Consider the following 115,343-nt stretch of genomic DNA (forward strand, 5'->3'; position numbering starts at 1 on the left):
CCAGGCCATCGGCAACGGCAGGGCGGCCACTCCTCGGAAACCACCCAACGACAAGAAACCATCAGCCACACCCCACCGTCCCCGGGCATCCAGGGCATCACCCCAGACGATCAACAACCTTATGGAGGAACCATGACCCCACGCGACCTATACGAGCACATGCGCCGCCGCTGGCTGTCCAGCGACACGGCGTTCGACCCGGACATGCTCACCGAGGACGTCGTCATCGAGACCCCGTTCGCCCTGCCGGGCCGCCCGACCCGGACGGCCGGGCGCGACGCGGTCCTCGCCTACGTCCGGGCCGGCCACGCCTCGCTGCCGTTCCGCTTCGACGACTGCCGGACGCTCGCCGTCCACGAGACCGCCGACCCCCGGACGATCGTGGTGGAGTACGAACTGCACGCGACGATGACGGCGACGGGCGAGAAGGACAGCGCGCCGTTCATCGCCGTCCTTACGGCCCGCGACGGGCGGATCGCGCGCTGGCGCGAGTACCAGAACCCGATCGCGGTCGGACACGCCACAGGGGCGCTGCCCGGGTAGGCGGCGCCCCTGTGGGTGCGGAGGTCACTACTGGTTGAGCGAGCAGGGAGCGAAACGCTCCAGCCCTTCCGGCTTCACGGCGTTACGGCCGATCGCGGTCTCGATGCGGTTGAGCGTGGCGGTGCGCTTGTCCTCCAGCGGCCCGAGGATCGCGTTCTGGATGAAGTTCGGGCCGCCCTGGCCGATGGTCGACGCGAGGCGGTTGTTGGCCTCGGAGATCTGCGTGTTGAGCAGCTCGAGGTTGCGGGCGACCTCGTCACGCGCCTGCACCGGGATGGACGGCAGACCACTGACCTGCGGGCAGTTCACGGTCGGCGCCGCGCCGTTACCCGCATTGCCGTTGCCGGCGTTGCCACCGCCGGCGTTGCCACCCGGCGCGGCCGTCGGCTCGGGCGCGGCCGCGCCGCCCCCGTTCTGGTTGAGGGAGCAGGTGGCCAGGGCGTCGACGGCGAGGTTCGGCTTGGCGGCGTTGCGGCCGATCGCCGTGGCCATCCGGTTGATCGTGGCGACCCGCTTGTCCTTCAGCGGCCCGAGGATCGCGTTCTGGATGAAGTTCTTGCCACCCTCGCCCTGGCTGGTGACCAGGCGCCGGTTCGCCTCGGCGATCTGCGTGTTCAGCAGCGCGAGGTTCCGCTCGATCTCGGCCTGGGCCTGCGCGGGGACCGTACCCAGCGCGCCGGCGACGGCCGGGCAGGAGACGGTCGGGGCCGCGCCACCGCCGGCCTGCGAGCCCGCGGGGGCCGCCTGCACCTTGGTGGGCTCGGGAGCCGCCACCCCGCCGCCGTTCTGGTTCAGGCCGCAGGTGGCCAGCGCGTTCACGTCGAGGTTCGGCTTGGCGGCGCTGCGGCCGATCGCCGTGGCCATCCGGTTGATCGTCGCGACCCGCTTGTCCTTCAGCGGCCCGAGGATCGCGTTCTGGATGAAGTTCTTGCCACCCTCGCCCTTGCTCGTCACGAGGCGCTTGTTCGCCTCGGCGATCTGCGTGTTGAGCAGCGCGAGGTTCCGCTCGATCTCGGCCTGGGCCCGGGCGGGCACGGCGCCCAGTTCTCCCGCGACGGCGGGACAGTTGACCGTGGGCGCGGAATTCTCATCCGCCGAGGCCACGCCGAGGCCGACGCCCGTCAGTGCCACGGCGACCGCGGCGACGCCGGCGATCTGCCAGCGACGGGCGGAACTACGGGAGAGATGCATGTTCGCCTGGACCTTCCTTGTCGTAGGACCTCGGCGAGCAATACGGGAACGCTCCCAGGAAGGATCAATCCGCGGTGCGGGTCTTTCCGTGAAGTTTGCGGAAGGCCACGGCCACCAGCGCCCGCAGGACATCGGCGTCCACGTCGGCCAGGCGGCGCACGTACAGGCAGGACCGGCCGGTGCGGTGCGGGCCGAGGCGGGCCAGCAGGTCCTCGTCGAAGCCCGCGATCGCGTAGATCGTCAGCGCGGTCTTGCGCGGCGACAGGGCCACCGGCGGCCAGTCGCCCTCCTGGCCCGAGGCGTACCGGTAGTGGTAGGTCCCGAAGCCGATGATGGAGTCACCCCACATCGCCGGCGCGAGGCCGGTCGCCTCGGCCATGAGGGCACACGCGGTCTGCGCGTCGGCCCGGCGCCGCGGATCCGGTACGGCGGCCAGGAAGTCGCCGACGCTCGCGCCGGTCGGCACAGTTCTCGCCACGGCCACCGCTCACCCCGCCATCTCGAGCTGGACGCCGTCGGCGAGCCGGTACGGGTTGGTCGCCACCAGCGCGCCGATCGAGCGGCGCAGCCGGGACACCTCCGCCCGTACGGTCACGACGTGCTCGTCGTCGCCGTACAGCGCACGGCTGAGCCGGCTCGCAGTGAGGCCCGCCGGTCCGGCCGCGTGCAGCAGCGACAGGATCTCGGCGTGGCGGCGCGTCAGCGGCGACCGCCAGGGCGGGCCCTCGCCGCACACCGACAGCACCGGCGTGCCTCCGGCCTCCAGGGTCGCGCGGATCGCGCGGGAGCGGCCGGCCGGGCGCACCAGCCAGCCCTCGGCGAGGCGTTCCGGCACGCACAACCCCATTCCGGGTACGGCCACCGCGGCCCCCGCGCGCGGCACGGCGATCCGGTCACGGGCCGCGACGCCGGCGTTGTGCGCCACCCAGCCGTGGTCGTCGACGACGAGCAGCGGTCCCGTGGCCGTACCGACGATGTGCTCGGCGGAGCGGCGTACCCGCTCGAGCCGGGCCGTGTGGTGGCGCCACAGCTGCGACTCGGCCAGCCGTACGCCGGTCTCGACCAGCGCGGCGATCGCCGGGTGCAGGGTGAGCGCCGGCCCGCTGACGTCGACGATGCCGAGCAGCTCCCCGGTACGCGGGTCGTGGATCGGATGCGCCGCGCAGTACCAGGCGTGCTGGGCCTGTTCGAAGTGCTCGGCCGAGAACAGCTGCACGGGCGCCGCCTCGACCAGCGCCGTCCCGATGGCGTTCGTACCCACGATGGACTCGGTCCAGGTCGCGCCCTCGCGGAAGCCGAGCCCCTCGGCTCGCCGCAGCGCCGGCGGGGCACCGTCGCGCCACAGGATCACGCCGTCGGCGTCGGTGACCACCATGAGCGCGACGTCGCGGATGACGTGCCCGAGCTCGTCGATGACGGTGTGCAGCGGCGATTCGCGGCGGCGGCGTTCCACCTCGTCGGGGCCGAGCGCCGCGCGGGCGTTGGCGCCGCCGGGGTCGAGGCCGGCCCGCAGCACCCGGGTCCAGGAGCGGGCCACCACCGCGCGCGGGCGCAGCCGGGTCCGCCCGCCGCTCAGCACCGCACTGTGGACGCGCCGCAGGTCGCGGGCGTGCCGTGTGAGGTCGGTGCCCGGCCGGATGGCGTTGAAGTCGCCCATGACCAGGCGACTGTAACCCGCGAAATGTGATCGCCGCCACAGTCCAGTCGGCGGAGCACCGCCGTGCAACTCGGTGCAACGCTTGTGCACGTACCGTGCCGGGCCGTGTGCTGAGAGGCATGACGCAGACACGACAGTGGGTGGAGGCGTGGCTCGGGGAGTTCGAGTCGGCGCTGCGCGACCGGGACGTCGAGCGGGCCGCCGGCCTCTTCGACGTCGACAGCTTCTGGCGCGACCTGGTCGCGTTCTCCTGGAACATCACCACCGTCGAGGGCCGCGACGGCGTGACCGACCTGCTCAAGGCGCGGCTGGACGACGTGGACCCGGCCGGCTTCGCGCTCACCGAGGAGCCCGCCGAGGCCGACGGCGTGACCGAGGCGTGGATCAGCTTCGAGACGGGCGTCGGCCGCGGCATCGGGCATCTGCGCCTGCGCGGCGACCGCGCCTGGACCCTGCTGACCACGCTGCGCGAGCTGAAGGGCTTCGAGGAGCGCCGGCCGCAGGGCGTCGAGCACCAGCTCAGCAAGGGACGCCGGACGTGGAAGGAGCTCCGGGAGGCCGAGCAACGGGAGCTGGGGTACGAGCGGCAGCCGTACGTCGTGGTCATCGGCGGCGGCCAGGCCGGGATCGCCCTCGGCGCGCGGCTGCGGCAGCTGGGCGTACCCGCGCTGGTGCTGGACCGCCACGAACGCCCGGGCGACCAGTGGCGCAAGCGGTACAAGAGCCTCTGCCTGCACGACCCCGTCTGGTACGACCACCTCCCCTACCTGCCGTTCCCGACGAACTGGCCGGTCTTCGCGCCGAAGGACAAGATCGGCGACTGGCTGGAGATGTACACCCGGGTGATGGAGGTGCCGTACTGGGCGAGCACCGAGGTCCGCTCGGCGCGGTTCGACGCCGCCGAGCACCGGTGGAGCGTGACCGTCGAGCACGACGGGGAGCCGGTGGAGCTGCGGCCCACCCACCTCGTCTTCGCCACCGGCATGTCCGGCAAGCCCAACTACCCCAGCCTGCCCGGACAGGACGTCTTCCGCGGCGAGCAGCACCACTCGTCGCAGCACCCGGGCCCGGAGGCGTACGAGGGCAAGCGGGTCGTCGTGGTGGGCTCCAACAACTCCGCCTTCGACATCTGCGGTGCGCTGTGGGAGCACGACGCCGACGTGACGATGGTGCAACGCTCGTCGACGCACATCGTCAAGTCCGCGTCGCTGATGGAGATCGGCCTCGGCAGCCTGTACTCGGAACGGGCGGTCGCGAACGGGATCACCACGGACCGCGCCGACATGATCTTCGCGTCGCTGCCGTACCGGATCATGCACGAGTTCCAGATCCCGCTCTACCAGCGGATGGCCGAGCGCGACGCCGACTTCTACGCCCGCCTGGAGAAGGCCGGCTTCGCCCACGACTGGGGCGACGACGGCTCGGGGCTGTTCATGAAGTACCTGCGGCGCGGTTCCGGCTACTACATCGACGTGGGCGCCGCCGACCTGGTCGCCGACGGCCGGATCAAGCTGGCGCACGGCCAGGTCGACCACCTCACCGAGGACGCGGTGGTGCTGGCGGACGGCACCACGCTCCCCGCCGACCTGGTCGTCTACGCCACCGGCTACGGCTCGATGAACGGCTGGGTGGCGGACATCGTCGACCGGGAGACCGCCGACCGGGTCGGCAAGGTGTGGGGCCTCGGCTCGGACACCACCAAGGACCCCGGCCCGTGGGAGGGCGAGCAGCGCAACATGTGGAAGCCCACCCGGCAGGAGAACCTGTGGTTCCACGGCGGCAACCTGCACCAGTCGCGGCACTACTCGCTCTACCTGGCGCTGCAGCTCAAGGCCCGCTACGAGGGCCTGCCGACCCCGGTCTACCACCTCCAGGAGGTGCACCACACAGGCTGACCATCCGACCGCCCCACCCGCCACCCACGACCAGACTGAAGCCGGCTCTCGGGGGGCATCCGGGCCGGGTGGTTGCCGACACCCGGCCCGTCCGCGGCCTCAGTCGCGGGGCGGGTCCGCCAGCGGCCAGCCGCCGGCCGCCAGGTGGGCGGAGACCCGGACCACGTCCTCCGGCGACGCCTCCTGCAGCACCGAGGAGCGGATCATCGCCTCGATGTCGGCCGTGGTGATGGGGTCCGCGCCGGCGAGCGCGGACCGGTCCGCGAGGTCGAAGGCGATCTTGCGGACCTCCTCCTCGGTGAGCTTGCGGCGCAGCAACCCGAGCAGCGCCACGTAGTCCTGGCGCGGCACGCCGGACGGGTAGCCGGCGCGCAGCCACTCGACCGCCCGGCTCAGGAAGCTCGAACGCAGTTCCGACATGACGGCCTCACTTGTCCACGATCGACGGGTACACGTGCTCGAAGCTGAGCGCCTTGCCGAAGCCGCTCGCCACGATGAAGGTGAGGCCCAGCAGCACGCCGGCCAGCACGACCGCGAACAGCATCCAGCCCAGCACGGTTCCGGCGGGGCGCGGGCGGGACCCGTGCACCTCGGCGTCGCCGCCCGCGCCGTACGCCAGCGAACGGATGCCGAGGGCGAACAGCAGCGGCAGCCCCGCGCCCAGCAGCAGGCCCGCGGCCAGGACCTTCCACGCGCCCTCGAGCGCGAAACCCAGGTTGTGCATCGCCGTCCCCCTCAGCTCGCCGCGCCGGCGGGTACGCGCCCGGCCGGCCGGGCGTCCTCCCACTCGTCGTTGACGTTGTCGTGGTTCACCGGCGCCCGCCGCGAGCGCACGTACATGCCGGCCGCGGCCGCCACCAGGATCACGAAGACCGCGAGTGCGCCGGGCAGCCCGTCGCCGAGCAGGTGGGCGATCCACCACATCACCGCGCCCACGACCGCCGCGGCGGGCAGCGTGATGAGCCACGCCGCCACCATGCGCCCGGCCACCCGCCACCGCACCTGCGCACCGGGCCTGCCGACCCCGGCGCCGAGGATCGAGCCGGTCGCCACGTGCGTCGTGGACAGCGCGAAGCCCAGATGGCTCGAGGCGAGGATCACGGCGGCCGATGCGGACTCGGCCGCCAGCCCCTGCGGCGGCGCGATCTCGACCAGGCCCTTGCCGAGCGTACGGATGATCCGCCAGCCGCCCAGGTACGTCCCCAGCGCGATCGCCAGCGCACAGGCCGCCTTCACCCAGAACGGGACGCTCCCGGTGTCGGTCCAGTCCCCCGCCGCGATCAGCGCGAGCGTGATGACGCCCATGGTCTTCTGCGCGTCGTTGGTGCCGTGCGCGAGTGACACCAGCGAGGCGCTGCCGATCTGGCCCCACCGGAACCCGTTGTCGGTGAACCGCCGCGCGACGCCCACGGTGACCCGGTAGATCAGCCACGTCCCGGCGGCGGCCACCACCCCGGCGATCACCGGCGACATGATCGCGGGCAGGACCACCTTGCCGACGACGCCGTCCAGCTTGCTGCCGTCGCCGTTCCAGTTCACCCCGGCCCAGCCGAGCCCGGCGACGGTGGCGCCGATCAGCCCGCCGAACAGCGCGTGCGAGGAGCTGGAGGGCAGCCCGAGCAGCCAGGTCAGCAGGTTCCAGACGATCCCGCCGACCAGCCCGGCCAGCACGATCAGCAGCAGCGCACCGCCACCGCCGGCGAGCAGCTCCGGCTTCGGCGTACCGCTGGAATCCTGGATCCGGACCACCGCGTTGGTGACGGTGAGCGCGACCTCGACGGACAGGAAAGCACCGGCGAGGTTGAGCACACCGGACAGCAGCACGGCCACCTTCGGCCGCAGCGCGCGCGTCGCGATGGAGGTGGCCATCGCGTTCGCCGTGTCATGGAATCCGTTCGTGAAGTCGAACCCGAGCGCGGTCACGACCACGAGCGCGAGGATCACGGAAGTCTCTGTCACGCCCCGATCGTTTCCCGGTCCTCCGCCGGGTTGAAGATCTGCGGGACGTCGTTCTGAGATTTCCGCTTCCCGCGACCGGCGCGTGGCGCAGACGTCACCCGAGCGTCACGCCCGCTCGGGTTTATCGATCTCCCGGATGGCCGCGACGAGGATGTCCAGGCCTTCGCGGGCCTCCTCCTCGGTGAGCGTCAGCGGCGGGCCCATGCGGATCACGTTGCCGTACAGGCCGCCCTTGCCGACCAGCAGGCCGCGCTTGCGGCACTCGTCGAAGACGCGCAGGGTGGCCGCGGGGTCCGGTTCGGTGGTGCCCGGGCGGGTGAGCTCGAAGGCGATCATCAGGCCGCGGCCGCGGACCTCGGCGACGATCGGGCTGTCCGCCGCGGCGGCGCGCAGGCCGTCGAGCAGGATCGTGCCGACTCGCCGGGCGTTGGCCTGCAGGTCGTGGCTCAGCACGTAGTCGAGGACGGCGTTGCCCGCGGCCGTGGCGACCGGGTTGCCGCCGAACGTGGAGAAGCTCGTCCCCGGGACCGCGTTCAGCAGGTCGGCGCGCCCCACCACCCCGGCGAGGGCGAAGCCGTTGCCGATGCCCTTGGCGAACGTGATGAGGTCGGGCACCACGTCGTGCGCCTGGTAGCCCCAGAAGTGGTCGCCGGTACGCCCCCAGCCGGTCTGCACCTCGTCGGAGATGAGCAGGATGCCGTGGTTGTCGAGCTCCTTCTTGAGCGCGCCGAGCAGCCCGTCCGGCCCGTGCACGAAGCCGCCGACGCCCTGGATCGGCTCGGCGATCAGCGCGGCCACGTCGCCGGCCGTGGTGGTGGCGAGCACCTCGCGCAGGTCCTCGACGGCCGCGTCGACGTGCTCGGCGTCGGAGAGCCCGGCCATCCGCCCGCGGAGCCGGTCGCCGGAGGGCAGCCAGCTGACCGTCAGCGGGCTCAGGCCGCTCGCCGACCAGCTGCGGTGCCCGGTGACCGCCATCGCGCCGAAGGTACGGCCGTGGTAGCTGTTGCGGATCGCCAGGATCTGGTGGGAGCGGCGGTGGTTGGTGGCGCACAGCAGGGCCGCCTCGTTGGCCTCGGTGCCGGAGTTGGTGAAGAACACCCGGGCGTCCGGGATGCCGGAGAGCCGGGCGATCTTCTCGGCGAGCTCGACCTGCTGCCGGATGAGGTACAGCGTGGAGCTGTGCACGATGCCGGTGGCGAGCTGGCGCTCGACCGCCTCGCGGACCTCGGGGATGTCGTGGCCCAGCATGGTCGTCAGCACGCCGCCGAAGAAGTCGAGGTAGGTCCGCCCGGAGCCGTCGGTCACCCGGCGCCCGGAGCCGGAGACCAGCTCGATCGCGTCGTCGCCGTAGTAGGTGGTGACCCAGGAGGGCAGCACCGCGCGGTGGCGGGCCAGCAGGTCGTCGGTCATGGCAGCAGCCTCCTCGTACGAGGCCATGAGTCTCCTACGCGGCCGGCTGCGGCTGTCAAGCGCGGCGGGCCGTCACGTCGAGACGAGGCGGGCGGCGAGGGCGACCGCGGTCAGGTCGCCCTCGCGCAGCCGGGCCGCCGCGTCCGGCTCGCCCAGATCGGTGAGGCGGTTCGCGGCCGTGTCGATCAGGCGGTCGTTGCCGCTGAGGAGTTTGCGTGCGACGTTGGCCTGGATCGGGCTGAGTTCCGCGTACGCGCACTTGTCGAGGGCGGCGACCGTCTCCTCGTCGAGGGTGCCGGCCAGCGCCCGTTCCGTCACGACGCGGAGCAGCCAGGACGGCCACCAGCTGTAACGGCCGATCAGGTGCCCGGAGCGGACCGCCTCGCGGGGCGACTGGCCGCCGTCGAGCAGCCGTACGGCCATGGGGATGTCGAAGCGTTCGAGACGCAGCGCCGTGAGGAAGAGCCGTTGCAGCTTGGCCCGGCCCACGAGCCGTTCCGCCGCTGTCGCCGCCTCGGCGTAGTCGCCCCGCAGGGCCATGAGCACGATGGCGGCCTCGTCGGTGGCGATGGCACTGCCGGTGGAGCGGTCCGCGATGCGTTCGAGGGTGCGGGCGAGGCGGTCGATGGCGTCGGCGGCCGTCTCGGCGCGCTCCTCACTGCCGGGCCGCTCCAGGTGGCGGATGACGGCGTCCGCCGCGTTCTTGACCTCGCGGCGCAGCAGCGGGGCGGCGATGTGCGGGCCCACCAGGTCCGCGAGCCCTTCGCACAGGTACGCCCGGTCGTAACTGTCTGACGCTTCCAGGAACTGCGCCCACCACGACGCCAGGTGCACCTCCATGACCTCAGCGTGGCGGACCGGCGGCACGGATGGGACCGAAACGCCCAAGAACGGCCGGGCCCCCGTCCAGGGAGCCCGGCCGCCTCGTACGGAGCCTCAGGAGCCGGACGGGGTGAGCACCACCGTGTCCGAGCCGCTCTGCGGCGGGGTGCCGGTGTCGGTGTACTCCGCCACGAACACCGCGGTGAGGTTGTCCGCCCCGGCGTGGCCGCCGTCGACGAACGTGGTGATGGAGCCGCTGCAGCCGGACGCCGTGGACAGCGGGTGCCCGTGCTGGTCGTGGCCCAGGATGTAGGTGACCGTCACCCGGGAGCAGTCGACCGGCTGGTCGTCGACGACGTTCACCTGGAAGTTCACCGTGTCGCCGAACTCGAACGGCTGATCCTCGGTCGGCGTCACGAAGCTGACCTGCGGCGCGAGGGTGCCGACCGGCAGGATCACCTCCGCGGACGCCCAGCGGCCGGTGGGGTCGGTGACCTTGAGCGTCGGCCGGTAGTTGCCGTTCTCGGTGAACGTGTAGACCGCGTTGGGCTGCCGGGAGTCGACCACGCCGTCGGCGTTGAAGTCCCAGGCGTAGCGCAGCGAGTCACCGTCCGGGTCGGTGGTGCCGGTGCTGGTGAAGGTCACCGTCAGCGGCGCCTCCCCGCGTGCCGGGGTCGCCTGGATGCGCGGGATCGGGGTGCGGTTGCCGCGGACGTAGTCGATGCGGGCGAGCTGCGCCTCCGGGTTCTCGGAGAAGTAGCCGTCGCCGTACTCGAGCACGTAGAGCGAGCCGTCCGGACCGAACTCCATGTCCATCGGGTTGTCGAACACGATCGACGGCAGCACGGACTCGATCGCGGTGACCTGGTTGTCCGCGCCGAGCGTGAAGCCCTTGACGTAGTCGCGGGTCCACTCGTAGAACAGCGGCTTGCTGTCGTAGTACTCGGGCCACTTGGTCGCCGACGGGTTCGCGGCGTCGTAGTGGTACGCCGGCCCGCCCATCGGGCCGATGCCGCCGGTGCCCAGCTCGGGGAACTCGGCGCTGGGACCGTACGTGTAGATGACCTCGGCCTTCTCCACCGGGGGCAGCTCGCGCTTGCCGGTGTTGTGCGGTGATTCGTTCACCGGTGCCGCGCAGTTGAACGGCTCCCCCGAGGTCTGCGTGGCGAAGTCGTAGTCCACGTACGGCATGTCCGGGGCCACGCAGTACGGCCACCCGTAGTTGGCGGGCTTGTCGATGGCCATCCAGCGCCCGTGCCCGGCCGGCCCCCGCTGCGGGTTCGGCTGGTTGGCGTCCGGCGAGTAGTCACCCACGTACACGACGCCGCTCTGCTTGTCGACGGCGAAGCGGAACGGGTTGCGCACGCCCATCGCGTAGATCTCCGGCCGGGTGTACGCCGTACCCGGCTTGAAGAGGTTGCCCTTCGGGATGCGGTAGCTGCCGTTGCCGGTGACTTTGATCCGCAGGATCTTGCCGCGCAGGTCGTTGGTGTTGGCCGCGCTGCGCTGGGCGTCGAAGGCCGGGTTGCGGTTGGCGCGTTCGTCGATCGGCGCGTAGCCGTCCGAGGCGAACGGGTTGGTGTCGTCGCCGGTGGACAGGTACAGGTTGCCCGCCGCGTCGAAGTCGATCTTGCCGCCGACGTGGCAGCAGATGCCGCGGTCGGTGGGCACCTCGAGGATGCGCTGCTCGGTGCTGAGCGCGAGGGTGTTGCCGTTGAGCTTGAACCGGGACAGCCGCATCACGCCCTTGAACGGCGCGAAGTCGGCGGCGGTGCCCTCCTCGGGAGCGTCGCCCTCGTTCACCGCCGGGGTGGACGGGTCGTCGCTGGGCGTGTTCAGCACCGGCGAGTAGTAGATGTACACCCACTTGTTCGCGGCGAAGTTCGGGTCGATCGCGACGCCCTGCACGCCCTCCTCGTCGTGCTGGTACACCGGGATCGTGGCGGCGAGGATGTTGCGGCCGCTCTTCGGGTCGTTGATGCGTACCTGACCCTTGCGCGCCGTGTGCAGCACGCGCTTGTCCGGCAGGACCGCGAGCGCGATGGGCTCGCCCGGGAAGTCGTCGAGGGTCACCTTCTGGAAGTCGGAGTCCGGCGGCGGCGCGGCCGCGGGTGCGGCCGAGACCGCACCCGAGGGCGCCATCAGCGCCGTGGCCACCATCGCGAAGACGGGTACGGCGGTGAGCACACGTTTCATCAGTTCAGTTCTCCCCTCAGAACCGAAGATTGTCGAGATAGTCGAAGCCGACCTCGGCAGTGATCAGCGCGTCCGCCGGGCTGCGCGGCGGGCTGCCGGCGTCGTCACGCTCCACGATGTACTCCACGAGGCCGGCCTCGCGGGAGTGCTCGAAGATCCGCGCGAAGTCGATCAGGCCGTCGCCCGGGTCGGCGAAGCTGCCCGAGGTGGCCAGGTCCTTGACGTGCACCTGGCGGATGCGGCCGCGGTTCTCGTGGATCAGGTCGACCGGGTCGTGCGCGCCCCGGAACGCCCAGAACAGGTCCACCTCGAGGTGCACCAGGCCGGGGTCGGTCTCGCGGGTCAGGATGTCGTACCCGGTGCGGGTGCCGCCGTCCTGGCGCAGGAACTCGTTGTGGTGGTTGTGGTACCCGAAGCTCAGGCCGTGCTTGCGGGCCAGCGCGCCGGCCTTGTTGAGGTCGCGGGCGAAGGCCTTGTAGACCGAGCTGTCGCGGATCGGCTTGCCGTCCGCGCCGGTGCCGAAGTACGGGTGCACGATGTACTTGTTGCCGACGATCGCGGCGTCCTCGAGCGCCGCCTCCCACGTCGCCGCGTTGAACGGCTGCGGGATGCCGACGTGGCCGGAGGTGGCGCGCAGCCCGGCCCGGTCCAGGGCGGCCCGGAATTCCGTGGCCGTACGCCCCACGAACCCGGCGTGCTCGACGCGGGTGTAGCCGATCTCGCGCAGCTCGGCGAGGCTGGCGTCGAGGTCGATGGCGAGCTGGTCGCGCAGCGTGTACAGCTGCACGCTGATCTTGTCGCGGGGGACCCGGGACGGGCGGCCGCCCCGGCCGGTGGCCCCGGCGGGTGCGGCGCCGACCGCCGAGGTGCCGATCGCGGCCGCGCCGGCGGCGGCGGCGCCGAGGACGTGGCGGCGGCTGACGGTGAACTCGTTCTGCATCGCTTGCACTGCCTCCCGATCGATGGTGCGTCGATGGTCGTTGGGCATGCGGGAGTGACCGGCCGGGAGGCGGCCGCGGGGGCCGGCTCCACTCCGGATCACTTTTGCTGCATCGAGCGGTATCGCTTGCTGATGTTAACCACAGGTTTCGCTGCCGTGGCGAAAAGAATCTTCGAAATATTCAAAAGTTCCGCTGCGGTGGGCGGCAAGGCACCGTGAAAGCAATCGAAATGGACAGTACGCGGAGAGCCCGGCGGCGGCAGCCCCTTTACCGGGCGGCCGGGACGCCTCTCGTCAGCCCGCGGCGACGGCGCTGCGCTGGGCGGCGAGGAGCTTCGTCATCTCCGCCGCCGGCATCGGCCGCGCGAGCAGATAACCCTGCCCCAGCGTGTACCCGAGCTCCCGGAGCCGGGCGGCCTGCGCCTCGTTCTCGATGCCCTCGGCCACCGCGTCCAGGCCGAGCGCGCCGGCCATCTGGATCACCGCGCGGGCCACCGCCTGGCGGGCGTCGCGCGCCGCCGGGTTCGCGTCGTCCACCTCGATGCCGTCCACGAAGGACTTGTCGAGCTTGACGATCGCCACCGGGAACGCCCGGAGCAGGCTCAGCGACGACTCACCCGTACCGAAGTCGTCCAGGGCGAGCTTGACGCCCAGCCGGTCCAGTTCGTGCAGGGTCCGGGAGATCTGCCCGCCGCGCAGCGCCGCCGACTCGGTCAGCTCGAGCACCAGACGGTCCGGGGTGAGCCCGTGGTCGCCGAGGGCGGCCATGACGTCCGCGACGAAACCGGGGTCGTGCAGCTGCCGGGCGGACACGTTCACGCCCGGCTTCTGCAGCGCGTCCGGGCCGAACTCGGCCAGCCACGCCGCGGTCTGGCGGCACGTCTCGCGCAGCACGAACCGGCCCAGCTCCACGATCAGGCCGGTACGCTCCGCCGCCGGGATGAACTCGACCGGCGGCACCAGGCCCCGCTCGGGATGCTGCCAGCGCACCAGCGCCTCCACGCCGATGATCACGCCGGTCTCCAGCGCCATCACGGGCTGGTAGACGACGTGGAACTCGCCCGCATCCAGCGCGCGGCGCAGCTCCCCGCCGAGACGCATGTGCGCGAGGACGGGCTCCGCCATGCCGGGCAGATATCGCACGTACGCCGCCTTGCCGCGCTGCTTGGCCGCGTACATGGCCACGTCCGCCTCGCGCAACACACTGTCCAGAGTGGCCTCCGGCGCAGCCGTCGCGATGCCGATGCTCGCCTGCACCATCAGCCGGTGCGCGCTGATCGGCTGGGTCAGCGCGTCCAGGATGCGCTGCGCCACCGTCTCCCCCACCGTCGTGCCGCCGGCGAGCAGCACCGCGAACTCGTCGCCGCCGATGCGCACGGGCATCCCGTCGTCGCCGGTCACCTCGCGCAGCAGCCCGGCCAGCGAGACGAGCAGCTCGTCGCCGACGTCGTGGCCCAGCGAGTCGTTGACCGCCTTGAAGTCGTCGAGGTCCACGAGCAGCACGGTGGCGCCCGACCCGGAGGCGAGCGCGCTCTGCAGCCGGTCACGGAACCACGCCCGGTTGGCCAGGCCCGTGAGGCCGTCATGGCTGACCTCGTGCCGCAGCCGCTCCTCCTTGGTCCGCAACGCACCCAGCAACCGGCTGTTGTCACGGAACGCGAGGAACTGGCGGATGATCACCAGCACGCTGACCGCCACGGCCGCCAGGATCACCACCCGGCCGGGCCACCGCAGGTGCCCCGTCGCCACGGCCACGAGCGGCAGATCCACGGCGGCCACCGCCAGGTAAGGCAGCAGCGACGAGTTCGACCGCGGGGACCGGCGGACACCCGCGAACGCGTTGCTCTGCACCCGGACGGCCAGCACGAGCATGAGCGGGGCCAGCGGGAGCACCACGGCCTGTGACGGCGGGCCGCCGGCGTTACCGTACGTGGCGGCGAGGACGGCGACCCCCGCGGCGGTCAGGCTCATCGCGGCGACCAGGCGCAGTGCCGTACGGTCCACCGGCCCCTCACCCAGGTACGCCACCTTGGTGATCCCGGCGATCGACAGCACGAACGCCAGCCCGATCAGCACGAGGGTCTGCGGCGCCCACCGCTCGTCGGCCGTCAGCATCGGCGCCATGCCGAAATGCCACAGCAGCGTGGCGCAGCCCAGGAACGCGATGGTCCGGTCCAGGTACATGCGGCGGCGCTGCCCGGTGCCCGAGGTGCCCACCGGCACCCGCGCGACCGCCCACATCGCCAGCGCGAACCCCAGCCCGACCGCGGCGGCGGCGGAGATCGGCATGCTCGGCGTGTAGCCGCCGACGGAGAACCGGAACGCGTTGACGGCCATGAGGACGTACCCGACGGTCATGGACGCCGCGCCGACGAGCAGGCGCCCCCAGAACTGCCGGGCCAGCCGGTTGCCGCGGACCGCGCGCCACAGGTCGTACAGCGCGGCGACGGCGACCACCCCGCCGAGCGGCACGGCCACGTACGCGATGGCGACCGGCCCGGCCCCGGTGGTCACCCAGACCAGGAACCACACCGAACTGGCGACGACGAGGCCCAGGGTGATCCACACCCAGCGCAGGGGCACGCGCCCGTCCTCGGCCATACCGCAAGCATCGGCGGACCCGCCTTCCGGGTTAGGAAAACCCCCGCCACCGCCCCAGCCGGCAAGATCCCCCGCGTCCACGAGCCCACCGTGCCCGACGCGGCCCGCCAAGACCATCCGCGAAACGGACTAACGGGCAGCCTTCAGTCCGGTCGTGGGTGGTGGCGGGGTGGTTGGACGGGGACCCGAGATCGCGCGTACGTCCAGCCGTACCCGGAAAGGCTCATCCACGGACAAGGTCTCCCCGTCCGTCGCGACGGCCGCCTCGACATAGTGCGCACCGTCGAGCCGGTACAGCCGCAGAGTCGGGCCGCCCTCCGACGAGGGTTCGACCAACAGGTAGAAGCCGATGCGTGCGGCCGCGTACAGATGCATCTTCACGAGGCGGTCCGCCGCGGCGTTGCCCGGCGAGACGATCTCCCCGACGAGCACGACCTCGCCGCACTCGACGATGACGCCGTCCTCGTCGGTGTCGGCCACCACGAGATCGGGGATGACGATCCGGCCGGCGCCGAGCCGGACGTTACCGCCCCGAAGACCAGGTGACCGGCGGCGGTGGCAGGACCGTCGAGTGCGTTGGCGATCCGGCGCGAGAGGTGTTGATGCCGTTTGCCCGGCGCCGGGCTCACCAGCAGGCGGCCGTCCAGGAGCTCGACGCGGTCGGGCATCTCCCCGAGGGCGAGATAGTCGTCCTCGGTCCAGGGGTCGGCAGGTCGCGTCAGCGCGGGCTCCCTTCGTGGAAGCCCGACCCTACCCACCGCGCCCGGGTCGGCCGAAAGGCAGAGGGTGGGCCGGGAGAGGCCCGTCCCCGGCCGGATGTGCCCGCCGTGCCCCCTCGGCGATGCTGACCGCACTGTGCCGGCTTGAGCTTTCAGGGGGACTTCGATGACATCCGGGCCGTACTCTTCCGACACCGCGCCGCTGGCTCACTCGGATGTGCTCGTCCTCGACTATCTGGCCGCGTTGTGGGCGGCCACCGAGGATCTCGAGCCGGATCTGCGGGACGAGCTCATGACGACCGTGGCCGACTACATCGCGATGCGCCGGGCCGCGGGGGCCGACCCGCAGGGTGATCCGTCGCCGGTGCTGCGCCGGCTGGGGTCGCCGGAGTCGCTCGCCGCCGCCGCGCGGCGCGGGCGGATGCCCGCCCATCTGCGACGCCCGGTCACCCAGGTCGCGGTGCCGGCTCCGGTCCCTTCCTCGGGTACGGAGTACGCGGGTGTCGCACTGCTCGCGGCGGGCACCGTGGTGCTGCCGGTGATCAGCCCGCTCGCCGGCCTGCTGCTCGTCTCGGGGTCGCCGCGCTGGAGCCCGGGGCAGAAGACGGCGGCGTGGGTGCTGGCGGCCGGGCCGGTGATGCTGGGGTTCGCGCTGGTGCTGGCCGCGATCGCGTTCGGCGGCGGCCCGGAGGTCCTGGTGGTGGCGTACCTGATGATGGTCGCCGGCGCGTTCGTCGCGGGGTTGTCGCTGCTGCCGGGCCTCAGCTCGCGACGCACCTACCCGCCCACCTACTGACCGCCACCGCAGTTCGCACCACCGCGGCCCGTCCACCACGGCCCGCCCACCGCGGCCGGCCCACCGCAGCCCGGCTCGCTGAGGGCCGGGCTGCCGCGCACCGCGGGCCGGCTCACCAGAGGCCCGCTCACTGAGGGCCGAGCCGCCGGCACCCGCGGGGCCGGCTCACCAAAAGCCGGCTTACTGCGGGGCGGTGTCGCGAGGGCCGGGCTGTCCCGCGGCCGTACCGTTCAGCGGGTCCGACAGCAGGGCGCCGAAAGCCAACTCCGCCGCGCCGATGAGGGCTGCGTCCGGGCCGAGCGCTCCGGCTCGCAGGTGCAGGTGTTCGCGGGAGGCCGGCAGCGCCATGGTGTCGAGGCGGCGGCGGACGGTCCGGGCGCCCGCCGCGTACACCTCGCGGAGGGTGCCGCCGAAGACGACGATGTCCGGGTTGAAGACGTTGACCAGGTTGGCGACGCCGAAGCCGAGCCAGTCGGCGACGGCGCGGAGGGCCTCGCGGGCCACCGCGTCGCCCAGGGCCGCCGCGCGCAGGACCGCGATCGGGCTGGTGCCCGCGGGTGCGCCGGCGCGCCGGAGCAGGGCCTGCGTCCCCACCTCGGTCTCCCAGCAGCCGCGCGAGCCGCAGCCGCAGCGCCGCCCCTCGGGGTTGACGACCATGTGGCCGACCTTGCCGCTCGCGCCGCCGTGGCCGGTCACCAGGCGGCCGCCGGTGACGATGCCCGCGCTGACGCCGGTGTCGCCGTGCAGGTAGACGAGGTCGTTGATGCCGGCCGCCACGCCGCGGGTGTGCTCGGCGAGGGCGGCGATGTCGGCCATGTCGCCGGCGACGAAGCCGGAGCCGAGTTCGGCGCCGAGGGCCGCGGCGAGGGTGTCGTCCGCGCCGCCCACGTGCAGCGTGCCGTCGTCGTCGCGGGTCGTGTCGGCGACCGCGACCGCCCCGCCGGCGCACAGCGTGCCGGCGGCGCCCGCGCCCCCGGCTTCGCGGGCACGAGGGTTGTCCCCGCCGCCCGCACCTCCGGCGTCGCTTCCCGCGTCCATCCGGCGGACCAGGGCGGCCAGCTCGGTGACCGCGTCCGCCGGGGACATGCCGAGGGGACGTGGCGCCTCGCGCAGGTCGAGGATGCGCCCGCCGAGCCCGATGCGGGCGGCGCGCAGCCGGGCCGGCTCGATGCTCAATGCATTGGCGTAGACCCGTTCGGAGCGGGGGCTCACCACGAGCGAGGGGCGGCCCGCCCGGCGGCCGCTGGTCGGCACGTCCTCGGTCACCAGGCCGGCGGCGGACAGGTCGGCCGCGAGGGCCCGGATCGTGCTGCGGTTCAGGCCGAGCCGGCTAGTCAGCTCGGCCCGGGAGGTGGGGCCGTGCACGTGGACGTAGCGCAGGACGGCGCCGAGGTTCTGCCGGCGGATCTCCTCCTGGCCGGCCGCGGGCGCCGGGGGCGCCGGGGGTTGCTCGGGGCCCGGTTTGGGCCCGGATGTGCGCGGCCCGCGCCGCAGCGGAGTGACCACAGGCGGGGCCTCCTCTCCGGGCACACGACGACGGGCGGCGGACGGGCGGGGCCAGGCGGCCCGAGCGGGGGCCCGGTGGCCCCGGACGGGCGGGGCCGGGCGTCCCGAGTGGACGCGGAGTTCCCCGGGACGGGCGGGGCCGGGCGTGGCGAGTGGGCACGCGGTGGCCGGGACGGCAAAGGGTCCCCGGAGACGGACTCCGGGGACCCCAAGGGCCGTCAGTGGTACCGGCGGGGAATTACTTGGTGAGCGGCGCGAGCTTCGGGTCGCTGGCGTACGCCTCGGCCGCGTTGTCCTTGGTCACGGCGACCGGCGGCAGCAGGTACGTCGGGACGACCTTGGTGTTGTTGTTGTAGGACTTGGTGTCGTTGATCTGCGGCTCGGTGCCGGCCTGGAGGGACTTGACCATGTTGATGGTCTCCTTCACCAGGTTGCGGGTGTCCTTGTTGATCGTCATGTACTGCTCGCCCTTCATGATGGACTTGATGGACTCGACCTCGGAGTCCTGTCCGGTCACGACGGGGACGGGCTTGTTGCGGCTCTTGATCGACTGGATGATCGCGCGGGCCAGCGTGTCGTTCGGCGAGAGGACGCCGTCGATGGTCTTGCTGCCGTAGGTCGAGGTGAGCAGCTGGTCCATGCGGGCCTGCGCACCCTCGGCCTTCCAGCCCTGGATGGCGATCGTCTTGAAGTCCTTCTGACCCGAGCCGACCACGACGTTGCCCTTGTCGATCTCCGGCTTGAGCACGTCCATGGCGCCGTTGAAGAACACGGTGGCGTTGTTGTCGTCCGGCGAGCCGGCGAACAGCTCGACGGTGTACGGGCCGCTGGCCTTCTTCTTCTTCATGCCGTCCAGCAGGGCCTGGCCCTGGAGCTGGCCGACCTTGAAGTTGTCGAACGCGACGTAGTAGTCGAGGTCCGGCGTGTTCAGGATCAGGCGGTCGTACGCGATGACCTTGGCACCGGCGTTGTGCGCGGCGGAGACCTGGGTCGCCAGCTGCGCCGCGTCGGTCGCGCCGATGACGATGACCTTCGCGCCCTTGGTGACCATGGCGGTGATCTGGGCCTGCTGGTCGGCGACCGTGGTCGACGCGCCGGCGTACTGCACGTCGCTCTGGAAGCCGGCCTCCTTCAGGCCGTTGGTGAACAGGTCACCGGCGAGGACCCAGTTCTCCGAGGTCTTCGCGGGCAGCGCGACACCGATGAGGGAGTTCGCCGCGAAGCCCTTGGCGGCCTCGCCGCCCGAGCCGCTCTTGTCGTCGCCGTCGCGGCCGGAGCCGCACGCCGTCAAGGCCAGCATCGCGATGGCACCGACGGCCACCGACTTGCCGAAGAAATTGCGCATGGGGGGGTTGTAGCCCTTCTTTGAGGTGTTACAGGGTGAGAGGGGGTTGGTGGACCGTCAGCCGGCCACCGTCGTCTTGGCGGGCTCGGAGCCCGCTGCCGACGATGAAGCCGGTTCGGCGGATGCCTCCCGGCGGAAGGGGCGAGTGATGCTCCCGATGATCGAGAAGCGGCCCTGGCTCTTGTTGTAGACGTCCAGGGCGACGGCGAGCAGCAGCACCAGGCCCTTGATGATCTGGACCCGGTCGGTGCCGACGCCGAGCAGCTGCAGGCCGTTGTTGAGCACGGCCATGACCAGACCACCGACGATCGAGCCGGAGATGGTGCCGATGCCGCCGGAGACCGCCGCGCCGCCGATGAAGACGGCCGCGATCGCGTCGAGCTCCCAGCTGAGGCCGTCCTGCGGGCCGGAGGCCGCCGAGCGGGCCACGAAGATCATGCCGGCGAGCGCCGCGAGGACCGACATGTTCATCATGACGAAGAAGTTGACCCGGCGGAGCTTGACGCCGGAGAGCTCCGCGGCGCGGGAGTTGCCGCCGACCGCGTAGATGTGCCGGCCGCCCGCGGTGTTGCGGGTGTAGAAGCCGTACGCGATCACGAGCACCACGAGGATCAGGCCGGAGATCGGGAAGCTGGTGCCGACCCGGCCGCCCGCGAACCGCAGCGTCACGAAGACGAGCACGCCGACCATGATCGCCATCCGGATGACCGAGACCCACATGGGCGCGGGCTCGGCGTTCATCTCCTTGCGGGTACGGCGCGACTGCAGCTCGCGCCAGACCACGGCGACGCAGGCGGCGAGGCCGAGCAGCAGCGTCAGGTTGTTGTACCCGGTGTCCGGGCCGACCTCGGGGAGGAAGCCGCCACCGATCTTCTGGAAGCCCGGCGGGACCGGGATGGTGTCGGCGTTGCCCACGAACTGGTTGGCGCCGCGGAACAGCAGCATGCCGGCCAGCGTGACGATGAACGCCGGGACGCCGATGTACGCGACCCAGAATCCCTGCCAGGCGCCGATGGCCGCGCCGAGCGCGAGGCCGAACAGGATCGCCACCGGCCAGGGCAGCGACCAGTCGGCCATGCTCTTGGCGACCAGGATGCCGACGAACGCGGCGACCGAGCCGACCGACAGGTCGATGTGGCCGGCCACGATCACCATCAGCATGCCGATGGCCAGGATGAGGATGTACGAGTTCTGCTGGAACAGGGCGATCAGGTTGTCCGACCGCAGGGTCAGGCCGTCGCCGAAGCCCACACCGATCTTGTCCGCGGTGAGGAACTGGAACAGCAGGACGATCGCCAGCAGCGTGAAGATCATCCCGAACTGGCGGGCGTTGGAGGTCGTGCCCCCGAACAGGTTCTTCTGAAGGTCCTTGAATCGGCTCATCGGGTCTGCATTTTCTTCGTCGAGGTCATCTGCTTCATGAGGGTCTCCGGGTTCGCGTCCTTGCGAGCGATGTCGCCCGTGATCTGGCCTTCGAACACGGTGTAGATGCGGTCGCAGAGCCCGATCAGCTCGGGCAGCTCCGAGGAGATGACGATGACGCCCTTACCCTGGTCGGCGAGCCGCTGGATGATGCCATAGATCTCGTACTTCGCACCCACGTCGATGCCCCGGGTGGGCTCGTCGAGGATCAGCAGGTCGGGGTCCGTGAACATCCACTTCGCCAGGACGACCTTCTGCTGGTTGCCGCCGGAGAGCTTGGAGACGCCCTCGTCCACCGTCGGCGCCTTGGTGCGCAGCTCCCGGCGGTAGGCCTCGGCGGCCTGGTACTCGGCGACCTCGTCGAGCACGCCACGCTTGGTGATTTTGGACAGCTTGGCGGCGACCGTCGACGTCTTGATGTCGTCGAGCAGGTTGAGGCCGATCGCCTTGCGGTCCTCGCTCACGTACGCCAGGCCGTGGTGGATCGCGTCGGCCACGGACTTGAGCTGGAGCTCCTTGCCGTCCTTGAAGATCTGCCCGCCGAGGTACACGCCGTACGAGCGGCCGAAGATGCTCATGGCCAGCTCGGTGCGGCCGGCGCCCATGAGGCCGGCGAAGCCGACGATCTCGCCGCGGCGCACGTGGAAGCTCTCGCCCTTGCAGACCAGCCGCTCGGCGGAGATCGGGTGGCGCACCGTCCAGTCGCGTACCTCGAAGAAGGTCTCGCCGATCTTCGGGGTGTGGTCCGGGAAGCGGCTGCTGAGCTCCCGGCCGACCATGCCGCGCACGATGCGGTCCTCGTCCACGCCACCCGCGCCGACGTCGAGCGTCTCGACGGTCTTGCCGTCGCGCAGGATGGTGATGGAGTCGGCGATAGCCTCGATCTCGTTGAGCTTGTGCGAGATCATGATCGAGGTGATGCCGCGCTCCTTGAAGCCGCGCAGCAGGTCGAGCAGGTGCTGCGAGTCCGCCTCGTTGAGCGCCGCCGTCGGCTCGTCGAGGATGAGCAGCTTGACGTCCTTGGCGAAGGCCTTGGCGATCTCGACGAGCTGCTGCTTGCCGACGCCGATGTCCTTGATCAGGGTGTCGGGGTCCTCTTTGAGGCCGACCTGGTTCAGCAGCTCGACGGCCTTGCGCTGGGCCGCCTTCCAGTCGATCGCGCCGCGCTTGCGCGGCTCGTTGCCGAGGAAGATGTTCTCGGTGATCGACATGTGCGGGATGAGCGCGAGCTCCTGGTGGATGATCACGATCCCCGCGTGCTCGCTCTGCCGGATGTCCGAGTACCGTGCGGGCTGTCCCTGGTAGATGATGTCGCCGGTGTACGTGCCGTAGGGGTACACGCCGCTGAGGACCTTCATCAGCGTCGACTTGCCGGCGCCGTTCTCACCGCAGATGGCGTGGATCTCGCCGGCCCGGACCACCAGGTTGACGTCGGAGAGCGCCTTGACGCCGGGGAACTCCTTGGTGATGGAACGCATCTCCAGGAGGATGGGGGCGTTTGTCATCGCGCGCACCACCTCACGAGCGTCATGGATGCCTCCGGGAGGGGTCAGGGGTATTTCACTGGTTTGTTGCCGACGGCAACCTATTCCCCTCCGAAGATGATTCGCAAGTTTCGAGATCACCCGCCAGGTAACAATCCGGCAATGAAGAACCGGGGCGCCCTGAGGGCGCCCCGGCTTGCTCGGTTCAGCTGTTGTTCTTGACCGGTTCAGACGCTGACCGGCACCCGCTCCCCCGGCTGATCGAGCTGCTTGCGCAACTTTTCACCCTCGATGTCGACGTTCGGCAGCAGCCGGTTCAGCCATCCGGGCAGCCACCAGGACGCGCGCCCGAGCAGCGAGATGACGGCCGGCACGATGGTCATCCGGACCACGAACGCATCGATCGCGACGCCGATCGCCAGCGCGAAGCCCATCGACTTGATCACCGGGTCGTCGAGCAGGATGAAGCCCGCGAAGACCGAGATCATGATCAGCGCGGCCGCGGTGACCACCCGGGCGCCGTGGCCCATGCCGAGGATCGTCGCGTCCTGCACGTCCGCGCCGTGCACGTAGTCCTCGCGCATGCGGGAGACGAGGAAGACCTCGTAGTCCATGGCCAGGCCGAACAGGATGCCGATGAGCAGGATCGGCAGGAAGCTCACCAGCGGGCCGGGCGTGGACAGGCCGACCAGGCCGGCGAGATGGCCCTGCTGGAACACCAGCACGGTGACGCCGAAGGTGGCGCCCACGGTCAGCAGGAAGCCCAGCGCGGCCTTGACCGGTACCAGGATCGAGCGGAACACCACCATGAGCAGCAGCACCGACAGGCCGACGACCAGCAGCAGGTACACCGGCATGGCGTCGGACAGCTTCTCGGAGACGTCGATGCCGACCGCGGTCTGCCCGGTGAGCGCGACGTCGGCGCCGTTGAGCCCGCGCGTCTTCTCGCGGACGGTGTTCACCAGCGTCTCGGTGGCCGCGTCGGTCGGGCCGGTCTTCGGGATGATCCCGAGCAGCGCGGTCCGCTTGTCCCGGCTGAAGTTCGGCGGGGCGACCGCGAGCAGGTCGGGCGTGCCCTGCAGAACCTGGCCCACCTGCTGGGCCGCGGTGCCGGTCTGTTCCGGGGAGTCGCTGCTGACCACCAGGGCGAGCCGGCCGTTGAAGCCGGGACCGAAGCCCTCGGTGATGAGGTCCGCGGCGGCGCGGGCGGGGGTGCCCTCCGCGCTCGCGCTCGCGTCGGGCAGCGCCAGGCGCATGTCGGTGGCCGGGATCGCGAGCGCGCCCAGGCCGAGGATGCCGGCCAGGATCACGGGTACGCGCAGCCGCGTCACCAGGCGCGCCCAGCGGAAGCCGAACCCCTCCTTGACCAGCGCGTGCGGCGTACGGCCGTTGCGCAGCCGCCGCGGCAGCACCTTGTCGCCGGCGAAGCCGAGCAGCGCGGGCAGCAGCGTGACGGCGACCAGCACCGCGACGGCCACCGTGCCGGCCGCGGCCAGACCCATGACGGTCAGGAACGGGATCCGGACGACGGCCAGGCCGGCCAGGGCGATGATCACGGTGACGCCCGCGAACAGGACCGCGGAGCCGGCCGTACCGACGGCACGGGCCGCGGCGTCCTCCGGCGCGGCGCCCTCGACGAGGTGCTGGCGGTGGCGAGAGGTGATGAACAGCGAGTAGTCGATGCCGACCGCGAGGCCGAGCATGAGCGCGAGCACCGGCGCGGTGCTGGTCAGCGACACGACGCTGCTGAGGGCGAACAGGCCGGCCATGCCCGCGCCCACGCCGATCAGCGCGTTGAGCATGGTCATGCCCGCGGCCACCAGCGAGCCGAAGGTGACCATGAGGACCACGAGCGCGATCGCCACACCGATCGCCTCGGTGCCGCCCACCTCGGGTTCGGCGTTCATCACCTCACCGCCGTGCTCCACGCGCAGACCGGCGGCCTTCGCGGCGGCGCCGCTGTCCTCGTACGCGCCGCGCTGGGCGGCGGTGACCGCGTCCGCGCGCTCGGCGAACTGCACCTGGACCAGGCCGAAGCGGCCGTCCTGGGACAGCGCCTTCGTGGTGAACGGATCCACCGCGCCGACCACGCCGGGCAGCGTCGCGGCCTCCTTGGCCAGGCCCTCGACGGCGGTCTTGAGCTGCGGCTCGGCCAGCGTACGGCCCTGCGGCGCGGCCACCACGATGGTCCCGGTGGCGCCGCTGGCCTCGGGGAACTCCTGCCGCAGGGCGTCGATGGCCCGCTGCGACTCGGTGCCGGGCATGGTGAAGTCGCTGGAGGTGGCGCCCTTGAAGGCCAGCGCCGAACCGCCGAGCGCGGCCAGCAGCACCAGCCACAGCAGCACCACCAGTTTGCGGCGGCGGAACGAGGCCCGGCCGAGCCGGTAGAGCAGGGTTGCCATGTCTAGTCCTTGTCGTCGGGGAGTCTTCAGTCCGTTTGTGGGTGGCGGCGGGGTGGTTGGACCGGGGTGATCAGGGCGCGGCGGGCGACGCCTGCGAGGGCCGGCCGCAGCTCGGCCGTGTCCCGCTGCGCGTCGACGACCACGGCCGCGATCCCGGCCAGCACGACCTCGGCGGCCAGGCAGGCGGCAGGGTCGGCGGAGCGGCCGGCGAAGGCGGCGCAGAGCGAGTCGATGACCGGGCGGAGGTCGGCGAAGGCGGGTTCCTCGAGGAACTGCGGGATGCCGTCGTAGATGAGCGCGACCTCGCGCCGGTTGCCCAGCACGAGGTCGACGAACCCCTCGATCGCGGCGGCCTGCGCGGCGGCCGGGGCGAGGGTCTCCAGGCGCGCGACGAGCTCGGTGAGCTCCTGTGCGGCCGGGGCGGTGAGCGCGGCGAGGATCGCGTCCTTGCTGGCGAAGTGGTACAGCAGCGTGGCCTTGGAACAGCCGACCTCGGCCGCGATGGCCTGCAGGGACGTACCCTTGTAGCCGGTATGGGCGAACTGCCCGGCGGCGACGCGGAGGATCTCGTCGCGGGTGTTGACACGAGCCATGCCATCCAGCATGCCTGACCGATCGGTCAGAGACTGGCCGATCGGTCAGGAAGTGGCCCAGGTTACAGAACGCCCGCCGGCTCGACCGGCGCGCGTTGCGCGGGGATGACCACCGGCGGGGCCGGCACCGGCCGCGGCAGGATCAGGATCACGGCGGTGAGCAGCGCGATCGCGACGATCGCGTCCAGCCAGTAGTGGTTGCCGGTCGCCACGACGACGAAGAGCGTGGTCAGCGGGTGCGCCAGCCACAGCCAGCGCCATCGGCCGCGGGTCGCCGCGATGAGCGTGATCGCCACGGCGAGCGCCCAGCCGACATGCAGCGAGGGCATGGCCGCGTACTGGTTGGCCATCGAGTCGGTGGACGGCGGGCCGTAGACCGACGGGCCGAAGCGCTGGCCCGTGTCGATCAGGCCGGCGACGGTCATCCGCGGCGGCGCGAGCGGCACGAGCAGGTGCACGACCAGCGCCACCGTGGTCAGGCACGCCAGCGTCCGGCGCATCCAGCGGTACAGCTCGGGCCGGCGGAGGTACATCCAGACCAGCGCGACCGCGGTGGCCGGGAAATGCACGTACGCGTAATAGCAGTTGGCCACCCGCACAAGCAGGCGGTGATCGATGACCAGGCCCTGCACCAGCGTCTCGGCGGGCAGCCGGAAGGCCCGCTCCAGATCCCAGATGCGCCCCGCGTTGCCCATCGCCTCGGCGACATGCCCCGTGGCGAGCATGCGCCCGCCCTGATACGCCAGGAACAACGCCGCCACCAGCAGGATCTCGCGCATGGCCGCGCGGACTCTGACCCGCCGGGCGTCCCCGGACTGCTCCACCACCGTCACGGCGGTCCCCCGTTTCCCGCGCCGGATCGCCACGGCACTGAGGGAGATCTTGGACCCCCCGTCAGCCGGCCGTCACCATCCGGACGCTCTGATGTGACCAGACGCTCACCCGGGGAACACCCCCCACGCAAGGGTCAGTCGCGCAGTTTACGCAGTAGGCGCATCAGCTCCGTGCGCTCCGGCGGCGTCAGCGCGCCGAAGAACCGCTCGGCCTCGGCGTGCCGGGCTGCGCGGATGCGGTCGCCGGCGGCCTTGCCGGCCGGGGTGAGGGTGACCAGCGTGGCCCGCCGGTCACCCGGGTCGGGCCCGCGCGCGACGAGGCCGCGCTGCTCCAGGTCGTCGACGACCTCGGTGGCCGACCGCGCCGCGATGTGCAGGTGGTCGGCGAGCGCGCCGGGGCGCAACGGGCCGTGGCGCATCAGGACCGCCAGCGCCCGCCCGTGCGACGGGGCGATGTGCAGCGGGTCCAGCGTCTCGCGGCTGAGGTGGCGCAGGCGGCGGGCGACGGCCCAGAAGAGCTCCGAGAGGGTGCTGTCCTCCACGGGAATACCGTACCAGCGATTGTGGTTGTTCCCTCATGTTGAGGTAACCTCAGTATCTCTCGTACGGAAGAAGGTCCGCTCTTGGCTTCCCCCCGACGCACCGCAACCCCCACCGCCGCCGAGAAGGCGCAGGCGAAGACCGTATCGCTGCGCCGCATCGGCCGGCTGTTCACCGCACACCGATGGCAGCTCGCCGTCGTCGTCGCGATCATCGTGGCCTCGTCCGTGATCTCGATGGCCTCGCCGTTCCTGCTGCGCGAGGTCATCGACGTCGCACTCCCCCACCAGAACCTTCCGCTGCTCGGCTGGCTCGTGGCCGGCATGGTCGCCGTCGCCGCCGTCACCGCCGCGCTGGGCGTCGTCCAGACCTGGATCTCCACCACGGTGGGGCAGCGGGTCATGCACCGCCTGCGCGTCGACGTCTTCACCCACCTGCACCGGCAGTCCGTCGCCTTCTTCACGCGCACCCGCACCGGCGAGGTCCAGTCGCGCATCACCAACGACATCGGCGGCATGCAGTCGGTCGTCACGTCCACCGCGACCTCGATCGCCTCCAACCTCACCACCGTCGTGGCCACCGCCGTCGCCATGGCCGCGCTGTCCTGGCAGCTGTCGCTGGTGTCGCTCATCGTGCTGCCCCCGGCGATCCATCTGACCCGGCGCGTGGCCGGCATGCGCCGGGCCATCACCGCGCAGCGCCAGCACGAGCTCGCCGACCTCAACGTGACCGTCGAGGAGGGCCTGTCCATCAGCGGCGTCCAGCTGAGCAAGACCATGGGTACGGGCCCCGCCCTCGTCCGCCGCTTCACCGAGTCGTCCGAGCGCCTGATCGACCTCGAGCTGCGCTCCGAGCTCGCCGGGCGCTGGCGGATGGCCTCGATGACGATCCTCTTCGCCGCCATCCCGGCGGTCATCTACCTCAGCGCCGGCCTGCCGTTCGCCGCCGGGACGCTCAGCATCGGCACCCTTGTCGCGTTCACGTCGCTGCAGGCCGGGCTGTTCCGCCCGCTGATGGGGCTGCTCGGCGTCGGCGTCTCGCTGACCAGCTCGCTGGCCCTGTTCGCGCGCATCTTCGAATACCTGGACCTGCCGGTCGAGGTCGACGACCCCGCGCACCCGGTCACCGTCGACCCGGCCCGGGTCGCCGGGCACCTGCGCCTCGAGGACGTCACGCTCACGTACCCGGGCAGCGAGACCGCCGCGGTCGCCGGGGTCAGCCTCGACGTGCCCGCCGGCACCTCCCTCGCGCTGGTCGGCGAGACCGGATCCGGCAAGAGCACCATCGCCGCGCTCATCGCCCGGCTCCACGACCCCGACGCCGGCCGCGTCACCATCGACGGCGTCGACGTGCGCGACCTGCGCCTCACCGACCTCGCCGCGATCGTCGGCGTGGTCAGCCAGGAGACGTACCTGCTGCACACCACCGTGCGGGAGAACCTGCGCTACGCCCGACCGGACGCCACCGACGAGCAGATCGAGCAGGCCGCCCGCGCCGCGCAGATCCACGAGCTGATCAGCGCGCTGCCGGACGGCTACGACACCGTCGTCGGCTCGCGCGGGCACCGCTTCTCCGGCGGCGAGAAGCAGCGCCTCGCCATCGCCCGTACGCTGCTGCGCGACCCGCGGATCCTGGTGCTGGACGAGGCGACGAGCGCGCTGGACACCGAGACCGAGCGGGCCGTGCAACGCGCCTTCGACGAGCTGGCCAAGGGCCGGACGACCGTCACCATCGCGCACCGGCTGTCAACGGTCCGCGGCGCCGACCAGATCGCGGTGGTGGACCACGGGCGCATCCTCGAGGCGGGGACGCACGACGCGCTGATCGGCGGCGGCGGGCGCTACGCGGCGCTGGCGGCGTGACGCGACCACGATCCCGGCCGTGACGACGGCGACCCCGGCGACCGCGTCCAGCACCCAGTGGTTGCCGGTGCCGACGACCACGGCCGCGGTGATCCCGGCGTACAGGAAACCGATGATGCGGGGCAGCATCCCGCGCAGCGCCCAGGCCACCCAGAACGCCCAGCCGACGTGCAGCGAGGGCATGGCCGCCAGCTCGTTGGTGAACGAGCCGAGCCCGGCCGGCGCGGACGCGTGGCTCGACCACCAGCCCAGGTCCGCGGTGCTCGCCAGCACGTCGACGTAGCCGCCGCCCATCAGCCGCGGCGGGGCGGTCGGCAGCAGCACGTAGCCGACGAGGCCGAGCGCCGAGCCGATGACCAGCGCGTTGCGGGCGGCCGGGTAGCGATCTCGGTGCCGGCGGTAGAGCCACACCAGCACCAGCGGGGTGACGACGTAGTGCAGCGCGGCGTACCAGAACGACATGCCGGCCGCGGCCCACGGCGTCGCACTGACGGCGTGGTTGACGCCCGCCTCGACGTCGAGCCCGAGCAGCCGCTCCAGCCCCAGCACCCCGCCGGCGTGGCGGCGCGCGGCCACCAGGTCGGTGTCGGCCAGCATCCGCGCCCCGCTGTAGGCCCCGAACAGGGCCAGCAGCAGGACGATCTCGCGTACGCCCCGTCGCGTCACAGGTTTCCTCCCCTTGAACACGGGGTGAAGCCTGACGCACCGGGCGGCCCGCGCGGATCTGGCTACGGGCCGAATCGATCTCTGCCTTTCGGCCGGTTCCGCACCGCGGCCCGGCCAACCGGCTAGCCGTGCTTCGAGCCGGCGGTTGCTTCCTCCTTGCGGCGTTCGAACGGGTCGCCGTACGCGCGGACGGCGGCGCGGGCGTACGCCTGCTGGAACGTCGCGACCCGCTCCGAGCGGCCCCGGCCCAGGAAGCTGACCGCCCAGTGCAGCACCGCGGTGACCCGGTTCTTGAAGCCGACCAGGTACAGCAGGTGCACCGCGAGCCAGATCAGCCAGCCCAGGAACCCGGACAGGTGCAGCTTGCCGATGCTCGCGACCGCGCTGAACCGCGAGATCGTGGCCATGCTGCCCTTGTCGAAGTAGCTGAACTTCTGGCCGGTCTGCTTGCCGGCGAGGCGGCGCTTGATCTGGCCGGCGGCGTGCCGGCCGCTCTGGATGGCCACCTGGGCGACGCCGGGCAGGTCGTCGAGCGCCATCATGTCGCCGATCGCGAAGATCTCCGGGTGCCCCGGCACCGTGCAGTCGGGCTCGACCTTGATCCGCCCGGCCCGGTCGGTCGGCGCGCCGGTGACCTCGGCCAGCCGCCGGGACAGCGCGGGCGCGGCCACGCCCGCCGCCCACATCTTGGTCATCGACTCGATGCGCTGGTGCCCGCGTTTGGTGTCCACCTCGATGCCGGTGGCGTCCACGCCGACGACCATCGTCTCCAGCTCGACCTCGACGCCGAGCAGGTGCAGCTGCCGCAGCGCCCGGGTGGACAGGCGGTCGCCGAACGTCTTGAGGACGGCGTCCACCGCGTCGACCAGGATGATCCGGGCCTTGCGCGGGTCGATGTGCCTGTACTGCCCCGGGAGCGTGCGGTGGGCCAGCTCGGCGATCTGCCCGGCCATCTCCACCCCGGTCGGGCCGGCGCCGACCACCACGAACGTCATCCAGCGCTCGATCTCGGCCGGGTCGGTCTGGAGGTCGGCCAGCTCGAACGCGCCGAAGATGCGCGCGCGCAGCTCCAGGGCGTCGTCGATGCTCTTCATGCCGGGCGCGTGGTCGGCGAACTCGTCCTTGCCGAAATACGACTGCGAGGCGCCGGCGCTCACGATGAGCGTGTCGTACCCGACCTCGTACTCGATGCCGGGCGCCTCGACGGAGAGCACCTTGGCGTCCACGTCGACGTCGGTGACCCAGCCGAGCCGGACGTCGACGTTGCGCTGGCGCTTGAGGATCTCCCGGATCGGCGGGGCGATCTCGCCCTCGGACAGGATGCCGGTGGCCACCTGGTAGAGCAGCGGCTGGAACAGGTGGTACGCCGTACCGTTGATCAGCGTGATGTCGACGTCGGCCCGGCGCAGGGCCTTGGTGGCGAACAGCCCGCCGAATCCGGCGCCGACGATCACCACCCGGTGCCGCCGCTCAGTGCTTTCGGACATCGATGTCTCCGGGGGTCGAGGGCTTCCTGCCTACCGTATGTCGTTCCCCCGCCCGGTGCCGTGTACTCCCGCTCACTCAGTGGCGGTCATCGCATACGCGTCGGTGGTGAGCACCCCCGTCCCGGGCAGCGTGAGGCCGAACGTGACCGAGCGGGTCCCGGCCGGCACGACCGGCGTCGTGAACTGCGCGGTGGAGTAGCCGGCCGTGGCGGGCAAAGGCGGGCTCTGCGTCCAGTACGCCCACACGCCGTCGTCACTCTGCCGGTAGACCGTGAAGAACACCGGCGCGGTCGACTTGTACGCGACGCTGAGGGCGTACGTGGTGCCCGTGCGCACGGTCGGGGCACAGTTGACGCTGTCCCACGCCGGTACGAGCTTCGCGTCGCCGTCCGTCCAGCTGGTGATCTCCAGCTGCTGGGCGTACGAGCCGTCCGCGGCGTCGGTGACCCGGGTCCACTGCGGTGTGTTGGTCCCGTAGCCGGCGCCCGTCCAGCACTGGGGGAAACCGTCGGCGCCGGGCGTCTCCAGCGAGGCGTTGCGCAGCGCGTTGACGCCGGGCGGCGCCGGCTCGGGCAGTGCCGGCGTGTCCACGAACCCGTAGTCGTCGGTGGTCAGCGTGCCGACGCCGTCGATGGTCAGCCCGAAGCTGACCCCGGCCACGTCGGCGGGCACGGGTGGCGCGACCCACGAGGCGCGGGTCCAGCCGGCGGCCGGTGCCAGGCGCGGGCTCTGCGTCCAGTACGACCACCGCCCGACGGGGCTGCGCCGGTACAGCGTGAAGAACACCTGGACGTCGGACTTGTACCAGGCACTGACCTCGTACGCGTGTCCCGCGGCGGCCTGCAGCGAGCAGCTGCCGAGGTCGAAGGCGGGCACCATCTTGGCGTCGCCGTCCGTGTGGTCGCTCATCGTGATCCGCGCGCCGTACGTGCCGCTGTGCGCGTCGGCGACCCGGCCGTGGGTCTCGGTGTTGCTGCCGTAGCCGGCGCCCTGCCAGCAGCCGGGGTCGGTTCCGGCGACCGGGTCCTCGAACGACGGGTTGCGCACGGTGTTGACGCCCGGGGCGCCCGGGTCCGTCGCCGGGGCCGCCGCGACGACGGGGTTCACGGTGCCGCCGAGCGCCTGCCGCACGGTCCGCACGGTGGTGCCCACCGCCGTACGCGGCTGCAGCCAGGCGAGGAATTCGTCGAGCAGGGCCGCCGGGATGGACTCCAGGGCGCAGCCGTCGCAGACGTGGTGCAGGTTGAACGGCAGCCAGCCGCCGTCGTCCTCCGCGTTGAGGACCACCGCCTGCAGGTCGGCGAGCGTCCAGTTGGACTCGACGTCGTCGGGCGTACGGGTGGCGAACCGGTCGGCGGGTGGGACGGTCTCGGTCGACGGGCAGTCCCCGCAGCTGCGCGGCGACCACAGGTCACCGACCGCGCGGGCGGTGTCGTATCCACAATGGGCGGCGACGCCCTCGACCGTCGCATCGTATTCCGCGAATGGATACGCGAGCGACGTCACCGTGAATCCCCAGGATGACAAGGTGTCGCGGTCCTGACAGATCTGACGGTCCACCTCCTGCGCATTGAGCGTCGTCAGATCCGGATGCGAGACGGTATGTCCGCCTATCTCGTGGCCGTTCGCCGACAACGTGTCGAGATCAGCGCGGGACAGATATCCCGGTTGACCGACGAGCGCCGAATTGATGTAGAAGGTGCCCACCATGCCGTATTTCTCCAGCAGCGCCTGGCCGGCCAGCTGATCGGTCACCCCGTCATCGAACGTGAATGTGACCGTCAACGGTTTTTGCGGCGAGGCCTGCGCCGCGGCCGGAATCGCCACCACGCCGGCCACCACCATGCCGGCCGCCACCGCCGCGGACGCGAAGATCCGCAGGCCGCGACCTTGTGTCCGGAGGCCCACCGGACCACGCCCCACCTTCACTGCCATCCCCTCCCGCACCGTCGGTCCCCCATGAATGAAAGGCCTGTCCGGGCCGTATTGCAAACACCTGATGAACGGCCGGCGGGCCTTCTGCGGCACTGCGAATACGGGCACATGGGAAGCCCTCGCTGATTTCGGCGATATTTCATGAACGCCGCCGCGGGCGGCTCCCCGAGCATTCACAATGCGGTGGCCTGCGCTTTTCGAGATCGCCGGAAACGTCCGAGCTTTTCTCGCTCAACCGGACGGCCGATGCCGTCGTCCTTACGGGCAGTACCTGCAACCGCACGGGCCGTCGATTACTCGGCGCCGGAGCGCTTTCATTGATGACGGCAACCAGGCGATTGCGAAGGGGCGGCTGGACAATGGGGGCACACCGGAACGGGTCCGAAAGGGACGGTGCGGCCGGCGGCGGTGCGCCGCCGGGCACGCCGGGGTCCGGCAGCATACGGGTCGCGGTCGTCGGCGTCGGGTACTGGGGCTCGAAGCAGCTCCGGGTCATGCGTTCGACGCCCGCGGTGAGCCGGGCCATCGCCGTCGACGCGCGGCTGCCGCTGCTGTCGGGCATGGCGCACCTGCTCGCCGACGGCCGCGGGTACACCTCGCTGCGGGCGGCGCTGCCGCACGTCGACGCCGTGGTCGTCGCCACGCCGCCCGCCACCCACGTCGAGGTCGCGCTCGCGGCGATCCGCGCCGGCAAGCACGTGCTCGTCGAGAAGCCGCTGGCGACCAGCCCGGGCGGCGCCCGCCAGCTCATCGCCGCCGCGCGGGAGGCCGGGGTGACGCTCATGGTGGGGCACACGTTCGAGTACAACGGCGCGGTCGTCATGCTGCGGGAACTGGTGCAGACCCAGGAGCTCGGTGAGCTGTACTACCTGGACAGCGCACGCCTGAACCTCGGTCTCTACCAGAGCGACGTCAACGTGGTCTCCGACCTGGCGCCGCACGACATCTCCATCGCCAACTACGTGCTCGGCGCGACGCCCACGTCCGTACGGGCCTGGGGGTCGCACCACGTCGATCCGGTCTTCGAGGACGTCGCGCACCTGGAGCTGGACTACGCCGACGCGGGCGTGAGCGCGCACATCCACGTGAGCTGGCTGGACCCGCGCAAGGTCCGCCAGGTCACCGCGGTCGGCTCCAAGAAGATGGCCGTGTACGACGACACGAACGCCGCCGAGCGCATCCGCGTCCACGACAAGGCCGTCCTGCCGAACACCGACCGCCGCTCGCCGTCGCGGTTCAGTTACCACCACGGATCGATCACCTCGCCGGTGGTGCCGTTCGAGGAGCCGCTGGCTGTGCAGGCCCGCCACTTCGTCCACTGCATCGCCACCGGCACGCGCCCGCGCACCGACGGCGCCAACGGTCTCGCCGTCGTCGAGGTCATCGAGGCGGCCCAGCTGTCGCTCGCGCAGGAGCGCCGGGTGCTGCTCGAGGAGGTGGCGGAGCCGGGCTCGCGGGCTCCGGCGCTCGTGCCCGTACCCCGCCCGGCCCGCGCCGGCGTACGCCACTGACCGGGTGGAGGGAGCGACGCATGCGAACCGACGTCCCGTTCACGGACCTGCCGGCCATGACCCGCGAGATCTGGCCCGGCATCGCGCCGGAGTTCACCGAGGCGCTGCTGACCGGCCAGTACATCGGCGGCGCGCCGGTGGCCGAGTTCGAACGCCGGTGGGCCCGCTACTGCGGCGTCCGCCACGCGGTCGGCGTCGCCAACGGCACCGACGCGCTCGAGCTGACCCTGCTGGCGCTCGGGATCGGCGCCGGCGACGAGGTCGTCGTGCCGGCCAACACCTTCATCGCCACGGCCGCCGCCGTCGTACGCGCCGGCGCGACCCCGGTCTTCACCGACGTGGACCCGGACACGCTCCTGCTGACGCCCGAGCTGCTGGCCGCCGCGATCACGGCCAGGACCCGCGCGGTCATGGTCGTCCACCTGTACGGCAACGTCGCCGATCTCGAGGGCATCGGGTGCGTGGCCAGGGCCGCCGGCATCCACGTCGTCGAGGACGCGGCGCAGGCGCACGGCGCCGAGCGCAACGGCCGCCGGGCCGGCTCGGCGGGGATCGCCGGCTGCTTCAGCTTCTACCCCGGCAAGAACCTGGGCGCGTTCGGTGACGGCGGCGCCGTCGTGACGGACGACCCGGAGCTGGCGGAACGCGTACGCGCCCTGGCCAACCACGGCCGCAGCAACGGTTCCGCGCACTACGAGCACGAGTTCGTCGGCACCAACAGCCGGCTCGACACGCTGCAGGCGATCGCCCTCACCGCGAAGCTCGCCCGCCTCGACGAGTGGACGGACGCGCGGATCGCACTCGCCGACGGCTACCGCAAACGGCTCGCGGGCACGCCGGTCCGGCTGACCGGCGTCGAGGACGGGGTACGGCACGCGTACCACCTGATGGTCGCGCGGGTCGACAGGCGCGACGAGGTCCGCGACCTGCTGCACCGGCGCGGCATCCGGACCGGTGTGCACTATCCGGTGCCCTGCCACCGTCAGCCGCCGCTGCGCCGGTACGCAAGCGCGCCCCTGCCGGTCTGCGAGGAGGCGGCCCGTACGCAATTCTCGCTGCCGCTGTACCCGCACCTGACCGAGGAACAACTCGACCTCGTCTGCGAGGCCCTGGACGAGGCGGTGAGCGGCCGTGCTCCGCGCGAGTGACGACCACGGCTGGGTCGTGGACCCCGGCGTGCACATCGGCTACCCGGCCGCCCGCCGCACCGGCCGCTCCCTGCAGCTCGGCGGTGACGCGCGGCTGCGCAGCGGCACCGTCGTGTACGACGGCTCCCGGATCGGCGCGCACTTCGAGACCGGCCACGGCGTGGTCGTCCGCGAGGACTGCGTGATCGGCGAGCACGTCAGCGTCTGGAGCAACAGCGTCGTCGACTACGGCTGCCGGATCGGCAACCAGGTGAAGATCCACGCGAACTGCTACGTCGCCCAGTTCACGTGGCTGGAGGACGACGCGTTCCTGGCGCCGGGCGTGACCATCGCCAACGACCTCTATCCCGGCGACGAGAAGTCGGCGCGGCTGATGACCGGGCCGCACATCGGTATGGGCGCGCAGATCGGTGTCAACGTGACCATCCTGCCCTTCGTGCACATCGGGGCCGGGGCGATGATCGGGTCCGGCTCGGTGGTGACGCGCAACATCCCGGCGGGGATGGTCGCGTACGGCAATCCGGCCGTCCCGCACCGGCGCGTCGCCGACCTGCCCGGCATCGAGGACCGGGTGACGTCCATCGTGGACGCGCCCGCCGCCCGGTCGGAGCACCGGTCGTGAGCGCGCTCGTCAAACGCGTCCTCGACGTGGTGCTGGCGGCCACCGGGCTGCTCCTGCTGACGCCGCTGCTGGCCGTCGTCTGGGTGGCGGTACGGCTCACGTCGCCCGGGCCGGCGGTGTTCCGGCAGGAACGGCTGGGCCGCGACGAGAAGCCGTTCACCATGTACAAGTTCCGCTCGATGACCGCCGGTGCCGCGGACGGGGCGCACCGGGCGTACGTGCGGGCCATGCTGACCGGCGCCGAGCCGCGTCAGGGCGATTCGGGGCTGTACAAGCTGGAACGGGACCCGCGGGTGACCCGGGTCGGCGGATGGCTGCGCCGGACCAGCCTGGACGAGCTGCCGCAGCTGGTGAACGTGCTGCGCGGGGACATGTCGCTGGTGGGCCCCCGTCCGGTGCTCGCGTGGGAGGCCGAGCTGTTCACCGCGCAGCAGCGCACCCGGTTCGCCGCCCGGCCGGGCCTGACCGGCCTCTGGCAGGTGAGCGGCCGAGCGCGGCTCACCATGCCGCAGGCCCTCGCCCTCGACGTGGAATACGTCCGCCGCCAGAGCCTGTGGCTCGACCTGACGATCCTGGCCCGGACCCTGCCCGCCCTGCGCCGCGGCACCGCCTGATGAGCACGGCCGTCGACGCCCCGGACGCCCGGCTCGCCGCGCCGGTCGAGGCGGTCGGCGACTCGATGACCGTCGCGGCGTGGACGGTGGTCAGCCGGGTCACCGGGGTGGTACGCGGCGTCGTGGTCGCCGCCGTGCTCGGCGTGACCGTCTTCGCGAACACGTACCAGTTCACCAACTCCCTGCCCAACCTCGTGTTCTACGGCCTGCTCGGCGGCTCGATGCTGTCGTCGCTGCTCATCCCGGCGCTCGTCGCGCACGTGGACAGCGGGGACCGCCGGGCCGCCGAGCGGGTCGCGGGCGGCTTCCTCGGCATGATCGCCGCCGGGGCGGCGGTCGCCGTGCCGCTGGCCGCGCTCGCCGCTCCCGGCGCGTTGCACCTCGCCCATGTCGGCGGTCAGGGCACGACGGCCGTGCTGCTCGTGCTGATGCTGCTGCCGCAGATCCCGCTGTACGGCCTGGTCGCCACGGCCGGCGCGGCGATGAACGCACACGGCCGGTTCGCGCTCGCCGCGGCCGCGCCCGCGTTGGAGAACGTCGGCACGGTCGTCGTCCTGGCGGTGGTGGCCCTGCGCTACCCGGGTATCGGCAACCTCGCGCAGGCCCCGCCCGGCGCGCTGCTCCTGCTGGGTCTCGGCACGACCGGGGCGGTCGCCGCGCACGCCGCCGCCCAGTGGTACGGCGCCCGCCGCGCCGGCGTGCGCCTGCGTCCCCGGGCGGGCTGGCGGGATCCCGAGGTACGCCGGGTGCTGTCCCGGGCCGCGCCGTCGCTGCTGCAGGCCGCGCTGGCCGCCGTCCAGTTGCTCGTGCTGCTCGTGCTCGCCAACCGGGTGCCGGGCGGAGTGGTCGCGTTCCAGCTGGCGATGAACTTCTACTTCCTGCCGATCGCGCTCGGAGCGACCCCGGTGGCGCTCGCGCTCGCCCCGCGGCTGGCGCGGATGACCGGCCCGGGCGGCCTCCCGATGTTCCGGGACACCTTCCTGCGCGGGCTCGCGTTCGCGCTGTTCATCGCCGCGCCCGCGGCCGCCGGGTACTTCGCGATCGCGGGCCCGATCTCACGGGCGATGGCGTACGGCGGCTTCGGCACCGACACCGGCGCCGGGCTCATCGCGGCGGCCGTGGCGGCGCTGTCCGCGGGGGTGGCCGGAGAGGCGGCGTTCCTCGTGGCGACGTACGCCTGCTACGCCCGCGGGGACACCCGCACGCCGCTGCGGGCCATGCTGCTGCAGCTCGCGGTGTGCCTGGCGATCGCCGCGGCGGCCCCGTTCGCCGAGGGCGCGGCGGTGCTGACCGTGCTGGGCGCCGCGATGTCCGCGGGCGCGGTGACCGGCGCGGCCTTCCTGGTGCACCGCCTGCTCGGCGCGTTGCCGCCGGGCGAGGAGCGGCTGTTCCCGCCGCTGCTGCGGATCGCCGGGTTCGCCGTCGTCATGGCGGCGCCCGCGCACGCCGTGGGAATCTTCGTCACCGCGCACGCCGGCGGCCTGCTCGGCGTCTTCTCGGCGGGCGTGATCGGTGGTGCTGTCTACCTGGGATTCCAGGTCTGGTCGGGCGCCCCGGAGCTCACGTGGGTCACCGGTTCATTGCGCGGCAGGCTCCCGCGGCTGGTGCGGCGCGGGCGGGTGGGACGCGCGGCGGTCCAGGTGCTTCTGCTGGCGGCGTGCGCCGCGCTCGGGGCCCTGCTCGGACGGGAGCCGCTGCTGGCGGTCGCGGTGCTCGCCCTCGTAGGCCTCGGTACGTGGATCGTGCTGCGGCCGGCCGTGGCGGCGTACCTGATCATCGCCTTGACCCCGCTCACCGCCGGCATCGACCGCGGGACGCTCCTGCCGGTCCTGCGGCCCAACGAGGCGCTCGCCCTGTGCTGCGGCGCCGCGCTGCTCCTGCGGTACCTGCTGACCGTGCGCTCCGGTGCGGTCCGCCTGCTGCGCATCGACCGCCTCGACGTCGCGCTGCTGGGCCTGGCGGTGTGCAGCTCGGTGGTGCCGCTGCTGATGATGCTGGCCCGCCGCCGGGAGATCACCGCCGACGACCTGCAGCACGCGATCGTGCTGTGGAAGTACCTCGGCGTGTACCTCATCGTGCGGTTCAGCGTCCGGGACGCGCGGCAGGCGTACCGGTGCCTGGCGCTGTCCATGGCGGCCGCGGTGGTGGTCTGCGTGGTCGGCATCCTGCAGTCGCTGAACCTGTTCGGGGTGCCGCGGCTGCTCGGCACGCTGTGGGCGCCGTTCGGCGTCGAGCGGACCCTCGCCATCGGCCGCGGCAGCTCCACCCTGGCCCTCGCCGCGGCCGTGGCCGACCTGGCCGTGCTCAACCTGGCTCTTGCGGTGGGGCTGCTGCTGCACGGCTCCCGCCACCGGATGCTGCTGGCCGGCGTCGCGACGGTGTGCACGCTCGGCGCGCTCGGTGCCGGCGAATTCTCCACGATCCTCGGCCTGGTGGTGGCGCTGGTGACGCTTGTCGTCGTGTCACGGGCCACCCGGCTGGCCGCGTACGCGCTGCCGCTGCTGGGCGTCGCGGCGGCGGCGATGTGGCCGGTCATCGAAACCCGGCTCGCCGGCTTCCAGAGCGCCTCCGGGCTGCCCGAGAGCTGGATCGTGCGCTACCACAACCTGAGCACGTACTTCCTGCCGGACCTCGGTGCGCACGGCAACTGGCTGCTGGGCGTCCGGCCGGCGGCGCGGGTGCCGGCGGCGCACGAGGAGTTCGGCTGGGTGTGGATCGAGAGCGGCTACGTGTGGCTGCTCTGGGGCGGCGGGATCCCGCTGCTCGCGGCGTACGCGTGGTTCGTGGTGGTGACCGTGCGGCGCGGCGCCGCGGCGGCCCGCGCGGGCACCGGGCCGGCCGCGACCGTGGGCCTGGCCGTGGCGGCGGTCGTGTCAGCCGGCGTCGTCCTGATGATCTTCGATCCGCATCTGACCTACCGGGGCGCGGCCGACGCCCTGTTCGGCCTGCTGGCGCTGCTGCGGGTCCTGGAACAACCTGAGGAGCGGGTGGATTCATGAGCCGACCGATCCGGGTCCTGCTGATGGTGGAGAACGTGGCGCTCGCGCGCGACCACCGGCTGCGCAAGCACGCCGCCGCTCTGGTCGCCGCCGGGCTGTCCGTCACCGTCGTCTGCCGCCGCGACCCCGGCAACCGCGGCGTACCCGGCGTGCGGGTGTTCGACTACCCGCCGCCGCGCGACGGCACGAGCAAGCTCGGGTTCGCCCGGGAGTACCTGTACTCGCTGCTGATGGCCGCCGCGCTGACCGTACGGGCCATGCTCGCCGGGGGCGTGGACGTCGTGCAGATCTCCAGTACGCCGGACCTCGCGTTCGTGCTGGCGGTGCCGCTGCGGCTGCTCGGCCGTACGGTCGTGTTCGACTTCAAGGACCTGTCCCCCGAGATGTACGCGGCCCGCTACGGCACCCGCGAGGGCCTGATGTACGCGCTCCTGCAACGCTTCGAGCACGCGAGCCTACGGACGGCCGATCACGTCGTCGCGGTCAACGCGTCCGTCCGCGAGGTGGCGATGCGCCGGGGTGGCGTACCGGCGACCGGCATCACGGTGGTGGGCAACGGCCCGCCGCTGGCCGCTCTGACCGCGCGGACGCCCGACCCGGCGTTGCGCCGCGGCCACGAGCACCTGTGCGTGCTGGCCGGGATGATGGGCCCGCAGGACAGCATCCACCTCGCCGTGGAGGCGGTCGCCCGGGTCGTGCACGAACGGGGGCGGACGGACACCGCGTTCACCTTCATCGGCGCCGGCGACGCGGTGCCCGACCTGCGGCGGCTGGCCACGCGGCTGGGGCTCAACCCCTGGGTGACGTTCCCGGGCTGGGTGGAGCAGGAGCGACTCTTCGATCACCTCGCCACCGCCGACCTCGGCCTCGAGCCGAACCTCGAGGACTTCGTCACGCCGGTGAAGGCGCTGGAGTACATGGCGTTCGGCCTGCCGTTCGTGGCCTTCGACGTGGCCGAGACCCGGCTGGTCGCCGAGGGCGCGGCCGAGCTGGCCCCGCCCGGCGACGTGGCGGCGTTCGCCGCGCTGATCGACGGCCTGCTGGCCGATCCGGCCCGGCGCGCGGCGCTCGGCGCGACCGGCCGGCGGGTCGTGTCGGAGTCGCTGGCCTGGGAGCACCAGGCGCGGCGCTACCTGACGGTCTTCGAGGTCCCGCGCGCCGGCCGGCGTGCGCAGGTGCGGGCATGAGCGGGGGCGGTTCGGCGCGGCTGATCCGCGTGCACGGGTGGTGGATCCTGCTGGTGACCGTGCTGGTCACGGCCGCGGCCTACGCGGTGGGCACGACCGCGCCGCGTGAGTTCCGGGCTGCGGCGATCGTCGTGGTGGAGCCCCGGGTACGGGCGAACACCACGCCGGTCCCGCCGGACATGGGTACGGAGAAGCAGCTCGCCCAGTCCGGGCTGGTCGTCGACCCGGCGGCCCGGCGGCTCGGGGTGGACCCGGGGCACCTGGCCGGCGGGCTGTCGGTCAGCGTCGCGCCGGACGCCGACGTGCTCACGTTCGCGTACACCGACGGGGACGCGCTGACCGCCCAGCGGCGGGCGCAGGCGCTGGCGGAGGCGTACGTCGACTACCGCAACGCCGACGACGGGCCGGGCGGCGGCCCCGCGCCCACCCAGCGCGCCACGCTGGTGACCGACGCCGCGCTGCCCGGCGCGCCGGTGCGGCGGCCGGTCACCGTCGATCTCGGGCTCGGCCTGCTGCTCGGGCTGCTCCTGGGCGCCGGGACCGCCCTCGTCCGCGACCGGCTCAGCGACCGGCTGCGCGGCCGCGACGACTTCGCCCGGCTGCTCGGCGGTCCGGTCCTGGCCGGGGTCCCCCGGGAGCGGCGCCGGCGCGGCGAGGACCCGGGGCGGCCGGTGCTGCTGCGGGCGCCGCACTCACCGGCCGCCGAGGCGTACCGGTATCTGCGGTCCCGCCTGCAGCCGCTGCTGGGTGACAACACCACCGTGCTCGTCACCAGCGCGGACGGGCGGGAGGGCCGGACGACGGCCGCGGCGAACCTGGCGACCGCCCTCGCCCAGTCGGGCCGGGGCGTCATCCTGGTCGACGCCGACCTGTGCCGCCCCCGGGTCGCCGCCGCGTTCGGGCTCGGCGACCATCCCGGGCTGTGCGACGTGCTGGCCCGGGACGTGCCGGTCGGGGAGGCGCTGCGGCACGGCCCGGTGCCGCGGCTGCGGCTGCTCACCGCGGGGCAGCGGGCGCCGGGCGCGGCCGACCTGCTCGGCAGTGCGCGGCTGCCGCAGGTCCTGCGGACGCTGCGCGGCTGGTGCGATGTCGTGGTGCTGGACTGCTCCCCCGTGCTCGCCGTCTCGGACGCCATCGTGCTCGCGCAGCTGTGCGACCACGTCGTGCTCGTCGGGGACCTGCGCCGCTCCACGCGGGGGTCCGTGGCCCGCGCGGTGGCCGAGCTGTCCCGGGGCCGGCTGCTGGGCATCCTGCTCAACGCGCCGCGCGGCCGCGGTGCGCCGGCCCCGCGCGGGGACGACCCGGCGCCGGTGCCGCCGGGCCTGCCCGCCGTGGGCTCCGCCCCGGTCGCGCCGACCTCACCCGCCTCGGCGGCCCCGGTCCCGGCAGCGCCGGTATCGGCGACGCCGGTCTCGCCGGCGCGCGCGTCGACGCTTTACGGTTCGGCGGTCTCCGACAACGGCCGTCAGCCGCCGCCCTGAGACGCGGCGAGCCGGCGTCGCAGCCCCACACCCCACGCCGTCGGCTCGCCGCCCCAATCGCGCACCAGCGCCCAGCAGTCCGGCCACGGGTTCCAGCTCCAGGCGGCGTACCCGGCGCCGTGCGCGTCGAGCCAGTCCAGGGTCGAGTCGGCGAACCCGCCGTCGCGGACCGCCGAGCGGGGGCAGGACGCGTCGACGCCCGCGGAGCCCACCGCGAGGGTCGGGCCGACCTCCCCGGCGACCAGCGGCACCTGCCGGGCGATCGGCGCCAGCACGCGGTCATAACACGCGACGGCGGCGCAGGAGGTGTTGAACGAGTACGCGTGGAACGACGCCCCGACCTGCCCCAACGGGTCGTCCGGGCGGTACGCGAGCCACCCGGTCAGGCTCTCCGCCCAGTGGATCCCGCCGGCCAGCACGGGCTGCCGCGAGCCCGTGGCGCGGACGGCGGCGATCAGCTCGGTCATGCCGGCGGCCACGTACGGCTGCCCGGTGTTGACCGACGTCAGCGTGCAGCCGCCGTCCCGCCAGCACCGCCAGGCGCGGTCGCCGTCCGGGTCGCCGTACGGGAACGGCTCGTTGAAGAGGTCGAACACGACGGCCGCGGCCGGGAACGTGGCGGCGACCGACCGCCAGAACCCGGGGCTGTGGTCGCGGTCGGGCATCGGCTCCTGCTCGCGGGGCACGCCGTCGCCGGGGGCGCTGCGGTGCAGGTCGAGCACCGCCACGAGGCCGGCGTCGTTGAGCCGCTCGACGAACGTCCGCACCGCCGACCGGTACGCCTCGCCCGCGTACTCCGCCGGCACCGAGGGGAGCCCCAGCCAGCACTGCTCGTTGAGGGGCACCCGTACGGCCCGGGCACCCCAGTGCCGCATCGCCGCCACGACCCGCGCCGAGGGCGGCCCGCCGTCCGGGGTGTCGAAGAAGCCGTCGCCCTCGACGCACGCGTACTCGGCGCCGGAGTGGTTGAACCCGCGCAGCGGCACCTCGCGGCCGTCCGCGCCGACGAACCGGTTGCCGTCGACCCGCAGCGGGGTGGCCCGCCCGCCCCGGCCGGGGTCCGCGTCGCCGGAGCCGCACCCGGCGAGCCCGGTCAGCAGGAGGACCGCCAGGGCGGCCACCAGTCGCACCCCTGCAGTCTCGCGTACGCCGGAGCGGGCGCGGGACAACCAGACAGGTGCTTGACACCGCCTTCAGGGTGGCTTGAGGTTCGCCGCCGATCACCTCATCACCGGCGCCGCTGGGGCTGCCGACGAACGGAAGATGAGGGACGATGGGCGTACGACTGCTGGCCGGCACCGGAGCCGCCGCTGTGGCCGCGTCGATGGCGCTGACCGGGGCACCGGCGTTCGCGTCGGACGTGACCGTCGCGCTGCCGGCGCCGCAGGGGCTCACCGTGACGCGCGCCGCCGAGGACGCCACCCGGATCGTGGCGGCCTGGCAGCCGGTCGACGGGGCGCGCTTCTACCGCCTCGACCTGCTGCAGGGCAGCACGGAGACGGTCACCTTCGTCCCGGGCGACACCACGAGCTACACGATCCCCACGACCGGTGCCTGCGTGTCGTACAAGGTGCGGGTGGCCTCGGAGAACGCCGACGGCCCCGGCGAGTACGGCGACTTCGCCACCGCCGGGACGCTCGCACCGACCGGCATCATGGGCGCGGTCCAGGGCCGCGAGGGCGTCGACGGGAGCACCGGCACGATCAGCTGGAACCCGCCCACGTGGGCCGGCGAGGCGCCGCTGACCGGCTATCGCATGCAGCTGATCCGCTACTCCGACGGCGTGGTGCTCTCCGACGAGGTCACGACCGCCACCAGCCACCGCTTCCCCGGCCTCGACCCGGCCCGCACGTACCTCGTGCAGGTCACCCCGCAGAACCTGTACGGCAGCTGCTCCACCGCGGTCGGCAAGTCGCTGATCGACAAGTACAAGCCGGCGGAGCCGACCGGCGCGACCGCCACCCGGCGCGCGGGCTCGACGCTGGTCGACGTGACCTGGAACGCGCCCACCGGCGGGGCGACGCCCGACTACTACCTGGTCAACTACGGCATCGACAAGCCGAACACCGGCTCGGTGAAGGTCAAGGCGCCGGCCACCGCGGGCGTGATCAACCTGGCCCGTGGCAAGAACTGGATGGTCGAGGTGCGGGCGTACAACGCCAACGGCAGCGGCGTCGCCGCGCTGACCGTCACCGACCCGACCGCGCCCGTGATCCCCGCCCCCGTGGTGACCACGCCGGCGCCGGAGAAGATCGCGCCGAGCATCACGGCCGCGCTGACCCGCGCCGCCGACCGCGACGGCTGGCACAACGGCCCGGTCTCCGTGATCTTCACCTGCGTGGACGCCCAGTCCGGCGTCGCGACCTGCACCTCGCCGGTCACGCTGACCGCCGACGGCGCCGACCAGGTCGTCACCGGCACGGTCACCGACAAGGCCGGCAACGCCGCCACCACGACCTTCCGGGTCAGCCTCGACCGGACCGCCCCGGGCTACTCCGCCGCCGTGGACGGCACGGCGAACGCGGCGGGCTGGTACCGCACCGCCCCGTCGGTCAGCTTCACCTGCTCCGACGCGACCTCGGGCGTCGCCGAGTGCCCCGCCCCGGCGAGCGTCCCGGCGGACGGCGCGGACCAGGGCGTCACCGGCACCGTGACCGACCGGGCCGGCAACATCACGGCCGCCGCGGTCACCGGCCTCAAGGTCGACACGACCGCTCCCGTGGTGCGGGTGACCGGCCTGGGCGACGGCACGTTCCCGCTGGGCGCCCTGCCCGCCGCGGGGTGCGACACGACCGACGCCGTCTCCGGTGTGGCGAAGCAGGCCGGCCTGACCGTCACCCGCGACGCCAAAGGCCGCTACACGGCGACCTGCGCCGGCGGCGCCGACGTGGCGGGCAACGCCGCCGGGACCGTGACGGCCGGGTGGACGGTCACGGCGAACGTGCCCGACCTGATCGCGCTGACCCGCCGCTACCTCACGGCGAACAACGCGACCGTGGGCCTCGGCCAGGACCTGACGAACAAGCTGGAGCACGGCCAGTACGACCTGTACGTCAGCAAGGTGCTCAAGGAGCCGAAGGGCAACAAGGCCGGCCTCACCGCCGCGCAGGCCGACGAGCTCGTCTACTGGGCCCGCCTGCTGGGCTGACCCACCTGCCGCATCTGAGGGCGCTGTCCGGGATCCGACCCGCACAGCGCCCTTCGCGCGCCTATCCTGCGGCATGCGGACCGCTCAGATCTTCTGGGGCATCGTGGTGCTCCACGTGGCCGTCGTGTGGGCGCTGTTCTTCACCGTCGCGCCCGAGCCGCGGCACCCGCTCATCGGCATCGGGCAGTTCCTCGGCCTGCACGCGGCGCTGCTGATGATTCTCCAGCTCACGCTCATCGCCCGGCTGCCGTGGCTGGACCGGCGGGTCGGCATGGACCGGCTCACCACGTGGCACCGGTGGACCGGGTTCACGCTGTTCTGGGTGGTGCTGCTGCACCCGGCGTTCGTGGTGCTCGGCTACGCGGTCTTCTACCGCAGCTCCGTGTGGCAGCAGCTCACCAACCTGGCCGGCGCGCTCGGATCGCTGGCCGGCATGGTGGCGCTGGCCCTGGTGGTCGTCGCCGCGGGCTTGTCGTTCCGGTGGGCGCGGCGCCGGCTGTCGTACGAGGCCTGGCACGCGGTGCACCTGGTGCTGTACGCGGCCGTCACGCTGGTCCTGGTCCACCAGCTGTTCGAGGTGTCCGCGTTCACCGCCGCCCCCGTGGCCGCGGCGTACTGGTGGGCGCTGTGGATCTTCGCGATCACCGCGCTGATCGCCGGGCGGATCGTGCTGCCGGTGTGGCGCAACGCCCGGCACCGGCTGCACGTGGCGGCGGTCGTGCCGGAGTCGCCGGACGTCGTGTCGGTGTACGTGCGCGGCCGCCACCTGGACCGGCTGCCCGCCCGCGCCGGTCAGTTCTTCATCTGGCGGTTCCCCGGGTACGCCGGCTGGTGGCGGGCCAACCCGTTCTCCCTGTCGGCCGCGCCGGACGGGCGGTCGTTGCGGCTGACCGCGAAGGCCGTGGGGGACGCGAGCTCCGCCCTGCGCCACGTTCCGGTCGGCTCGCGGGTGTTCGCGGAGGGCCCGTACGGCGCCTTCACCGCGATGCACCGCACCCGGGAGGGAACGCTGCTCGTGGCGGGCGGCGTGGGCGTCACCCCGATCCGCGCCCTGCTCGAGGAGCTGCCCGGGGACATTGTGGTGCTGTACCGGGCGCGGACCCCCGGAGACGCCGTACTGCTCGAGGAGATGCAGGCGCTGGCCCGGATGCGTGGCGCCCGCGTCCACCTGCTCGCCGGGCGCACGGCCGCGGGCGACCCGCCGTTCGGCCCGGACAACCTGCGCCGGCTGGTGCCCGACGTGACCGACCGCGACGTGTACGTGTGCGGCCCGCCGGCGATGACCGACGCGGTGCTGCGCACCCTGCGCGAGCTGAGGGTGCCGCGCCGCCAGGTGCACGCGGAACGGTTCCGGCTGGCGGCCTGATCGGGCGTCAGCGCGGCGGGATCCGGTCGTTGGCCACGGCGTCGCGCAGGTCGTCGGCGAACGCCTTCGGGTCGCGGGTGCGCACGTACGTCGACACGGCGTCGTAGAAGCCCTCCTGGAACGCCGGGCTCATCGCCTCGCCGTGCGCCACGGACAGCAGGACCGGCGAGGCCCAGAGGCTGCGCGAGGCCTCCCGCTGGTACGGCGGCAGCGACGACACGTCCGCGTCGCGCACCACCGGCACGGAACCCTTCGCCTTGCTGAATGCCACCTGGGTCGCCGGCTGGTCGATGCCGGCCAGGAAGGCGAGGGCGTTCTTGGCGTTCTTCGCCCTGGTGGCCGCCACGAAGACGTCCACCACGGCGAGGAAGCTGCCGCCGGTGCCCGGGAACGCCGCCGTGCCGAAGTCCTTGCCCTCCTGCGCCCCGGCCGCGACGAGCTCGCCGTACGAGGAGTCGTTCATGGACTCGTACGCGCACTCCCCGGCCGCCAGCTTCTTCGTCGCCGCGTCCCAGGTCAGCCCGCTGGCCTGCGGATCGGCGTACGTGAGCAGCTCGCCGAACGACCGCAGCGCCGAGCGGACCGCGGTGCCGCGCCAGTCGAGCCGGTCGGCGGTCATGTCCGCCCAGCCGTCAGCGCCGATGGAGCTGAGCAGCACGTTCTCGAACAGCTCGACCGTGGTGAACGGGTCCTTGCCGCCGAGGCACAGCGGGGCCACCCCGGCCGCCTTGACCTTCTTGAGGTCCTCCAGGAACGCGGGCAGCGTGTAGCCGCCGGCCGGGGGCGTGACGCCGGCCCTGTTCAGCAGCGCGAGGTTGAACCAGAGGACGTTGCTGCGGTGCGCGCCGGTGGGGACGCCGTACGGCTTCCCGGAGCGCTGGAGCGACCGCAGGATCACCGGGTGCAGGGCGCTGCGTAGCCGGTCGTCGAAGACGGAGCTGACGTCGCGGACGGAGCCACGGTCGGCGTACCCCTGGACCGACTTGCCGGCGAAGGTCTGCCACACGTCGGGCGGGTCGCCGGCCCGCAGCCGTTTCGCCAGCTCGACGATGGCCTCGGAGCCGGCGCCGCCGGCGATGGCGCCGTTGACCGGCTCGACGCCGGGATTGGCCTGCCTGAAGGCGTCCAGCAGGGTGGTGAGGGCCGCCGCCTCGGAGCCGGAGGTCCACCACGACACGATCTCGAGCTGCTTGGTGTCCTTCGTCGCGCTCGTGGGCTTGTCCGCGCCGCAGCCGGTGACGGTCGCCGCGAGCAGCACGGTGAGGGCGGCGGCGAGGGCCCGGCGGGGGTTCATGCCGCGCTCCCGGCGGTCGCGGCGGTGCGCTCCCGGTCGGGGCCCCGCAGGTCGTAGAGGGCGTAGAGGCCGACGAGCCCGAAGCAGACCGCGGGCACGATGAACGAGATGGCCGGGCTGGTCTCGTCGACCAGCCAGCCCTGCACGAGCGGCATGATCGCGCCGCCCACGATCGCCATGACGAGGCCGGCGGCGCCGAACTTGGTCGCCGGCCCGAGTCCCTTGAGGGCGACGCCGTAGATGGTCGGGAACATCAGCGACAGGCAGAACGACAGCGAGACCACGGCGATGACGCCGGCCAGGTTGGGGCTGACCATGGCGAACACGCACAGGACGACCGCGAGGAAGGCGAGCACCGCGAGCACCTTGGTGGCCCGTACCCGGCCGATCAGCCAGGTCATGAGGAAGCGCGAGCCGAGGAAGATCAGCAGGCTGATCTGCAGGTAGAAGCCGCCGCGTTCCAGGCTGCCGCCGAGCGCCTGCTGGACGTACTGGATCACGTACGTCCATGCGCAGACCTGCGCCGCGACGTTGAAGAACTGGGCCATCACGCCGTACCGGTAGTGCTTGCTGCGCCACAGCACGCCGAACAGGTCCCGGGTGCCGCCCTCGTGCGGTTCGGCGTCGGGGAACTCCTCGACGATCGGGGGCGCCTTCTGGCTGGCGATCGCGATGGCGATGAGGATCAGGACGAAGGCCAGGCCGAGGTACGGGCCCATGACGGCGCCGAGCTCACCGGCCCGGATCGTGTGCAGCTGCTCCGGGGTGAGCGAGCCGATGTCGACGGGGTCGGACAGCTTCGGCAGGATCAGCGTGGAGGCGAGCAGCACCCCGATGTTGGTGCCCACGGGGTTGAACGCCTGCGCGAGGTTGAGCCGCCGGGTGGCCGTCGACTCGGGGCCGAGCGACAGCACGTACGGGTTGGCCGAGGTCTCCAGGATCGAGCAGCCCGCGGCCATCGCGAACAGCGCCACCAGGAACGCCTCGTACGTCATGATCTTGCTGGCCGGGTAGAACGCGAACGCCCCGATCGCGGCCAGCCCGAGCCCGGTGAGGATGCCGGTCTTGTAGCCGAAGCGCTGGTTGATGAAGGCGGCGGGCAGCGCCAGCAGGAAGTACGCGCCGAAGTACGCGAGCTGCACGAGCGACGCCTGGAACGTGCTCATGTCGAAGATGCGCTTGAAGCCCGCGACCATCGGCGTGGTGAGATCCTGCGCCACGCCCCAGGCGGTGAAGCAGCCGATCAGCGCGATGAACAGCACGAGCATGCCGGGCCCGATCAGGGGGCGGCGCTGTGCTTCGGACTCGTCCGCCACGGGCGGCGTGGTGATGGCCATCGGGTCCCGCCCTCAGGAGATCGACATCGACCTTCTTCCATGAGTGACGTTACCGCCGCCCGCGGCAGGTGAAACCCGGCCGCGGGCGGCGTGAACACAGATGGCGAACCTTCAGGACTGCACGAACACCGCCACCGACCGGGCCGGGACGGTGAACGTGCCCGTGGCCGGGGCGAACGACGCGGTCCTCAGCGCCGGGTCGGCCGAGGCGCGCTGCACGGGGTGCAGGCTCACGGCCGCACCGCGCAGCGCGGGCAGCGTCTGGGTGGCCGTGGCCGGGGTGGCGTTGAAGACCACCGTCACCGACCTCCAGTGCCGGTCGAGGCCGCGACCGTCGAGGGTCATCGTGATGACACCCGGCGTCTCGGCCGTGCCGGACAGCGGGAACGCCAGCCGCTTCTGCACCTCGGCGGCGCTGGGCAGGCCGAACACCTGCGAGGACGCGCGGATCCGCAGCAGCTCGCGGTAGCGCGCGTCGGCGAGATCGATCGCCGCGCAGCCCGGCCTGAGCGCAGGGTCGGCCAGCAGCGGCTTCGCGTACGGCCACTTCGCCTCGTTGTCCGCGGCCGGGGGCAGGCCGCGGCCGAAGCCGTTGCCCTGCGTGCAGTCCCAGTTGATCCGGTTGAACCAGTCCCCCGAGTTGTACGAGTTGCGGTCCAGCGACTTCGACCGCAGCCGTTCGCTGCCCGCGGTCACGAACCCGGGGCCCTGCCCGAGCGCGGTGGCCCCCAGCGCCAGAGACTGCATGCGCGCCCGGTCGGTCGCCGAGGTGGCCTGCGGCAGTTTGTACGCGAGCGCGTCGTACAGGATCTCGTTGTCGTGCGCGTCCACGTACGTGATGGCCTCGACGGGTTTCGCGTTGTAGCCGGCCGGCGAGCCGTTGTAGTCGATCTGCCGCCCGGTCGTGGCCGTGCCGTCGGAGGCGGTGAAGCGGTAGCCGGCGAGGTTGCCGGTGAGGCCGACCTTGATCAGGTCCTGGTCGTGCAGCAGCCGCGCCTTCTGCTCGGCCGCGGTCCCGTTGACGGCGTCGCCGTTGGGGTCGGTGTACAGCCCCGACGCGAAGCCCTGCACGCGCGGGTTGTCGTCGAACGGGCCGCCGCCGCGGACCGCGTCGCGCAGCCGGTCGTTGAAGGTGCCGATGCCCGTACCGGCCATGTTCTGCTGGGTGGCCTGCACGAAGCGGGCGTCGTCCGCCACCTCGCCGAAGTTCCAGCCCTCGCCGTACACGTAGATGTTCCTGCCGTCGACGCCGTCGCGCGCGACGGTGAGCCGGTCGAGCGCCTTGCGCACGGCCAGGATGTTGGCCTTCGGGTGGTGGCCCATGAGGTCGAAGCGGAACCCGTCGACCTTGTACGCCCTCGCCCACGTGACGACGGAGTCGACGACGAGCTTGCCCATCATCGCGTTCTCCGGCGCGGTGTTGGCGCAGCAGGTGGAGTTCGCGACCGTGCCGTCCTCGAGCAGCCGCTGGTAGTAGCCGGGCACGATCTGGTCGAGCACCGAGCGCGGATCGGTCCCGGAGGCCGGCGTGTGGTTGTAGACGACGTCCATGACCACGCGCAGGCCGGCGCCGTTGAGCCCGGCGACCATCCGGCGGAATTCCTTCGTCCGCGCGGCGCCCTCGGGGTTCACGGCGTAGCCACCCTCGGGCGTCGTGTAGTGCAGCGGGTCGTAGCCCCAGTTGTAACCGTCCTGGTCCGCGACGGCCGCGATGCACTGCTGCTGCTGGTCGGAGTCGGGCGGGAACGAGGCCAGGTCGCAGGGCGGCTGCTTCTGGTCGGCGCGCCGCTCCGGAGTGGACGCGAAATCGAACACCGGCAGCAGGTGCACGTGTGTGGTGCCCGCCTTCGCCAGCTCGCGCAGGTGCTTCATGCCGGGCGTGTCCGGGCGGGTGAACGCCGCGTACGTGCCCTCGGCGGAGAAGTCCCGCACGGACAGCTCGCTGATCTGGATCTTGCCGGGCGCCGGTTTGCGCAGCCCCCGCCACCCGGCCGGGGCGAGTGCGGGGTCGGCCAGGTCGGCGATCTGGCTGTGCGTGGAGTCGGCCGCGAGCGCCACCGAGTACGGGTCGGTCACGCTCGCCGTGACGACCTTCTGCGTCGCGGGCTGCCACGCGGTGACCCGGTACCGGTAGTACTTGCCCGTCCAGTCGCGGGTGCCGGCCACCGACCACACGCCCGTCCGCGAGTCGCGGGTCATGGGCAGCACGCGGGCCGGGGCCGCCGGGGTGTCCGAAAGCTCCAGCTGCACGTTCTGCGCGGTCGGCGCCCAGACGGCCAGGCGGGGGCGGCCGCTGTCGAACGTCGCGCCGAGCCTCGCCGAGGTGGCCGTCGCATAGAGGTCGTCCAGCGCACCGGCGAGCTGCACGCCCGTGGCGGACAGAAGCTTGCCCTGCGCCTCGCGCTCGGTGACGGCCACCTGGCCCTTGAGCAGCTCGCGGACGTCGGCGCCGCGGGGCAGCTTGAACGCGTGGTACTGCCACAGGTGAGGGTACTTCTGCCGCTGGGCCTCGGTGAGCCCGTTGCGCTGCGCGCTCAACCGCAGGCTGTGCTGCGGGTCGGCCGGGTCGAGGCCGCCGCCGGGCGCCCACACCAGGTCGTACACCCGGCCGTCGGTCTCGCCGGTCTTCCAGGCGATCGTCGTGCGGTCGAGCCACACGGCCGCGGACTTGGTGATGTCCACGCCGCCTCCGCCGCCGGCTTTCCGGACCACGGGCAGGAGCCGATCGGGTACGCCGGCCAGCAGCCACACCTCCCGCCCGGCCGTGGCGAAGTCGAGCCGCTGGTCGTCCGGGAGATCCTTGGCGTCGCCCTTGTGGATGATGTAGTTCAGCCCGGCGGCTCCGGCTGCGAGGGGCACCCGGAACGTCACGCCGAACGCGTCGGTCGCGGCCGGCTTCAGCGGCGACGACCAGTCGGTCGGGTTCGCGGCGCCGTCCCACACGTGCAGGCCCCAGCCGTCGTAGTCGCCGTCGGCGCGGCGGTAGTGGATGACGGCCGTGTCCTGATCCTGCGGCGCGGCCTGGTGCTCGGTGACGATCGTGGGATCACCCTGCTTCAGCCAGATCTCCGGGGTCGCCGACGGGTCGAGGAAGCGGTCGGCGCTCACGTCCTTGACGCCGTTCTTGTCGACCACGATGAAGCCCACGCTCTTGGCACCGGGCTTCACCTTCACCCAGGCGAAGCGGCCGTACGCGTCCTCGCCGGCGAACGGCTGCCCCTGCGGCCACGTGGTCGCCGCGGACGGGTCGATGTCGCCGAAGGCGTACAGCCCCCAGTCGCCGTAGTCGCCGGCCGGGCGCTGGTAGTGCACGATCGCGTACCCGGGCCCGGACGTGGTGACCGGGGTGCCGACCTTGATCGTGCGGGTCGTCGTGGCCGTGCGGCCCCGGCTGTCGCGCACGGTCGCGCGGTAGGTGACCGGGGTGGCGCCGGCGAGTCCGGTCAGGTCGTGCGACACCCCGTAGGGCGCGGCGTCGTCGGTGCCGAGCCGGGTCCAGCGGCCGCCGACGTTCGCCTCGAAGGTCACCGTGGCCAGCGGGTCGCCGGTGGTGGTCGCGGTCAGGTCGGTGCGCGTGGGCACGTACGCCCCGGCCTCCGGCGAGGCGATCTGGACGGTCGGGGCGGCGGCGGGCTTGGCGACGGTCGTGCCCGCGCGGTAGACCGCGGCGGACAGGGCAGGAACGGTGACGGTCAGCTTGCCGTCCGCCCCGGTCGCCTGCGCGCCCGCTCCCCCGTAGATGCCCTGGAACGAGGCGTTGGGCGTCCAGGTGTCCACGGTGACGGTCTGCGCGGTGGTGGCGTTGTTGACGGCCACGACGTACTCGCGCCGCTCGCCGCGGTTGATCCGCGACGCGGCGAAGATGCCCGGACCGTCGGCCGCGTAACGGGTGACCTGCTCGCCGTCGCGCAGCGCGGGGTGCGCCTTGCGCAGGGCGCCCAGCGTGGCGATGGTCCGGTAGATCGGGTGGCCGGTCTCGTAGTTGGCCTGCGCGTGCGTACGGTCCGTGCCCAGCAGGTCGTCGTCGAGGTAGTCCGCGGTCCTGCTGGCGAACATGTCCTGCCGAGCGTCCTTGTCCCCGCCCGGGCCGGTGAAGCCCTGCTCGTCGCCGGAGTAGATCACCGGCTGGCCGCGGGTGAGGAACATCAGCTCGTGGGCCAGCTCGTCGCGGCGCAGGTGGGTGGCCGGGTCGGTGCCGCCGGCGGCCACGAACGAGCCGATGCGGCCCATGTCGTGGTTGCCGAGGAACGTCGGCAGCCGGCCCGCGTCGGTGTCGTCCGTGGTGTAGAGGCTGTCCTTGGCGTACAGGTCGGCCAGGGCCTTCGCGGAGCCGCCATCGGCGGTGAAGGACTTCGCCGCCGCCTGGAAGGAGAAGTCGAGCGTGGCGGGCAGGCCGCCGCGGCGCACGTACGTCGACTCGACCTCCTGGTCGGCGCTGTAGACCTCGCCGAACATGAAGAACCCGGGCTTGCCGGCGCGTTTCGCCGCGGCCTCGATGCCGGCCGAGAACTGCGGCCAGAAGTCCAGATCGGAGTGCTTGACGGTGTCGAGGCGGTACCCGTCGATGCCGGTGCCCGAGATCCAGTCGGCGTAGATCTTCGTCATGCCGCGGACCACCTCGGGCCGCTCGGTCCACAGGTCGTCGAGGCCGAAGAAGTCGCCGTACTCGCTGTTCTCGCCGACGAACGTGGAGTCCCCCCGGTTGTGGTACATCGTCGGGTCGTTGAGCCAGGCGGGCACCTTGACGTTCTTGTCCGCCGCGCTCACCACCGGCGTGTACGGGAACGACGCGGTGTTCACGCGCGGAAAGGCCCGGGTGCCGTCGGCGTAGTTGCGGTCCTCGAAGGCACGTCCCTGCGCGTCGCGGTACGGCTTTGTCGCCTTGTCGACGTACGCGTAGGTGTTCTCCTGGTATTTGATGACGTCGGCGGTGTGGTTGACGATGATGTCCAGGTAGATCTTCATGCCCCGGGCGTGCGCGAGCCGGACCAGGCGCTTGAGGTCGGCGTTCGTGCCGAAGTGGGGATCGACCTGGGTGAAGTCGGTGATCCAGTACCCGTGGTAACCGGCCGAGATGTCCGAGCCGCTGCCCTGCACGGGCCGGTTCTTGAAGACCGGGGCGAGCCAGATCGCCGTGGTGCCGAGGCCCTGGATGTAGTCGAGGCGGTCGATGACGCCCTGGAGGTCCCCGCCGTGGTAGAAGCCCTTGTCAGCCGGGTCGTAGCCGGTGGACATCCGGTCGCCCGGGAGCTTGCCGCGGTCGTTGCGGGGGTCGCCGTTGGCGAAACGGTCCGGCAGGACGAAGTAGAACTGGTCGTTGCGGGTGGCCGTGCCCGGCCGGTCGAAGTCCCAGCCGGGTGCGGCCGGCGCGGCCTGGGCCGGCGTGGGGACCCACCCGCCGAGAACGAGAAGGACGGCGAGCAGCAGCCTGCTCACCCGGGAGATCTCCACATCGAGGCCTTCCTATCGGCGCGGACGACGCACGCTAACCCGCTCGCAACATCGTTGCAAGACCTTGCAAGATCTGCTGTGCGTTTCCAGCGCATTGGGCCGTCTTGTCTTCCGCCGCTTCTTGCCGGGGAGGGATCATGGGTGGCATGAGCGAATACGACGTCATCGTGGTGGGAGCCGGCCCCGTCGGCGAGAACGTGGCCGACCGGGCCGTCCGCGGCGGCCTGACCGCGGCCCTCGTCGAACGGGAGCTCGTCGGGGGCGAGTGCTCGTACTGGGCGTGCATGCCGTCCAAGGCGCTGCTGCGGCCCGGGCAGGCGCTGCGGGCCGCGCGGGCCGTGGCCGGCTCCGCGGAGGCCGTCACGGGCGACCTCGACGTGGCGGCGGTGCTCAAGCGCCGCAACTCCTTCACCCACGACTGGAACGACAGCAGCCAGGCCGACTGGGTGGCGAGCGCCGGCATCGAGCTGGTCCGCGGCCACGGCCGGCTCAGCGGCGTCAAGCAGGTCACCGTGACGGCCGCCGACGGCACCGAGACCGTGCTCACCGCCCGGCACGCCGTCGTGCTGTCCACCGGCTCCGACGCGCTGGTGCCCGACGTCGAGGGGCTGCGCGCCGCCCGCCCCTGGACCAGCCGGGAGGCCACCGAGGCCCAGCACGTCCCGGAGAGCCTCGCGATCATCGGCGGCGGGGTCGTCGCCACCGAGATGGCCACCGCGTACGCGTCCTTCGGGTGCGCGGTCACCCTCATCGCGCGCAGCGGGCTCCTCGGCGGGATGGAACCCTTCGCCGGCGAGGCCGTCGCCAAGGGACTGCGCGACCTGGGTGCGACGGTACGGCTCAACACCGGCATCACCCGGGTGTCCCGATCGGACAGCGGCGTCACCGTGGAGACGAGCGACGGCGAGCCCGTCACCGCGGCCGAGGTGCTCGTGGCGACCGGGCGCACGCCCCGCACCGGCGACCTCGGCCTCGACACGGTCGGCCTCACCCCGGGTGACTGGCTGCACACCGACGACACCATGCTGGTCACCGGCTACGACTGGTTGTACGCCACCGGCGACGTCAACCACCGCGCGCTGCTCACCCACCAGGGCAAGTACCAGGCCCGGGCGGCCGGCGACGTCATCGCCGCCCGTGCGGCCGGCGCCCCGGTCGCCGACCAGCCGTGGGGCCGGCACGTCGCCACCGCCGACCACCGGGCCGTGCCGCAGGTCGTCTTCACCGACCCGGAGGTCGCCGCTGTCGGGCTCACCGAGCACGCCGCCCGCGCCGCGGAATACGACATCCGCGTCATCGACTACGAGATCGGCAACGTAGCGGGCGCCAGTGTGCACGCCGACGGGTACGCCGGCACGGCCCGGATGGTCGTCGACGAGCAGCGCAAGATCCTGCTCGGCGTCACGTTCGTCGGCCCGGATGTCAGCGAGCTGCTGCAGTCGGCGACGATCGCGGTGGTGGGCGAGGTGCCCCTCGAGCGGCTGTGGCACGCCGTGCCGGCGTACCCGACGATCAGCGAGATCTGGCTGCGGCTGCTCGAGACGTACGGCCGCTGACCCCCTTCATCGGCCCTGCTCGGCCTCGATCTGCTGGTTCCACTCGCGCTTGGTCGACTGCCAGCCGTCCTCGTTGAGACCGCGGCGCCAGTAGCCGGAGATCGAGAGCCGGGCCGGGGGGATCTGCTTCTCCACCCGCAGCAGCCGGCGCAGCTCCTTGACGAACGTGGCCTCGCCGTGGACGAACGCGTGCACGTCACCGGACGGCCAGTTCAGGGCGTGGACGGCGGCGACCAGGGCCTCGCCGACCGGGCGGTCACGCCGGTGCAGCCAGGTGATCTCCGCGTCGGCGGCGGTCTCCAGCTTCTGCTCCTCGCCCGCGTCGGCGACCTCGAGGAACGCGTACGCCCGGGCGCCGGCCGGCAGGGCCTCCAGCGCCGCGGCGATCGCCGGCACGGCGCTCTCGTCGCCGGCGAACAGGTGCCAGCCGGCGGCGGGGTCCGGGGCGTACCCGCCGCCCGGGCCCGTGAACCGCACCGGGTCGCCGACCCGCGCCCGGCTCGCCCACGGCCCGGCGACGCCCTCGTCACCGTGCACGACGAAGTCCAGCCACAGCTCGGGAACCTCCGGCCGCCACCGCCGCACCGTGTACGTCCGGACCAGCGGCCAGGTCTCGCGCGGCATGGTCTCGCGGATCGCGCCCAGGTCGAACGGCTCGGGATAGTCGACGCCGGGCTGCGGGAACAGCACCTTGACGTAATGGTCGGTGAACTCGCCGGCCTGCAGGTCCGCCAGGCCGGGTCCACCGACGACGATCCGGACCATGTGCGGGGTGAGCTGCTCGACGCGCGTGACAGCGCCGGTCCTGGCAGGGCGTACGGGCCTGTTCGGCATGGTCCCAACCTATCGTGGGCACCATGGTGCGCGATGTGTGGGACGTGGGAGACGCCTATGAGGCGTACGTGGGCCGCTGGAGCCGCCGGGTCGCCCGCGAGTTCGTGGCGTGGCTGGCCGTGCCGCCGGGCGGGCTGTGGCTCGACGCCGGCTGCGGCACCGGGGCCCTGTCCGCCGCCGCCCGCGAGGCAGGGGCGGCGCGGGTGCTGGGGGTCGACCCGTCGCTCGGCTTCCTGCGGCAGAACAGCGGCGACCGGACGGCCGGCGACGCCCGCGCCCTGCCGCTGCGTGGCGCTCGCTTCGACGCCGTGGTCAGCGGCCTGGCGCTCAACTTCGTCCCCGGCCCGGCCCGCGCGGCGGCCGAGTTCGCGCGGGTCGCGGCACCGGGCGGCACGGTCGCGGCGTACGTCTGGGACTACGCGGAGGGCATGACGATGATGCGCCTCTTCTGGGACGCCGCGGCCGAGGCCGACCCGGGCGGCGGTATGGACGAGGGCGCCCGGTTCCCGCTGTGCCGGCCGGACCCGCTCGCCGCCCTGTGGCGGGACGCGGGGCTGGGCGAGGTCGCGGTCCGGGCCGTCGAGATCCCGACTGTCTTCAGCGACTGGGAGGATTATTGGCAGCCGTTCCTCGGCGGCCAGGGCGCGGCCCCCGCCTATCTGGCGGGGCTGGACGAGGAGAAGCAGATGGCCGTGCGGGAGGCCCTGCGGCGGCGGGTGCCCGTGGAGGAGGACGGCAGTATCCGGCTCACCGCCCGGGCGTGGGCGGTCCGCGGCGTCCGGCCCTGACGATCCGGAACCGGGTGGGTCAGACGCGCAGGAACGTCAGGACCGCCAGCACCCGCCGGTGGTCGTCATCGCTCTGCGGCAGGTCCAGCTTGTACAGGATGTTCCGGATGTGCTTGGCGACGGACGCGTCGGTGACCACCAGCCGCGCGGCGATCGCGGCGTTGGAGCGGCCCTCCGCCACCAGCGCCAGCACCTCGCGTTCCCGGGCCGTCAGCGCCTCCAGGGGGCTGCGGCGCCGGCGCAGCATCTGCCGGACGACCTCCGGATCGACGACCGTGCCGCCCGCCACGACCCGGTTCATCGCGTCGACGAACTCCTCCACCTGCCCGATGCGGTCCTTGAGCAGATAGCCCAGGCTCGTACCGTCGCCCGCGTCGATCAGGTCGGTCGCATACCTGGTCTCGACGTACTGGCTGAGCACGAGGATCGGGAGCCCGGGGTGGCGCCGGCGCAGCTCCACGGCGGCGCGGAGGCCCTCGTCCTTGAACCCCGGCGGCATGCGGACATCGGTCACCACCACGTCGGGCCCGTGCGCCTCGACCGCCTCCCGCAGCCCCTCGGCGTCGGGCACCGCGGCGACGACCCGGTGCCCGAACCGGGCCAGCAGGCCGATGAGCCCCTCCCGGAGCAGGACGCTGTCCTCGGCGAGGACTACGCGGAGGCCGGAAGCGGCTGACAAGGGATCTCCACGGTCAGTCGGGTGGGGCCACCCGGCGGGCTGGACACCGACAGCGTGCCATCCACCACGGACACGCGGTCGGCGAGGCCGACCAGACCCGTTCCGGCGTCCGGGTCCGCGCTCGATCCGCCGGCGCCGCCCCGGCCGTTGTCCGTGACGGTGACGACCAGCCATCCGTCCGAGTAGTCGCCGGATATCTCGCCGTGATCCGCCGCCGAGTGCTTGGCCATGTTGGACAGCGCCTCGGACACCACGAAGTAGACGGTCGACTCGATCGACGGGGCGAACCGGTGCGGCAGCGTGAGCGCCACGTCGACCGGGATGACGGAGCGGTCGGCCAGGTCGGTCACCGCCGCCTCCAGCCCGAAGTCCACGAGCAGCGGCGGATGGATGCCCCGGATCAGCTCCCGCAGCTCCACCAGCACCCGGCCCGCCTCGTCGTGGGCCCGCGCCAACTGCTCCGCCACCGGCCCGGGTGGTGCGTCGAGCCGGGCCACCCCGAGCATCATCGTCAGGGCGACGAGCCGTTGCTGCGCGCCGTCGTGCAGGTCCCGCTCGATCCGGCCCCGTTCCGCCTCGAACGCGTCGACCAGCCGTACCCGGGAGTCGGTCAGCTCGGTGATGCGGGCCCCCAGCGGGCTGCCGGCCCGGGTGAGCAGCACCCGGGCCAGCGAACACCGGGCGGCAGCGACCAGGCCGAGGCCGTACGCGGACGCCGCCACGGCCACCAGCCCCGCGACACCGACGGCGAAGGCGACGGGCCACGACGTCACCGCGTACGCCTTCAGCACGTTGACCTGTTCCCCGTCACCGACCGTGGCGAACAGCACCGGCGTGGCCAGCAGCGCGAGCGGCACCGTCACGCCGAGGGTCACCGCCAGCAGGTCGATCGGCCAGAGCACCAGCATGAGCAGGGCGGCGTGGCCCAGCTCGCGCCAGGTGTCCGTCTCCGCGAACCGGGTCCGCAGCCACGGTGTGAAGCCCGGGTCGTGCGGCGTGCGGTGGGCGTGCGGCACCGGCCACCGGTCGACGATCCGGAGCAACCGGCGCTCGACGGCGCCCACCGGCAGGCCGATCAGCGCCAGGGCGGCCAGCATCGGGATGCCGACGACCACGACGGCCAGCACTCCGCCGAGCGTGAGCAGCAGGAGCGCGACGACGAGCGTCAGCAGCCCGGCCAGGCCCGTTCCCAGCAGGTACGCCACCGCGCGCAGCGGCCAGCTGGAGAGGAGATAGCGGGGCTGGGCGAGAGCCTGCCGAAGGTATTGCGCGTCGACCACCCGCACCACCGTAGACACCGGCGGACCGTGGTCCCACCCTGCGAAGGCGACTCTTCGCGGTAGCGCCAGTGCTACCTCGAAGACTCACACCCGGGAGGCTGTGCCCGGCCGGGCCGTCCGCCACGGTTGTCCCATGCTGACCGTGGCCCTTCACACGTTGCGGACCCGCTGGGTGACGCTCATCGGCACGTTCGTCGCGCTGGCGCTCGGCGTGGCCCTGATCGCCACCATGGGGCTCGGTCTCGCGTCGACGCTGGACGCCCCCGCGCAGCGCCCCGAGCGGTTCGCCGGCGCTCCCGTCGTGGTGCGGGATTCGGACGAGTTGCGGGTGCCTTCACCGATCGGCGTCCGCACCCAGCCCTTGGCCCGGCCGCGCGGCCTCGAGCCCGCGCTGGCCGCGACGCTCGCCGCGAGTGCGCCGACGGTCGCCGACCGGTCGTTTCCGGTCCGCGTGGCCGGCCGTGACCTGGTCGGGCATCCGTGGCCGATCGCCGCTTTCGGCGGGTACCGGCTCGTCGCCGGTCGTGAACCCCGCCGGCCCGCGGAGGTGGTGGTGGCCGGGGACGCGTCCCAGATCGGGACCGCCGTGCCGGTGCGCACCCCGGCCGGGCCGAGCATGCGTACGGTCACCGGCGTGGTGGCACCCGTGCCCTTCGAACAGGCGGTGTTCTTCACCGGCGCCGAGGCCGAGAAGCTCTCACCACGCCTGGACAACCTCGTCGTGCTGGCGTCCCCCGAGGTGGTACGCCGGACCGCCGGCCCGGACGTTCAGGTGCTCACCGGCGCCGACCGGCACCTGGCGGACCCGGCGCCGCACCGCGACCGTGAGGCGCTGATCGCGATGAACGCGCTGCTCGGCACCGCGGGCGGCGTCACCATGTTCGTCTCCGTCTTCGTGGTGGCGTCGACGTTCGCCTTCGCCGTCGCCCAGCGGCGTCGCGAGATCGGCCTGCTCCGCACCGCGGGCGCCACTCCCGGCCAGGTCCGCCTGATGATCGTCGTCGAGGCGGCGGTGGTCGGCGTCCTCGCTTCCGCCGCCGGCTGCGTGGCCGGGTCGTACGGCGCCCCGTGGCTGGCGGCTCTGCTGGTGCGGGAGAAGCTGGCGCCCGCCTGGTTCGCGATCGGGGCATACCGGTGGCCGTACCACGTGGCGTTCTGGACCGGGCTGGCGGTGGCGCTCACGGGCGTCACGGTGGCGATGGTGCGGGCCGGGCGCGTACGCCCCGTCGAGGCGCTGCGCGAGGCCTCCGTGGATGCCCGGGCGATGACCGCCGGACGCTGGGCTGCCGGCGCCGGACTGCTCGTCACCGGGCTCGGCCTGCTCTGCTGGCGGGTGATCGCCGATCCCGGCGACGCGTTGCACCGCAAGACCTACACGACTCAGCCGATGCTGCTGATCACGGCGGCGGCCCTGCTCGCACCGGTCGTCGTACGGCCCGTGACCCGGCTGCTCACCTGGCTGCCCGCGCAGCTGCCGGGCGCCACCGGGATGCTCGTGCGGGAGAACGCTGCCGCGGGAGTCCGGCGTACGGCGGCGGTCGCTGCGCCCGTCCTCGTCACCGTGGCCCTGGCCGGCTCGCTGCTGGGGACGACCGCGACGATCGCCCGGGCGAAGACGACCGAGCTGCGCCAGCAGACCCGCGCCCACCTGATCGTGCGGGCCGCGGGTGGCATCGACGACCGTACGGTGGCCCGCGTACGCCAGGTGCCCGGCGCGACCGTGATGGCGAGCGCCACCACCGCCGTCTACACCCTGGAGGACGGCACGGCCCTGGTCCGCTCGGCCGCGTACGCCGTCGACCCGCGGGAGCTGACCGCCGTTCGCCGGCTCCCCGTGCGAGCCGGCAACGTCGCCGACCTCGACGACACCGGCATCATCGTGACCGACGAGTGGCGGCGGCACACCGTGGGCGAACGGGTCGGCGTCTGGCTCGGTGACGGCACACCCGCGTCGCTGCGGATCGTGGCGGTCGTCGCCGCCGGTACGGGTGGCACCGGCGTCTACGTCACCCGGCACAACGCGCCCGGGACCGTACCCGACCGCCTGGACGTGGCGTGGGCGGCGGGCACCGATCCGGGGGCCGCCGAGGCAGCGGTGCGGACCGCCGTGGAACCCGCGGGCGCGCTCGTGCAGAGCAGGGAGCGGTGGATCCGTTCGGAGCAGCCCGGCACCAGCCGGCAGACCCGCATCGGCTACCTCCTCGTCCTCGGCATCGCGCTCGTCTACACCGGTATCGCGCTGGCCGGCACGATGGTCATGGCCACCACCGGCCGGGCCCGCGAGCTCGCCACGCTGCGGCTCAGCGGTGCCACCAAGCGGCAGGTCCTGCTGCTCGTCGCCGCCGAAGCAACGGCCGTGGTCGTCGTCGGGACCGCGCTGGGCCTGCTGGTGACGGCGGTCGTCATGCTCGGCATCCAGGGTGCCCTGATCGCGCTGTCGGTGTGGTCACCCGTCGTTCTGCCGTGGGGCGTGCTGGCGGCCACCGCGGGAACATGTGCGCTGATCGCCGTGGTCGGGGCCGTGCTGCCCGCCGCCGGTCTCGTGCGCGGGACCCCGGGCGTCACACCGGCGGCATGGCGAGTGCGACGGTGAGCATCTGCAGCCACTTCGGATCCCGGAGGCGGTCGCCGTACAGCTCGCGCAGGCGGGACATCCGGTAGCGGACCGTCTGGGGGTGGACGAACAGCTCCGCCGCCACGTCCTCGCGCCGGCCCTGGTGCAGCAGCCAGCTGCGCAGGGTCTCGACGAGCTTCTCCGCGGTCGCCTCGCGCTCGCCGTCGAGCGGGGCCAGCGCCCGGGTGCGCAGGTCCGCGAGCGCCTGCGGGTCCGCCGTCACGACCAGCGCCAGCAGGTGGTCCTCGGTGTCGGTCACCGCGCCGCGGCGGGGGCGGCGGACCAGGCCGGTGACGCGTACGGCCCGCAGGAACGACTCCCGGGCCCGCAGCCACGGCCGGGGCGGGCCGATCACCGCGCCGCTGCCGCCCAGCAGGCGCATCACGTGGGCGCGGCCCGGGCCCTGCGCGTCCGGGACCAGCAGCACCGAGGTGTCCGCCATCTCCGGGCCGGCCTCGGCGACCTGCAGGGTGCGCGGGTCGAGCAGGTCGGCCAGCGTGCGGGCCGCGCGCTCGGGCGCCAGCACCGCGGTGAGGGTCTGCGGCGGTGCCCAGTCGGCCCGTTCCGCCGCGGCGATCACGGCGTGCACCGGCTCGCCGGCGATCAGGGCCTGCGCGAGCAGCTCGAGGTGGCGGCGGCGGGCGCGGCCCGAGGAGGCCAGCTCGTCGGCGTGACCGGCCACGCTGGCCGCCGACAGCTCGTCGATGTACGCGAACACCAGCTCGGCGAAGTGGGCGATGGTGGACGCGGGATGGCCGTTCGCGACGCTGATCGCCGCGAGCTCGCGCCACGAGACGCGCGCCCCCACCCGGTACGCCGCGAGCAGCGCGTCCAGGCTGCGCCCCGAGCGGGCCTCACCGCGGCCCAGGGCGTACGCGGCCTCGAGGGCCGGGGTCAGCGGCGCGCCGGGGTCGGGGCCGGCCGCCCGGGAGACCAGCTCGAGGAACGCGCCGAGGGCCGCCCGGACCGCCTTTTCGATCTTCGCGCCGAGCTCACCGGTGAAGGCCTGCGCGTACGCCGGGACCTCGGCGGTGATCGCGGCGATGGTCTGCACGGCGACCTCGGGCAGGCCCTCGCGCAGGGGTGCGACGATCTCCCCGGACAGCCGGAAAGCGCGCACGTCGGGGAGCGTCGGTTCCATGAGCTGCCTCGCCGTTTAGCCACCGCATCTTGTACCGACCGAACAATAACCCCTGGGGGATTCACTTCGACAGGTCAGGTCTTCACTCCCTCATCACAGCATCCTTAAAACATGGCTGTCACGAAGACCCTGAGGTCCGGGGCCTGGCGCGTCGTGGAGCTGATCACGACCCCGCTCGTCCCCGCCGACTACCTCGACGCCGTCGCCCCGTTGCGCAACCCGTCGGTGCTGCGCGCGAAGGTCGAGGCGGTGCGCCCCGAGACCGCCGACAGCGTCACGCTCACCCTGCGCCCGGGGCGCGGCTGGCGAGAGCACGTCCCCGGCCAGTACGTCCGCCTCGGCGTCGACGTGGACGGGGTGCGGCTGTGGCGCTCGTACTCGGTGACCAGCGCCCCCGGCGGCCGCGGCGACCGGTTCACCGTCACCGTCAACGCGGTGCCCGGCGGCAAGGTGAGCACGCACCTGGTCCGGCACGCCCGGGCCGGGATGATCGTGCACCTCGACGTGCCGGCGGGCGAGTTCACGTTGCCCGCGACCCGCCCCGGGAAAGTGCTGTTCGTGACGGCGGGCAGCGGCATCACCCCCGTGATGGGCATGCTGCGCAGCCACCTGGACGAGCTGGCCGACGTGGTGGTCGTGCACTCCGCGCGCACGCCCGAGGCTGCCGTCTTCGGCCCGGAGCTGCGGGCCCTGGTCGGCGCCGGCCGGATCCGCCTCGTCGAGCGGCACACCGCCACTCAGGGCCGGATCAAAGCAGCCGACCTGGACGAGCTGGTGCCGGACCGCGCCGAGCGGGCGACGTGGGCGTGCGGCCCCAACGAGCTGCTCGACGACATCGAGGCGCACTGGGCGCAGACCGGCGGGGGCCTGCTGCACACCGAGCGCTTCCGGCCGACCGTGGTCGCCGCCGACGCCGCCGGCGGGAACGTGACCTTCACCCGGGCCGGCCGGACCGTCCCGGCCGGGGGCGGCGAGCCGCTGCTCGAGGCCGGGGAGGCCGCCGGGGTGCTCATGCCCTCCGGATGCCGCATGGGCATCTGCTTCAAGTGCGTGCTGCCGCTGCGCGAGGGCGCCGTGCGCGACCTGCGCGACGGCCAGCTCACCGTCGCCGAGCCCGGCGACAACATCCCCATCCAGACCTGCATCAACGCCGCCGCCGGCGACTGCCGTATCGATCTGTAAGAAGAGGACCGCCCGTGACCACACTGCAGCGCAAGGACGTCAACCCGATCGCCCACCTCACCCCCGAGGACATCGAGCAGATCGGCATCGAGCTCGACGCCATCCGCGACGAGATCATCGAGAGCCGTGGCGAGAACGACGCGCGCTACATCCGCCGGGTCATCTCCGTGCAGCGGCGCCTGGAGCTGGGCAGCCGCGCGGTGCTGCTGTTCTCGCTGTTCCCGCCGGCCTGGCTGGTCGGCACCGCCGGGCTGTCGATCGCCAAGATCCTCGAGAACATGGAGATCGGCCACAACATCATGCACGGCCAGTGGGACTGGATGCGCGACCCCAAGATCCACTCGACGAAGTGGGAGTGGGACAACGCCTCCCCGTCCGAGCAGTGGAAGCACTCCCACAACGAGCTGCACCACACGTACACGAACGTCGTCGGGCGCGACAACGACCTCGGGTACGGCATCATGCGCGTCGACGAGGACCAGCCGTGGACCCCGGCGTACCTGGGCCAGCCGCTCTACAACTTCATCAACGCGTGCTTCTTCGAGTACGGCATCGCCGCGTACGACCTCGAGCTGGGCCGCAACCTGAAGACGAAGAAGCGCCGCCGCGCGCCGGAGTTCCGCGCCGCGCTCAAGAAGACCCGTAACAAGATCGGCCGGCAGGTCCTCAAGGACTACGTGATCCACCCGGCGCTGTCCGGCCCGTCGTTCCTGCACACCATCGCCGCGAACGCTGTGGCCAACCTGGTCCGCAACCTCTGGACGCACTCGGTGATCATGTGCGGCCACTTCCCCAACGGGGTGGAGACCTTCGAGCGCACCTCGATCGAGGGCGAGACCCGCGGCGAGTGGTACGTGCGCCAGATGCTCGGCTCGGCGAACATCAGCGGCAGCAAGTTGATGCACATCATGACCGGCAACCTGTCGCACCAGATCGAGCACCACCTCTTCCCCGACCTGCCCAGCAACCGGTACGCCGAGATCGCCCCGAAGGTGCGGGCGCTGTTCGAGAAGTACCAGCTCAACTACGTCACCGGCCCGCTGCCGAAGCAGGTCGCCTCGGCGTGGGCGAAGGTGTTCCGGCTGGCGCTGCCCAACCGCGGTCCGGCGTCCGTACGCCCGCCGCGCAAGCAGCTCGACCCGAGCCTGCCCAAGGTGGCCCGCTGGCAGCGCGCGGAGGCCAAGCCGGCGAACTCCTGACGTGTCGTGGTGGCGCGACGCCGTCGTCTACCAGGTCTACCCGCGCTCGTTCGCGGACTCGGACGGCGACGGCGTCGGTGACCTCGCCGGGATCACCGCGCGGCTCGGGCACGTCGCGGGCCTGGGCGCGGACGCGATCTGGCTGACCCCGTTCCAGGCCTCACCCCAGGCCGACCACGGGTACGACGTCAGCGACTACTGCGACGTCGACCCGCTCTTCGGCGACCTCGCGGCGTTCGACACGCTCGTCGCCGAGGCGCACGCCCGTGGCCTGCGTGTCATCGCCGACCTCGTCCCCAACCACTGCTCGGACCGGCATCCGCTGTTCCGTGCCGCGCTCGCGGCCGGCGCCGGCAGCACCGAACGGGCCCGCTTCCACTTCGCCGACGGCCGCGGCCCGGACGGCGCCGAGCCGCCGAACAACTGGCCCAGCGTCTTCGGTGGCCCGGCCTGGACGCGGGTCACCGAGCCGGACGGCCGCCCCGGCCAGTGGTACCTGCACCTGTACGCCCCGCAGCAGCCCGACTGGAACTGGCGGGACCCGCGTACCGCCCCGTTCTTCGACGACGTGCTGCGGTTCTGGTTCGACCGGGGCGTCGACGGGTTGCGCATCGACGTCGCGCACGGGCTGTTCAAGGCCGAGGGCCTGCCCGACCTCGCGGACCCGGCGGCGGTCCCGCCGATGCGCCTGCGCGGCAACCCCCTGGCGTGCGACCAGGAGGAGGTGCACGACGTGTACCGGCGGTGGCGGCGCATCGCCGACTCGTACGACCCGCCGCGGGCGCTGATCGGCGAGGTCAACCTCGACCCCGAGCGGGCCGCGCGATACGTACGCCCGGGCGAACTGCACCAGGCGTTCGCGTTCGCCCTGGTCACCGCGCCCTGGAACGCGGCGCGGTGGCGGGAGGCGGGCACCCGGCTGCTCGCCCGGCCGCCGGTCACGTGGGTCGTGGAGAACCACGACGTCGCCCGCACGCCCACCCGCTACGGCAACCCGGCCCGCGCCCGGGCCGCTGTGCTGACGATTCTGGCGCTGCCCGGGGCCGCGTACCTCTACCAGGGGCAGGAACTCGGGCTGCCCGAGGCCGACGTGCCACCGGCCGAGCGTCAGGACCCGGCCTGGACCCGCTCCGGCATGAGCCGCGACGGCTGCCGCGTCCCCCTGCCGTGGCGGCGCGACCCGGCCGGTGCGTACGGCTTCTCCCCCACCGGCTCGGCGCCGCCCTGGCTGCCGGTGCCTCCGGGCTGGGGCGACTTCTCGGTGGAGGCCACCCCGCCGGCCCTCGTGCTGTGCCGCGCGGCGGTCGCCCTGCGCCACCGCCTGCACGAAGAAGGGGTGCTGCGAACCGCCGACACCGTGCGGTGGGCCGTGCACGACGGTGGCCTGCTGGTCGCCGTACGGGAAAATGCTCTGACCCTGGCCGTCGCCATGGGTGACCGGCCCGTGCCGCTGCCGCCCGGCGAGGTCCTGCTGACCAGCGACCCGCTCACGGACGACGGCCTCCTGCCACCGGACACGGCGGCCTGGCTACGCCCCCCGGCCTGACCCGCCCGCCGCCGGCGCAGGTCCCGCCGGGTCGCCGGCAGCAGAGCCCGGCGGTGAACGCGGTCAGCGCCGCCACCAGGAACTTCAGCGGGATGGTCACGACGCGACGCTAGCCGTCCCGCGCGGCCGCCGGTGCGCGATCCGTCCGGATCGCGCCGCCTCAGCCGAGCAGGGAGTCGAGCCAGGCGTTGCGGAAGACGCGCTGCGGGTCGTACTCGCGGGTCAGCGCGACGAAGTCGCCGAAGCGCTCGTACTGCGCGCGGATCCTCTCCGGGGCGGCGGTGAAGACCTTGCCCCAGTGCACGCGGGCGTCGAGCGGCGCGAGGGCCTCCTCCAGCTTCGCCACCACCGGCACGACGGCCTTCGTGTCGGCGATCCAGGTGAAGTGCAGGGCGAACGTGTCGCGGCGGTAGTTGGGGCTGAGCCACAACTCGTCCGCCGCGATGGTGCGGAGCTCGCTGATCTGCAGCACCGACGACACGTCCGCGCCGATGGCCGCCACCGCGTCGATCGCCTCCGTCGCCCGTTCGCGGGGCACGTGGTACTCCGACTGCAGTTCCTCGCCGCTGCTGGGGGTGAACTCCATGCGGAAGTGCGGCAGCCGGGTGTACCAGGGCCCGGGCTCGCCGGTCTGGTCGGTGGCGTTGCGCGCGGGCATGCCGGGCACCGGGTGGCGGGGTTCGTCCGCTCGGGTGGCGCCGTGGAAGTCACCGGCCGGCATGGGCTCGCGGCGCTTGAGCCACGCCATGGTGATGTCCGGGCTGGTCCAATCGGTGAAGAGGCTGACGCTGTAGCCGTCGGCGAGGATCTCGTCCAGGTGCGTCTCGACGGCGGCGCGTGGGAGGTTGTCGTAGACGTACTGGCGGATGTCGAAGGCCGGCTGCACGTCGAGGGTGAGCGCGGTGATGACGCCGAGGGCGCCGAGGTGCACGACCGCGCCGTTGAACGTGTCGCCGTCCGTGTCGCGGCGCAGGGTGACCAGCTTGCCGTCGCCGGCGACGAACTCGAGGGCGGACACCGCGGCGGCCAGGTTGGGGTTGCCGACGCCCGAGCCGTGGGTGGCCGTCGCGACCGCGCCGGCCACGGAGATGTGCGGCAGCGACGCGGTGTTGTGCAGGGCCAGGTCTTCCGCCTGCAGCCGGTCCACGAGGTCGCCGTAGCGGGTGCCGCCGTCGACGCGGACCGACGTGCGGTCGGCGCTGATCTCGGCCACCCGCGGCAGGCCCGCCAGGGAGATCAGGTCACCGCCCGTGTCGGCCATGTCGTTGAAGGAGTGGCCGCTGCCGAGGACCTTGACCGGGTCCCCGGCGGCGACGATCTCCTGCACCTGCTCGACGGAGGCGGGCCGGTGCAGCCGCCGCGCCCCGAAGACGATGTTGCCGGCCCAGTTGGTGACCCGTTCGTCGCTCATGCCCCCAGCACATCACGCCGGTGGCCGGACCGCCCACCGAGTGTGACGATCGCGTCGGTTCAGGGGGCGGCCCAGCCGGTCGGGACGTGCCCGATCCGGACCCGCTGCGGGTGGTCGCCGACGGCCACCGAGCCGACCTTGCGGCCGGTGGCGAAGTCGATCGCGGTGACCCGGTCGGCGCCCGACTCGGAGATCACGCAGCTGCGGCCGTCGCCGTTCACGGTCGCCCAGTACGGCTTGCTCGCCGTGACGAGCTCACCCGGCGCGAGCGTGGCCCGGTCGACGACCGTGACGTAGTCGTCCATCGTGCCGGCGACGCACAGCTTGGCACCGTCCGGGCTGATCGACAGGCCGTGGTGACGCGAGTCGTTGACCCAGGTGGTGGGGTCGGCGTTGGTGAGCGGGTTCTTCGGCAGCTCCCTGACCCGGGTGACCCGGTCGCTCGCCACGTCGTACTCGACGAGCCCGGCGAAGAAGGAGACCTGGAAGTACAGCTTCGACTCGTCGGGGGTGAACACCGCGGGGCGGACCGCGTCGGACAGGTCCTTGCGGCCGAAGGCGTCGAGGCGCGGGCGCATGTCGATCGTGCGTACGGTCCGGAAGGTGGAGGTGTCGACCACCGTGATGTGCCGGTCGCCCTTGGTCCAGTCCGAGGCGGGGTCGTCGAGGGAGGTGTTGACCTCGCCGATCGACATGTTCCACAGGGTACGGCCGCCGTCGGTGTAGATGTTCTCGTGCGGCTTGTCGCCCGCGGTGAACGACCCGATCTGGCGGCCGGTGACGATGTCGAGCACGTGCACGGTGTTGGAGGTGGAGGCGGAGACCGCGACCTGCCTGCCGTCGGGCGAGACGGCCATGTGGTCGGAGCGGTAGCCGGAGACCGGGAAGCGCCAGCGGACCGCGCCGGTGGCGAGGTCGATGGAGACGACGTCGGCGAAGCTGGGCCGCGACACCACCAGCGCGCTGCCGTCGGGCGTGGTGTACATGTCGTCGACGAGCTGGTCGTGCCCCTCGCCGGGCCCGAGCTGCACGCCGAGGTAGTAGGCGAGCTTGATCGGGTTGAGGTAGATCTCCCACAGCCGCTCGCTCTTGTCGGGCACGACGTTGAGCCGGCCGAGCTTCGCGAGGTCGCCGCGGGAGGTGATGACGTCGACTGTGCCGTCCCAGTTGTTGCCGACGAACATCACTTCGCGCAGGGCCGGCGCCGCCGCGGCCGCCGGGGTGCCGGCCGCGGCCGGCACGAGACCCAGGGCGGCGGCGAGCAGCGTGGCCAGGGCACGCTTCTTCTTCGGTACGGACGCAGCGCTCACGACGCCTCCCGGGGCGCGACGGGCGGGCGCGCCGCACCGATGTTCCGCCCGGCGTCCCGCGATGTTACTTTGCGGTAACGCATAGGGAACAATGAATCGCCTCGCGCCGGTAGAGGACGGGGACCAATGCCGCAGCGTCCCGTTGTGCACCACCCACAAACGCACGAGGATGCCCTCGCGGGCCTGCTCGTGGACCTCGCACGCGACGAGCGGCTCGCCGACGACGTGACCCGCGCCGCCCGCGTCGGCGATCCGGAGATCGCCCGGCTGCCGTGGGAGGAGAGCCGGCGGCACGTGGACGCGCTGCTGCGGGCCGGTTTCGCCGCGTTCACCCGCGACGGCGAGCCGGACTTCGCCGAGGCGGACCGCTTCGGCGCCGAGCGGGCCGCGCTGGGCGTGCCGGTGGCCGCGCTGCTCACCGGGGTGCACGCCGGGCGCAGCCGGGTGCTGGAGGTCGCGGTGAGCCGGGGGCGGGCGGCGGGGATCCCGTACGACGTCATGCTGCACGCGCTGCTGCGGCTCGACCGGTACGGCATCCTGCTCGAACGGCGGGTGGTGGACGCGTACCGGGCGGCCGAGCGGGACCTGGGCCGCGACCACCGCGAGGCCCGGATCGCCGTGCTGCGCTCGCTGCTGCTGGGCGAGGGGCGCGAGGACACGGTGGCCGATCCGGCGCGGTTCGGGCTGCGCCCCGGCGAGCGGTACCACTGCGTGGTGTCCGACGTGGCCGACCCTGCGGCGGCCCGGCGGCTGGAGCAGGCTTTCGCCCGGTGCGGCGGGGTCCTCGCCCCCGTCGCCGGGCGACTGAGCGGGCTGACCCCCCGGCTGCCCGCGGACTCGCCGGCGCTGACCGTGTGCACCCCGGCGGTGCCCGTCGACCAGGCGCCCGCCGCGTACGCCCTCTGCCTCACCACGCTGCGCTCGGTACGCGACCGCGGCCTCACCGGGCTGCACAGCGTGGTCGACCTGGCCACCGAGACGGCGCTCGCGGCGCAGCCGCTGCTGGCCACGTTCCTCGGCGAGGCGCTGCTCGGCGCCCTCAGTCCGCGCGACGACTTCCACCGCGACCTCGTGGCGACGGCACTGGCCTATCTGGACCACGGCCAGCGGCTGGACCGCACCGCGGACGCCCTCCACCTGCACCCGAACACGGTCCGCTACCGGCTGCGCCGCCTGCAGGAACTCACCGGGCTGCCGGACCACCCGACCGTGCCGGAGACCGTCCGGTGGTGGTGGGCGCTGCGCTCGTGGCCCGCCGAGACTCCGGAACATCGACAGAGATTCATGTCTTGACGGTGCTTCCGGGCCGGGGTTAACGTCCGTCCATTCAGAAAAACCAGCTTTTCTGGATCCCCTCGGACAGGAGTGCGTTCGATGAGCCATCGCCCGGCAGCCCCGGAAGGCGGCACCCGCTGGCGCCGCTTCGCGCTCGTGATGGGCCTGAGCACGGTGGCGACCGCGGGCGTCGTCACGCTGATCTCGCACGGCGCGCTGGCGGCGACCTTCGTCGTCTCCGGCCAGCAGTTCAAGGTCAGCGCCGACGAGCTCGTGGCCACCGGCTTCGTCCAGTACGGCACGGTCGACGCCCGCCAGGAGCCCGGCGGCTCGCAGCAGCCCGAGCCGGTCGCGGTGTCCGCCATGAAGACCGCCACGCTGAAGAACCTGTGCCAGTCGGTCGTCACCGACCTCGGCGACTTCGGCTCGGTCAGCCTCACCATCAAGGCCGGCACCGGCAGCCAGCCCGTGACCGCGAAGAACATGGTCGTCGACATGTCCCAGCTCGGCGGCAACGCGAAGTTCGAATCCATCGAGATCGGCCGCGACGCGTCCACGCTGGACAAGGGCCCGAACGACATCCCGGGCGAGAAGGACCAGCGCCGCGAGGGCTTCTTCAGCCAGCAGGCCGACAAGGTCACGATCACCGATCTCAAGCAGGTCGCCTGGGCCACCTCGGCCGGCGAGTTCAACCTGCGCGACCTCAAGCTGGCCCTGCACTGGGGCAAGGACGAGTGCTTCTAGGGAGAACAGATGCAACCACTGCGCCGTAAGGGCGTCATCGCCGCCGCCGTGGGCCTCGGCCTGGGCGCGATGTCCGCCGCCCCGGCCTGGGCGCTCGCCCCGGGCACCACCGTCGGACCGGCCGGGCACGCGTACACGGCCTCGCTGGTCAGCGGGACCACCGCGAAGTTCGTCGTCGGCAGCACCACGGTGACCTGCAACCAGTCGGGCAACACCGGGCAGGTGCCCGAGGAGCCCGGCAACACCAGCGCCGACGGGCCGGTCACGTCCCCGCTGACCCCGGCCACGTTCAGCAACAACGGCGGGAACTGCCCGACCAACGTGCTGTTCACGACCGCCAAGACGGTCTCCAACAACACCAACGGCGACTGGACGATCGCCCTGCAGTACGACCCGGCCGGCTCCACCGGCACGATGACCATCCCCACCGCGGGCGTGGTCACCACGATCTCCGGCCTCGCCTCCTGCACGGTCACCGTGGCGCCGAACGGCCCCGCCTCGGTGAGCGGCCCGTGGATCGACGGCACCGACACCGCCCCGCCGGTGCTCGACTTCTCGGCCGGCGTCAGCCTGCCGATCCGCGTCACCGGCGGGCTGACCTGCCCGACCGGCGCGACCACGGCGACGTTCTCGGCCCGCTACGCGGTCACCGACACCACGGACGCGGCCCAGCAGATCACGGTCACCGACGGCACGGTCACCCCGCCCGAGTGAGGCTCACGCCGTGGCGGCCACCCGGGCCGCCACGGCCGGCCCCAGGAACGGCACCAGCACGAAGTACGTGAGGTCGGGCAGGCGGTCCGGCAACTCCGCCGCGCGGCCCGTGGACACCATGTCGAAGATGACCCCGTACACGCCGGCCATCACGGCGTCGACGACCCCGGCGGGCACCTGCGGCCCGCCGGGGCGCCGCGGCACCTCGGCGAAGAAGCCGGCGTAGCTCTCCAGCAGCGCCCGGCGCCGCTCCCGCGCCCGCGGCCCCGCCGCCAGCACCTCGACCACCGCCATCACCGCGAACGCGGGCTCGGCGGCCAGGATCCGCAGCAGCGTGTCGAGCCCGCGGTGGATCCGCTCGGGCCAGCGCGCCGGCCGGCCGAACGCCTCGGCGACGGCCTTCTGCATCAGGTCCACGCCCAGGTCGAACGCCGCGAGCAGGCATGCCTCCTTGTCGGCGAAGTGCTCGTAGAAGGCCCGGGTGGACACCCCGGCCGCCGCGCACACCTCGGTCAGCGACGCGTTCGCGTACCCCTTCTGCGCCACCACCCGGGCCATCGCGTCGATGAGCCGGTCGCGCTGCGTGCGCGAGACGAATTCCCGCGGCAGATCGTGCCGGCCGCGGGGCAGGCGGCCCGGCTCCCGGGCCGCGCCGGAGCCCGGCAGGCGCTGCTGCCCGACGTCGACCATGACCCCCCTCGCTGCGCGAACCCCGTGACCAGCAGCCTAGTGGACTCCCGGATGTGCGATCCTGCCCTGCGCGCGGCGTGACGAGATCGGCTGCAACCTTGATCGCCGGTACCGCGTGTAGTGGCCATGACCACCACCACGGAGGGCCCTCCGAGGGGAGCACCAGGGACGATGCCGGCGGCCGGAACCCCAGCGGACTTCGACGCGGTGTACGCCGCGCAGTACGCCGATCTCACCGTGCAGTTGTACGCGTACTTCGGTGACCGGCAGGAGGCGCAGGACGTCGTCCAGGAGGCGTTCTGCCGGGCGCTGCGCAAGTGGTCGTCGGTGTCGCGGTACGACGACCCGGTCGCCTGGGTGCGCCGGGTGGCGTGGAACCTCGCGGTGAGCCGGTGGCGCCGGTCCCGCACCGCGCTGTCGTTCCTGCGCCGGCAGCGGCCGCACGAGCCGCAGGTGGAGGGCCCGAACACCGACCGGATCGAGCTGGTGGAGGCGCTGGCCACGCTGCCGCCCGCGCAGCGCCGCGCCATGGTCCTGCACTACCTGGGCGACCTGAGCGTCTCGGAGATCGCCGAACGGGAGAACGTCGCGATCGGCACCGTGAAGTCGTGGCTGCACCGCGGCCGTGCGGGTCTCGCCGTCCAGTTGCACCAGCCCGACCAGCCGGAGGCCCGCCGTGCCTGACCCGCTCGCACCGCTCTTCGAGGACCTGCGCAGCCGGGCGCTGCCCCGGGTCCAGCCGCCCGGCCCGGCCGCCGCGCGCCGCACCGTGCACCGGCGGGCCACCGTACGGGCCGCCGCGCTCGCCACGGTCGTGATGGCCGCGGGCGGGGCGTTCATCGTCTCCCAGCGCGGCGACGGCGACGGCGTGGCCCCGGCGGCCGTGCCGAGCGTGTCGTTCTCCGCGTTCGCGGAACCGTACGTGTCCGGCGTCCCGTGGCGGGGCCGGGAGGACAAGGCCGACATCGCCCGCGGCCTCGTGCCCGGCGCCGAGCAGGAGGGCGTGGTGGACGGCTCCCAGGACATCGGGATGGACCTCGACGAGGGCCGGTACGTGCTGCGCGTCGGCTGCTCCGGGCCGGCGCCGCTGCCGGTCACGATCCTGCTCGACGACCAGATCGACCAGCAGGACTCCATCGCCTGCGCCGACTCCGGCACGGCCGCGGAGTACGAGTTCACCATGGCCCGCGCCGGTTCGCTGCGCGTCATCATGGGCAGCGGCGGGCAGTTCGACGCGTACGCGTTCAAGGTGACGAAGAAGTGAGCCGCCCCCGCCCCCGCCCGCGGCTCGCGGCACTCGACGGCCTGCGCCTGGTCGCCGCCCTGGCCGTGCTCGCGTACCACTACACGGTGGCGTGGCGCATCGACGGCGTCCGGCTCCCCGAGTACTTCCTCCCGCGGACCGTCCACGTGACCGTCTACGGCTTCCTCGGCGTGGAGCTCTTCTTCCTGATCAGCGGCTTCGTGATCTGCATGAGCGGCTGGGGGCGGACGCTGGGCGAGTTCTTCGCGTCCCGGGTGGGCCGGCTGTTCCCCGCGTACTGGGCCGCGGTGGTGATCACCGGGGGCGTCGCGCTCGCGTACCCGATCTCCGGCGGCGTCGCGGACGGCGACCGGCCGAGCATCCTCGATGTGCTGGTCAACCTCACCATGCTGCAGCAGCCGCTGGGCCACGACCCGGTCGACAACGTGTACTGGACGCTGTTCGTGGAGCTGAAGTTCTACCTGATCATGGCGGTGGTGCTGTCCCGCGGGCTGACGTACCGGCGGGCGGTGCTGCTGTGCGCCGGGTGGATGACGGTCGCCGTGCTAGCGCCCTCGCTGGGCAGCCCGGCGCTGAACGCGCTGACCATCAGCGACTACGCGCCGTACTTCATCGGCGGCATCGCCCTCTACCTGATCCACCGGTTCGGTCCCACGCCGCTGCTGTACGGCATCACCGGCTTCGCCTGGCTGGTCTGCCTGGCCCGGGCCGACGACCGGCTCGCCGACGTGCGGGCCGGGTTCGCCGTACCGTCGTGGCCCGGCATGCTCATCATCACGGCGTGCTACGTGGTGCTGCTGCTCGTCGCGCTCGGCCACACCGACCGCATCCGGTGGCGCTGGCTGGGCCTGGCGGGCGCGCTGACCTACCCGCTGTACCTGCTGCACTGCCGGCTCGGCCACACGATCATCCGGGTCGCGTACGAGCACACCACGGTCCCGGTGTGGACGATCGTCGCCGCCACGACCGCGGTGATGCTGGGCCTGGCCTGGCTCGTGCACCGCTACGTCGAGCGCCCGCTGGGCCGGCGGCTGCGCGACGCGGTACGCACCCCGCAGCTCGACTGGGAACCGATCCCGCAGCGAACCCCCGTCCGCGAGCGAGCCTCGGTCTGACGCGCCCCTGAGGAATGCGGTTGCCCGGCGGTTGACGCATCGCCGGTCGTCGATGATACTCGCCGTTGTTAACGGTCACATTCACACTCCTGCCCACCAGGAGGACCCATGTCCCGCTCCCGCCTGCTCGCCACCGCCGCGGCGGCCGCCCTGCTGATCACCGCGGCCGGCGTACCCGCCCGGGCGGCCGCCCCGGACTACACGATCACCGTCGACCCGCGCGCGACCGGGCCCGCACTGCCCGGCTCGATGTACGGCGTCTTCTTCGAGGACATCAACTTCGCGGCCGACGGCGGCCTCTACGCCGAGCTGGTCCGCAACCGGTCCTTCGAGTTCCTCCCCGCCGACAACCGCGCGTACACCGGACTCACCGCGTGGACGCCCGCCGCGGAGTCCGGCGGGACTGGCACCGCCACCACGGCCGACGACGACGCGCGCCTCAACGAGCGCAACCGCACGTACCTGAAGCTGACGCTGGCGAACCCCGCAGGCGGCCGGTACGGCGTGACGAACTTCGGGTACTACACCGGCTTCGCGCTCCAGGCCGGCGCCCGCTACGACTTCTCGGTCTGGGCCCGCAGCGACAACCCGGCCGGCACCCCGCTCACCGTCGCGCTCACCGGCGCCCGCGCGCGCACGATCACCGTTCGCGGCGACAGCTGGCGCAAGTACGCCGTACCGCTCACCGCCACCAGCACCCTCGACACCGGACGGCTGTCGGTGCTCGCCGGCGGCACCGGCACCCTGCGTCTCGACATGGTGTCGCTGTTCCCGCGGGACACCTACAAGCACCGCGCGAACGGGCTGCGCCGCGACCTGGCCGAGAAGATCGCCGCGTTGCACCCCGGCTTCGTCCGCTTCCCCGGCGGCTGCCTGGTCAACACCGGCAGCATGGAGGCGTACGACGCCGAGCACGGCTACCCGCGGGCGCGTGCGTACCAGTGGAAGGACACCGTCGGGCCGGTCGAGACGCGGGCCACCAACGCGAACTTCTGGGGCTACAACCAGTCCTACGGGCTCGGCTACTTCGAGTACCTCCAGTTCGCCGAGGACATCGGGGCGATGCCGCTGCCCGTCGTACCCGCCCTCGTCACCGGCTGCGGCCAGAACCGCGCCACCGACGACCCCGCGCTGCTGCAGCGGCACATCCAGGACACCCTCGACCTCATCGAGTTCGCCAACGGGCCGGTCACCTCGCGCTGGGGCGGGCTCCGGGCGCGGATGGGCCACCCCCGGCCGTTCGGGCTGACCCACCTCGCGGTCGGCAACGAGGAGAACCTCCCCGACGAGTACTTCGCGAACTTCGAGAAGTTCCGCGCGGCGATCGAGGCGGCCCACCCCGGGTTCACCGTGATCAGCAACTCCGGCCCCGACGACCAGGGCGCCACCTTCGACCGGCTCTGGGCCAGGAACCGCGCGGCGGGCGTCGACATGGTCGACGAGCACTACTACAACAGCCCGGCGTGGTTCCTGCAGAACAACAAGCGCTATGACGCGTACGACCGCAGCGGGCCGAAAGTGTTCCTCGGCGAGTACGCGTCGCTGGACAACAAGCTGTTCAACTCCCTGGCCGAGGCGGCGTACATGACCGGCCTCGAACGCAACGCCGACGTGGTGAGGATGGCCTCGTACGCGCCCCTGCTGGCCAACATCGACAACGTGCAGTGGCGACCCGACCTCATCTGGTTCGACAACGACGAGTCGTGGGGCACCACCAGCTACCAGATGCAGAAACTGTTCATGACCAATGTCGGCGACCGGGTGGTGCCCAGCCGCGCCACCGGCCGGATCGTGCAGCCGAGGCCCATCACCGGCGCGATCGGCCTCTCGACCTGGGCCACCTCCGCCACGTACGACGACGTGAAGGTGACCACCCCCGACGGCACCCCGCTGTTCGCCGACGACTTCAACGACGGCGACGCCGACGGCTGGACGGTGGTCGAGCCGCGCGGCTCCTGGTCGGTCACCAACGGCGCCTACACGCAGTCCGACACCGCCGCCCAGGACACGCTGGTCAAGGCCGGGACCATCACCGCCACCGACTACGACCTGACGCTCAAGGCCACCAAGAACGCCGGCGCGGAGGGCTTCCTCGTCGCGTTCGGCGTGCAGGAGACCGGCGAGCTCTACTGGTGGAACATCGGCGGCTGGAACAACACCCAGGGCGCGATCCAGAAGGGCGCGGGCAACGCCAAGGAGATCGTGATCGCCAAGCCGAACTCGGTGGTCACCGGCAGGACGTACGACGTGCGCATCGAGGTGCGCGGCACGCACGTGCGGCTGCTGCTCGACGGGCAGGAGTGGGGCAGCTTCACCGACGACAAGGTGACCGAGCCGTTCGCGCAGGTCGTCACCCGTGACGACCGGACCGGCGAGCTCATCGTCAAGGTCGTCAACGCCCAGGACACCCCGGCCGTCACGCGGGTCGACCTCGGCGGGCTGCGGGTGCGTCCGACCGGCCGGATGACTGTCATCACCGGCGACCCGGGCGAGCAGAACACCCGCAGCGCCGAACCGATCCAGCCGGTGACGAGCACCGTGACCGGCCTCGCGTCCACGTTCACCCGTACGTTCCCGCCGAACTCCGCGACCTTCCTGCGCATCCGTACCCGCTGAGAGGACCCGTCATGACGTACGGCATCAACCGGCGCGCCCTGCTCCTCGGCGGCCTGGGTGTCGCCGGTCTCGGCGCCCTCGCCGCCGGGCGGCCCGCCGCCGCGGCCGCACCCACCCCGCCGCTGATCACCCAGCGCGCCGACCCGTTCATCACCCGCCCGGTCACCGGCATGTACTACTTCACCGGCTCGGTTCCCGAGTACGACCGCATCATCGTGCGCGGCGCCCCGGCCATCGCCGGCCTGTCCACCGCGACCGAGTCGGTCATCTGGCGCCGCCCGCCGTCGGGCCGCATGGGCGGCCACATCTGGGCGCCGGAGCTGCACCGCATCGACGGCCGCTGGTACGTCTACTTCGCCGCAGGCGACGCCGACGACGTGTTCCGCGTCCGCATGTACGTCCTCGAGTCGGCGCTCGCCGATCCCCGCGACCCGGCCGGCTGGGTGCTGCGCGGCCAGATCGCCACCGAGTGGGACAGCTTCTCCCTGGACGCCACGACGTTCGCGCACCGCGGCCGGCGCTACCTGATCTGGGCCCAGAGCGAACCGGAGATCGCGGTGAACTCCAGCCTGTACATCGCCGAGCTGAGCAACCCGTGGACGCTGCGGACCAAGCCGGTCCGCATCGCGACACCGACCCGCAGCTGGGAGATCCAGGGCTACCGGGTCAACGAGGGCCCGGCGGCGCTGATCCGCAACGGCCGGGTGTTCGTGACGTTCTCGGCGAGCGCGACGGACGCCCGCTACTGCCTCGGCCTGCTCACCGCGGACGCGAACGCCGACCTGCTGCGCGCCTCCTCGTGGGTGAAGAACCCGCAGCCGGTGCTCACCAGCAACGAGCCGACCGGCCAGTACGGCCCCGGCCACAACTCGTTCACCGTGGGCGCGGACGGCGTGACCGACGTGCTCGTCTACCACGCCCGCGACTACCGCGACATCACCGGCGACCCGCTCTACGACCCGAACCGGCACACCCGGGTCCAGAAACTGGGCTGGAACGCGGACGGCACCCCGTCGTTCGGCGTGCCGTCGGGCGGCGCCGGCCCGATCTGATCCGGCGTCCGGGTGGCCCGGGCGTGGACGGCCCGCAAGACTGTGACCATGACAGACGCGCCGGTGGGCAGGCTGCACCATCTCATCGTGGACTGCCCGGACCCGATGGCCGAGGCGGCGTTCTGGAGCGCCGTCCTCGGCGATCCCGTCACGTACGCCGAGGACGACTTCGTGGTCGTGTCCGCCGATCCGACGACGTCCGGGCTCGCGTTCCAGCGGGCGCCCGGCCTGACCGCGCCCACGTGGCCCGACCCCGCGGTGCCTCAGCAGATGCACCTCGACGTGATGGTCGACGACCAGGCGGAGGCCGGCCGCGCCGTGCTCGCCCTGGGTGCCCGGCAGCTGCCCGGCGACCACGTGTACGCCGACCCGGCCGGCCACCCGTTCTGCCTGATCAGGCGTCCGGGCTGGGCGCACCCGGTGCACCCGGGGTGACGCCGGGCTGCCGTGCCAAGCCGCCCGCCGGTGCACCCGGGGTGACGCCGGGCTGCCGGGCCCAGCCGCAGTCGGGGCACAGGTCGAACGCGGTGTAGCGGCGGACCCGCGGCCGGTCGCACCCGGGGCACCGGGCCGGCCGCTCCCCCGCCGGGCGGGTGCCGTACAGCCGCAGCACGGTGAGCTCCATCGCGGGCCGCAGGAGCCCGTCGCCGGGATCGACCGACAGCCGGCCCGTACGGTCCCGGACGTCCGTGCGCAGCACCACCCACGGGCGGGCGTGCGGCGAGGGCGGCTCGGGCAGCAGCGGGGCCACCACCTCCGGCGCGACCTGCTCGATGCCGGAGACGACCGCCGCGCCGGGCCGTACGCCTTCCCGGCCCAGATCGTCGCGCCAGCGCCGGGACGCGGTCACCGGTTCCCGCGGCGGACGGATGCGCAGGATCAGGCAGACGCCCGCGTTCTCGGTAGCCAGCATCGCCACCTTCACCCCTGGGGCGCGGCCGTCGTTGAGGGCGGACAGGCCCACCGGCTCGTCCGGGGCCCGCACCCCCGTGTGCACCAGGTGCGCGACCCCGCGCACGTAGCGCCACATCACGTCCCGCAGCGCCGGCACCACCACGTCCGCGCAGGTCAGCTCCGTCCACGGGACCGGCTCGGCGGCGGGGCCGGGATCGGCCGGGCGGCGGCGGGGCGGTACGAAGATCGCCGAGTCGGGCTGGGGCGAGCCGGGACGCATGCGGGCATGGTGCCACCATCGCGGCCGTCGATCGGTGGCGGCCCACCGGCCCGGCTCAGGACCTGCGAACAACCGCCCACAATGGACGCGGATGCCGCGTCCGCTCGTGGCCGGCCGCCTGCCACCAGCCCTCCCGGGCGGCCACGCCGGCCTCGACGCCAGGCGGCCGGGCGGCGGTGGGCACGCACAGGCCCGCCCGGCGGCCCATGCCGCTGGTCACACCCGGGCCGCAGCGCGGGCGGGCTCCCCCGCTGCGTGGTTACGTGGCAGGCGTGGCGGATGACAAGGTGGGGCTGCGGTCCGAGCGGGGGCCGGTGCTGGCGGCGGTGATGCTGGCGACCGCGCTCGTCGCGATCGACTCGACGATCATCGCCACCGCCGTGCCCTCGATCGTCGCGGACATCGGCGGGTTCGCCCAGTTCCCGTGGCTGTTCTCGATCTACCTGCTCGCGCAGGCGGTGTCCGTACCCGTCTACGGCAAGCTGTCCGACCTGTACGGCCGTAAGCCGATCGCGCTGTGCGGCATCGCTCTGTTCCTGGTCGCGTCGATCTTCTGCGGCGCGGCGTGGAACGTGTGGGTGCTCATCGCGTTCCGGATGGTGCAGGGGCTGGGCGCCGGCGCGATCATGCCGACCACCATCACGATCGTCGGTGACCTGTACTCGGTGCAGGAGCGCGCCAAGGTGCAGGGCTACATCGCCAGCGTGTGGGGCGTCTCGTCGGTGATCGGGCCGACCCTCGGCGGGGTTTTCAGCGAGTGGGTGTCGTGGCGCTGGATCTTCTTCATCAACATCCCGATCTGCCTGGCCGCCGCGGCCACCATCGTGCGCCGCTTCGACGAGCGGGTGGACCGCAGCCGGCCGGTCATCGACTACCGGGGCGCGGCGCTGCTGACGTCCGGGCTGACGCTGCTCGTCCTGGGTGTCCTCGAGGGTGGCCAGGCCTGGGCCTGGACCTCGCCCGCGAGCGTCGCCGTGCTCGGCGCCGGCGCGGTCCTGCTCGTCTCCTTCGGCTTCGCCGAGCGGCGCGCCGTCGAACCGGTGCTGCCGCTGTGGGTGTTCCGGCGGCGGCTGCTGCTGACCAGCGGCCTGACGTCGGCCGGGGTGGGTGCGATCCTGCTGGGGCTCAGCTCGTACGTGCCCACGTACGTGCAGGTGGTGCTCGGCAACGGCCCGCTCGTGGCCGGGTTCGCGCTGGCCACGTTGCTGCTCGGGTGGCCGCTGGCCGCGAGCCAGTCCGGGCGGGTGTACCTGCGGCTGGGCTTCCGCGGGTGCGCGCTGATCGGCTCCGCCGTCGTGCTGGCCGGCTCGGCGCTGCTGCAGCTGCTCGGACGCGACTCCACGGTCCTGGAGGTGGGGGCGTACTGCCTGGTCATCGGCGTCGGGATGGGCCTGACGGCGCCGCCGACGCTGGTGGCCGCGCAGTCCAGCGTGGGCTGGTCCGACCGGGGGGTCGTCACCGGCAGCAACATCTTCCTGCGGTCGCTGGGCAGCTCGCTGGGGGTCGCGGTGTTCGGCGCGATCGCGAACGCGCAGCTCGGCTCGCGGGGTGCGGACCCCGCCCGGTTCACCACCGCGGTGCACCACATCTTCATCGGGCTCCTGGTCGTCGCCGCGGTCATGGTGGTGACCGTGGCGCTGATGCCGCGCGGCGACCGGCCGGGACCGGAACCGGAAATTTCCGGATCGGACACTGCGGTTGACACCCCCGCGGGGCGTGGGTGAGTGTTCCGGGGTGACGCATGACTGGCCGGCCGCGGGTGACCTGCTCGCCCGCCGTTATCGCCTGGTCGCCCTCCTCGAGTCCGGCGGCATGGCCGACATCTGGCGGGCCGAGGACGAGCTGCTCGAGCGTCCGGTCGCGCTGAAGCTGCCCACCGACACCACCGCCACCAGCGCCGAGGCGCTGCACCTGGCGTGGAAGGAGGCACGGCTGGCGGCCCGCCCGGCGCATCCGGGCATCGCCGTCGTGCACGACTACAACGGCGCGGTCCGGCCCGACCGGTCGGTGGCGCCGTTCGTGGTGATGGAGCTGCTCACCGGCGAAACTCTCGCGGCCCGGGTGGAACGGGCCCCGCTGCCCTGGCGCGAGGCCGCCCGCGTCGGCACCGCCGTCGCGGAGGCGCTGGCCGCGGCGCACGCGAGCGGGGTGGTGCACCGCGACATCAAACCGGGCAACGTGATGCTCACCCCCACCGGCGTGAAGATCCTCGACTTCGGCATCAGCGCGATCACCGGCGAGCCGGACGACGACGAGACGGGGGCGACGTTCGGCACGCCCGCGTACGTGGCACCCGAACGGCTCGACGGCAAACCGGCGGAACCCGCCACCGACGTGTACGGGCTCGGCGTGCTGCTGTACGAGATGGTCGCGGGGCAGCCGCCGTACCCGGTGGACACGTGGGAGGAGCTGGAGCAGGCCCGCCGTACGCGACGCCCGGAGCTGCCGCCCGAGTTGCCGGCCGCGTTCCGCAAGCTGGTGGCCGACTGCCTCGGCGACGAGCCGGGCCTGCGCCCCACCGCCGAGGAGGCCGCCGACCGGCTCGCCCTGCTGGGCGCGGAACCGCCGCCCCCACGGCACGCGGCCGGCCGCCGCCTCGCCGTCCCGGCCGGCATCGTCACCGCCGTGGTGGTGATCGCCGGCGCGGTCGTGCTGATCGGCAGGCCGGAGGACACGGGGGAAGAGCGGGCGGCACCCCCGCTCCCGGCGCCGGCAGCCTCGTCGGCGCGGCCGTCGCCGTCGGCGTCCACCCTGGTCAAGCTCCCGCCGTCGCCGGCCGCCAGCCGGCGCGCCACCACCCCCGCGCCCCCGCCCGAGCTGGACTTCGACGACGCGGTGGCCCGGATGCGCTCGGCCGTCGAGACCGGCCGGGACCGGCGCCAGATCCGGCCGGACGTCGCGGTGGACCTGCTCAACCTGCTCGACACCCTGGACGGCGCAGAGGCGCCCGGCGTCGATGCCCGCGTCGCCGACCTGCGCCGGAAGGTGCGCTCGCGGGCCGAGGAGGGCAGCGTCGCGCCGGCCCGGGCGGACGTCCTGGAGGCCCGCCTGGCCGATGTGGACCGCGCCGCCGGCAGCTGACACCCCACATTCGGAAGAGCAATTCAACTTGGAATTTGTCTTCCGCTTGGCTACGCTCGATCATGTGACCGGGACAGCACCTCCCCTGCGGCGCGATGCCGAACGCAACCGTCAGCTGCTGCTGCGAACGGCGTACGAGCTGATGGCCGTCAGGGGCCTCGACGTGCCGTACGAGGACATCGCCCGGGCCGCCGGCACCGGCATGGGCACCGTGTACCGCCGCTTCCCGCAGCGGCAGGACCTGCTGGACGCCCTGTTCAGCGAGCACATCGACACGGTGATCGACCTGGCGGAGCAGGCGGCGCGGTACGACGACGCCTGGGCCGGGCTCACCTGGTTCCTCGAGCGGCAGCTCGAGATCGAGGCGCGGAGCCGGGGCCTGGGAGAACTGCTCCGCAGCCGCCACCAGGCCACCGCGCTGGTGCAGCGGGCGCACGAGCGGATGACCCCGCTGGTGGCGGAGCTCATCGCCCGGGCGGTCCGCGCGGGTCAGCTGCCGGCCGGAGCGACCCCTGCCGACTTCGCCGCCGCGCACGTGATGGTGGGCAGCGTCATGGACGCCTCCCGGGACTTCGCCCCGCAGCTGTGGCGCCGCGCCCTCGCGGTCGCGCTGGCCGGCCTGCGCCACGCCGACCTGTCCGGCGATCCACCGGACGAGACGGTCATCGACCGCCTCTACAACGACCAGAAGAAGTGAAGGTCCAGCCCATCATGGCTCTGCCCGACGCCCTGCTCGACGTCCTCCACGCCAAGGCGATCTGCTTCGTCACCACGCTCATGCCCGACGGGTCGCCGCAGATCACCCAGACCTGGGCCGGCACCGACGGCGAACACGTGCTCATCAACACGGTGGACACCCACCAGAAGACCCGCAACGTCCGGCGCGACCCGCGGATCGCCATCGGCATCGCCGACCCCGCCGCGCCGTTGCGGTCATGGGCCCTGCGGGGGCGCGTCGTGGCCGCCACGACCGAGGGCGCCCGGGAGAACATCGACGAGCTGTCGCACAAGTACATCGGCCGGCCCTATCCCGGCTTCGGCGGCGGCGAGCAGCAGCGGGTCATCCTCACCGTGAAGGTCGACAAGCTGCACACGCCCTGACCCGGTCAGGCGGAGCCGCGCACCACCAGGCTCGTGGAGAGCACGACCTCGGCGTCGCCCGGGTCGTCCGTACCGTCGATCTTGGCCAGCAGCAGCCGGACCATCTCCTGGCCCATCTGCTCGATCGGCTGGTGCACCGTGGTCAGCGGCGGATCGGTGTGGCGGGCGATCACCGAGTCGTCGAAGCCGATCACCGCCACGTCGCGCGGCACCCGGCGGCCGTGCTCACGCAGCACCCGCATCGCGCCGGCGGCCATCATGTCGGAGGCGGCGAACACCGCGTCGAGGTCCGGGTGCTGCTCGAGCAGCCACGCCATCGCGGCGGCGCCGCTCTCCTCGCTGAAGTCGCCGTGCGCGACCGGGCCGTCGCCGACCACGTCGCGGAAGCCGTCGAGGCGGGCGATGCCCGCCGCCATGTCCAGCGGGCCGGTGATGGTGGCGATGCGGCGGCGGCCCCGGTCGCGCAGGTACGCGACGGCCTCACGCGCCCCGGCCCGGTTGTCCGCGTCGACGTAGCAGCCCGGCTCCCAGCGGGTGGGGCGGCCCGCCCGCACGGTGGCGACGCCGCGCTCCTCCAGCGTGGCCGGCAGCGTGTCGGAGCCGTGCAGCGACAGCAGCAGCACCCCGTCGACGTGCTGGCGGGTCAGGTAGCCCTCCAGGCGCTGCCGCTCGTGCGGGGCCTGGGCGATCATCAGCACCATCTGCAGGCCGCGGTCGACCAGCCCGCCGGAGATCGCCTGCACGATGCGGCCGAAGAACGGCTCGGTGAAGAACCGCTGCCCCGACTCGAAGATCACCAGCGCCACCGAGTCGGTGCGCTGCGTGACCAGCGTGCGCGCGGCCCGGTTCGGTACGTACCCCAGCTCCGCGATCGCGTCCTCGACGGCGGCCTTGGCCTGCGGGCTGACCTGCGCCGAGCCGTTCACGACCCGCGACACCGTCCCGCGGCCCACGCCCGCCAGGGAGGCCACCTGGTCCAGGGTCGGCCGCCCGCTGGACCGGCTGCGTTCCGTCGTCATTGGTTCGGCACCTTTCCTTTCACGCCGAACACAACCTACAACCGGCGCGCCCGTCGCCCGGCCGCACGCCCGCCGGATGCCGCGCCGCTCACAGCCACCGGTCAGATCAGGCCGGCGCGGACCGCGTACGCCACCGCGTGCGGGCGGTTGCGCAGGTTCAGCCGGTGCGTGATGCCGTACATGATGTTCTTGACCGTCCGGGTCGAGTACGACAGCTCCTGCGCGATCTCGGTGGTGTCCAGCCCTTCGGCCATCAGCCGGAGGATCTCGATCTCCCGCTCGGTGAGGCCGCCGGCCGCCGCGGGCGCCGACTCGCGCAGGTCCCGTTGCAGGCGCTCGACGTGCTGCAGGAGGCCGCCGACGAGGTCGGGTGGCATGATGCCGCCCCCGCCGGCCACCGCGGTGACGCAGCGCACCAGCACGTCGGCGGTGACAAGCCGGCGCGGCACGACGGCCATCACCCGGTAGCGCACCACGGTCAGCAGGTCGTCGGCGGACAGGTCGTCGGCGATCAGCACGACCGGCGCGCCCAACTCGCGCGCCGCGCGGCTCAGCGTGCCGGCGAGCTCGGCGTTGAGTGCGGCGGCGGCCACGACCAGCACGTGGGGGCGGGCCTGCCGCTCGTCGGCGAGCACGCCGATGTGCGCCGCGCCGCGCAACAGCGCGGCGAGCCCGGCCCGGCTGAGCGGGTCGTGGGCCCGTACGGCGACGTGGAGGCGTCCCACGGTCATGGCGACGACGCTAGCGACCCCATGCACGCCCGTCGTCCTCCCAGGAAGGACATCGGGCTACCCCACTGGGGGTAGCGGCGGATACCACCTCCGAGCGACGAGCCGGTGCCGCCCGCGTGGCTAGGGTGGCACCGTGCGGGTCCCCCTCAAGCCGCTGTACATGGACGTGCTGCTCGCGGTCGTCCTGACCGGCCTCACCGTGGCCACCCTCGTCGGCCAGGCGACGGCGGATGTGTCGTGGCCGGCCGTCGGCATCGCCGTGCTCAGCGCCGCGCCGATAGCCCTGCGCCAGCGGATGCCGATGGCCGTCGCGGCGGTGGTGCTGGCGGCGCTGGCGGCGTACAGCCTGCGCTACGGCGACATCCCCAACAACGGCGTCGGCATGGTCGTCGTCACGTTCACCGCCGCGACGCTGCGCCCGCGCCGGTCGGCGGCGCTCGTGTTCGCCGGCTCGGTCGCGGTCACGGTCATCGCCTTCCTCAAGACCTCGGAGCCGTGGCTGCTGTCGCAGGTCGGCCAGGTCGTGCTGATCCTCATCGGCGCGTGGGTCCTCGGCGAGGGCACCCGGCGCTGGGCCCGGCGCGCCGAACGGCTGGCCGCGGCGGCCGCCCAGGCGGTCAGCGACGAGCGGGTCCGCATCGCCCGCGAGCTGCACGACATCGTCACCCACCACATGTCGGTCATCTCGCTGCAGGCCGGCCTCGCCGAATACGTGCTCGACGCCGACCCGCCCACCGCGAAGGCCGCGATCGCCACGGTCGGCACCGCGAGCCGCGAGGCGCTGCTGGACATGCGCCGGCTGCTGGACGTCCTGCACGTGGACCACGAGTCGGACTACGCGCCGCAGCCCGGGCTGGCCCAGCTCGACGAGCTCGTGAACCGTACGCGCGGGGCCGGGCTGGACGTCACGGTCACGGTCACCGGCGCGGTGCGGGAACTGGCGCCGGGTGCGGAGCTGTGCGCGTACCGGATGATCCAGGAATCGCTGACGAACGTGCTCAAGCACGCCGGGCCGGCGGCGGCCCGGGTGGAGATCGACTACGGGGAGCGCACGCTGACGGTCAAGGTGAGCGACGACGGCACGAAGAGCCACGGGTACGGCGGGCCCGAGGCGTCGCACGGCATCCGCGGCATGCGGGAACGCGCCGAGCTGTTCGGCGGCGTGCTCACCGCCGGGCCCCGCGAGGAGGGTGGCTTCACCGTGCTGCTGCGCCTGCCGATGGACGAGCTGCGATGAGCGTACGGGTCCTCATCGCCGACGATCAGGCGCTGATCCGGGCCGGGCTGGCGGCACTGTTCCGGGCGGCGCCCGGGCTGGAGGTGGCCGGCGAGGCCTGCGACGGCGCCGAGGCCGTGACGCTCGCCGAGCACACCCGGCCGGACGTGGTGCTGATGGACATCCGCATGCCCGTGCTGGACGGCATCGGCGCCACCCGCCGCATCCTGGCAGCGCCGGAGGAGCAGCGCCCGCACGTCGTCGTACTCACCACGTTCGACCTCGACGAGTACGTCTACACCGCGCTCGGCGAGGGTGCGTCCGGCTTCCTGCTCAAGGACACCCCGCCGGAGCGGATCATCTCGGCGATCCACGCCGTGGCCGCGGGCGACATCCTCATCGCGCCGCGGATCACCCACCGGCTGGTCGAGACGTACGCCCTCCAGCACCGCGCCAAGGAGTTCGCCGTGCCGGAGCTGGCCGAGCTGACCGCCCGGGAGAAGGAGGTGCTGCGGCTGGTGGGCAACGGCCTGAGCAACCACCAGATCGCCGAACGGCTGGTGCTCAGCGAGGCGACGGTGAAGACGCACGTCAAGCGCATCATGACCAAGCTGCGGCTGAGCAGCCGGGCGCAGGCGGTGGTGGTCGCGTACGAGAGCGGCCTGGTGGTGCCCGGCCCGCGCGGTCAGTAGCCTGCTGGCGTGCTGCGCGCGTACCTGGTGTCCCGGTGGGGCGAGGACCCGTGGGCGCGCGGCTCGTGGAGCCTGATCGGTCGGGGCGGCACGCCCGAGGACCGGCGGACCCTGGGCTCGCCGGTCGGTGAGCGGCTGCGCATCGCCGGGGAGGCGACCCATCCGGCGCGGGCGGGGATGACGCACGGGGCGTACGAGCAGGGGCTGGAGGCCGCGGAGTGGGCCGCCGGGCGGGGGCACCGGCGGGTGGCGGTGATCGGCGCCGGCATGGCCGGGCTCGGCGCCGCCCGGCGCCTCGGCGAGCTGGGCGTGCACGCGGAGATCTGGGAGGCCCGCGACCGCCTCGGCGGCCGGGCTGCCGGGGCCGGCCTGGACGGCGCGACCTTCGACCTGGGCGCCAACTGGCTCCAGCAGTACGAGCACAACGCGCTGGCCCGCATAGCGGAGAGCGCCGGGCTGCGGACGGTCGCCACCGACTTCACCGACCCGGTGGTGCTCACCGGGCCGCCCCCGTCCGCGGCCGCCGCGGAGCGGGTGCGGCGGCGGCTCGAGGCCGCACCGGTCGAGGCCTCGATGGCCGGCGCGCTGGGCCCGCTGCTGGACGAGGAGGACGTCCGCCGCTTCGTCGACGCGGAGATCGTGATGGACTCCGGCGCGCCGCTGACCTGGCTCAGCGCCCGGTACGGCTTCGAGCCCGGCGTCGGCGAGGGCGACCGCTGGATCGTCGGCAGCTACCGGCTGCTCGTCGACCACCTCGCGGCCGGCCTGACCGCCCACCTGTCGCACCCCGTGCCGCACCTCGCGGTGGCCGAGGACGGCGTCCGCTTCCTCGATCAGCGGGCGGACGCGGCCATCGTGACGGTTCCCGTCGGCGTCCTGGCCGCTGGTGGCCTCACGGTCGGCCCGCCGCTGCCCGTCCCGCACCGGGAGGCGCTGTCCCGGCTCGGCATGGGCCGGGTGGAGAAGGTCGTGCTGCGCTTCTCCACCCGGTTCTGGCCGCCGGCCGCGTCCGGCTACTACCGGGTGCACGGCCCGGGACCGGGGAGCATCTGCGAGTGGCTCGACGCCACGGCGGCCGACGGGGTCCCCACCATGGTGGGGTTGTTCGCCGGGCCATGGCTGGCCGAGCTGTGGGACGGCCCGGACGCCGAGGTGGCGCGGCGGGCGGCGGCGCTGCTGAGCCCCCGCTGACCCGCTATTTCGCCTGGACCTTGCTCAGGTCGACGACCTTGCTCGGTGCCGGCGCCTCGACTCCGGTGACCGGCTTGCCGAAGTCGCTGTAGACGAGCTGGGATCCGCCCTTGCCGCTGAGCTGCAACGGGTACGGCTCCCCCGCCGTGGCCACCCACAGCGCGGAGGCGGGGTCGGCGGAGTCCTTCAGCGCGATGGCCGCGACGCCGCCGATCTCCTTCTGCTCGCCCTTGCTCAGCGTGCCGGTGGGCTTGAGGAACTTCTCGGCTGATCCCACGTCGAACAGTTCGGCGAACGACGGGTCCCGCTCGGCCCCGGTGACCCACCGGCCGCGGAAGCCGTTGGCCAGGACGCGGCCCTGCTTGGCATCGGTCGACATGATCCAGAACTGCTCGTTGGGCTGCAGGTACTTCTTGCCGCCGACGGCGAGGAGCTTGACGCGGGCCTGGCCGAGGGCCAGGTCGCCGGCGAAGTCCGTACCGCTGACCCGCAGGTCGATGTCGATGGGCTGCCCGTCCTGGTTCACCACACCCTCGGCCCGGTACGACTTCGCCGCGATGAGCGCGGCCTGCGCCCGCTGCAGAATCTCGTCGGCGCTCAGAGCGGCGACGCCGGTGCCGGCGGCCGCCGACGACGCGGCAGGCGCGGTGGGCGCCGGGGCCTTCTCCGCCTTCTGGCATCCGGAGAGCGTCGTGGCCGCCAGCGCGAGAGCGGCCAGGGCGATTTTCGTGGACGTGCTACGCAAGGGATTTCCCCGTTTCGTGATGGTTGAGCCCGGGACTGTACCGTGGCCCGCGCCCGCGTGTGGTCCCGTGCTGTCGGGGTAGTGCTCAGCGCAACAGCGTGCCGGTGGCGGGGAGGCCCCAGATGACCGAGGCGGAGAACCGGCTCGACGACGATGAGCGGCGCCGGCTCGACGAGCAGGAGGCCGAGCAGGTCGAGGCCGTCCGCCCGCCCGACCTCAACCGGGCGGCGAACCGTTCCGCCACCCGGCTGGAGCTCTTCTTCGACCTGGCGTTCGTGCTGTTCGTCGCCCGGTGCGCGGACGTGCTGGCGAAGGACGAGACGTGGCACGGCGCCGGGCTCTTCGCCGCCGTCCTGGCCGTCGGGTTCTGGGCCTGGGCCACCACGACCCTGTACGCGAACCGGTTCGACACGGACGACACGGTGTTCCGGGCGCTGACGCTCGTCGCCATGGCCGGTGTCGTGGCGATGGCCGCCGCCGTGGACAAGGTCGGCAGCTCGACCGCGGCGTGGTTCGCGCTCGGGTACGTGGCCATCCGGCTGGCGCTGATAGCGGGCTACCTGCGCGCCTGGTGGCACGTCCCGGACGCCCGCCCGACGGCGCGGCTGTACCTGCTGGGGCACGCGGCCGGCGCGGCGATCTGGCTGGTGTCGCTGGCCGTACCGGCGCCGGGACGGTACTGGCTGTGGGCCGCCGGCATCCTCGTGGACCTCATCGGCCCGACCGGCGCGGCGCGGCTGAAGGAGGCCGTGCCGCTGCACATCGAACACCTGCCCGAGCGCTTCGGCCTGTTCGTCATCCTCGTGCTGGGCGAGTCGGTCGCGGCCACCGTGACGGGTCTGCACGACGGCGGCTGGGAGCCGCGGGTGGTCGTCTCCGCCGGCCTGGCGTTCTCCGTCGCGGCCGCGCTGTGGTGGGTCTACTTCGACCTGTCCGGCGGCGCGGCGAAACGGCGGCTGGTCGAGGAGGGCGGCGACGACACCCGGCAGGGCGTGCACGACTTCTACGTGTACGAGCACCTGCCGCTGGCCGTGTCGCTCGCGGCTGTGGCGGTGGGCCTGGAGCACGCGGTGCTGCACGGCGCCGACGACCACCTGACCGCCGGCACCCGGTGGGTACTGGGCATCGGCGCGGCCGGGTACCTGTTCAGCGTGGCGCTCCTGCAGGCGGGGATGAGTGGTCAGGTCCGCGGCGCGCTGCTCTGGCCCGGCGCGGGCGTGCCGCTGGCGCTGCTCGTCGTCGCGCTGGACCTGCCGCCCGTGCCGACTCTGGGGCTGCTCGCGGCGCTGACGGTCGCGGGCGTGGTGGCGGGGTTCCTGCTGCACCGCGCGGGCGAGGTGCGCACCGCCAAGGTATGACGGCGCTCAGTCGCGGGCGGCGGCCGCGGCGCTGTGCCGGCGGGCCTCGGTGACGTCGGCCATGAGCCGGTCCCACGCCGGGTCCGGGCGGAACGCCGCCAGCGGCAGGCCGCGGCCGACCCGGGCCCACGAGTACTCCCACCAGGCCGCGACCCGGACCGGCCAGAGCCCGACCCGGACGGCGCCGGCCAGGAAGCAGCGGTGCACGAGCAGCGTGGCGGCCAGCATGTCCTCGTCGAACTCGACGCCTTCCTCGTCGACGGCCCGGCCCAGCGCGCGCACGTCGCGGTGCATCTCCGAGTACGCGATCAGCTCCGGCATCGCCGGGACCCGCACGTCGGCGCCGGGCACCAGCATGTCGGCCGCGTACGCCGGCATGAACGCCATGTCGTGCACGGTGACGATCAGCGGCAGCTCCTCGTGGCCGCGCCGTACGCCCAGCTCCACGCCGGGGTCCCCGGTCGGCACGATGATCTGCTGGATGCCGAGGATGTCGCGCACGGCGATGCGGGCCGAGTCCCCGATCGCCGGCACGTGCACGGTCACGACGCCGGCGTCGGCCGACACCTCCGTGCCGGGGATCTCGCCGAGCAGGCCGAAGAGCGCTTCACTGTGCATGCGCCCGGTTATACCCGACGGTGGCGAGGGCCTCGCCTCCACCCGGCAATTCCTCTGAGTAATTGCACCACTACACAAAGCGATATATACGCCTATCGACAATTGCTGAGGCCTAGCCTCCGAGTACTACGCACCCGCGCACTTGTCCGCATGGTGGGGGCAGACAAAGAATCGATCCATGACGCTCGGCAAGAAGGATCTGCCTTATCCGTATAACCAGGACTTCTCCGGCATCGTCACGCGCGTCAAGGGCGTCCGCGAGGCGACCCGGGCGGCCCTGGTCAACTCGCCCAAGGTCGCGTCGTACCTCAAGGCCGGCGCGAACCTCATCGAGCAGAACCTCGGCGCCTGCGAACGCGCGGCAGAGGCCGACGGACGCAAGCAGTACTGGTCAGGGCTGCGCTTCCTCACCGAGCGGGCGCTGTCCAAGGAGATGGAGAGCCTCGAGCCGCCGTTCCTGCGCCAGAAGGGCGACGGACCGTACCGCGCCACCTGGGCCAGCCACGACGACTACCTGAACGACCTGCTCACGTTCATGTTCCACGCGATGAGCTACGACCCGCAGTACGACGCGGAGGTCGAGACCCGCGGCTGGCTGGACGACGAGGAGAGCTTCGTCGACGCGATCGACCGCGCCACCTACGCGGAGCTGCAGGCGATCTGCCGGATGCCGCTGTTCCGGCTCCAGCTCATCATGGTGGCCACGGCCGACCGCAACGACGGCATCCACGACGCGATCGCGAACAGCTACGCCGGCGCGCTGGAGCCGTGGAAGAAGATCTACGAGTCCACGTTCGCCTCGCGCGGCTTCCAGCTGCGCTCCGGCGTCACCCTCGACCAGCTCGCCTACATGCTCGCCGCGGTGACCGAGGGCTTCGCCCTGCACCACCTGGGCGATCCCGGCGCCGGGATCATCGGCGAGTCGCCCGAGGACAACCTGGTCGGCATGGCCGTCCTCGGCATCCTCAACAGCTACCTCGAACCCGTGTCTGAACCCAGCGGCCTGGCGCTGCGTGAACACTTCCGAGACGTCTCGAACACCGCGCGGCCTGCCGATCGCACCTTCGACGACAGCGGGGAATGACATGACGAGCACGACGGAGCACCCGGTCCGCCCGGCCGATGGGCCGGCGTCCTGGTGGGAACGCCAGAGCGACCTGGTGATGCGCCGCCCGATCAACGAGTTCACCTTCACCCACATGAACTGGCTGATGCCGACCGAGCCGGTCCGGCGCGGCCCCGACCCCCGGCCGCTGCCCGTCGAGCACCTGCCGCTGAACCTCTCGTACCGCTTCGACGACCGCGACCACAGCCTCGCCGACCTGCACCGGCGCACGCACACCACGGCGTTCGTGGTGCTGCACCGCGGCGCCATCGTGCACGAGAGCTACCCCGGGGCGTTCGCCGGCCCGCGGGTCCGCATGCAACTGTTCTCGCTGTCCAAGTCGATCACCTCGATCCTGCTCGGCATCGCGCTCGCCGAGGGCGCCGTCGGCAGCGTCAAGGACCTGGTCACCGACTACCGGCCGGACTTCCTCGGCACGGCGTACGAGGGCACCACCCTCGCCGACCTGCTCGACATGAGCAGCGGCGTCGGCGACCTCGAGACCTGGGACGGCACCGACAGCTTCATCCGCCGCTTCGAACGCGCCGTGCTCAGCGGCGGTGACGTGGCCGGGATCATCCGGTCGGCGCCGCGCACCGCCGGCATCGGGGAACGCTTCAACTACTCCACCTTCGACGCCCAGGTCCTCGGCTGGGTGCTCGAGGCGGCCACCGGGCAGACGCTGGCGGCGTACGCCTCGGACCGGCTGTGGAGCCGCATCGGCGCCGAGCGCAACGCGTACTACGGGCTCAGCCGCTCCCAGCCGCGGACCGCGATCGGCGCCGGAGCCTTCAACGCGACCGCCCGCGACCTGGCCCGCGTCGGGCTGATGATGGCCCGCGACGGCGTCTGCGGTGACCAGCAGATCGTGCCCGGCGACTGGGTGCGCCGCAGCCGCGGCGCCGACGTCCCGCACCTCGCCGTGGGCGCGCTCGGTCCCAGCGGCTACGACCACTACGGGTACGCCAACCAGTGGTGGACCCTCGGCGAGTCCTGCTTCCACGCCTTCACCGGCCTCGGCGTGCACGGCCAGTACCTCTTCGTCGACCCCGCCGCCGACGTGGTCATCGTCAAGTGCAGCGCCTGGCCCACCGAGGACGACCCGGCCCGCGACCGCGAGACCATCACCGCGTTGCGCCGCATCGCCGATCACCTCGCCTGAGCCACCATTCTTTTCCCTTTGCCATTTCCACCCGGCCCCCGCATGCCTTCACGACCGGGGTCGCCCTTTGGGCCATCGGGGCCGTCCGCGCCTACCGTCGAATCTCGACATCCCGCGCTCCCACCCAATTCCGGAAGGACGAAATAGATGAGGAAAACGCTCGGGCGGCGTCTCGCCGTCAGATGGGCCGCCGCCGTCCAGGTGACCCTTCTCGCTGTTCTCGGCACCGTCGTCACCACCGGCGGCACCGCGGCTGCGGTCACCGCCCCCGGCACCGTTCTGCTCTCCACCAGCGCCACCCTTCCGCCGGAATTGGCGCCACTGGCCACCGGAAAACGCATTTCCTACGTGACCACGAACGTCTCCGGCGTCGCCACCGTGGCGACCGGCCTGGTCCTCACCCCGAAGACTGGCAAGAAGAACCGCACGGTCGCCTGGGGCCACGGCACCACCGGCCTGGCCGACAAGTGCGCCCCGTCGGCCAGCCAGGCCGTCTTCTGGCCGGAGGCGCGGGCCGCCATCGCCGCGCTGCTCCAGAAGGGCTGGACGGTGGCCGCCCCTGACTACCCCGGCCTGGGCACCCCGGAGAACCACCCGTACCTGGTCGGCAACAGCGAGGGCCGGTCGATCATCGACAGCGTCAAGGCCGCCCGGAACCTGGACCCGGCCCTGACCACCGACTACGCCGTCGACGGGCACTCGCAGGGCGGGCAGGGCGCGCTCTTCGCCGGGCAGCTGGCACCGTCGTACGACGGCTCGCTCGTGCTGCGCGGCGTGGCGACGATCGCGCCGGCGTCCAACCTCGACCTGATCGCCCCGGACATCCCGGGCACGGCGGGCCAGGGTTACCTCGTCATGGCCATGTACGGCATCAACGCGGTCGAGCCCACCTTCAACCCGAACGCCTACCTGGCCACTCCCGCCAAGCAGAAGTCCAGCGTGCTGCAGAGCGGCTGCCTCAACGAGATCCTCGCCGCGTACGCTCCGCTCGCCCCGGACCAGCTCGTGCCCGGCGGCGTCGTCCCGCAGCCCGTGATCACGAAGCTCGCCCAGTACGGCAACCCGGGCGGCACGGCACCGAGCGCGCCGATCCTCATCGTGCAGGGCACCGAGGACGAGGCCGTCCCGTACGTGATCACGGCCGGCCCGCTGATGGACAAGCTCACCCAGTACCGCCAGCCCGTCGAGCTCATCACCCTCGAGGGTGAGACCCACGACGGCGCGGTGTTCGCCTCGGTGAACACGGTGGCCGACTGGATCGCCGAGCGCTTCGCCTGACCGGCCCCACGACGTCCCGCGCCCCCCGGGACCGGCGGCACCCCACGCGACCACCCCCGCGTGGGGTGCCGCCGTCTGTCACCGCAGACCGGCGGCCTGATCCATGAGGTGGCCCAGCACCTCGGGCCCGGCCGTACGCAGACCGTCGTGCTGGTGCTCGCTGGTGACCCAGGTGCGCACGTTGCCCACCGCCCGCGCGGTCCGCAGCGAGAGCCCGGCGTCGACGTACAGGTCGTCGGCGTACACCGCCGCGTGCACCGGGACCTCGTTGGCTGCCAGGCGGCCGAGGTCGTAGAGCGGCGGCCAGTCGTCCGCGGCCGCGAGCAGGTCGGCCGCGCCGGCGAACGGGCGCAGCGCGGCGATCTGCCGGAACATCCACGGGTACATCATCTCGCCGGTGAGCAGCAGTGGGTCGGCGTCCGCGGCGAACTCCGGGTGGTCGCCGAGCGCCCGGTGCGCGGCCCAGGCGGTGGGGGTCGCGCCCTGGCCGTACGTGAACTCCTGCAGCGCCGCCAGCGGCGTGTCGACGAACCCGGTGAGCCGCATGACCTCGTGGCGGAAGGTGTCCGACAGCTCCTCGCCGTGCCAGGCCTCGTCGAGCAGCCAGTGCACCTGCGCGCAGCCGTAGCTCATCCCGAACACGCCGCCCAGCACGCGGAACCGGTCGACGGTGAGGCGGTCGCCGTCGGGCAGGCGCACGTCGCCGGCCGCCAGGTGGCCGGCGATCCGGCGCACCTCCGCCGCGTCCTGCGGAAACGTGCGGTAGTACTCGGCGTTCCTCGCCGCCACGCGCGGGTAGGTGCGCGCGTACACCTCGTCGGCGGTGGCGGTCAGGCCCGGCAGCCCGCCGGTGATGTAGCAGGTCCGCAGGCCCTGCGGGGCGGCCGACAGGTACGTCATCGTGATGAAGCCGCCGTAGCTCTGCCCGAGCGTGTCCCATCGCGCCCCGCCGGCGAGCCGTTCCCGCAGGATCTCCGCGTCGGCCACGATGCTGTCCGCCCGGAACAACCGCAGGTACGCGGCGAGCGCCGCATCCGGCATCCCGCGGACGGTCCGGCCGGAGATCGGCGTGCTGCGCCCGGTGCCACGCTGGTCGAGCAGCAGCACCCGGTGGGTCCGCAGGGCGTGCCCCAGCCAGCCCTCGGCCCGCAGCGGGCGCGGTCCCTTGCCGCCGGGTCCGCCCTGCAGGAACAGCAGCCACGGCAGGTCCTCGCCGGCCCGGTCGGAAGCCACGACCTCGCGCGCGAAGACGTCGATGGTGGCGCCGGCGGGGTCCCGGTGGTCCAGCGGGACGGTGACGGTGTGGTCGGTGCAGCGCAGTCCGGGAAAGGCGATCACGCGCCCCAAGCTACTGCGCCGACACGGCCGCGCGGACGGCCTCCGCGACGACGCCGACCGCTACGGCGCGTACCAGATCGAGGTCGGCCGGTGCGGCGGCCTCGCCCGTCGCGAGCGCGACCACCGCGTCACCGTCGTAGCGTGAGTGCGCCGGGTGGATCGTCCGCGCGAAGCCGGTGTGACCGCTCTGGGCGAGCAGGAAGCAGTCGGTCTTGGTGAGCGCCGCGTCGGTCAGCACCACGCCCACGGTCGTGTTCTGCATGCCGAACGCGGCGGCGGTCCGCTCGGGCGGCGCGCCGGCGGCGAACAACGGCTCCCCCGCGGCGTCGAGCACGTCGCCCCAGGCGTTGACCACGACGACGGCGGCCACCCGGGCGGGACCGGCAGCGCGCACGGCCCAGCCCACGCCGCCCGGGTCGAGCCGGTCGCGCCACCTGCCGCTCGACGCGCCCGTGCCGGCTCCGACGCGGCCCGCTCCGAACGCCTCGCCGTCCCACGCGGCGCGGGCGGCCGCCCGGCCGGCGGCGGCGTCCGGCGGGCCGGTCCGGACCGACGGGTCGAAGATGGACATGCCGACGACGATCGGGACCGGGCCGGCCGGTGTGGGGAAGCCCAGGCCGCGCTCGCGCAGCGCGCCCATGACCCCGTCGGCCGCGGCCAGGCCGAACGCCGAGCCGCCCGAGAGCACGACCGCGTCCACCCGGTCGACCAGCCGGGTCGGGTCGAGCAGGGCGAACTCGCGGGTCGCCGGGGCGCCGCCGCGGACCTCGCCGGAGGCGATCGTGCCGGGCGGCGGGAGGATGACGGTCACGCCGGTGCCGTCGCCGGTCCAGTGCCCGGCGTACGCGGAGAGCAGCTGCGGTGCGCCCATCCCCCGATCATGCCTCAGGGCTTGCGGGCCACCGCCCCGAACTCGTCGACCTCGCGCAGCTCCTCCGGCGCGGCGTCCGGGGCGGGCCGCCACCGCGAGCACGGCACCAGGCCCGGCTCCACCACCTCGAGGCCCTCCAGGAACGTCGCGAGCTGCTCGGGCGTGCGCAGGTGGTACGACAGCGGCGCGTTGGCGTTCCACACCCCGATCGCCTCCTCGAACGCCGGGCCGTCGATCACGTTGGTGCCGTCGGCGGTGACCAGGTAGCTGCCCGGCGGCAGCCCGGCCAGCAGCCGCCGCACGATCCCGGCCGCCTCGTCCAGCTCCGGGACGTGGCCGAGGATGTTCATGAGGATGAGCCCGACGGGCTGGGACAGGTCCAGCGTGCTGCGCCCGGCCAGCTCGAGGATGCGCTCCGGGTCGTGCAGGTCGGCGTCGAGATATTCGGTCGCGCCCTGCGAGGTGCCGGTCAGCAGGGCGCGGGCGTACGCGAGGACCATCGGGTCGTTGTCCACGTACACGATGCGGGCCTGGGGCAGGACGGCCTGCGCGACCTGGTGGGTGTTGTCCACGGTGGGCAGCCCGGTGCCGATGTCGAGCAGCTGGCGGATCCCCCGCTCGCCGACCAGGAACCGCACCGCGCGGGTCAGGAAGCCCCGCGAGCTGCGCGCCACCACCTCGATGTCGGGGTAGAACCGGCTGAACTCGTCGCCGACCTCCCGGTCGGCGCGGAAGTTGTCCTTGCCGCCGAGCCAGTAGTTCCACACCCGCGCGGAATGCGGCACGGTCTCGTCGATGCCGGGGTGCTGGCTGTCCACCCGTCCACCCTAGAGACAGGAGCTCATCGATGCGACCCCCGCCGGGGTGAACCCCCGGCGGCGCCGACCTCGACCGGACGCTCGAAGCAGGTCTCCAGCACCACGATCGTCTCCGTGCCGGTCACGCCGTCCACCGCGAAGATCCGGCGCAGCGTCGCCTGCAGCTCCTCGGTGGTCGCGGTGCGGACCTTCACCAGCAGCGAGGCCGCCCCGGCGACGATGTGCGCCTCCTGGATGCCGGGTATGGCCAGCAACGCCTCCCGGGTGGCGGGGTCGCCCATCCACACGCCGGCGTTGACCATGACGAACGCGCTCACGCCCCGGCCGACGGCGGCCGGGTCGATGTCCACCGTGGTACGGCGGATCACGCCCCGCTCGCGCAGCTTGCGGACCCGCTCGTGGGCGGCCCCCGGCGACAGGCCCACCGCCGCGCCCAGGGCCGCGTAGGACTGCGCCGCGTCCTCCTGGAGCGAGGCAAGCAGGGCGCGATCGACGTCGTCCACCATATGTCATTCTCCTAACACGGGCCTTGACCATACTACGTTCGGCAGGATTGGGTTCACGCCAGATGCGAGAGGAGACGGCCATGGTGGAGACCATTCCAGCGGAGTTCCAGGCCCTGGACGAGCGGTTCAGCGGCTGCGACGGCGACTTCGTGGTCGAACGGCTGCACACCGGCGCGCGCAAGAGCGAGGGGCCGGCGTACTTCCCGGCGGGGCGCTACCTCGTGTGGAGCGACATCCCCAACGACCGGCTGCTGCGCTGGGACGAGACCACCGGCGCGGTCGGCGTGTTCCGGCACGCGTCCGGCTACGCGAACGGCAACACCGTCGACCGGCAGGGGCGGCTGGTCACCTGCGAGCAGGGCAACCGGCGGGTCACCCGTACGGAGCACGACGGCACGCTCACCGTGCTGGCGGACCGGTACGACGGCAGGCGGCTCAACAGCCCCAACGACGTGGTGGTCCGCGCCGACGGGACCATCTGGTTCACCGACCCGATCTACGGCATCGCCGGGGACTACGAGGGCCACCGGGCCGAGAGCGAGCTCGGCGGCGACTGCTACGTCTTCCGCCTGGACCCGGCCACCGGCGACCTGCGCGTGGTGGCCGACGACTTCTGCCGCCCCAACGGGCTGGCCTTCTCCCCCGACGAGCGGCGGCTCTACATCGCCGACACCCGGCAGGAGCCCAGCCACATCCGCGTCTTCGACGTGACCGCCGACGGGCGCCTCCACGGCGGCGACATCTTCGCGACCTGCAACGCCGGCCGCTTCGACGGCGTCCGCGTGGACGCGGCGGGCCGGGTCTGGGCAGCGGCCTGGGACGGGGTGCACTGCTTCGCCACCGACGGCACCCTCCTCGGCAAACTGCTCCTGCCCGAACCCGCCGCCAACCTCACGTTCGGCGGCCCGAAGCTCAACCACCTGTTCATCACGGCCGGGGCCTCGGTCTACACGCTCCGGGTCACCTTCAACGGCGCCCACTACCCGCAGCCGGCCCCCGCCTGAGCCGGCGTGGTCAGCGCTGGGCGGCGTCCACCGCGGCCCGGACCTTGGCGGCGGCGGCCGGGGTGCCGGCCGGGTCGTCGAAGGTGCCGTACGGGGCGCCGTACGCCGGGGTGTCCGGCTGGACCCGCCAGCTGTCGGCCAGCGTGCCGATGTCGACCGTGTCGTAGCCGATCGCGTCGAGGAAGCCGGTGACCGCCCGCTTGGCGTCGGCGTCGTCGCCGGCGATGGTCAGCGCGGTGCGGTCCGGTGCGCCGGCGGGGCGGGCGAGCGCGCCGAGGTGGCGGAAGTAGATGTTGTTGAAGACCTTGACCACCCGGGCGCCGGCGAGGTGCTTCTGCACCAGCTCGCTGCTCGGGGCCGTGGCGGCGGCGAGCTCGGGGAAGTGCCCGTCGCGCTGCGGGTAGTAGTTCGTGGTGTCGATGACCACCTTGCCGGCCAGCGGCTCGGCGGGCGCATCCCCGTACGCCTTGAACGGCACCGTCACCACCACGATGTCGCCGGCGGCCGCGGCGTCGGCGGGGCGGCCGGCGCGGGCGTGCGGGCCGAGCTCGCCGATCAGGTCCTGCAGGGTCTCGGGTCCGCGGGAGTTGCTCAGCACCACGTCCTGGCCGGCGGCGACCGCCAGCCGTGCCACGGTGCCGCCGATGTTCCCGCTGCCGATGAATCCGATCGTCGTCATACCCGCCGCCAACCCGCGATCGGCCGCGCCGATTCCGCCGGACTCGGCAGTGTCGCGCGCGCCACGTCGGCGACCCCCGGGCCACCTGCGAGAATGGCCGATCATGGGGTGGGTGTGGGCGGCCGGTGTCGTCGTGCTGCTCGGGGCCGGTTTCGCGGTCGCCGCGGTGCCACGGCTGCGGGCGTCGGCGCTGGAGCGGCGGACGGCGTGGTCGTCCGCACGGGCCGGGATCGCGACCGCCGGGGTGAGCCGGGACGCCTGCCCCGGGCGCGTCCCGGAGGCCGAGGCGCTGCTCACCCGGGCCGAAACGATCACTGCCGGCCGGGGCGGCGTGACGGCCGCCCGGGAGGCCACCGAGCTGGCGCGGCGCGCCGATCTGCTGTGGCGGGAGGCCGCGCATGGCTGACCGCCGGCTGCGCGAGGTGGCGCGCTGGGTGGCGCTGGCCGCCGCGATCGCCGCCCTCGTCGTCTTCGTGGTCGCGCAGCGGCAGAGCGTCGACGTCAGCTACGGGCGCTCGCCGTCGCCTCCGGCCGGGGTGACCGAGGGTGCCGCCGGGGAGCTGAGCGACGCCACCGTGCCGTCCGTCGAGCAGATGACCGCCCTGGTGCGCGCCGCCGAGGTGGTCCGGCTGCCCGGTTCGGTCGCGCGGTGGGACGAGCAGCGGGTACGCGCCGCGATGGGCGCCGAGCCGATGCGGATCCTGGTGGCGCCGCCGGGTCTCGACGAGGCCGAGCGCGACCGGGTACGCGACGTCAAGGACGCCACCATCCGCGTGATCGGCACCCAGGTGACCGGCGGGGCGTACCAGGCGACCGGGGACTCCCTCGACGACTGGCGCGCCGAGTTCGCCGCCGGTGACGTGACGAACCTGCTGATCACGCTGATCGCCGGGCTGCGGGAGCAACCGCCGCCGGCCGACGTCGACCGGCTGCGGTGGCGCGAGCCGACGGCGGCCGAGCTCGAGGTGGTGGCGGCGCGGCTGCGGCGTACCGGGCTCTACACCGCGCCGGGGGCCACGCTCACGCAGGTGCCCCGGCAGGAGGCGTTCCCCGGCGGCGACGCGCTGTACGTCGCGCTGCCCCGGCAGTCCCCGGAGGCGCCGCTGCTGCGCTACGGGCCGGCGCTCACCCGGCTGTTCCCGGGCCGGCCGATCGTCGAGCTGCACGGCGACTGGATCGAGTACCACGGCCCGGATGCCGGTGACTTCGCGGAGGTCACGGCGGCCGGGTTCTACGCGCAGTTCGGTGACCGGCTCGGCCGGTACGCGTACCCGCAGGCGACCGTGCTGGGCGCGTACCTGGGGCGGGTGACGGACGTGCGGTACGCGGGGCTGTTCGACCGGCCGCTGCCGTACCGTCCGGCCGACCCGCTGCGGGTGGCGCTTCCCGTGCTGCCGTGGCTCTTCGTCGCCTGCGCCGGGGTGTTCTTCGCGCTGTCGGTGCGGTCCCTGCTGCGCCCGCTGCGCCGGCCCCGCTCGCGGCCGGAGCCCGGCCTGCCCGCGCGCCTCGCCGGGCTGACCGCGCTGGCGGTGGAGATGTCGGCGCTCACCGACCGGCGCAGCGAGGCCGCGCTGACCCGGGGCATCACCGCGCTCACCGCGGCCCGGTCGGCGCTCGACGACGACCTGCCCGACGCGCACGTCCGCGATCTGCTCGCCGGCGCCGAGGCCGACCTGGACGAGGCCGGGCGGCTGCTGCCGTACCCGGGATATCGCCCGGCCGACTACCTGCGGGAGCGGCTCGCATGAGAAGGATCCGCCGGTTCCTGGCCACCCCGTTCGGCCTCGCCGTGCTCGCCTGCCTGGCGCTGGCCGGCTGGGCGCTGTGGTCCGGCGGCGTCCTGGACGGGCCGGTCGCCCGCGACGTGCGCACCTCGTCGGTGTACGCGGCACCCGGCACCGGCCTGGACGAGGCGGCCGCCGAGCGCGTCGTCGGTAACCGCCGGCTCGTCGTGCTGCTCCTCGAGCCGGGCGCGGACCTGCGGGAGGGCTGCGACCGGGTACGCCACGCCGCGGACGGCACGCTGGTGCTGGTCCTGGCCCGTGACGGCGACGAGTACGAGCGGTACGGCTGCGCGCTGCTGCCCGGGGTCGGCGACGAGAACTTCGGGCGCGCCTTCGTCGCCGAGACGACCATCAGCCGGGGCGTCGACCAGTTCCCCGACCGGCCGCTGGAGGCGCTGAAGGTCGTCGTGGTCAATTACGACACGCTCGTGCGCTCCGGCACGGTGCCCGACGGCTCCCGCACGATCAGCCCGTCGCTGCCGCGCTACCTGGTCGCCGCGGCGGCCGTGCTGGCGGTGCTGCTCGGCTCGGCCGTCGTCTTCGCGGCCGGGCGCCGGGCCGGGCGGCTGGCCGCGGACCGCCGCAGCCGGCTGGCCGAGGCCGGCGACGCCCGCACGGCGCTGAGCGCGGCGGCGGCCGTCCTGGCGCAGCAGATCATCGACCTCGACGCCCGCGGCCCCGGGTCCGGCGCCTACCAGCGTCGATATCGGCGCCTGGTGTCCGGCTGCGCGGCGGTCCTCGGCGAGCTCGCGGCCGCCGACGAGCGGACGGCCGCGAAACTCACCGAACGGGTGGAGGCCCTCATCGCCGAGGGCCGGCGGCTGGGCGCCCCCTGATCACAGCCCCGCGGTGTCGAGGCGTTCGAGCTGCTCCGGCGTCAGCTTGACGTCCAGCGCCGGGAGGGCGTCCTCGAACTGCTGCGGCGTACGCGGGCCGATCAGCGGCAGCACCCGGGGGCTGCCCTGGTGCAGCAGCCACGCCAGCACGAGCTGGTTCGGGGTCACGCCGGTCTCGGCGGCCACCTCGGCGAGCGCCGCGATGCGCGCGTCGGAGTCGGGGCCGGCGTACGCCTCCATCGCCCAGTGCCCGCCGCGCTTGGCCGCGTCGTCGTAGACCCCCTTGAGGATCGGCGAGTACGCCACCAGCGTCTGGTCGTCGTGCTCGCGCAGGTAGTCCAGCTGCTCGGCGCCGACGATCGACGCGCTGTCCACCCCACCGCGCGGGCGCAGGTACGTGTGCTGCTGCTGCACCGCCACGGGCAGCGGCCAGCCGTTGCGCTGGCACAGCTGCCGGATGCGCTCGAGCCGCCACGTCCGGACGTTCGACCAGCCCAGGTGGCGTACCTTGCCGGCGCGGACGAAGCCGGCCAGCGTCTCGAGGGTCTCCTCCAGCGGGGTGCTCCGGTCGTCCACGTGGATGTAGTAGAGGTCCACGTGGTCGGTGCCGAGCCGCCGCAGGCTGCCGTCGAGGGCGTCACGCAACGTCTGCGCGCCCGCCCCCGCGAAGGTGCGCCGGGCCAGGTCCCAGTTCGCCTCGCCGTCGGCGTCCCACAGCTCCGGCGAGTAGTGCGGCAGAGCGCTGCCCTTGGTCGCGAGGAAGACCCGCTCCCGCCGGCCGCCCGCGCGCATCCACCGGCCGAGCAGTTCCTCGCTCTCGCCGCCGCGGCTGCCCCGCCGGGCCCACCACTCGTAGCAGTCGGCGGTGTCGATGAAGGACCCGCCCACCTCGAGATAGCGGTCCAGGATCCGGACCGAGTCGGCCTCATTCGTCGCGTTACCCATCTGCATGGCGCCGAGGGCGAGCACGCTCACCTGCTCGCCGGTGCGCCCCAGTTCCATCGTCTGCACGCAGATGACGCTAGGACCTGGAGCGCGCTCCAGGTCAACACCTTCGTGCGATGCTCCAGCCATGGATCTGCTCTTCACCGGCGGCCCGATGTTCGGTACGGACGCGAGCGCGCTGCTCGTCCGCGACGGCCGCATCCTCGCCATCGGACACGACGACGTGCGCGAGCTGGCCGGGCCGCGTACCGAGGTGGTGGACCTGCGCGGGCGGCTGCTGCTGCCGGGCTTCCAGGACGCCCACGTGCACGCCGTGTTCGGCGGGCTGGAACTGGGCCTGTGCGACCTCAGCGGCACCACCGACGTCGCCGAGTACCTGCGCCGGGTGCGAGCGTACGCGGACGGGCACCCGCTCGAGGAGTGGATCGTCGGGGGCGGATGGTCGATGGAGAGCTTCCCGGGCGGCGTACCGGGCCGGGACCTGCTCGACCGGGTGGTGCCCGACCGGCCGGTGTTCCTCATGAACCGCGATCACCACGCCGCGTGGGTGAACAGCCGGGCCCTCGACCTGGCCGGCGTCACCGCCCGTACGCCCGATCCCGCCGACGGGCGCATCGACCGCGGGCCCGGCGGCGACCCGGTGGGCGGGCTGCAGGAGGGCGCGATGGCGCTGGTCGAGGCGCTGGTCCCGGCCGCCACCCCGGCCGACCGGCTGGCCGGGCTGCTGCGGGCGCAGCGGCTGCTGCACTCGCTGGGCGTGACCGCCTGGCAGGACGCGATGCTGTGCGCCACCAACGGCTATCCCGATGTCGCGGACGCCTACCTGACCGCCGCCACGGACGGTTCGCTGGTCTCCCCCGTCGTGGGAGCGCTGTGGTGGGACCGCGAGCGCGGCGCCGAGCAGATCCCGTCGCTCGTGGACGAACGTGAGCGGTTCACGGCCGGACCGCTGCGCAGCGGCACGGTCAAGTTCATGCTCGACGGCGTCGCCGAGAACTTCACGGCCGCGATGACGGCACCGTACCGCGACGCGTGCGGGCACCCGACGGACAACAGCGGGCTGTCCTTCATCGACCCCGCCGCCCTGCCCGGCTACGTCACCGAGCTGGACCGGCTCGGCTTCCAGGCGCACTTCCACGCGCTGGGTGACAGGGCGGTGCGCACGGCCCTCGACGCGGTCGCGGCCGCCCGGGCGGCCAACGGGCCGAGCGACACCCGTCCGCACCTCGCGCACCTGCAGGTCGTTCACCCGGATGACGTACGGCGGTTCCGCCCGCTGGGCGCGACCGCGAACGTGCAGGCGCTGTGGGCCGCGCACGAGCCGCAGATGGACGAGCTGACGATCCCGTTCCTCGACCCGGAGCTGGCCGGGCGGCAGTACCCGTTCGGGGACCTGCACCGCTCGGGCGCGCGCCTGGCCGCGGGCAGCGACTGGCCGGTGAGCAGCCCCGACCCGCTGCAGGCCGTGCACGTGGCGGTGAACCGGGTGCTGCCCGGCCAGGACCGGCCGGTGTTCCTGCCGGAGCAGCGGCTGGAGCTGGCGACGGCGCTGCGGGCGTACACGTCGGGGTCGGCGTACGTGAACCATCTCGACGACAGCGGCACGCTGAGCGCGGGCAGCCGCGCGGACCTGGTGGTGCTGGACCGGGACCCGGCGGCCGGGCCGCCGCAGGAGATCGCCGCGGCCCGGGTGGCGATCACCTACGTCGCCGGGGAGCGGGTCTACTCCTCGCGCGACGCGTGAGCGTGCCGCCCCGACCGGTCCTCGTCGTCGTCCTCGTCGGCCTCGTGGGCGTCCTGCGCCGGCTCGGCCTCCTCGACGATCTCCGCCACGACGGCCGGCTCCTCCTCGTGCGGGAGCTCGCCGACGACCTGCGGCTGGTCGACCCAGAGGGCGCGCAGCTGGGTCTGCATGAAGCCGGTCAGCCGGGCGCGGTACTCGCGGTCGAAGCGCTCCAGGGCCTCGATCTGCTGCTGCAGCGCCTCGCGCCGGGCGCCGAGGCTGCCGACCACGTCGTCGTAGCGCTGCTGGGCGGCCAGGCGCAACTGGTCGGCGTTGGCCTGGGCGTCGGCGGTGATCCGGCCCGCCTCGCCGCGCGCCTCGAGCACCACCTTGGCGGCGCTGCGCTGGGCCTCCTCGGCGCGCATCTGGGCGTCGCGGGCGGTCTGCTCCGCGGCGGCCCGGGCGTCGAGCAGCACCTGCTCGGCCTCACGCCGCACGTTGTGCGCGTGCATCTGGGCCTCGCGACTGATCTCCTCGGCCGCGGCGAGCGCCTCGGTGCGGATCTTGTCGGCCTCGTGCTGGGCCCGGGCCAGGTGCTCCTCGGCGGTGCGCTGCGCCATGGTTAGCACCTGCAGCGCCTGCGCGGACGGCACCCCCTGCCCGTTGGGGTTGATCAGGGCGTGTTCCGACGTGGCGCCTTCGGGGTGGGTCCCGTTGAACATGACCTTCACGCGATCCTTCATCCGATTGTCCGTCACCGAGACCTCCTAGAACGGCGGCATGCTACCAACGGCGACGACGCATCCGCGAGCCGCAGAGAGCAACCGTTCGATCACCCGGAGCAAGCTCCATTGCCGCCGGTGAATGCGGCCGCGACCATGGCGGGCAGGCCGCTCGCGGTGCTCGAATCGCCACTGCTCATGGCGGCGACGAGGACGCCACCGCAGACACAGAGCAGAATCACGCCCACGACGGCGAGCATCGCGATGGTGAAGGCCATGCCGGGGTACTTCTGCGGCGGGGCGCCGAGCGCGCCGCGCATGAAGGCCACCATCGGGGCGCGGTATTCCAGCTCGACGGTCTGGCCGGGGTGCACGGTGACACCCAGATCGGCGACACCCACCCGGGACGGCAGCAGGTACGGCACGTGCACGTGGACGTGGTGCTGACCGGCGGGCACCGGCACGACCGTACGGCCCCACGCGTTCCCGGCCGGGTGACCGTTGACCTCCACCACCGGCTTGAACAACCCCAGCAGGAAGGCGAGCGGGTTGTACTTGAGGGTGAGCGCGACGGCTCCCCCGCCCTGCGGCGGCGGTCCCCACTGCTGCTGCGGCTGCTGGGGCTGCTGGTGGTCGTACATGGAGTGGCTCCTAACCCGAATGACGGCGCGCCGCACGATACGGCTCACGGCGCCCGCCGCGGTCGCCGGGGTTCCGTTCAACGACGCCCATCTATTACTATCCGTGTCTTCGAGATAGCTCAGCGTGTCTTGATCCCGATCGTCCGCGATGGCAGGAGCAGGCATGACAGACACCCGGCAGGCCGGTGCGGCGCGTGCGTACCCGTTCAGCGACCCCGACCGCCTCGACCTCGACCCCCTCTACGCCCAGCTGCGCCGCGAGGAACCGGTGACCCGGGTCCGGCTGCCGTTCGGCGAGGAGGCCTGGCTGGCCACCCGCCTCCAGGACGTCAAGACCGTCCTCGGCGACCTGCGGTTCAGCCGCGCCGCCGCGGTGGGGCGCGACGAGCCGCGGACCACGCCCCGGCAGATCGGCACCGGCATCCTGTCGATGGACCCGCCGGACCACAGCCGGCTGCGCCGCCTGGTCGCCAAGGCGTTCACCGCCCGCCGGGTGGAACAGCTGCGCCCGGGCACCACCGACATCGCGAACGAGCTGATCGACGCCATGGTCGCGGCGGGACCGCCGGCCGACCTGGTGGAGGCCTTCTCCACCCCGCTGCCGGTACGCGTGATCTGCCGGCTGCTGGGCGTACCGCCCGAGGACCAGCACCTGTTCCGGACGTGGTCCGAGGCGATCGTGTCCACCACGTCGCTGACGCCGGAGCGGATCGGCGAGTACATGGCGAGCCTGCACGCGTACATGGCGGGGCTGATCGCGCAGCGGCGCACGACGCCGACCGACGACCTGATCGGTGCGCTGGTGCTGGCCCGCGACAACGAGGACCGGCTGAGCGAGCAGGAGATGGTGGAGCTGGCCGCCGGGCTGCTGGCGGCCGGGCACGAGACCACGGTCACCCAGATCTCCAACTTCATGTACGTGCTGCTGACCCACCCGGCGAAGCTGGCGGAGCTGCGCCAGGACCCGGAGCGCATCCCGGGCGCCGTGGAGGAGCTGCTGCGATACGTGCCGCTGGGGGCCGCCGCTGCGTTCGCCCGCTACGCCACCGAGGACCTCGAGCTGGGCGGTGTGCGGATCCGCGCCGGCGAGCCGGTGATCCCGGCGCTGTCCGCGGCCAACCGGGACGCGTCGGTGTTCGGCGAGGCGGACGACCTGGACTTCACCCGGGAGGCGAACCCGCACGTCGGCTTCGGCCACGGCGTGCACCACTGCCTGGGCGCGCAACTGGCCCGGATGGAGCTGCAGGTGGCACTGCGGACGCTGCTCGGCCGGCTGCCGGAGCTGCGGCTGGCGGTGGACGAGAAGGATCTGCCGTGGAAGACCGGCCTGCTGGTCCGCGGCCTGCGCGAACTGCCCGTCGTCTGGTGACACACCGGCCCGGGATGCCTCCCGTCATCCGGTGACACACCGGCCCGGGAGCTGGACGGCTCCCGGGCCGGCTTGCGGTCAGCGGATCGTGACCAGCTCCCGCAGCGGGACCCGGCTCGCGCCGGCGGTCGCGCTGAGGCTCTTCGCCGCGGCGGCCGTGGGGTCCGGCGCCGGGACGGGCTCGCACTGCTTGTCGGACCGGTTACCAGGCACCCGGGTCGGCAGCGCGCCGGTGTCCAGGTACGCGGCGATGGTGTCGTCGGTGCAGGCGACCCCGTTGAGCGAGCCGGCGTGCGTGGTGCCGCCGACGCCCTCGAGGAGCACCGAGCGCGGGAAGCGCTTGCGGACCTCGAGGCTGCCCGAGTACGGCGTGGCGGCGTCCTTGGTCTCGCTGATCAGCAGGATCGGCGGGACCTTCTTGCCGTTGACCGTGACGGGCTTGCCCGGCTTGGCGCCCCAGTTCAGGCAGGGCGCGTTGTACCAGGCGTTGTTCCAGGTGATGAACGGCGCCTTCGCGTACGTGCGCCAGTTGTCACGCTTCCACTTGGCCCAGCTCTGCGGCCACTTGACGTCGCTGCACTGGGTCGCGAGGTACATGGCGTAGTTGTTGTCGGCGCCGGGCTCGCCCGGGGCGGCGTACTGCGCCTCGAGCGGCTTGGAGTCGCCGTCGTTGACCCACGCCGCGAACGCCTCGGCCACGTCCTGCCAGCCGAACACGTAGTAGCCCGCGGACACGAAGATGTCGTTCCACTCGTCCGGGCCGATGATGCCGCCGGCCGGCTTCTTGCGCAGCTGCTGCAGGGTCGCGTAGTACTTCTTCTTCACGACCTTGGCAGTGGTGCCGAGGTGGTACACGGAGTCGTACTTGGCCACCCACGCGAAGTAGATGTCCATGTTCTTGTCGAACGCCACGTCCTGGTCGAGGTTGGCCGCGTACCAGACGCGCCGCGGGTCGACGTTGCCGTCGAACACCATGCGGCGCACCTTGTCGGGGTGCAGCGTCGCGTAGACCTGGCCGAGGTACGTCCCGTACGAGAAGCCGTAGTAGTTGATCTGCTTGGCGCCGAGCGCCTTGCGGATGCTCTCCATGTCGGCGACGGAGTCGGTGGTCTTGACGTGGTCGAGCAGCGCGCCGCCCGCCCGGTCACAGGCCTTCGCGTAACCCTTGGCCTTGGCCAGCCACGTCTTCTCCAGCGACCTCGTGACCGGCACGTAGTACGGCCGGTTGTAGCCGAAGTACTCGACGTCGCAGCTCAGCGACGGCTGGCTGGAGCCGACGCCGCGCGGGTCGAAGCCGATCCAGTCGTACTTCGTGCCGACGTCGCCGGGCACGTACTCGCCGAGCACCGACAGGGTCAGGCCGGAGCCGCCCGGGCCACCCGGGTTGGTCAGCATGACGCCCTGGTAGTCGGCCGAGGTGTGCTTGATCCGCGAGACGGCAATCTTGATCTTGGTGCCGCCCGGCTTCGCGTAGTCGAGGGGCACGGTCAGCAGGCCGCACTGCGCGCCCCGCGCCTTCAGCCCCGCGCTGGCGCACTCGCCCCAGGAGATGGGCGGCGGGGTGTAGCCGGCACCGGAACCGCTCTGGGCCTGCGCGGTGGACGGGATCACGCCGCCACCGATCGCGAGCCCGACCGCGGCGGCAACGGTGGCCGCCAGAACTCTTCTCATTCCTTGCCTCCACTCGGCCGCCGGCCTCCACACGAGACCAGCGGCTGATGGAGCCTAAACAACCCGGCATGGGAGGGCGCCACCCTCCGAACAGGCCGAAAACCGGACGCCCCGCGGCCGAGGGCGCTACTTCGCGCGCGCCTTGCGAGTCACCTTCGCGTTGGCCTTCTGGATGGCCTCGACCAGCTCGGACTTCTTCATCTTGCTGCGGCCGCCGATGTCGAGCTTCTTGGCCAGGTCCCGCAGGTGCTCCTTGCTGGCGTTCGCGTCGACCCCGCCGGCCGTCTTCGCCTTGGTGTCGCGGCCACCGGCGGCCTTCTTGTCGCTGGGGCCCTTCTTCGCCTTGGGCTCCCAGTGGTCGCCGACCTTCTCGAACGAGTGCTTCACCGCGGCGAGCGCCGTGCGGTGGGCGCGTTCGCCCTCGCCGTACTCCTCGACCGCGGAGTCGTGGGCCTTCACGTACGTGTTCTGGGCCTTCTTCGGCGACCGCTTCAGGGTGCCGGGCATGTCCTTGCGCGCTGGCATGTGAACCTCCGGACGACGATCGGATGTCGTGATCGACGTGCCCGGGCCGCGGCAGCTTCAAACGGCGCCGGCATCAGCGCTGGTAGACGTCGGGGATGTCGTCGCGGTCGCTGTCGACCTGCTCCTCGGCGCAGATCCTGCGGTACGTCCGGTTGCGCAGGCGCAGGACGACCGCGGCGAGCAGGGCCGCGAGCAACGAGCCGGTCAGCACCGCCACCTTCACGTGGTCCTCGCCCTCGCTGCCGACCCCGAACGCGAGCTCGCCGATCAGCAGGGAGACGGTGAACCCGATCCCGCCGAGCACGGCCAGCCCGACGACGTCGATCCAGGCCAGTCCGGCGTCGAGCCGGGCCCGGGTGAAGCGGGCCGTGAGCCAGGTGGCCAGCGTGATCCCGATCGGCTTGCCGACCACCAGCCCGGCCACCACGCCGAGGGCCACCGGGTCGCTGAGCGCGGACGCCAGGCCGCTCGCGCCGCCGATCGCGACGCCGGCCGACATCAGCGCGAAGACGGGGACCGCCAGCCCGGCGGAGATCGGCCGGAACCGGTGCTCGAAGTGCTCGGCCAGGCCGGGACCCTCGCCGGGGCTGCGGCGCACCACCGGCACCGCGAAGCCGAGCAGCACCCCGGCGACGGTGGCGTGCACCCCGGACGCGTGCACGAGCGTCCAGGCGGCGAAGGCCAGCGGCAGCAGCAGCCACCAGGACCGCACCCGCCGCTGCACGAGCACGGTGAACAGGGCGAGGGGGATCAGGGCCGCCAGCAGCGGGAGCACCGCCAGGCCGGAGGTGTAGAACACCGCGATGATGATGATCGCCAGCAGGTCGTCGACCACCGCCAGGGTCAGCAGGAACGTCCGCAGCGCCGCGGGCAGGAAGCGCCCGACGACGGCGAGCACGGCGAGGGCGAACGCGATGTCGGTGGCGGTCGGGATCGCCCAGCCGCGGACGGCACCGCCCCAGTTGACCGCCGTGTAGATCAGCGCGGGCACGATGACGCCGCCCACCGCGGCGGCGACGGGGACCGCCGCGCGGCGCGGGTCGCGCAGGTCGCCGGCGACGAACTCGCGCTTGAGCTCCAGCCCGGCGACGAAGAAGAAGATCGCCAGCAGCCCGTCGGCCGCCCAGGTCGCGAGCGACAGGTCGAGGTGCAGCGCGGACGGGCCCAGCTTGACGCCGCGCAGTGCCTCGTAGCTGTCACCCCACGGCGAGTTGGCCCAGACCAGGGCGATGACGGCGCCGGCGAGCAGGAGCAGCCCGCCGATGGTCTCCTTGCGCAGGACGTCGGCGATGCGGCGAGCCTCGGGCCACGAGCCGCGGCCGAGGACGGCCGGGGTCCGTGAGGGCTCGTTCGGGTTCTGCTGGGGGCCGGCGGCCATGGGAGCTCCGTTTCCGGGGTCGGTCGACTCATCTGCCGACCAGACTTCCCGGCGCACCGCAGCCATCCTATCCACGCGTACGCGGACCGGACCGGCAAGCAGCACCGTGTCGTCCACCGTGGGGCAGTCCGCTGTGTGCCCACAGTCACCCCGTCGTCCGGATTGGGCGGCGGCCGCACGTCGTTGTGCTCTCAGCGGTCGCGATGACCGATCGCCGGCGCGCCATCCGGTCACCCCGGCGGCGCCGAATCCCATCCAGAACTGCCGCGAGGCGAGATCCGCACGCGGAAGGAGAGCTTCTGATGCAGCCCGTTCCCGACGAGGTCCTGCGCGCCGAGGCGCTGTTCGCCTCGCACCTGCAGGCCTCCGACCCGATGAGTACCGAGATCGTGGACGACACCGTCGCCACCGTGCTCCGATGCGACGGTCCGGGCGAGTGCGCCGCGCGGATGGCGTACGAGTTCGGCGAGCACCCGGACACCGCCGTACGGCGCATGCGCTGGGCCCGCCGCACCGTCCGGAGGCTCGAACCGTCCGACAGCGGGTAGCTCCGCTCACCGGCGCTGGGACCGCAGCGCGCGGGCCAGGCGGCGGACGGCCTCGTCCATGAGGCCGGGTGCGGCGGCCGCGTACGTGAGCCGCAGGTGCGGCGCCGGGGGTTCGCCCGCGTACCAGGGCCGGCCGGGGAAGACGATCACACCTTCCGCGGCGGCCGCGGCGGCGAGGGCCACGTCGTCCGTACCGTCCGGCAGCGGGCACCACAGGTGCAGGCCGCCGCGCGGGACCGGACGCGGAACCAGCTCCGGCAGATGCCGGTGCAGCGCCGCGAGCAGCGCCTCCCGCCGGGCCCGCAGCGCCGTACGCAGTCCCCGCCGATGCCGCGACCAGGCCGGCGCGGTGACCAGCTCCAGGGTGGCCTGCTGCAGCGGGCCCGCCACGAAGAAGTCGTCGAGCAGGCGGGCCGCGCGCAGCCGGGCGCCGGCCGGTCCGCGGGCCCCGATCGCAGCGACGCGCAGGCTGGGCGCCGCGGACTTGGTGAGCGACCGCAGGTGCACGACGTGCCCGTCGGGGTCGTCGGCGGCGAGCGGGGGCGGGGCCTCGCCGTCGACGGTGAGGTCCCGGGCGTAGTCGTCCTCGATCAGAAACGCGCCGGCGTCTCGGACGGCGGCGGCCACCGCGGGCCGGCGGCCGGTCGCGAGCGTCGCGCCGGTCGGGTTGGCGTGCAGCGGCTGGCAGTAGAAGAGCCGCGCGCCGGTACGGGCGAACGCCGCCGCGAGCTGGCCGGGCAGCACCCCGTCGGCGTCGGCCGGGACGGGCACCACCCGCAGCCCGGCCGCCCGCGCCGCGGCGAGCGCCCCCAGGTACGTCGGTGACTCGACGAGCACCGTGTCGCCGGGGGCGGCGAGGGCCCGCAGCGCCGACGACAGCGCCGCCTGCCCGCCGGGGCAGATCACGAAGTCCTCGGCGCGCAGGCCGCCCCCGGCCTCGCGGGCGAACCAGGCCCGCAGGTCCTCGCGCCCCTCGGCGGGCCCGCGGTGCCACGACGCGGGCTGCCGCGCGGCCCGGGCCAGCGCCGCACCGAGCGCCGCCGAGGGCTGCAGGTCGGCATCGAGGTAGCCGCCGGAGAGGGCGATGGCACCCGGCCGCGGCAGGGCGAGGAGCGCCTGCATGTCCTCCTCCCCCGGCAGGCGCGGCCCGAGCGCCACGGTCTGCCAGGACAGGTCGGCCGCGCGGGCCTGGTCGGGCCGGGGCGCCACGAACGTGCCCTTGCCGGGTCGCGCCTCGATCAGGCCCTGCGCGGCGAGTTGCCGTACCGCCTCGGCCACGGTGACCGGGGAGGCGTGGTGCCGGGCGGTCAGCTCACGCATCGACGGCAGCCGCGAGCCGGGTTCGGCGGCGGCGGCGAGGGACCTCAGATCTTGGATAACACGATCCGTGGCGCTACCGTTGTCCATGATGAGGAAGAGTAGCGCTACTGCCTCCGGGGCGATAACGGCCGGGGCGCTCGGAGTGCTGGCGTTCAGCATGTCGCTGCCGGCCACCCGGGTCGCCGTGCACGATCTGGACCCGTGGTTCGTGGCCTTCGGCCG

The 115,343-nt window shown here is 72.9% G+C and carries 98 protein-coding genes (1 of these 98 running past the window's edge); 47 read left to right on the forward strand and 51 right to left on the reverse strand.

What is annotated here, in order from left to right; all coding sequences use genetic code 11:
- Positions 1-132: 132 nt before the first annotated feature.
- Positions 133-543, forward strand: coding sequence for a nuclear transport factor 2 family protein (locus IT780_RS16120; RefSeq protein ID WP_199512380.1), 411 nt, complete (start codon positions 133-135; stop codon positions 541-543).
- A 27-nt stretch (positions 544-570) separates the two neighbouring features.
- On the opposite strand, the gene IT780_RS16125 is transcribed toward IT780_RS16120, so the two are convergent.
- The 3 genes from IT780_RS16125 to IT780_RS16135 form a co-directional block, all read right to left on the reverse strand.
- Positions 571-1,734: a hypothetical protein gene (locus tag IT780_RS16125; protein ID WP_199512381.1), complete on the reverse strand. Its 1,164-nt coding sequence runs from the start codon at positions 1,732-1,734 to the stop codon at positions 571-573.
- 64 nt (positions 1,735-1,798) lie between these two features.
- Positions 1,799-2,212 (reverse strand): DUF1801 domain-containing protein, encoded by a 414-nt coding sequence (locus IT780_RS16130; RefSeq protein ID WP_307831213.1) that lies wholly within the window; start codon positions 2,210-2,212, stop codon positions 1,799-1,801.
- Positions 2,213-2,221: 9 nt separating this feature from the next.
- Complete coding sequence (locus IT780_RS16135) at positions 2,222-3,391, reverse strand: sigma-54-dependent transcriptional regulator family protein (RefSeq protein ID WP_199512383.1); 1,170 nt, start codon at positions 3,389-3,391, stop codon at positions 2,222-2,224.
- 119 nt (positions 3,392-3,510) lie between these two features.
- Here IT780_RS16135 and IT780_RS16140 point away from each other — a divergent pair, with 119 nt between their 5' ends.
- Positions 3,511-5,286 (forward strand): flavin-containing monooxygenase, encoded by a 1,776-nt coding sequence (locus IT780_RS16140; RefSeq protein ID WP_199512384.1) that lies wholly within the window; start codon positions 3,511-3,513, stop codon positions 5,284-5,286.
- Between the two features lie 99 nt (positions 5,287-5,385).
- On the opposite strand, the gene IT780_RS16145 is transcribed toward IT780_RS16140, so the two are convergent.
- From IT780_RS16145 to IT780_RS43125, 9 genes are all read right to left on the reverse strand, one after another.
- Complete coding sequence (locus tag IT780_RS16145) at positions 5,386-5,706, reverse strand: DUF3349 domain-containing protein (RefSeq protein ID WP_199512385.1); 321 nt, start codon at positions 5,704-5,706, stop codon at positions 5,386-5,388.
- Positions 5,707-5,713: 7 nt separating this feature from the next.
- Positions 5,714-6,010, reverse strand: coding sequence for a hypothetical protein (locus tag IT780_RS16150; RefSeq protein ID WP_199512386.1), 297 nt, complete (start codon positions 6,008-6,010; stop codon positions 5,714-5,716).
- Between the two features lie 11 nt (positions 6,011-6,021).
- On the reverse strand, positions 6,022-7,245 hold the full coding sequence (locus IT780_RS16155) for an inorganic phosphate transporter (protein WP_199512387.1): 1,224 nt from the start codon (positions 7,243-7,245) through the stop codon (positions 6,022-6,024).
- A gap of 105 nt (positions 7,246-7,350) precedes the next feature.
- Complete coding sequence (locus tag IT780_RS16160; protein WP_199512724.1) at positions 7,351-8,655, reverse strand: aspartate aminotransferase family protein; 1,305 nt, start codon at positions 8,653-8,655, stop codon at positions 7,351-7,353.
- A gap of 72 nt (positions 8,656-8,727) precedes the next feature.
- Positions 8,728-9,495, reverse strand: coding sequence for a hypothetical protein (locus IT780_RS16165; RefSeq protein WP_233412967.1), 768 nt, complete (start codon positions 9,493-9,495; stop codon positions 8,728-8,730).
- A 96-nt stretch (positions 9,496-9,591) separates the two neighbouring features.
- On the reverse strand, positions 9,592-11,673 hold the full coding sequence (locus IT780_RS16170; protein WP_233412968.1) for a PQQ-dependent sugar dehydrogenase: 2,082 nt from the start codon (positions 11,671-11,673) through the stop codon (positions 9,592-9,594).
- Between the two features lie 16 nt (positions 11,674-11,689).
- Entirely contained in the window at positions 11,690-12,613 is a 924-nt protein-coding gene (locus IT780_RS16175) for a sugar phosphate isomerase/epimerase family protein (protein ID WP_199512388.1), read from the reverse strand.
- 294 nt (positions 12,614-12,907) lie between these two features.
- Positions 12,908-15,214, reverse strand: coding sequence for a putative bifunctional diguanylate cyclase/phosphodiesterase (locus IT780_RS16180; RefSeq protein ID WP_199512389.1), 2,307 nt, complete (start codon positions 15,212-15,214; stop codon positions 12,908-12,910).
- Between the two features lie 129 nt (positions 15,215-15,343).
- Positions 15,344-15,697 carry a Uma2 family endonuclease gene (locus IT780_RS43125; protein ID WP_307831214.1) on the reverse strand — a complete coding sequence of 118 codons (354 nt, stop codon included), beginning with the start codon at positions 15,695-15,697 and terminating at the stop codon, positions 15,344-15,346.
- 402 nt (positions 15,698-16,099) lie between these two features.
- On the opposite strand from IT780_RS43125, the gene IT780_RS16190 reads away from it, so the two are divergent.
- Positions 16,100-16,729 carry an HAAS signaling domain-containing protein gene (locus IT780_RS16190; RefSeq protein WP_199512390.1) on the forward strand — a complete coding sequence of 210 codons (630 nt, stop codon included), beginning with the start codon at positions 16,100-16,102 and terminating at the stop codon, positions 16,727-16,729.
- A gap of 180 nt (positions 16,730-16,909) precedes the next feature.
- Here IT780_RS16190 and IT780_RS16195 read toward each other — a convergent pair whose 3' ends face one another.
- From IT780_RS16195 to IT780_RS16230, 8 genes are all read right to left on the reverse strand, one after another.
- Complete coding sequence (locus IT780_RS16195) at positions 16,910-18,235, reverse strand: ROK family protein (RefSeq protein ID WP_372443702.1); 1,326 nt, start codon at positions 18,233-18,235, stop codon at positions 16,910-16,912.
- Between the two features lie 238 nt (positions 18,236-18,473).
- The gene (locus IT780_RS16200) at positions 18,474-19,580 is read right to left on the reverse strand and encodes a substrate-binding domain-containing protein (RefSeq protein ID WP_199512392.1); all 1,107 of its coding nucleotides are present in this window, start codon (positions 19,578-19,580) and stop codon (positions 18,474-18,476) included.
- Between the two features lie 57 nt (positions 19,581-19,637).
- Positions 19,638-20,963: a multiple monosaccharide ABC transporter permease gene (mmsB, locus tag IT780_RS16205; protein WP_199512393.1), complete on the reverse strand. Its 1,326-nt coding sequence runs from the start codon at positions 20,961-20,963 to the stop codon at positions 19,638-19,640.
- Positions 20,960-22,507: a multiple monosaccharide ABC transporter ATP-binding protein gene (mmsA, locus tag IT780_RS16210; RefSeq protein ID WP_199512394.1), complete on the reverse strand. Its 1,548-nt coding sequence runs from the start codon at positions 22,505-22,507 to the stop codon at positions 20,960-20,962. The genes mmsB and mmsA overlap by 4 nt, the downstream gene beginning before the upstream one ends.
- A 206-nt stretch (positions 22,508-22,713) precedes the next feature.
- A complete protein-coding gene (locus tag IT780_RS16215; RefSeq protein ID WP_199512395.1) occupies positions 22,714-24,888 on the reverse strand; it encodes an MMPL family transporter in 2,175 nt (724 codons plus the stop codon).
- 26 nt (positions 24,889-24,914) lie between these two features.
- The gene (locus tag IT780_RS16220; protein WP_199512396.1) at positions 24,915-25,481 is read right to left on the reverse strand and encodes a TetR/AcrR family transcriptional regulator; all 567 of its coding nucleotides are present in this window, start codon (positions 25,479-25,481) and stop codon (positions 24,915-24,917) included.
- Between the two features lie 62 nt (positions 25,482-25,543).
- Positions 25,544-26,314: a phosphatase PAP2 family protein gene (locus tag IT780_RS16225; RefSeq protein WP_307831215.1), complete on the reverse strand. Its 771-nt coding sequence runs from the start codon at positions 26,312-26,314 to the stop codon at positions 25,544-25,546.
- A gap of 134 nt (positions 26,315-26,448) precedes the next feature.
- On the reverse strand, positions 26,449-26,856 hold the full coding sequence (locus tag IT780_RS16230; RefSeq protein ID WP_372443704.1) for a MarR family winged helix-turn-helix transcriptional regulator: 408 nt from the start codon (positions 26,854-26,856) through the stop codon (positions 26,449-26,451).
- Positions 26,857-26,937: 81 nt separating this feature from the next.
- Here IT780_RS16230 and IT780_RS16235 point away from each other — a divergent pair, with 81 nt between their 5' ends.
- Complete coding sequence (locus IT780_RS16235; protein ID WP_199512397.1) at positions 26,938-28,716, forward strand: ABC transporter ATP-binding protein; 1,779 nt, start codon at positions 26,938-26,940, stop codon at positions 28,714-28,716.
- On the opposite strand, the gene IT780_RS16240 is transcribed toward IT780_RS16235, so the two are convergent.
- From IT780_RS16240 to IT780_RS16250, 3 genes are all read right to left on the reverse strand, one after another.
- Positions 28,600-29,382, reverse strand: a complete 783-nt coding sequence (locus IT780_RS16240; RefSeq protein ID WP_199512398.1) for a phosphatase PAP2 family protein — start codon at positions 29,380-29,382, stop codon at positions 28,600-28,602. The genes IT780_RS16235 and IT780_RS16240 overlap by 117 nt on opposite strands.
- Positions 29,383-29,504: 122 nt before the next feature.
- Complete coding sequence (locus tag IT780_RS16245; RefSeq protein WP_199512399.1) at positions 29,505-30,869, reverse strand: NAD(P)/FAD-dependent oxidoreductase; 1,365 nt, start codon at positions 30,867-30,869, stop codon at positions 29,505-29,507.
- A gap of 72 nt (positions 30,870-30,941) precedes the next feature.
- Positions 30,942-32,804 carry a polysaccharide deacetylase family protein gene (locus IT780_RS16250; RefSeq protein ID WP_199512400.1) on the reverse strand — a complete coding sequence of 621 codons (1,863 nt, stop codon included), beginning with the start codon at positions 32,802-32,804 and terminating at the stop codon, positions 30,942-30,944.
- Between the two features lie 440 nt (positions 32,805-33,244).
- Here IT780_RS16250 and IT780_RS16255 point away from each other — a divergent pair, with 440 nt between their 5' ends.
- From IT780_RS16255 to IT780_RS16285, 7 genes are read left to right on the forward strand one after another with little or no spacing between them, the layout of a single operon-like run.
- Positions 33,245-34,315, forward strand: coding sequence for a Gfo/Idh/MocA family protein (locus tag IT780_RS16255; RefSeq protein WP_307831243.1), 1,071 nt, complete (start codon positions 33,245-33,247; stop codon positions 34,313-34,315).
- 20 nt (positions 34,316-34,335) lie between these two features.
- The gene (locus IT780_RS16260) at positions 34,336-35,463 is read left to right on the forward strand and encodes a DegT/DnrJ/EryC1/StrS family aminotransferase (protein ID WP_199512402.1); all 1,128 of its coding nucleotides are present in this window, start codon (positions 34,336-34,338) and stop codon (positions 35,461-35,463) included.
- The gene (locus IT780_RS16265) at positions 35,447-36,085 is read left to right on the forward strand and encodes an acyltransferase (RefSeq protein WP_199512403.1); all 639 of its coding nucleotides are present in this window, start codon (positions 35,447-35,449) and stop codon (positions 36,083-36,085) included. The genes IT780_RS16260 and IT780_RS16265 overlap by 17 nt, the downstream gene beginning before the upstream one ends.
- Positions 36,082-36,699: a sugar transferase gene (locus IT780_RS16270; RefSeq protein ID WP_199512404.1), complete on the forward strand. Its 618-nt coding sequence runs from the start codon at positions 36,082-36,084 to the stop codon at positions 36,697-36,699. The genes IT780_RS16265 and IT780_RS16270 overlap by 4 nt, the downstream gene beginning before the upstream one ends.
- Positions 36,699-39,698, forward strand: a complete 3,000-nt coding sequence (locus IT780_RS16275) for a lipid II flippase MurJ (RefSeq protein ID WP_199512405.1) — start codon at positions 36,699-36,701, stop codon at positions 39,696-39,698. The genes IT780_RS16270 and IT780_RS16275 overlap by 1 nt, the downstream gene beginning before the upstream one ends.
- Entirely contained in the window at positions 39,695-40,885 is a 1,191-nt protein-coding gene (locus IT780_RS16280; RefSeq protein WP_199512406.1) for a glycosyltransferase family 4 protein, read from the forward strand. Before IT780_RS16275 ends, IT780_RS16280 begins: the two co-directional genes overlap by 4 nt.
- The gene (locus IT780_RS16285; protein ID WP_199512407.1) at positions 40,882-42,366 is read left to right on the forward strand and encodes a tyrosine-protein kinase domain-containing protein; all 1,485 of its coding nucleotides are present in this window, start codon (positions 40,882-40,884) and stop codon (positions 42,364-42,366) included. Before IT780_RS16280 ends, IT780_RS16285 begins: the two co-directional genes overlap by 4 nt.
- Here the strand turns inward: IT780_RS16285 and IT780_RS16290 are convergent.
- Positions 42,351-43,496 carry a glycoside hydrolase family 5 protein gene (locus tag IT780_RS16290; protein ID WP_199512408.1) on the reverse strand — a complete coding sequence of 382 codons (1,146 nt, stop codon included), beginning with the start codon at positions 43,494-43,496 and terminating at the stop codon, positions 42,351-42,353. The two genes, IT780_RS16285 and IT780_RS16290, sit on opposite strands and share 16 nt — an antisense overlap.
- Before the next feature lie 143 nt (positions 43,497-43,639).
- Here IT780_RS16290 and IT780_RS16295 point away from each other — a divergent pair, with 143 nt between their 5' ends.
- Entirely contained in the window at positions 43,640-45,514 is a 1,875-nt protein-coding gene (locus tag IT780_RS16295) for a fibronectin type III domain-containing protein (protein WP_199512409.1), read from the forward strand.
- Between the two features lie 73 nt (positions 45,515-45,587).
- A complete protein-coding gene (locus tag IT780_RS16300) occupies positions 45,588-46,880 on the forward strand; it encodes a ferredoxin reductase family protein (RefSeq protein ID WP_199512410.1) in 1,293 nt (430 codons plus the stop codon).
- A gap of 7 nt (positions 46,881-46,887) precedes the next feature.
- On the opposite strand, the gene IT780_RS16305 is transcribed toward IT780_RS16300, so the two are convergent.
- The 3 genes from IT780_RS16305 to pulA form a co-directional block, all read right to left on the reverse strand.
- Positions 46,888-48,174 (reverse strand): ABC transporter substrate-binding protein, encoded by a 1,287-nt coding sequence (locus tag IT780_RS16305; RefSeq protein ID WP_199512411.1) that lies wholly within the window; start codon positions 48,172-48,174, stop codon positions 46,888-46,890.
- A complete protein-coding gene (fucP, locus tag IT780_RS16310) occupies positions 48,171-49,511 on the reverse strand; it encodes an L-fucose:H+ symporter permease (RefSeq protein WP_199512412.1) in 1,341 nt (446 codons plus the stop codon). Before fucP ends, IT780_RS16305 begins: the two co-directional genes overlap by 4 nt.
- A gap of 111 nt (positions 49,512-49,622) precedes the next feature.
- Positions 49,623-54,938 (reverse strand): pullulanase-type alpha-1,6-glucosidase, encoded by a 5,316-nt coding sequence (pulA, locus tag IT780_RS16315; RefSeq protein WP_233412995.1) that lies wholly within the window; start codon positions 54,936-54,938, stop codon positions 49,623-49,625.
- Positions 54,939-55,108: 170 nt separating this feature from the next.
- Here pulA and IT780_RS16320 point away from each other — a divergent pair, with 170 nt between their 5' ends.
- Complete coding sequence (locus tag IT780_RS16320; protein ID WP_199512413.1) at positions 55,109-56,518, forward strand: dihydrolipoyl dehydrogenase family protein; 1,410 nt, start codon at positions 55,109-55,111, stop codon at positions 56,516-56,518.
- Between the two features lie 6 nt (positions 56,519-56,524).
- On the opposite strand, the gene IT780_RS16325 is transcribed toward IT780_RS16320, so the two are convergent.
- Positions 56,525-57,352 carry a siderophore-interacting protein gene (locus tag IT780_RS16325; protein WP_199512414.1) on the reverse strand — a complete coding sequence of 276 codons (828 nt, stop codon included), beginning with the start codon at positions 57,350-57,352 and terminating at the stop codon, positions 56,525-56,527.
- A 23-nt stretch (positions 57,353-57,375) separates the two neighbouring features.
- Between IT780_RS16325 and IT780_RS16330 the strand changes: the two genes are divergently transcribed.
- On the forward strand, positions 57,376-58,140 hold the full coding sequence (locus IT780_RS16330) for a class I SAM-dependent methyltransferase (protein ID WP_199512415.1): 765 nt from the start codon (positions 57,376-57,378) through the stop codon (positions 58,138-58,140).
- Positions 58,141-58,159: 19 nt separating this feature from the next.
- Here IT780_RS16330 and IT780_RS16335 read toward each other — a convergent pair whose 3' ends face one another.
- A complete protein-coding gene (locus IT780_RS16335; protein WP_199512416.1) occupies positions 58,160-58,819 on the reverse strand; it encodes a response regulator in 660 nt (219 codons plus the stop codon).
- Positions 58,792-60,117: a sensor histidine kinase gene (locus tag IT780_RS16340; RefSeq protein ID WP_307831216.1), complete on the reverse strand. Its 1,326-nt coding sequence runs from the start codon at positions 60,115-60,117 to the stop codon at positions 58,792-58,794. Before IT780_RS16340 ends, IT780_RS16335 begins: the two co-directional genes overlap by 28 nt.
- A 115-nt stretch (positions 60,118-60,232) precedes the next feature.
- Between IT780_RS16340 and IT780_RS16345 the strand changes: the two genes are divergently transcribed.
- Positions 60,233-62,692 carry an ABC transporter permease gene (locus IT780_RS16345; RefSeq protein WP_199512417.1) on the forward strand — a complete coding sequence of 820 codons (2,460 nt, stop codon included), beginning with the start codon at positions 60,233-60,235 and terminating at the stop codon, positions 62,690-62,692.
- Here the strand turns inward: IT780_RS16345 and IT780_RS16350 are convergent.
- Positions 62,661-63,854: a PucR family transcriptional regulator gene (locus tag IT780_RS16350; protein ID WP_199512418.1), complete on the reverse strand. Its 1,194-nt coding sequence runs from the start codon at positions 63,852-63,854 to the stop codon at positions 62,661-62,663. The genes IT780_RS16345 and IT780_RS16350 overlap by 32 nt on opposite strands.
- A 111-nt stretch (positions 63,855-63,965) precedes the next feature.
- Between IT780_RS16350 and IT780_RS16355 the strand changes: the two genes are divergently transcribed.
- The 3 genes from IT780_RS16355 to IT780_RS16365 are packed head-to-tail and all read left to right on the forward strand — an operon-like array spanning position 63,966 to position 67,781.
- Positions 63,966-65,036, forward strand: coding sequence for a ferredoxin reductase (locus IT780_RS16355; RefSeq protein ID WP_199512419.1), 1,071 nt, complete (start codon positions 63,966-63,968; stop codon positions 65,034-65,036).
- A 14-nt stretch (positions 65,037-65,050) separates the two neighbouring features.
- Positions 65,051-66,235 carry a fatty acid desaturase family protein gene (locus IT780_RS16360; RefSeq protein ID WP_199512420.1) on the forward strand — a complete coding sequence of 395 codons (1,185 nt, stop codon included), beginning with the start codon at positions 65,051-65,053 and terminating at the stop codon, positions 66,233-66,235.
- Between the two features lies 1 nt (position 66,236).
- Positions 66,237-67,781, forward strand: coding sequence for a glycoside hydrolase family 13 protein (locus IT780_RS16365; RefSeq protein ID WP_199512421.1), 1,545 nt, complete (start codon positions 66,237-66,239; stop codon positions 67,779-67,781).
- 160 nt (positions 67,782-67,941) lie between these two features.
- On the opposite strand, the gene IT780_RS16370 is transcribed toward IT780_RS16365, so the two are convergent.
- Positions 67,942-69,192, reverse strand: a complete 1,251-nt coding sequence (locus IT780_RS16370; RefSeq protein WP_199512422.1) for an FAD-binding protein — start codon at positions 69,190-69,192, stop codon at positions 67,942-67,944.
- A gap of 59 nt (positions 69,193-69,251) precedes the next feature.
- Positions 69,252-70,502, reverse strand: a complete 1,251-nt coding sequence (locus IT780_RS16375) for a YncE family protein (RefSeq protein WP_307831217.1) — start codon at positions 70,500-70,502, stop codon at positions 69,252-69,254.
- 144 nt (positions 70,503-70,646) lie between these two features.
- On the opposite strand from IT780_RS16375, the gene IT780_RS16380 reads away from it, so the two are divergent.
- The 3 genes from IT780_RS16380 (at position 70,647) to IT780_RS16390 (ending at position 73,235) form a co-directional block, all read left to right on the forward strand.
- Positions 70,647-71,795, forward strand: coding sequence for a PucR family transcriptional regulator (locus IT780_RS16380; protein ID WP_307831218.1), 1,149 nt, complete (start codon positions 70,647-70,649; stop codon positions 71,793-71,795).
- Positions 71,796-71,876: 81 nt separating this feature from the next.
- Positions 71,877-72,521, forward strand: coding sequence for a DUF6230 family protein (locus IT780_RS16385; RefSeq protein WP_199512424.1), 645 nt, complete (start codon positions 71,877-71,879; stop codon positions 72,519-72,521).
- Positions 72,522-72,530: 9 nt separating this feature from the next.
- The gene (locus IT780_RS16390; RefSeq protein ID WP_199512425.1) at positions 72,531-73,235 is read left to right on the forward strand and encodes a hypothetical protein; all 705 of its coding nucleotides are present in this window, start codon (positions 72,531-72,533) and stop codon (positions 73,233-73,235) included.
- Positions 73,236-73,238: 3 nt separating this feature from the next.
- On the opposite strand, the gene IT780_RS16395 is transcribed toward IT780_RS16390, so the two are convergent.
- Positions 73,239-73,925, reverse strand: a complete 687-nt coding sequence (locus tag IT780_RS16395; protein ID WP_199512426.1) for a TetR/AcrR family transcriptional regulator — start codon at positions 73,923-73,925, stop codon at positions 73,239-73,241.
- A 171-nt stretch (positions 73,926-74,096) separates the two neighbouring features.
- Here IT780_RS16395 and IT780_RS16400 point away from each other — a divergent pair, with 171 nt between their 5' ends.
- The 6 genes from IT780_RS16400 to IT780_RS16425 all read left to right on the forward strand — a co-directional run bounded on the left by IT780_RS16400 (position 74,097) and on the right by IT780_RS16425 (position 80,407).
- Positions 74,097-74,609: an RNA polymerase sigma factor gene (locus IT780_RS16400; protein WP_199512427.1), complete on the forward strand. Its 513-nt coding sequence runs from the start codon at positions 74,097-74,099 to the stop codon at positions 74,607-74,609.
- A complete protein-coding gene (locus IT780_RS43130) occupies positions 74,602-75,189 on the forward strand; it encodes a hypothetical protein (RefSeq protein WP_199512428.1) in 588 nt (195 codons plus the stop codon). Before IT780_RS16400 ends, IT780_RS43130 begins: the two co-directional genes overlap by 8 nt.
- Positions 75,186-76,304, forward strand: a complete 1,119-nt coding sequence (locus IT780_RS16410; protein WP_199512429.1) for an acyltransferase family protein — start codon at positions 75,186-75,188, stop codon at positions 76,302-76,304. Before IT780_RS43130 ends, IT780_RS16410 begins: the two co-directional genes overlap by 4 nt.
- Before the next feature lie 108 nt (positions 76,305-76,412).
- Positions 76,413-78,920, forward strand: coding sequence for an alpha-L-arabinofuranosidase family protein (locus tag IT780_RS16415; protein WP_199512430.1), 2,508 nt, complete (start codon positions 76,413-76,415; stop codon positions 78,918-78,920).
- 11 nt (positions 78,921-78,931) lie between these two features.
- Entirely contained in the window at positions 78,932-79,972 is a 1,041-nt protein-coding gene (locus tag IT780_RS16420) for a glycoside hydrolase family 43 protein (protein WP_199512431.1), read from the forward strand.
- Between the two features lie 48 nt (positions 79,973-80,020).
- Positions 80,021-80,407: a VOC family protein gene (locus IT780_RS16425; RefSeq protein ID WP_199512432.1), complete on the forward strand. Its 387-nt coding sequence runs from the start codon at positions 80,021-80,023 to the stop codon at positions 80,405-80,407.
- On the opposite strand, the gene IT780_RS16430 is transcribed toward IT780_RS16425, so the two are convergent.
- A complete protein-coding gene (locus IT780_RS16430) occupies positions 80,367-81,146 on the reverse strand; it encodes a hypothetical protein (protein ID WP_199512433.1) in 780 nt (259 codons plus the stop codon). The genes IT780_RS16425 and IT780_RS16430 overlap by 41 nt on opposite strands.
- A gap of 272 nt (positions 81,147-81,418) precedes the next feature.
- Here IT780_RS16430 and IT780_RS16435 point away from each other — a divergent pair, with 272 nt between their 5' ends.
- From IT780_RS16435 to IT780_RS16450, 4 genes are all read left to right on the forward strand, one after another.
- Positions 81,419-82,870, forward strand: a complete 1,452-nt coding sequence (locus IT780_RS16435; protein ID WP_307831219.1) for an MDR family MFS transporter — start codon at positions 81,419-81,421, stop codon at positions 82,868-82,870.
- Between the two features lie 10 nt (positions 82,871-82,880).
- Positions 82,881-84,227 (forward strand): serine/threonine-protein kinase, encoded by a 1,347-nt coding sequence (locus IT780_RS16440; RefSeq protein WP_307831220.1) that lies wholly within the window; start codon positions 82,881-82,883, stop codon positions 84,225-84,227.
- A gap of 64 nt (positions 84,228-84,291) precedes the next feature.
- Positions 84,292-84,924 (forward strand): TetR/AcrR family transcriptional regulator, encoded by a 633-nt coding sequence (locus IT780_RS16445; RefSeq protein WP_307831221.1) that lies wholly within the window; start codon positions 84,292-84,294, stop codon positions 84,922-84,924.
- 14 nt (positions 84,925-84,938) lie between these two features.
- Positions 84,939-85,328 (forward strand): TIGR03618 family F420-dependent PPOX class oxidoreductase, encoded by a 390-nt coding sequence (locus tag IT780_RS16450; protein WP_199512436.1) that lies wholly within the window; start codon positions 84,939-84,941, stop codon positions 85,326-85,328.
- 5 nt (positions 85,329-85,333) lie between these two features.
- On the opposite strand, the gene IT780_RS16455 is transcribed toward IT780_RS16450, so the two are convergent.
- Both IT780_RS16455 and IT780_RS16460 read right to left on the reverse strand, forming a co-directional pair.
- Entirely contained in the window at positions 85,334-86,347 is a 1,014-nt protein-coding gene (locus IT780_RS16455) for a LacI family DNA-binding transcriptional regulator (protein WP_199512437.1), read from the reverse strand.
- A gap of 101 nt (positions 86,348-86,448) precedes the next feature.
- Positions 86,449-87,072, reverse strand: a complete 624-nt coding sequence (locus tag IT780_RS16460) for a helix-turn-helix transcriptional regulator (RefSeq protein WP_199512733.1) — start codon at positions 87,070-87,072, stop codon at positions 86,449-86,451.
- 139 nt (positions 87,073-87,211) lie between these two features.
- On the opposite strand from IT780_RS16460, the gene IT780_RS16465 reads away from it, so the two are divergent.
- Genes IT780_RS16465 through IT780_RS16475 form a run of 3 tightly spaced genes read left to right on the forward strand, consistent with a single transcriptional unit; the run spans position 87,212 to position 90,177 of the window.
- A complete protein-coding gene (locus tag IT780_RS16465) occupies positions 87,212-88,315 on the forward strand; it encodes a sensor histidine kinase (RefSeq protein WP_199512438.1) in 1,104 nt (367 codons plus the stop codon).
- Complete coding sequence (locus tag IT780_RS16470) at positions 88,312-88,986, forward strand: response regulator (RefSeq protein WP_199512439.1); 675 nt, start codon at positions 88,312-88,314, stop codon at positions 88,984-88,986. Before IT780_RS16465 ends, IT780_RS16470 begins: the two co-directional genes overlap by 4 nt.
- A 9-nt stretch (positions 88,987-88,995) precedes the next feature.
- Positions 88,996-90,177, forward strand: coding sequence for a flavin monoamine oxidase family protein (locus tag IT780_RS16475; RefSeq protein ID WP_307831222.1), 1,182 nt, complete (start codon positions 88,996-88,998; stop codon positions 90,175-90,177).
- Positions 90,178-90,181: 4 nt separating this feature from the next.
- Here the strand turns inward: IT780_RS16475 and IT780_RS16480 are convergent, their stop codons facing one another.
- The gene (locus IT780_RS16480; RefSeq protein WP_199512440.1) at positions 90,182-90,922 is read right to left on the reverse strand and encodes a hypothetical protein; all 741 of its coding nucleotides are present in this window, start codon (positions 90,920-90,922) and stop codon (positions 90,182-90,184) included.
- A 122-nt stretch (positions 90,923-91,044) separates the two neighbouring features.
- On the opposite strand from IT780_RS16480, the gene IT780_RS16485 reads away from it, so the two are divergent.
- The gene (locus IT780_RS16485; protein WP_199512441.1) at positions 91,045-92,280 is read left to right on the forward strand and encodes a low temperature requirement protein A; all 1,236 of its coding nucleotides are present in this window, start codon (positions 91,045-91,047) and stop codon (positions 92,278-92,280) included.
- A gap of 6 nt (positions 92,281-92,286) precedes the next feature.
- On the opposite strand, the gene IT780_RS16490 is transcribed toward IT780_RS16485, so the two are convergent.
- Positions 92,287-92,898, reverse strand: a complete 612-nt coding sequence (locus IT780_RS16490) for a hypothetical protein (protein ID WP_199512442.1) — start codon at positions 92,896-92,898, stop codon at positions 92,287-92,289.
- A 178-nt stretch (positions 92,899-93,076) separates the two neighbouring features.
- On the opposite strand from IT780_RS16490, the gene IT780_RS16495 reads away from it, so the two are divergent.
- The 3 genes from IT780_RS16495 to IT780_RS16505 all read left to right on the forward strand — a co-directional run bounded on the left by IT780_RS16495 (position 93,077) and on the right by IT780_RS16505 (position 96,443).
- Positions 93,077-93,982, forward strand: a complete 906-nt coding sequence (locus IT780_RS16495) for a hypothetical protein (RefSeq protein ID WP_199512443.1) — start codon at positions 93,077-93,079, stop codon at positions 93,980-93,982.
- Between the two features lies 1 nt (position 93,983).
- Positions 93,984-95,165 carry a serine hydrolase domain-containing protein gene (locus tag IT780_RS16500; RefSeq protein WP_199512444.1) on the forward strand — a complete coding sequence of 394 codons (1,182 nt, stop codon included), beginning with the start codon at positions 93,984-93,986 and terminating at the stop codon, positions 95,163-95,165.
- A 147-nt stretch (positions 95,166-95,312) separates the two neighbouring features.
- Positions 95,313-96,443, forward strand: a complete 1,131-nt coding sequence (locus IT780_RS16505) for an alpha/beta fold hydrolase (RefSeq protein ID WP_199512445.1) — start codon at positions 95,313-95,315, stop codon at positions 96,441-96,443.
- 78 nt (positions 96,444-96,521) lie between these two features.
- On the opposite strand, the gene IT780_RS16510 is transcribed toward IT780_RS16505, so the two are convergent.
- Genes IT780_RS16510 through IT780_RS16525 form a run of 4 tightly spaced genes read right to left on the reverse strand, consistent with a single transcriptional unit; the run spans position 96,522 to position 99,976 of the window.
- Positions 96,522-97,781 carry an alpha/beta fold hydrolase gene (locus IT780_RS16510; protein ID WP_199512446.1) on the reverse strand — a complete coding sequence of 420 codons (1,260 nt, stop codon included), beginning with the start codon at positions 97,779-97,781 and terminating at the stop codon, positions 96,522-96,524.
- Positions 97,782-97,791: 10 nt separating this feature from the next.
- The gene (locus IT780_RS16515) at positions 97,792-98,652 is read right to left on the reverse strand and encodes a P1 family peptidase (RefSeq protein WP_199512447.1); all 861 of its coding nucleotides are present in this window, start codon (positions 98,650-98,652) and stop codon (positions 97,792-97,794) included.
- Positions 98,653-98,666: 14 nt separating this feature from the next.
- Complete coding sequence (locus IT780_RS16520; protein ID WP_199512448.1) at positions 98,667-99,470, reverse strand: SAM-dependent methyltransferase; 804 nt, start codon at positions 99,468-99,470, stop codon at positions 98,667-98,669.
- A gap of 23 nt (positions 99,471-99,493) precedes the next feature.
- Positions 99,494-99,976 carry an Lrp/AsnC family transcriptional regulator gene (locus IT780_RS16525; RefSeq protein WP_199512449.1) on the reverse strand — a complete coding sequence of 161 codons (483 nt, stop codon included), beginning with the start codon at positions 99,974-99,976 and terminating at the stop codon, positions 99,494-99,496.
- 80 nt (positions 99,977-100,056) lie between these two features.
- On the opposite strand from IT780_RS16525, the gene IT780_RS16530 reads away from it, so the two are divergent.
- Positions 100,057-100,980: an SMP-30/gluconolactonase/LRE family protein gene (locus tag IT780_RS16530; protein WP_199512450.1), complete on the forward strand. Its 924-nt coding sequence runs from the start codon at positions 100,057-100,059 to the stop codon at positions 100,978-100,980.
- Positions 100,981-100,990: 10 nt separating this feature from the next.
- Here the strand turns inward: IT780_RS16530 and IT780_RS16535 are convergent, their stop codons facing one another.
- Entirely contained in the window at positions 100,991-101,659 is a 669-nt protein-coding gene (locus IT780_RS16535; protein WP_199512451.1) for an NADPH-dependent F420 reductase, read from the reverse strand.
- Positions 101,660-101,762: 103 nt separating this feature from the next.
- On the opposite strand from IT780_RS16535, the gene IT780_RS16540 reads away from it, so the two are divergent.
- Genes IT780_RS16540 through IT780_RS16550 form a run of 3 tightly spaced genes read left to right on the forward strand, consistent with a single transcriptional unit; the run spans position 101,763 to position 104,279 of the window.
- Positions 101,763-102,065 carry a DUF6403 family protein gene (locus IT780_RS16540; RefSeq protein WP_199512452.1) on the forward strand — a complete coding sequence of 101 codons (303 nt, stop codon included), beginning with the start codon at positions 101,763-101,765 and terminating at the stop codon, positions 102,063-102,065.
- Entirely contained in the window at positions 102,058-103,407 is a 1,350-nt protein-coding gene (locus IT780_RS16545) for a hypothetical protein (RefSeq protein WP_199512453.1), read from the forward strand. Before IT780_RS16540 ends, IT780_RS16545 begins: the two co-directional genes overlap by 8 nt.
- Entirely contained in the window at positions 103,404-104,279 is an 876-nt protein-coding gene (locus IT780_RS16550) for a hypothetical protein (protein ID WP_199512454.1), read from the forward strand. The genes IT780_RS16545 and IT780_RS16550 overlap by 4 nt, the downstream gene beginning before the upstream one ends.
- Here the strand turns inward: IT780_RS16550 and IT780_RS16555 are convergent, their stop codons facing one another.
- Complete coding sequence (locus IT780_RS16555) at positions 104,280-105,281, reverse strand: aldo/keto reductase (protein WP_233413005.1); 1,002 nt, start codon at positions 105,279-105,281, stop codon at positions 104,280-104,282.
- Positions 105,282-105,351: 70 nt separating this feature from the next.
- Between IT780_RS16555 and IT780_RS16560 the strand changes: the two genes are divergently transcribed.
- A complete protein-coding gene (locus IT780_RS16560) occupies positions 105,352-106,968 on the forward strand; it encodes an amidohydrolase (RefSeq protein WP_199512456.1) in 1,617 nt (538 codons plus the stop codon).
- On the opposite strand, the gene IT780_RS16565 is transcribed toward IT780_RS16560, so the two are convergent.
- Together IT780_RS16565 and IT780_RS16570 are read right to left on the reverse strand one after the other, a co-directional pair.
- A complete protein-coding gene (locus tag IT780_RS16565; protein WP_199512457.1) occupies positions 106,947-107,690 on the reverse strand; it encodes a hypothetical protein in 744 nt (247 codons plus the stop codon). The genes IT780_RS16560 and IT780_RS16565 overlap by 22 nt on opposite strands.
- 89 nt (positions 107,691-107,779) lie before the next feature.
- A complete protein-coding gene (locus IT780_RS16570) occupies positions 107,780-108,310 on the reverse strand; it encodes a hypothetical protein (RefSeq protein WP_199512458.1) in 531 nt (176 codons plus the stop codon).
- Between the two features lie 163 nt (positions 108,311-108,473).
- Between IT780_RS16570 and IT780_RS16575 the strand changes: the two genes are divergently transcribed.
- Positions 108,474-109,679: a cytochrome P450 gene (locus IT780_RS16575; protein ID WP_199512459.1), complete on the forward strand. Its 1,206-nt coding sequence runs from the start codon at positions 108,474-108,476 to the stop codon at positions 109,677-109,679.
- A gap of 78 nt (positions 109,680-109,757) precedes the next feature.
- Here the strand turns inward: IT780_RS16575 and IT780_RS16580 are convergent, their stop codons facing one another.
- The 3 genes from IT780_RS16580 to nhaA form a co-directional block, all read right to left on the reverse strand.
- Positions 109,758-111,350 carry an alpha/beta hydrolase gene (locus IT780_RS16580; protein WP_199512460.1) on the reverse strand — a complete coding sequence of 531 codons (1,593 nt, stop codon included), beginning with the start codon at positions 111,348-111,350 and terminating at the stop codon, positions 109,758-109,760.
- A 126-nt stretch (positions 111,351-111,476) separates the two neighbouring features.
- On the reverse strand, positions 111,477-111,875 hold the full coding sequence (locus tag IT780_RS16585) for a ChaB family protein (protein ID WP_199512461.1): 399 nt from the start codon (positions 111,873-111,875) through the stop codon (positions 111,477-111,479).
- Positions 111,876-111,948: 73 nt separating this feature from the next.
- The gene (gene nhaA, locus IT780_RS16590; protein ID WP_199512462.1) at positions 111,949-113,253 is read right to left on the reverse strand and encodes a Na+/H+ antiporter NhaA; all 1,305 of its coding nucleotides are present in this window, start codon (positions 113,251-113,253) and stop codon (positions 111,949-111,951) included.
- A 302-nt stretch (positions 113,254-113,555) separates the two neighbouring features.
- Between nhaA and IT780_RS16595 the strand changes: the two genes are divergently transcribed.
- Positions 113,556-113,801: a hypothetical protein gene (locus tag IT780_RS16595; protein ID WP_199512463.1), complete on the forward strand. Its 246-nt coding sequence runs from the start codon at positions 113,556-113,558 to the stop codon at positions 113,799-113,801.
- 6 nt (positions 113,802-113,807) lie between these two features.
- Here the strand turns inward: IT780_RS16595 and IT780_RS16600 are convergent, their stop codons facing one another.
- Positions 113,808-115,208 (reverse strand): aminotransferase-like domain-containing protein, encoded by a 1,401-nt coding sequence (locus IT780_RS16600; protein ID WP_199512464.1) that lies wholly within the window; start codon positions 115,206-115,208, stop codon positions 113,808-113,810.
- A gap of 1 nt (position 115,209) precedes the next feature.
- Here IT780_RS16600 and IT780_RS16605 point away from each other — a divergent pair, with 1 nt between their 5' ends.
- Positions 115,210-115,343 carry the beginning of a DMT family transporter gene (locus tag IT780_RS16605; RefSeq protein WP_233412972.1) on the forward strand. 841 nt of this gene lie beyond the right edge of the window, so only the first 134 of its 975 coding nucleotides appear in the window; the start codon lies at positions 115,210-115,212; the stop codon falls past the right edge of the window.

The organism is Nucisporomicrobium flavum, assembly GCF_016464385.1.
Lineage (GTDB): Bacteria > Actinomycetota > Actinomycetes > Mycobacteriales > Micromonosporaceae > Actinoplanes > Actinoplanes flavus_A.

Coding starts and splice junctions, on each gene's coding strand:
- IT780_RS16330 (WP_199512415.1), top strand. CDS start 57,376: ATGGTGCGCGATGTGTGGGACGTGGGAGACGCCTATGAGGCGTACGTG.
- IT780_RS16545 (WP_199512453.1), top strand. CDS start 102,058: ATGGCTGACCGCCGGCTGCGCGAGGTGGCGCGCTGGGTGGCGCTGGCC.
- IT780_RS16165 (WP_233412967.1), bottom strand. CDS start 9,495: ATGGAGGTGCACCTGGCGTCGTGGTGGGCGCAGTTCCTGGAAGCGTCA.
- IT780_RS16345 (WP_199512417.1), top strand. CDS start 60,233: ATGCTGACCGTGGCCCTTCACACGTTGCGGACCCGCTGGGTGACGCTC.
- IT780_RS16565 (WP_199512457.1), bottom strand. CDS start 107,690: ATGAAGGATCGCGTGAAGGTCATGTTCAACGGGACCCACCCCGAAGGC.
- IT780_RS16500 (WP_199512444.1), top strand. CDS start 93,984: ATGACGAGCACGACGGAGCACCCGGTCCGCCCGGCCGATGGGCCGGCG.
- fucP (WP_199512412.1), bottom strand. CDS start 49,511: ATGGCCATCACCACGCCGCCCGTGGCGGACGAGTCCGAAGCACAGCGC.
- IT780_RS16420 (WP_199512431.1), top strand. CDS start 78,932: ATGACGTACGGCATCAACCGGCGCGCCCTGCTCCTCGGCGGCCTGGGT.
- IT780_RS16295 (WP_199512409.1), top strand. CDS start 43,640: ATGGGCGTACGACTGCTGGCCGGCACCGGAGCCGCCGCTGTGGCCGCG.
- IT780_RS16215 (WP_199512395.1), bottom strand. CDS start 24,888: ATGGCAACCCTGCTCTACCGGCTCGGCCGGGCCTCGTTCCGCCGCCGC.
- IT780_RS16560 (WP_199512456.1), top strand. CDS start 105,352: ATGGATCTGCTCTTCACCGGCGGCCCGATGTTCGGTACGGACGCGAGC.
- IT780_RS16395 (WP_199512426.1), bottom strand. CDS start 73,925: ATGGTCGACGTCGGGCAGCAGCGCCTGCCGGGCTCCGGCGCGGCCCGG.
- IT780_RS16300 (WP_199512410.1), top strand. CDS start 45,588: ATGCGGACCGCTCAGATCTTCTGGGGCATCGTGGTGCTCCACGTGGCC.
- IT780_RS16505 (WP_199512445.1), top strand. CDS start 95,313: ATGAGGAAAACGCTCGGGCGGCGTCTCGCCGTCAGATGGGCCGCCGCC.
- IT780_RS16415 (WP_199512430.1), top strand. CDS start 76,413: ATGTCCCGCTCCCGCCTGCTCGCCACCGCCGCGGCGGCCGCCCTGCTG.
- IT780_RS16570 (WP_199512458.1), bottom strand. CDS start 108,310: ATGTACGACCACCAGCAGCCCCAGCAGCCGCAGCAGCAGTGGGGACCG.
- IT780_RS16470 (WP_199512439.1), top strand. CDS start 88,312: ATGAGCGTACGGGTCCTCATCGCCGACGATCAGGCGCTGATCCGGGCC.
- IT780_RS16450 (WP_199512436.1), top strand. CDS start 84,939: ATGGCTCTGCCCGACGCCCTGCTCGACGTCCTCCACGCCAAGGCGATC.
- nhaA (WP_199512462.1), bottom strand. CDS start 113,253: ATGGCCGCCGGCCCCCAGCAGAACCCGAACGAGCCCTCACGGACCCCG.
- IT780_RS16190 (WP_199512390.1), top strand. CDS start 16,100: ATGACATCCGGGCCGTACTCTTCCGACACCGCGCCGCTGGCTCACTCG.
- IT780_RS16260 (WP_199512402.1), top strand. CDS start 34,336: ATGCGAACCGACGTCCCGTTCACGGACCTGCCGGCCATGACCCGCGAG.
- IT780_RS16455 (WP_199512437.1), bottom strand. CDS start 86,347: ATGACGACGGAACGCAGCCGGTCCAGCGGGCGGCCGACCCTGGACCAG.
- IT780_RS16140 (WP_199512384.1), top strand. CDS start 3,511: ATGACGCAGACACGACAGTGGGTGGAGGCGTGGCTCGGGGAGTTCGAG.
- IT780_RS16535 (WP_199512451.1), bottom strand. CDS start 101,659: ATGACGACGATCGGATTCATCGGCAGCGGGAACATCGGCGGCACCGTG.
- IT780_RS16580 (WP_199512460.1), bottom strand. CDS start 111,350: ATGAGAAGAGTTCTGGCGGCCACCGTTGCCGCCGCGGTCGGGCTCGCG.
- IT780_RS16320 (WP_199512413.1), top strand. CDS start 55,109: ATGAGCGAATACGACGTCATCGTGGTGGGAGCCGGCCCCGTCGGCGAG.
- IT780_RS16400 (WP_199512427.1), top strand. CDS start 74,097: ATGCCGGCGGCCGGAACCCCAGCGGACTTCGACGCGGTGTACGCCGCG.
- IT780_RS16425 (WP_199512432.1), top strand. CDS start 80,021: ATGACAGACGCGCCGGTGGGCAGGCTGCACCATCTCATCGTGGACTGC.
- IT780_RS16390 (WP_199512425.1), top strand. CDS start 72,531: ATGCAACCACTGCGCCGTAAGGGCGTCATCGCCGCCGCCGTGGGCCTC.
- IT780_RS16220 (WP_199512396.1), bottom strand. CDS start 25,481: ATGGCTCGTGTCAACACCCGCGACGAGATCCTCCGCGTCGCCGCCGGG.
- IT780_RS16430 (WP_199512433.1), bottom strand. CDS start 81,146: ATGCGTCCCGGCTCGCCCCAGCCCGACTCGGCGATCTTCGTACCGCCC.
- IT780_RS16280 (WP_199512406.1), top strand. CDS start 39,695: ATGAGCCGACCGATCCGGGTCCTGCTGATGGTGGAGAACGTGGCGCTC.
- IT780_RS16540 (WP_199512452.1), top strand. CDS start 101,763: ATGGGGTGGGTGTGGGCGGCCGGTGTCGTCGTGCTGCTCGGGGCCGGT.
- IT780_RS16325 (WP_199512414.1), bottom strand. CDS start 57,352: ATGCCGAACAGGCCCGTACGCCCTGCCAGGACCGGCGCTGTCACGCGC.
- IT780_RS16150 (WP_199512386.1), bottom strand. CDS start 6,010: ATGCACAACCTGGGTTTCGCGCTCGAGGGCGCGTGGAAGGTCCTGGCC.
- IT780_RS16135 (WP_199512383.1), bottom strand. CDS start 3,391: ATGGGCGACTTCAACGCCATCCGGCCGGGCACCGACCTCACACGGCAC.
- IT780_RS16200 (WP_199512392.1), bottom strand. CDS start 19,580: ATGCGCAATTTCTTCGGCAAGTCGGTGGCCGTCGGTGCCATCGCGATG.
- IT780_RS16515 (WP_199512447.1), bottom strand. CDS start 98,652: ATGGGCGCACCGCAGCTGCTCTCCGCGTACGCCGGGCACTGGACCGGC.
- IT780_RS16385 (WP_199512424.1), top strand. CDS start 71,877: ATGAGCCATCGCCCGGCAGCCCCGGAAGGCGGCACCCGCTGGCGCCGC.
- IT780_RS16125 (WP_199512381.1), bottom strand. CDS start 1,734: ATGCATCTCTCCCGTAGTTCCGCCCGTCGCTGGCAGATCGCCGGCGTC.
- IT780_RS16370 (WP_199512422.1), bottom strand. CDS start 69,192: ATGAGCGACGAACGGGTCACCAACTGGGCCGGCAACATCGTCTTCGGG.
- IT780_RS16600 (WP_199512464.1), bottom strand. CDS start 115,208: ATGGACAACGGTAGCGCCACGGATCGTGTTATCCAAGATCTGAGGTCC.
- IT780_RS16145 (WP_199512385.1), bottom strand. CDS start 5,706: ATGTCGGAACTGCGTTCGAGCTTCCTGAGCCGGGCGGTCGAGTGGCTG.
- IT780_RS16355 (WP_199512419.1), top strand. CDS start 63,966: ATGGCTGTCACGAAGACCCTGAGGTCCGGGGCCTGGCGCGTCGTGGAG.
- IT780_RS16490 (WP_199512442.1), bottom strand. CDS start 92,898: ATGCACAGTGAAGCGCTCTTCGGCCTGCTCGGCGAGATCCCCGGCACG.
- IT780_RS16495 (WP_199512443.1), top strand. CDS start 93,077: ATGACGCTCGGCAAGAAGGATCTGCCTTATCCGTATAACCAGGACTTC.
- IT780_RS16120 (WP_199512380.1), top strand. CDS start 133: ATGACCCCACGCGACCTATACGAGCACATGCGCCGCCGCTGGCTGTCC.
- IT780_RS16525 (WP_199512449.1), bottom strand. CDS start 99,976: ATGGTGGACGACGTCGATCGCGCCCTGCTTGCCTCGCTCCAGGAGGAC.
- IT780_RS16575 (WP_199512459.1), top strand. CDS start 108,474: ATGACAGACACCCGGCAGGCCGGTGCGGCGCGTGCGTACCCGTTCAGC.
- IT780_RS16170 (WP_233412968.1), bottom strand. CDS start 11,673: ATGAAACGTGTGCTCACCGCCGTACCCGTCTTCGCGATGGTGGCCACG.
- IT780_RS16530 (WP_199512450.1), top strand. CDS start 100,057: ATGGTGGAGACCATTCCAGCGGAGTTCCAGGCCCTGGACGAGCGGTTC.
- IT780_RS16305 (WP_199512411.1), bottom strand. CDS start 48,174: ATGAACCCCCGCCGGGCCCTCGCCGCCGCCCTCACCGTGCTGCTCGCG.
- IT780_RS16285 (WP_199512407.1), top strand. CDS start 40,882: ATGAGCGGGGGCGGTTCGGCGCGGCTGATCCGCGTGCACGGGTGGTGG.
- IT780_RS16555 (WP_233413005.1), bottom strand. CDS start 105,281: ATGGAACTGGGGCGCACCGGCGAGCAGGTGAGCGTGCTCGCCCTCGGC.
- IT780_RS16160 (WP_199512724.1), bottom strand. CDS start 8,655: ATGACCGACGACCTGCTGGCCCGCCACCGCGCGGTGCTGCCCTCCTGG.
- IT780_RS16175 (WP_199512388.1), bottom strand. CDS start 12,613: ATGCAGAACGAGTTCACCGTCAGCCGCCGCCACGTCCTCGGCGCCGCC.
- IT780_RS16250 (WP_199512400.1), bottom strand. CDS start 32,804: ATGGCAGTGAAGGTGGGGCGTGGTCCGGTGGGCCTCCGGACACAAGGT.
- IT780_RS16550 (WP_199512454.1), top strand. CDS start 103,404: ATGAGAAGGATCCGCCGGTTCCTGGCCACCCCGTTCGGCCTCGCCGTG.
- IT780_RS16585 (WP_199512461.1), bottom strand. CDS start 111,875: ATGCCAGCGCGCAAGGACATGCCCGGCACCCTGAAGCGGTCGCCGAAG.
- IT780_RS16350 (WP_199512418.1), bottom strand. CDS start 63,854: ATGGAACCGACGCTCCCCGACGTGCGCGCTTTCCGGCTGTCCGGGGAG.
- IT780_RS16595 (WP_199512463.1), top strand. CDS start 113,556: ATGCAGCCCGTTCCCGACGAGGTCCTGCGCGCCGAGGCGCTGTTCGCC.
- mmsA (WP_199512394.1), bottom strand. CDS start 22,507: ATGACAAACGCCCCCATCCTCCTGGAGATGCGTTCCATCACCAAGGAG.
- IT780_RS16245 (WP_199512399.1), bottom strand. CDS start 30,869: ATGTCCGAAAGCACTGAGCGGCGGCACCGGGTGGTGATCGTCGGCGCC.
- IT780_RS16275 (WP_199512405.1), top strand. CDS start 36,699: ATGAGCACGGCCGTCGACGCCCCGGACGCCCGGCTCGCCGCGCCGGTC.
- IT780_RS16180 (WP_199512389.1), bottom strand. CDS start 15,214: ATGGCCGAGGACGGGCGCGTGCCCCTGCGCTGGGTGTGGATCACCCTG.
- IT780_RS16485 (WP_199512441.1), top strand. CDS start 91,045: ATGACCGAGGCGGAGAACCGGCTCGACGACGATGAGCGGCGCCGGCTC.
- mmsB (WP_199512393.1), bottom strand. CDS start 20,963: ATGAGCCGATTCAAGGACCTTCAGAAGAACCTGTTCGGGGGCACGACC.